At 39.4% G+C, this 115343-nt stretch carries 111 protein-coding genes, 2 tRNA genes, 3 rRNA genes and 1 pseudogene (1 of these 117 running past the window's edge); 57 read left to right on the top strand and 60 right to left on the bottom strand.

Translation table 11 applies throughout. The features are described 5' to 3' along the window. Positions 1-91 precede the first annotated feature (91 nt). A complete protein-coding gene (locus tag ACZ5QH_RS02795) occupies positions 92-703 on the bottom strand; it encodes a class I SAM-dependent methyltransferase (RefSeq protein ID WP_303576687.1) in 612 nt (203 codons plus the stop codon). Positions 704-968: 265 nt separating this feature from the next. On the opposite strand from ACZ5QH_RS02795, the gene ACZ5QH_RS02790 reads away from it, so the two are divergent. The 4 genes from ACZ5QH_RS02790 (at position 969) to ACZ5QH_RS02775 (ending at position 4261) form a co-directional block, all read left to right on the top strand. Next, on the top strand, positions 969-2495 hold the full coding sequence (locus ACZ5QH_RS02790) for a fumarate hydratase (protein WP_004726542.1): 1527 nt from the start codon (positions 969-971) through the stop codon (positions 2493-2495). 82 nt (positions 2496-2577) lie between these two features. Continuing rightward, positions 2578-3126: a hypothetical protein gene (locus tag ACZ5QH_RS02785; protein ID WP_034609739.1), complete on the top strand. Its 549-nt coding sequence runs from the start codon at positions 2578-2580 to the stop codon at positions 3124-3126. Positions 3127-3136: 10 nt separating this feature from the next. Next, on the top strand, positions 3137-3670 hold the full coding sequence (locus ACZ5QH_RS02780; RefSeq protein ID WP_004818906.1) for a DUF2059 domain-containing protein: 534 nt from the start codon (positions 3137-3139) through the stop codon (positions 3668-3670). Between the two features lie 57 nt (positions 3671-3727). Then, complete coding sequence (locus ACZ5QH_RS02775) at positions 3728-4261, top strand: DUF2059 domain-containing protein (protein ID WP_096732970.1); 534 nt, start codon at positions 3728-3730, stop codon at positions 4259-4261. 60 nt (positions 4262-4321) lie between these two features. Here the strand turns inward: ACZ5QH_RS02775 and ACZ5QH_RS02770 are convergent, their stop codons facing one another. The 4 genes from ACZ5QH_RS02770 to tig all read right to left on the bottom strand — a co-directional run bounded on the left by ACZ5QH_RS02770 (position 4322) and on the right by tig (position 8715). Continuing rightward, positions 4322-5071, bottom strand: a complete 750-nt coding sequence (locus ACZ5QH_RS02770) for a DUF2846 domain-containing protein (protein WP_303576686.1) — start codon at positions 5069-5071, stop codon at positions 4322-4324. A 164-nt stretch (positions 5072-5235) separates the two neighbouring features. Continuing rightward, entirely contained in the window at positions 5236-6546 is a 1311-nt protein-coding gene (gene clpX / locus ACZ5QH_RS02765; RefSeq protein ID WP_034609735.1) for an ATP-dependent Clp protease ATP-binding subunit ClpX, read from the bottom strand. A gap of 36 nt (positions 6547-6582) precedes the next feature. Next, entirely contained in the window at positions 6583-7194 is a 612-nt protein-coding gene (gene clpP / locus ACZ5QH_RS02760; protein ID WP_004726532.1) for an ATP-dependent Clp endopeptidase proteolytic subunit ClpP, read from the bottom strand. 189 nt (positions 7195-7383) lie between these two features. Next, positions 7384-8715, bottom strand: a complete 1332-nt coding sequence (gene tig / locus ACZ5QH_RS02755) for a trigger factor (RefSeq protein WP_303576685.1) — start codon at positions 8713-8715, stop codon at positions 7384-7386. 432 nt (positions 8716-9147) lie between these two features. Between tig and ACZ5QH_RS02750 the strand changes: the two genes are divergently transcribed. The 10 genes from ACZ5QH_RS02750 to rdgB all read left to right on the top strand — a co-directional run bounded on the left by ACZ5QH_RS02750 (position 9148) and on the right by rdgB (position 19877). Then, positions 9148-11439, top strand: a complete 2292-nt coding sequence (locus ACZ5QH_RS02750) for a TonB-dependent receptor (RefSeq protein WP_151800922.1) — start codon at positions 9148-9150, stop codon at positions 11437-11439. A 123-nt stretch (positions 11440-11562) separates the two neighbouring features. After that, positions 11563-12246 (top strand): Fe2+-dependent dioxygenase, encoded by a 684-nt coding sequence (locus ACZ5QH_RS02745; protein ID WP_303576684.1) that lies wholly within the window; start codon positions 11563-11565, stop codon positions 12244-12246. A gap of 44 nt (positions 12247-12290) precedes the next feature. Continuing rightward, positions 12291-13391 (top strand): alpha-hydroxy acid oxidase, encoded by a 1101-nt coding sequence (locus tag ACZ5QH_RS02740; protein WP_303576683.1) that lies wholly within the window; start codon positions 12291-12293, stop codon positions 13389-13391. 278 nt (positions 13392-13669) lie between these two features. Continuing rightward, positions 13670-15367, top strand: a complete 1698-nt coding sequence (gene leuA / locus ACZ5QH_RS02735) for a 2-isopropylmalate synthase (protein WP_004726520.1) — start codon at positions 13670-13672, stop codon at positions 15365-15367. A gap of 464 nt (positions 15368-15831) precedes the next feature. Next, positions 15832-16992 (top strand): homoserine O-succinyltransferase MetX, encoded by a 1161-nt coding sequence (gene metX / locus ACZ5QH_RS02730; protein ID WP_303576682.1) that lies wholly within the window; start codon positions 15832-15834, stop codon positions 16990-16992. Then, a complete protein-coding gene (gene metW, locus ACZ5QH_RS02725; protein WP_004726517.1) occupies positions 16992-17585 on the top strand; it encodes a methionine biosynthesis protein MetW in 594 nt (197 codons plus the stop codon). The genes metX and metW overlap by 1 nt, the downstream gene beginning before the upstream one ends. Further along, positions 17582-18178 carry a tetratricopeptide repeat protein gene (locus ACZ5QH_RS02720; RefSeq protein ID WP_004726515.1) on the top strand — a complete coding sequence of 199 codons (597 nt, stop codon included), beginning with the start codon at positions 17582-17584 and terminating at the stop codon, positions 18176-18178. Before metW ends, ACZ5QH_RS02720 begins: the two co-directional genes overlap by 4 nt. A gap of 88 nt (positions 18179-18266) precedes the next feature. Next, positions 18267-18644, top strand: a complete 378-nt coding sequence (locus ACZ5QH_RS02715; RefSeq protein ID WP_303576681.1) for a nuclear transport factor 2 family protein — start codon at positions 18267-18269, stop codon at positions 18642-18644. A gap of 27 nt (positions 18645-18671) precedes the next feature. Next, complete coding sequence (locus ACZ5QH_RS02710; RefSeq protein WP_244014921.1) at positions 18672-19169, top strand: hypothetical protein; 498 nt, start codon at positions 18672-18674, stop codon at positions 19167-19169. A gap of 84 nt (positions 19170-19253) precedes the next feature. Further along, on the top strand, positions 19254-19877 hold the full coding sequence (gene rdgB, locus ACZ5QH_RS02705) for an RdgB/HAM1 family non-canonical purine NTP pyrophosphatase (RefSeq protein WP_244014919.1): 624 nt from the start codon (positions 19254-19256) through the stop codon (positions 19875-19877). A gap of 134 nt (positions 19878-20011) precedes the next feature. Here rdgB and ACZ5QH_RS02700 read toward each other — a convergent pair whose 3' ends face one another. Next, positions 20012-20887, bottom strand: a complete 876-nt coding sequence (locus ACZ5QH_RS02700; protein WP_244014917.1) for an AEC family transporter — start codon at positions 20885-20887, stop codon at positions 20012-20014. A gap of 174 nt (positions 20888-21061) precedes the next feature. Here ACZ5QH_RS02700 and tatA point away from each other — a divergent pair, with 174 nt between their 5' ends. From tatA to ACZ5QH_RS02680, 4 genes are all read left to right on the top strand, one after another. Continuing rightward, the gene (tatA, locus tag ACZ5QH_RS02695) at positions 21062-21286 is read left to right on the top strand and encodes a Sec-independent protein translocase subunit TatA (RefSeq protein ID WP_004726505.1); all 225 of its coding nucleotides are present in this window, start codon (positions 21062-21064) and stop codon (positions 21284-21286) included. Between the two features lie 17 nt (positions 21287-21303). Further along, on the top strand, positions 21304-21759 hold the full coding sequence (gene tatB, locus ACZ5QH_RS02690) for a Sec-independent protein translocase protein TatB (protein WP_239046497.1): 456 nt from the start codon (positions 21304-21306) through the stop codon (positions 21757-21759). After that, positions 21756-22538 carry a twin-arginine translocase subunit TatC gene (tatC, locus tag ACZ5QH_RS02685; RefSeq protein ID WP_004818877.1) on the top strand — a complete coding sequence of 261 codons (783 nt, stop codon included), beginning with the start codon at positions 21756-21758 and terminating at the stop codon, positions 22536-22538. Before tatB ends, tatC begins: the two co-directional genes overlap by 4 nt. Before the next feature lie 584 nt (positions 22539-23122). Further along, positions 23123-25288 (top strand): PhoX family protein, encoded by a 2166-nt coding sequence (locus ACZ5QH_RS02680; RefSeq protein WP_303576680.1) that lies wholly within the window; start codon positions 23123-23125, stop codon positions 25286-25288. 50 nt (positions 25289-25338) lie between these two features. On the opposite strand, the gene ACZ5QH_RS02675 is transcribed toward ACZ5QH_RS02680, so the two are convergent. Beyond that, the gene (locus ACZ5QH_RS02675; RefSeq protein ID WP_303576679.1) at positions 25339-26121 is read right to left on the bottom strand and encodes an NRDE family protein; all 783 of its coding nucleotides are present in this window, start codon (positions 26119-26121) and stop codon (positions 25339-25341) included. Positions 26122-26215: 94 nt separating this feature from the next. Between ACZ5QH_RS02675 and lgt the strand changes: the two genes are divergently transcribed. From lgt to ACZ5QH_RS02660, 3 genes are all read left to right on the top strand, one after another. Beyond that, positions 26216-27034, top strand: a complete 819-nt coding sequence (gene lgt / locus ACZ5QH_RS02670; RefSeq protein ID WP_303576678.1) for a prolipoprotein diacylglyceryl transferase — start codon at positions 26216-26218, stop codon at positions 27032-27034. A gap of 86 nt (positions 27035-27120) precedes the next feature. Continuing rightward, positions 27121-27507, top strand: coding sequence for a hypothetical protein (locus ACZ5QH_RS02665; RefSeq protein ID WP_303576677.1), 387 nt, complete (start codon positions 27121-27123; stop codon positions 27505-27507). Then, positions 27507-27878, top strand: coding sequence for a hypothetical protein (locus tag ACZ5QH_RS02660; protein ID WP_303576676.1), 372 nt, complete (start codon positions 27507-27509; stop codon positions 27876-27878). Before ACZ5QH_RS02665 ends, ACZ5QH_RS02660 begins: the two co-directional genes overlap by 1 nt. A 108-nt stretch (positions 27879-27986) precedes the next feature. Here ACZ5QH_RS02660 and ACZ5QH_RS02655 read toward each other — a convergent pair whose 3' ends face one another. Together ACZ5QH_RS02655 and ACZ5QH_RS02650 are read right to left on the bottom strand one after the other, a co-directional pair. Then, entirely contained in the window at positions 27987-28514 is a 528-nt protein-coding gene (locus ACZ5QH_RS02655; RefSeq protein WP_303576675.1) for a CHAP domain-containing protein, read from the bottom strand. Positions 28515-28921: 407 nt separating this feature from the next. Continuing rightward, positions 28922-29719 (bottom strand): YwqG family protein, encoded by a 798-nt coding sequence (locus ACZ5QH_RS02650; RefSeq protein ID WP_303576674.1) that lies wholly within the window; start codon positions 29717-29719, stop codon positions 28922-28924. Positions 29720-29893: 174 nt separating this feature from the next. Here ACZ5QH_RS02650 and thyA point away from each other — a divergent pair, with 174 nt between their 5' ends. The 4 genes from thyA (at position 29894) to ACZ5QH_RS02630 (ending at position 32939) form a co-directional block, all read left to right on the top strand. Then, the gene (gene thyA / locus ACZ5QH_RS02645; RefSeq protein ID WP_096732948.1) at positions 29894-30736 is read left to right on the top strand and encodes a thymidylate synthase; all 843 of its coding nucleotides are present in this window, start codon (positions 29894-29896) and stop codon (positions 30734-30736) included. Positions 30737-30815: 79 nt separating this feature from the next. Then, entirely contained in the window at positions 30816-31328 is a 513-nt protein-coding gene (locus ACZ5QH_RS02640) for a dihydrofolate reductase (protein WP_105713385.1), read from the top strand. Between the two features lie 31 nt (positions 31329-31359). Next, positions 31360-32421: an Lnb N-terminal periplasmic domain-containing protein gene (locus tag ACZ5QH_RS02635; protein ID WP_303576673.1), complete on the top strand. Its 1062-nt coding sequence runs from the start codon at positions 31360-31362 to the stop codon at positions 32419-32421. Between the two features lie 77 nt (positions 32422-32498). Further along, a complete protein-coding gene (locus tag ACZ5QH_RS02630; RefSeq protein ID WP_270386413.1) occupies positions 32499-32939 on the top strand; it encodes an META domain-containing protein in 441 nt (146 codons plus the stop codon). Between the two features lie 343 nt (positions 32940-33282). Here the strand turns inward: ACZ5QH_RS02630 and ACZ5QH_RS02625 are convergent, their stop codons facing one another. Further along, positions 33283-37620: an Ig-like domain-containing protein gene (locus ACZ5QH_RS02625; RefSeq protein ID WP_303576672.1), complete on the bottom strand. Its 4338-nt coding sequence runs from the start codon at positions 37618-37620 to the stop codon at positions 33283-33285. A gap of 216 nt (positions 37621-37836) precedes the next feature. On the opposite strand from ACZ5QH_RS02625, the gene ACZ5QH_RS02620 reads away from it, so the two are divergent. Further along, positions 37837-39210, top strand: coding sequence for a dihydrolipoyl dehydrogenase (locus tag ACZ5QH_RS02620; RefSeq protein ID WP_303576671.1), 1374 nt, complete (start codon positions 37837-37839; stop codon positions 39208-39210). Positions 39211-39355: 145 nt separating this feature from the next. Here the strand turns inward: ACZ5QH_RS02620 and rrf are convergent. The 8 genes from rrf to ACZ5QH_RS02580 form a co-directional block, all read right to left on the bottom strand. Continuing rightward, positions 39356-39470 (bottom strand): 5S ribosomal RNA (rrf, locus tag ACZ5QH_RS02615). A 202-nt stretch (positions 39471-39672) separates the two neighbouring features. Then, positions 39673-42563 (bottom strand): 23S ribosomal RNA (locus ACZ5QH_RS02610). A gap of 337 nt (positions 42564-42900) precedes the next feature. Beyond that, positions 42901-42976: transfer RNA gene (locus ACZ5QH_RS02605), tRNA-Ala, on the bottom strand. 44 nt (positions 42977-43020) lie between these two features. Then, positions 43021-43097: transfer RNA gene (locus ACZ5QH_RS02600), tRNA-Ile, on the bottom strand. A gap of 59 nt (positions 43098-43156) precedes the next feature. Continuing rightward, positions 43157-44695, bottom strand: a 16S ribosomal RNA gene (locus ACZ5QH_RS02595). The 16S, 23S and 5S rRNA genes sit together here with 2 tRNA genes alongside, the layout of an rRNA operon. 471 nt (positions 44696-45166) lie before the next feature. Continuing rightward, entirely contained in the window at positions 45167-46252 is a 1086-nt protein-coding gene (locus ACZ5QH_RS02590) for a DUF6670 family protein (protein ID WP_244014905.1), read from the bottom strand. Between the two features lie 34 nt (positions 46253-46286). Further along, positions 46287-47114, bottom strand: coding sequence for a CDP-diacylglycerol--serine O-phosphatidyltransferase (gene pssA, locus ACZ5QH_RS02585; protein ID WP_004717950.1), 828 nt, complete (start codon positions 47112-47114; stop codon positions 46287-46289). Between the two features lie 164 nt (positions 47115-47278). Further along, positions 47279-48136, bottom strand: coding sequence for a 23S rRNA (adenine(2030)-N(6))-methyltransferase RlmJ (locus ACZ5QH_RS02580; protein ID WP_004717951.1), 858 nt, complete (start codon positions 48134-48136; stop codon positions 47279-47281). A 116-nt stretch (positions 48137-48252) separates the two neighbouring features. Here ACZ5QH_RS02580 and ACZ5QH_RS02575 point away from each other — a divergent pair, with 116 nt between their 5' ends. Both ACZ5QH_RS02575 and ACZ5QH_RS02570 read left to right on the top strand, forming a co-directional pair. Then, positions 48253-48855, top strand: coding sequence for a 2OG-Fe(II) oxygenase (locus ACZ5QH_RS02575; protein ID WP_004717953.1), 603 nt, complete (start codon positions 48253-48255; stop codon positions 48853-48855). A 104-nt stretch (positions 48856-48959) separates the two neighbouring features. Continuing rightward, positions 48960-49487 carry a hypothetical protein gene (locus ACZ5QH_RS02570; protein WP_244014903.1) on the top strand — a complete coding sequence of 176 codons (528 nt, stop codon included), beginning with the start codon at positions 48960-48962 and terminating at the stop codon, positions 49485-49487. Positions 49488-49616: 129 nt separating this feature from the next. On the opposite strand, the gene ACZ5QH_RS02565 is transcribed toward ACZ5QH_RS02570, so the two are convergent. From ACZ5QH_RS02565 to ACZ5QH_RS02550, 4 genes are all read right to left on the bottom strand, one after another. Then, positions 49617-49871, bottom strand: coding sequence for a DUF2789 family protein (locus ACZ5QH_RS02565; RefSeq protein WP_004818847.1), 255 nt, complete (start codon positions 49869-49871; stop codon positions 49617-49619). A 235-nt stretch (positions 49872-50106) separates the two neighbouring features. Next, positions 50107-51093, bottom strand: coding sequence for a malate dehydrogenase (locus ACZ5QH_RS02560; RefSeq protein ID WP_004717959.1), 987 nt, complete (start codon positions 51091-51093; stop codon positions 50107-50109). A 170-nt stretch (positions 51094-51263) separates the two neighbouring features. After that, positions 51264-51923, bottom strand: coding sequence for a ribonuclease T2 family protein (locus ACZ5QH_RS02555; RefSeq protein ID WP_004717962.1), 660 nt, complete (start codon positions 51921-51923; stop codon positions 51264-51266). A 38-nt stretch (positions 51924-51961) separates the two neighbouring features. Continuing rightward, positions 51962-53935: a lytic transglycosylase domain-containing protein gene (locus ACZ5QH_RS02550; protein WP_303577474.1), complete on the bottom strand. Its 1974-nt coding sequence runs from the start codon at positions 53933-53935 to the stop codon at positions 51962-51964. A gap of 289 nt (positions 53936-54224) precedes the next feature. Here ACZ5QH_RS02550 and miaB point away from each other — a divergent pair, with 289 nt between their 5' ends. The 3 genes from miaB to ybeY are packed head-to-tail and all read left to right on the top strand — an operon-like array spanning position 54225 to position 57322. Continuing rightward, positions 54225-55679 (top strand): tRNA (N6-isopentenyl adenosine(37)-C2)-methylthiotransferase MiaB, encoded by a 1455-nt coding sequence (gene miaB / locus ACZ5QH_RS02545; protein WP_004717965.1) that lies wholly within the window; start codon positions 54225-54227, stop codon positions 55677-55679. Between the two features lie 38 nt (positions 55680-55717). Beyond that, a complete protein-coding gene (locus tag ACZ5QH_RS02540) occupies positions 55718-56827 on the top strand; it encodes a PhoH family protein (RefSeq protein WP_004717967.1) in 1110 nt (369 codons plus the stop codon). A 9-nt stretch (positions 56828-56836) separates the two neighbouring features. Continuing rightward, positions 56837-57322, top strand: coding sequence for an rRNA maturation RNase YbeY (gene ybeY, locus ACZ5QH_RS02535; protein WP_004818840.1), 486 nt, complete (start codon positions 56837-56839; stop codon positions 57320-57322). 122 nt (positions 57323-57444) lie between these two features. Here the strand turns inward: ybeY and ACZ5QH_RS02530 are convergent, their stop codons facing one another. Further along, a complete protein-coding gene (locus ACZ5QH_RS02530; RefSeq protein ID WP_034611696.1) occupies positions 57445-58296 on the bottom strand; it encodes a PHP domain-containing protein in 852 nt (283 codons plus the stop codon). 44 nt (positions 58297-58340) lie between these two features. Here ACZ5QH_RS02530 and ACZ5QH_RS02525 point away from each other — a divergent pair, with 44 nt between their 5' ends. The 4 genes from ACZ5QH_RS02525 (at position 58341) to mnmC (ending at position 61837) form a co-directional block, all read left to right on the top strand. Continuing rightward, on the top strand, positions 58341-58955 hold the full coding sequence (locus tag ACZ5QH_RS02525) for an inner membrane-spanning protein YciB (RefSeq protein ID WP_004717972.1): 615 nt from the start codon (positions 58341-58343) through the stop codon (positions 58953-58955). A gap of 26 nt (positions 58956-58981) precedes the next feature. Further along, positions 58982-59284 carry a YciI family protein gene (locus tag ACZ5QH_RS02520; RefSeq protein WP_004717974.1) on the top strand — a complete coding sequence of 101 codons (303 nt, stop codon included), beginning with the start codon at positions 58982-58984 and terminating at the stop codon, positions 59282-59284. A gap of 4 nt (positions 59285-59288) precedes the next feature. Next, a complete protein-coding gene (locus ACZ5QH_RS02515) occupies positions 59289-59810 on the top strand; it encodes an SH3 domain-containing protein (protein WP_004717976.1) in 522 nt (173 codons plus the stop codon). Between the two features lie 98 nt (positions 59811-59908). Further along, complete coding sequence (gene mnmC, locus ACZ5QH_RS02510; protein ID WP_303577473.1) at positions 59909-61837, top strand: bifunctional tRNA (5-methylaminomethyl-2-thiouridine)(34)-methyltransferase MnmC2/FAD-dependent 5-carboxymethylaminomethyl-2-thiouridine(34) oxidoreductase MnmC1; 1929 nt, start codon at positions 59909-59911, stop codon at positions 61835-61837. Positions 61838-61885: 48 nt separating this feature from the next. Here mnmC and ACZ5QH_RS02505 read toward each other — a convergent pair whose 3' ends face one another. After that, the gene (locus tag ACZ5QH_RS02505; RefSeq protein ID WP_004717980.1) at positions 61886-62200 is read right to left on the bottom strand and encodes a rhodanese-like domain-containing protein; all 315 of its coding nucleotides are present in this window, start codon (positions 62198-62200) and stop codon (positions 61886-61888) included. 91 nt (positions 62201-62291) lie between these two features. Here ACZ5QH_RS02505 and ACZ5QH_RS02500 point away from each other — a divergent pair, with 91 nt between their 5' ends. From ACZ5QH_RS02500 to ACZ5QH_RS02490, 3 genes are all read left to right on the top strand, one after another. After that, positions 62292-62780, top strand: a complete 489-nt coding sequence (locus ACZ5QH_RS02500) for a YajQ family cyclic di-GMP-binding protein (RefSeq protein ID WP_004717983.1) — start codon at positions 62292-62294, stop codon at positions 62778-62780. Between the two features lie 28 nt (positions 62781-62808). Further along, entirely contained in the window at positions 62809-63312 is a 504-nt protein-coding gene (locus ACZ5QH_RS02495) for a DUF4442 domain-containing protein (RefSeq protein ID WP_004717985.1), read from the top strand. 171 nt (positions 63313-63483) lie between these two features. Then, positions 63484-64005 carry a nuclear transport factor 2 family protein gene (locus ACZ5QH_RS02490; protein ID WP_209828083.1) on the top strand — a complete coding sequence of 174 codons (522 nt, stop codon included), beginning with the start codon at positions 63484-63486 and terminating at the stop codon, positions 64003-64005. An 83-nt stretch (positions 64006-64088) separates the two neighbouring features. Here ACZ5QH_RS02490 and ACZ5QH_RS02485 read toward each other — a convergent pair whose 3' ends face one another. The 3 genes from ACZ5QH_RS02485 to ACZ5QH_RS02475 form a co-directional block, all read right to left on the bottom strand. Further along, positions 64089-64457, bottom strand: a complete 369-nt coding sequence (locus ACZ5QH_RS02485; protein ID WP_154130156.1) for an acyl-CoA thioesterase — start codon at positions 64455-64457, stop codon at positions 64089-64091. 74 nt (positions 64458-64531) lie between these two features. Beyond that, positions 64532-64963 carry a thioredoxin TrxC gene (gene trxC, locus ACZ5QH_RS02480; protein WP_303577472.1) on the bottom strand — a complete coding sequence of 144 codons (432 nt, stop codon included), beginning with the start codon at positions 64961-64963 and terminating at the stop codon, positions 64532-64534. Beyond that, positions 64964-65860 (bottom strand): alpha/beta hydrolase, encoded by an 897-nt coding sequence (locus ACZ5QH_RS02475; RefSeq protein ID WP_004818832.1) that lies wholly within the window; start codon positions 65858-65860, stop codon positions 64964-64966. Between the two features lie 126 nt (positions 65861-65986). On the opposite strand from ACZ5QH_RS02475, the gene ACZ5QH_RS02470 reads away from it, so the two are divergent. Together ACZ5QH_RS02470 and msrA are read left to right on the top strand one after the other, a co-directional pair. Then, positions 65987-66325 (top strand): protein tyrosine phosphatase family protein, encoded by a 339-nt coding sequence (locus ACZ5QH_RS02470; RefSeq protein ID WP_209828087.1) that lies wholly within the window; start codon positions 65987-65989, stop codon positions 66323-66325. A gap of 253 nt (positions 66326-66578) precedes the next feature. Beyond that, positions 66579-67100 (top strand): peptide-methionine (S)-S-oxide reductase MsrA, encoded by a 522-nt coding sequence (gene msrA, locus ACZ5QH_RS02465; RefSeq protein WP_303577471.1) that lies wholly within the window; start codon positions 66579-66581, stop codon positions 67098-67100. A gap of 115 nt (positions 67101-67215) precedes the next feature. On the opposite strand, the gene ACZ5QH_RS02460 is transcribed toward msrA, so the two are convergent. The 5 genes from ACZ5QH_RS02460 to ACZ5QH_RS02440 form a co-directional block, all read right to left on the bottom strand. Then, a complete protein-coding gene (locus tag ACZ5QH_RS02460) occupies positions 67216-67620 on the bottom strand; it encodes an ExbD/TolR family protein (RefSeq protein ID WP_004717995.1) in 405 nt (134 codons plus the stop codon). Continuing rightward, the gene (locus ACZ5QH_RS02455; protein ID WP_004818829.1) at positions 67620-68243 is read right to left on the bottom strand and encodes a MotA/TolQ/ExbB proton channel family protein; all 624 of its coding nucleotides are present in this window, start codon (positions 68241-68243) and stop codon (positions 67620-67622) included. The genes ACZ5QH_RS02460 and ACZ5QH_RS02455 overlap by 1 nt, the downstream gene beginning before the upstream one ends. A gap of 31 nt (positions 68244-68274) precedes the next feature. Continuing rightward, a complete protein-coding gene (locus ACZ5QH_RS02450; RefSeq protein ID WP_004818828.1) occupies positions 68275-69099 on the bottom strand; it encodes an energy transducer TonB family protein in 825 nt (274 codons plus the stop codon). A 221-nt stretch (positions 69100-69320) separates the two neighbouring features. Beyond that, the gene (gene purU, locus ACZ5QH_RS02445) at positions 69321-70187 is read right to left on the bottom strand and encodes a formyltetrahydrofolate deformylase (RefSeq protein ID WP_016539263.1); all 867 of its coding nucleotides are present in this window, start codon (positions 70185-70187) and stop codon (positions 69321-69323) included. An 85-nt stretch (positions 70188-70272) separates the two neighbouring features. Next, entirely contained in the window at positions 70273-70965 is a 693-nt protein-coding gene (locus tag ACZ5QH_RS02440; RefSeq protein ID WP_034611676.1) for a TetR/AcrR family transcriptional regulator, read from the bottom strand. A 111-nt stretch (positions 70966-71076) separates the two neighbouring features. Here ACZ5QH_RS02440 and ACZ5QH_RS02435 point away from each other — a divergent pair, with 111 nt between their 5' ends. The 4 genes from ACZ5QH_RS02435 to ACZ5QH_RS02420 all read left to right on the top strand — a co-directional run bounded on the left by ACZ5QH_RS02435 (position 71077) and on the right by ACZ5QH_RS02420 (position 74996). Continuing rightward, a complete protein-coding gene (locus tag ACZ5QH_RS02435) occupies positions 71077-72525 on the top strand; it encodes a coniferyl aldehyde dehydrogenase (protein ID WP_016539261.1) in 1449 nt (482 codons plus the stop codon). A 165-nt stretch (positions 72526-72690) separates the two neighbouring features. Further along, positions 72691-72927: a 50S ribosomal protein L28 gene (gene rpmB / locus ACZ5QH_RS02430; RefSeq protein ID WP_000048256.1), complete on the top strand. Its 237-nt coding sequence runs from the start codon at positions 72691-72693 to the stop codon at positions 72925-72927. Positions 72928-72939: 12 nt separating this feature from the next. Further along, entirely contained in the window at positions 72940-73095 is a 156-nt protein-coding gene (gene rpmG / locus ACZ5QH_RS02425; RefSeq protein WP_003654787.1) for a 50S ribosomal protein L33, read from the top strand. 182 nt (positions 73096-73277) lie between these two features. Beyond that, positions 73278-74996, top strand: a complete 1719-nt coding sequence (locus ACZ5QH_RS02420; RefSeq protein ID WP_004718008.1) for a cation:proton antiporter — start codon at positions 73278-73280, stop codon at positions 74994-74996. 263 nt (positions 74997-75259) lie between these two features. Here ACZ5QH_RS02420 and ACZ5QH_RS02415 read toward each other — a convergent pair whose 3' ends face one another. From ACZ5QH_RS02415 to ACZ5QH_RS02395, 5 genes are all read right to left on the bottom strand, one after another. Beyond that, the gene (locus ACZ5QH_RS02415; RefSeq protein WP_004718010.1) at positions 75260-75538 is read right to left on the bottom strand and encodes a hypothetical protein; all 279 of its coding nucleotides are present in this window, start codon (positions 75536-75538) and stop codon (positions 75260-75262) included. Positions 75539-75646: 108 nt separating this feature from the next. Then, on the bottom strand, positions 75647-76150 hold the full coding sequence (locus ACZ5QH_RS02410) for a DUF6586 family protein (RefSeq protein ID WP_004718012.1): 504 nt from the start codon (positions 76148-76150) through the stop codon (positions 75647-75649). A 221-nt stretch (positions 76151-76371) separates the two neighbouring features. After that, positions 76372-76623 (bottom strand): RNA recognition motif domain-containing protein, encoded by a 252-nt coding sequence (locus ACZ5QH_RS02405; protein ID WP_004718014.1) that lies wholly within the window; start codon positions 76621-76623, stop codon positions 76372-76374. A gap of 86 nt (positions 76624-76709) precedes the next feature. After that, entirely contained in the window at positions 76710-78701 is a 1992-nt protein-coding gene (locus tag ACZ5QH_RS02400; RefSeq protein ID WP_303577470.1) for an ATP-dependent helicase, read from the bottom strand. A 188-nt stretch (positions 78702-78889) separates the two neighbouring features. Then, a complete protein-coding gene (locus tag ACZ5QH_RS02395; protein WP_034611670.1) occupies positions 78890-80026 on the bottom strand; it encodes a glycerate kinase family protein in 1137 nt (378 codons plus the stop codon). Positions 80027-80125: 99 nt separating this feature from the next. Between ACZ5QH_RS02395 and ACZ5QH_RS02390 the strand changes: the two genes are divergently transcribed. Continuing rightward, complete coding sequence (locus ACZ5QH_RS02390; protein ID WP_034611667.1) at positions 80126-80575, top strand: carboxymuconolactone decarboxylase family protein; 450 nt, start codon at positions 80126-80128, stop codon at positions 80573-80575. 187 nt (positions 80576-80762) lie between these two features. Here the strand turns inward: ACZ5QH_RS02390 and ACZ5QH_RS02385 are convergent, their stop codons facing one another. The 5 genes from ACZ5QH_RS02385 to ACZ5QH_RS02365 all read right to left on the bottom strand — a co-directional run bounded on the left by ACZ5QH_RS02385 (position 80763) and on the right by ACZ5QH_RS02365 (position 85857). Then, complete coding sequence (locus ACZ5QH_RS02385; protein ID WP_004718021.1) at positions 80763-81326, bottom strand: HdeD family acid-resistance protein; 564 nt, start codon at positions 81324-81326, stop codon at positions 80763-80765. A gap of 137 nt (positions 81327-81463) precedes the next feature. Continuing rightward, on the bottom strand, positions 81464-82222 hold the full coding sequence (locus tag ACZ5QH_RS02380) for a hypothetical protein (RefSeq protein ID WP_034611666.1): 759 nt from the start codon (positions 82220-82222) through the stop codon (positions 81464-81466). Positions 82223-82293: 71 nt separating this feature from the next. Then, positions 82294-84936, bottom strand: a complete 2643-nt coding sequence (gene topA / locus ACZ5QH_RS02375) for a type I DNA topoisomerase (RefSeq protein ID WP_004818820.1) — start codon at positions 84934-84936, stop codon at positions 82294-82296. Positions 84937-84962: 26 nt separating this feature from the next. Next, the gene (locus ACZ5QH_RS02370) at positions 84963-85412 is read right to left on the bottom strand and encodes an ammonium transporter (protein ID WP_004718027.1); all 450 of its coding nucleotides are present in this window, start codon (positions 85410-85412) and stop codon (positions 84963-84965) included. 106 nt (positions 85413-85518) lie between these two features. After that, a complete protein-coding gene (locus ACZ5QH_RS02365) occupies positions 85519-85857 on the bottom strand; it encodes a winged helix-turn-helix transcriptional regulator (RefSeq protein WP_034611662.1) in 339 nt (112 codons plus the stop codon). A gap of 148 nt (positions 85858-86005) precedes the next feature. On the opposite strand from ACZ5QH_RS02365, the gene ACZ5QH_RS02360 reads away from it, so the two are divergent. Further along, positions 86006-86752 (top strand): SDR family oxidoreductase, encoded by a 747-nt coding sequence (locus ACZ5QH_RS02360; protein ID WP_239046516.1) that lies wholly within the window; start codon positions 86006-86008, stop codon positions 86750-86752. Between the two features lie 105 nt (positions 86753-86857). Here the strand turns inward: ACZ5QH_RS02360 and ACZ5QH_RS02355 are convergent, their stop codons facing one another. The 8 genes and pseudogenes from ACZ5QH_RS02355 to ACZ5QH_RS02320 form a co-directional block, all read right to left on the bottom strand. Beyond that, positions 86858-87895, bottom strand: a complete 1038-nt coding sequence (locus ACZ5QH_RS02355; RefSeq protein WP_034611709.1) for a coiled-coil domain-containing protein — start codon at positions 87893-87895, stop codon at positions 86858-86860. Positions 87896-88035: 140 nt separating this feature from the next. Next, positions 88036-89775: an acetyl/propionyl/methylcrotonyl-CoA carboxylase subunit alpha gene (locus ACZ5QH_RS02350; RefSeq protein ID WP_034611657.1), complete on the bottom strand. Its 1740-nt coding sequence runs from the start codon at positions 89773-89775 to the stop codon at positions 88036-88038. A gap of 1 nt (position 89776) precedes the next feature. After that, positions 89777-91357, bottom strand: coding sequence for a 5-oxoprolinase subunit B/C family protein (locus ACZ5QH_RS02345; RefSeq protein ID WP_303577469.1), 1581 nt, complete (start codon positions 91355-91357; stop codon positions 89777-89779). 19 nt (positions 91358-91376) lie between these two features. Continuing rightward, positions 91377-92183, bottom strand: a complete 807-nt coding sequence (locus ACZ5QH_RS02340; RefSeq protein WP_239046520.1) for a putative hydro-lyase — start codon at positions 92181-92183, stop codon at positions 91377-91379. Between the two features lie 19 nt (positions 92184-92202). Next, entirely contained in the window at positions 92203-92961 is a 759-nt protein-coding gene (locus ACZ5QH_RS02335; protein ID WP_151956798.1) for a LamB/YcsF family protein, read from the bottom strand. 35 nt (positions 92962-92996) lie between these two features. After that, positions 92997-94248 (bottom strand): annotated as a pseudogene (locus ACZ5QH_RS02330) (NRAMP family divalent metal transporter). 331 nt (positions 94249-94579) lie between these two features. After that, a complete protein-coding gene (mumR, locus tag ACZ5QH_RS02325) occupies positions 94580-95488 on the bottom strand; it encodes a LysR family transcriptional regulator MumR (protein WP_004818810.1) in 909 nt (302 codons plus the stop codon). Between the two features lie 123 nt (positions 95489-95611). Next, positions 95612-95857, bottom strand: coding sequence for a SlyX family protein (locus ACZ5QH_RS02320; RefSeq protein WP_004718047.1), 246 nt, complete (start codon positions 95855-95857; stop codon positions 95612-95614). Positions 95858-95892: 35 nt separating this feature from the next. Here ACZ5QH_RS02320 and ACZ5QH_RS02315 point away from each other — a divergent pair, with 35 nt between their 5' ends. After that, complete coding sequence (locus ACZ5QH_RS02315) at positions 95893-97803, top strand: ATP-binding cassette domain-containing protein (RefSeq protein ID WP_034611646.1); 1911 nt, start codon at positions 95893-95895, stop codon at positions 97801-97803. Positions 97804-97924: 121 nt separating this feature from the next. Here the strand turns inward: ACZ5QH_RS02315 and ACZ5QH_RS02310 are convergent, their stop codons facing one another. Continuing rightward, entirely contained in the window at positions 97925-98374 is a 450-nt protein-coding gene (locus ACZ5QH_RS02310; protein WP_034611644.1) for a GNAT family N-acetyltransferase, read from the bottom strand. Positions 98375-98739: 365 nt separating this feature from the next. Here ACZ5QH_RS02310 and ACZ5QH_RS02305 point away from each other — a divergent pair, with 365 nt between their 5' ends. Next, positions 98740-98955: a hypothetical protein gene (locus ACZ5QH_RS02305; RefSeq protein ID WP_224964682.1), complete on the top strand. Its 216-nt coding sequence runs from the start codon at positions 98740-98742 to the stop codon at positions 98953-98955. Between the two features lie 126 nt (positions 98956-99081). Here ACZ5QH_RS02305 and ACZ5QH_RS02300 read toward each other — a convergent pair whose 3' ends face one another. Next, positions 99082-100059 carry an acyltransferase family protein gene (locus tag ACZ5QH_RS02300; RefSeq protein WP_004818805.1) on the bottom strand — a complete coding sequence of 326 codons (978 nt, stop codon included), beginning with the start codon at positions 100057-100059 and terminating at the stop codon, positions 99082-99084. 37 nt (positions 100060-100096) lie between these two features. After that, on the bottom strand, positions 100097-100648 hold the full coding sequence (locus tag ACZ5QH_RS02295) for an O-acetyl-ADP-ribose deacetylase (RefSeq protein WP_004818803.1): 552 nt from the start codon (positions 100646-100648) through the stop codon (positions 100097-100099). 117 nt (positions 100649-100765) lie between these two features. Between ACZ5QH_RS02295 and ACZ5QH_RS02290 the strand changes: the two genes are divergently transcribed. Together ACZ5QH_RS02290 and ACZ5QH_RS02285 are read left to right on the top strand one after the other, a co-directional pair. Beyond that, on the top strand, positions 100766-101701 hold the full coding sequence (locus ACZ5QH_RS02290; protein ID WP_004818802.1) for an LpxL/LpxP family acyltransferase: 936 nt from the start codon (positions 100766-100768) through the stop codon (positions 101699-101701). A 184-nt stretch (positions 101702-101885) separates the two neighbouring features. After that, positions 101886-102449 carry a hypothetical protein gene (locus tag ACZ5QH_RS02285; protein WP_004818801.1) on the top strand — a complete coding sequence of 188 codons (564 nt, stop codon included), beginning with the start codon at positions 101886-101888 and terminating at the stop codon, positions 102447-102449. Positions 102450-102486: 37 nt separating this feature from the next. Here ACZ5QH_RS02285 and ACZ5QH_RS02280 read toward each other — a convergent pair whose 3' ends face one another. Further along, positions 102487-102804, bottom strand: a complete 318-nt coding sequence (locus ACZ5QH_RS02280) for a hypothetical protein (RefSeq protein WP_004718064.1) — start codon at positions 102802-102804, stop codon at positions 102487-102489. Positions 102805-103135: 331 nt separating this feature from the next. After that, complete coding sequence (locus tag ACZ5QH_RS02275) at positions 103136-104254, bottom strand: endonuclease/exonuclease/phosphatase family protein (RefSeq protein WP_303577468.1); 1119 nt, start codon at positions 104252-104254, stop codon at positions 103136-103138. Positions 104255-104439: 185 nt separating this feature from the next. Between ACZ5QH_RS02275 and asd the strand changes: the two genes are divergently transcribed. The 5 genes from asd to truA all read left to right on the top strand — a co-directional run bounded on the left by asd (position 104440) and on the right by truA (position 110400). Then, entirely contained in the window at positions 104440-105558 is a 1119-nt protein-coding gene (gene asd, locus ACZ5QH_RS02270; protein WP_004718072.1) for an aspartate-semialdehyde dehydrogenase, read from the top strand. A gap of 162 nt (positions 105559-105720) precedes the next feature. Then, positions 105721-107226: a FimV/HubP-related protein gene (locus tag ACZ5QH_RS02265; RefSeq protein WP_004718074.1), complete on the top strand. Its 1506-nt coding sequence runs from the start codon at positions 105721-105723 to the stop codon at positions 107224-107226. 46 nt (positions 107227-107272) lie between these two features. After that, complete coding sequence (locus ACZ5QH_RS02260) at positions 107273-108571, top strand: hypothetical protein (RefSeq protein ID WP_303577467.1); 1299 nt, start codon at positions 107273-107275, stop codon at positions 108569-108571. Between the two features lie 48 nt (positions 108572-108619). After that, a complete protein-coding gene (locus ACZ5QH_RS02255) occupies positions 108620-109594 on the top strand; it encodes an asparaginase domain-containing protein (RefSeq protein ID WP_303577466.1) in 975 nt (324 codons plus the stop codon). An 8-nt stretch (positions 109595-109602) separates the two neighbouring features. After that, positions 109603-110400: a tRNA pseudouridine(38-40) synthase TruA gene (gene truA / locus ACZ5QH_RS02250; protein ID WP_004718082.1), complete on the top strand. Its 798-nt coding sequence runs from the start codon at positions 109603-109605 to the stop codon at positions 110398-110400. An 88-nt stretch (positions 110401-110488) separates the two neighbouring features. On the opposite strand, the gene ACZ5QH_RS02245 is transcribed toward truA, so the two are convergent. Beyond that, positions 110489-111499: an AraC family transcriptional regulator gene (locus ACZ5QH_RS02245; RefSeq protein WP_004818793.1), complete on the bottom strand. Its 1011-nt coding sequence runs from the start codon at positions 111497-111499 to the stop codon at positions 110489-110491. 228 nt (positions 111500-111727) lie between these two features. Between ACZ5QH_RS02245 and infA the strand changes: the two genes are divergently transcribed. After that, positions 111728-111949: a translation initiation factor IF-1 gene (gene infA / locus ACZ5QH_RS02240; protein WP_004718087.1), complete on the top strand. Its 222-nt coding sequence runs from the start codon at positions 111728-111730 to the stop codon at positions 111947-111949. A 360-nt stretch (positions 111950-112309) separates the two neighbouring features. After that, on the top strand, positions 112310-112684 hold the full coding sequence (locus ACZ5QH_RS02235) for a hypothetical protein (RefSeq protein WP_004818791.1): 375 nt from the start codon (positions 112310-112312) through the stop codon (positions 112682-112684). A 145-nt stretch (positions 112685-112829) separates the two neighbouring features. Here the strand turns inward: ACZ5QH_RS02235 and leuB are convergent, their stop codons facing one another. The 4 genes from leuB to leuC all read right to left on the bottom strand — a co-directional run. After that, complete coding sequence (gene leuB, locus ACZ5QH_RS02230) at positions 112830-113909, bottom strand: 3-isopropylmalate dehydrogenase (protein ID WP_004718091.1); 1080 nt, start codon at positions 113907-113909, stop codon at positions 112830-112832. Between the two features lie 42 nt (positions 113910-113951). Then, positions 113952-114521 (bottom strand): hypothetical protein, encoded by a 570-nt coding sequence (locus ACZ5QH_RS02225; RefSeq protein ID WP_303577465.1) that lies wholly within the window; start codon positions 114519-114521, stop codon positions 113952-113954. A gap of 105 nt (positions 114522-114626) precedes the next feature. Next, positions 114627-115277, bottom strand: a complete 651-nt coding sequence (leuD, locus tag ACZ5QH_RS02220) for a 3-isopropylmalate dehydratase small subunit (protein WP_004718096.1) — start codon at positions 115275-115277, stop codon at positions 114627-114629. Between the two features lie 21 nt (positions 115278-115298). After that, on the bottom strand, positions 115299-115343 hold the end of the coding sequence (gene leuC / locus ACZ5QH_RS02215) for a 3-isopropylmalate dehydratase large subunit (RefSeq protein WP_004818782.1). The gene runs 1404 nt beyond the window's last position; only the last 45 of its 1449 coding nucleotides appear in the window; its start codon lies beyond the right edge, outside the window; the stop codon is at positions 115299-115301.

Here is a 115343-nt window from a genome sequence, read left to right as displayed (position 1 = left end):
TAATTAAAATATATGAATCTCTTAATTTGAGAATATTAAAATTTTTAGATATTTTTGTATTTATTGCTTAATTTATTTTCATCTAGGTATTTTATATTCGCTTGGCTAACCAAACAGTATGCCCAGTACAATCACGATCTTCAGCAATCATCTTTATCACTTCAAAATTATATTTTTTAAATAGTTCATGATACTCAGCGGATGATAAGCTGGCATGATACAGCGCATCACCAAACATCTCTCCAACCGCTTCACCCTGTGATGGTCCACTGGTAAACATTAAAGCAGCGCCAGCTTTTGTATATTGATCAAAAATTTCAAACATATCTCGCTGATCTTGTGGTGTAAGGTGAAAAAAGCTATCCCAAGCGAGTATTGCATCAAATTTGCGATCTAAATCTACTGTTCGCATATCAGCTAAAATCCAAGTGTGATCAGGAAAATTCTGTTTCGCCATTTCAATCATCACATCAGAACTATCAACACCTGTCACAGTATTCGCTTGCTCAATCAAATAAGCTGCAATTGGTTTTGCAGAGCCACAGCCCAAGTCAAGAATATGGGAATGAGCTGGAATTAAAGTTAAAAAGCGATCCAACCACGCTTTTTCATAAAGAAATTCCCCGCGTAATTCAGTCCATGCACGAGCATGCTTTGTATAAATTTCAATAATATTTTCCGCAAGATGCGTATAGTTTTCCATGTTGTTGTTATTTAGCCCAAGCTTTTGACTCAATAGAGTATAGAGCTTTTCTCACCCTGTAAAATCTGAAATTTATTTCAATACGGCTTTATCATCATTTATATAAAAAGTAGAAAAGTTGACTTGATCAATCAAAATATAAGCTGAGTTTCTCAAATAAAATCATAAAACTTTAGGCTGAAATTAGATCTAAGCCACCACAAAACAAGCAATATCACGTATAATTTAGCCCGCTAGCTAACAGCCCGCTCAAGAGATTTTTGATATGACAACTATTATCAAACAAGATGACTTGATCACATCGGTCAAGGACGCGCTTCAGTTCATTTCGTACTATCATCCACAAGACTTTATCCAAGCGATGAGCCGTGCTTATGATCGTGAAGAGAACCAAGCTGCAAAGGATGCAATTGCACAAATCTTAATTAATTCACGTATGTGTGCAGAAGGTCATCGTCCAATCTGTCAAGATACTGGTATTGTTAACGTATTTGTTGACGTGGGCTTAGATGTTAAATTTGATTTAACCATGAGCTTAGATGATGCGATCAATGAAGGTGTACGCCAAGGTTATTTAGAAAATAGTAACGTACTCCGCGCTTCAGTTTTAGCAGATCCTGCTTTTGGTCGTAAAAATACCAAAGACAATACACCTGCTGTAATTCACTACAAACTCGTTCCAGGCAATAAAGTCGATATTACTGTTGCAGCGAAAGGTGGTGGTTCAGAGAATAAATCTAAACTGGCAATGCTTAACCCTTCTGACTCGATCGTAGATTGGGTACTTAAAACTGTACCAACGATGGGTGCGGGTTGGTGTCCTCCAGGAATGCTCGGTATTGGTATTGGTGGTACTGCTGAAAAAGCCATGATGCTTGCAAAAGAATCGCTCATGGAAGAAATCAATATGGACGAGTTACTTCGCCGTGGTCCACAGAACCAAATTGAAGAACTGCGTATTGAAATCTTTGAAAAAGTAAATGCATTGGGTATCGGTGCGCAAGGTCTTGGTGGTCTAACCACAGTGCTTGATATCAAGATCAAAGACTACCCTTGCCATGCTGCTGGTAAACCAGTCGGTATGATTCCAAACTGTGCTGCAACTCGTCACGCTCATTTCCAGTTAGACGGTTCAGGTATTGCACATATTCAAGCGCCTTTACTTTCAGATTACCCTGAAGTGACTTGGGATACGTCAACATCTAAACGTGTTGACTTAGACAATATCACACAGGAAGAAATGAACTCATGGCAACCGGGCGATACATTATTATTGAACGGTACCATCTATACAGGTCGTGATGCTGCGCATAAACGCATGGTTGACATGTTGAATAAAGGCGAACAGTTACCTGTAGATCTCAAAGGTAAATTCATTTACTACGTGGGACCTGTAGATCCAGTCGGTGATGAAGTTGTAGGCCCTGCTGGTCCAACAACAGCAACACGTATGGATAAGTTCACACGTCAAGTCCTTGAAGCGACTGGCTTGTTTGGTATGATCGGTAAAGCGGATCGTGGCCCTGCTGCTGTTGAAGCGATCAAAGACAATAAAGCAACTTATTTGATGGCTGTTGGTGGTGCTGCTTATTTAGTATCTAAAGCCATTCGTGAAGCAGAAGTTGTTGCATTTGCTGACTTAGGGATGGAAGCTATTTATAAATTTAAAGTACAAGACATGCCTGTATCTGTTGCAGTTGATGTCAATGGTACTTCTATTCATGCGACTGCACCTAAAATCTGGCAAGCCAAAATTGGTAAAATCCCAGTGGTTGATGCTGTTGCACAATAATCTGATCTAAAGCTTAGATTAAGCTTGAGCATCACTTAAAAAGCACTCTATGATTAGAGTGCTTTTTATTTTGAGTCAGATCATGAACTTTATAAAATATATTATTTTTCCTGGATTATTTGTATGCTTGATCTCTATTCAAAGTTTTGCTTCAAACACTGATAGTGACGCTGTTGACCGACTAGCGCAAGGTATCATTACCAATCAAATATGGCGCCTACAATACAATGAAAGTGCAAAAAAGATTTATCAAAATCAAGCGGAAAATTTAATCAAAAACGGATCAAGTACAATAGAACTCACTGATAAAGAAAAACAAATCATCCCTCAAATTGTAGAGATTTATCAGGCAATACCAGAAAATATTCTCCGAGACCCACAATTTATCGCCCAAACCAAACAAATTCTTTTAGAATCGTTAAGTTCTCAAGAAATTGAAATGCTCTCACAGCATGACACAACGTCGAGCCAAGAGCTGTACACAAAACTTGCCAATATTGACACAGAAATATTCCTAGAAAGCAATGCAGCTATTCGTAAGGCAGTCAATGACCCTCAATTTATCCAACAATATCGCAATAAAATTGGAGAAATTATTCAGCAACTGCATCATTTAGATGAAAATAAATAATGGAAAACCGATGAAAATTAAGCAGTTCGTTTTAACTTTAAGTTTATGCTGTATCACAATGTCAAGTTTTGCATCTCCAGCAACAGATAAAAGTGTCGACAAATTGATGCAACTCTCCAATATCTCAGAGATTTTCAAACAAAGTACTCGTGATATGCAACCCTACTTTGACGATCAAGCAGAAGCACTTGTTCGCCAAGTGACGGGGGCTCAAACATTGAATATCGATCAGCAAAATGCAGCACTACAAATTAGTGCATTGTATAGTGATATTCAACAGCAGCTGGTGACTGACCCAGAATATCTCAACATGTTTAAATCATTATTTAAAAAGACCTTTACTGAAGAAGAAGTTCAAGCCAATATCGCTTTTTTAAGTACACCGATTGGACAATCCATCAATCAAAAGATGAACACGCTTATGACAGAAGTCATGCAAGAAACCGCAAAGTTTTCTCAAGAAAAAATGCTAAAAGTAGAAAATCAAAAAGCCCTGAAAGAAAAAATGGAAACGATTTTAAAGCCAATTCTTCAAGTTGAATAAGCTTTTACTCAACCATTTTATGATGTGAATTACAACCAGAACTTATATAGGTATTTTATGAAATTACTCCAACACTTACTACTTGCAAGCGCATGTATCAGCACAAATTTTGCTTTTGCAGCGCCCGCTTCAGACCAACAAGTTCAACAATTATTAAAAGTCATGAATATTGATGAACTGCTACAAGAAACCATACAACAAATTCGCCCTCAGTTGGATCAACAAGCTTACCAAATCATTCAAATGACGGTAAAAAAAGATCAGCTCAACCCACAAGAACAAATTGTCGCCAATGAGCTTGCTGACAAAATGTATGAGCAAAGTAAAAAAACCATTGCTTGGGATCAAATCAAACCTGTTTATCTTAAGATTTATAAAGACATATACAGTGCTGAAGAAGTTCAAGCTCAAATTGATTTTTATTCAAGTGCAATTGGACAGTCGATTCTGAAAAAAACACCTCAAGTTGCTCAAGAAACCATGAAAGTCATGAATAGCCAACTGATAAAAAGTGTACAAACTGCATCTGAAGACTTTAAAGAAGTGACTAAAAAATTAGATGCTTTAAAAAAGGCTGCAAATACTCAATAAAACAAATAAGAAAAGAGAGCCTCGCTCTCTTTTCTATATCAAACATCATCTAGCGATAGATTACCAAGTCATTGGGTTCCAAAGTTTAAACTGCTGCCCCAAATGCACATCATCACTCACTTTGTACGGTTCACCTTTGATTTTTTCTTTAGGTTTGATCACACGACCATCTGCAGTCACTTCAGCGACGAAATTAAGGCCTGGAGTCTTCAGTTGAGTCATTGCAATTTCTTTGAGTCCTTGTCGAGTAGGCATTTGCATTAAAGGCCCTACACGTAATAACCCTGCTTCACCATTGGGTCCACCGCGAAATTTTTCTTCTTCATATTTGACAAAATATTGCCCGCCAGCTTCCACTGAGAAGTAAGCAACTTTGGGTTTCTGGAAATGAAAAATCGTTAATGGGCGACTGAGACTTAATTTATAGTCACCTTCAGCCAGTTCAATCCAGTAATAATGATTACTGATCAAGCTTGGAATTTTCTTACCATTCAGAAAAAAATTGTTTGGAATAATTTCTTGTCTATTCCAACGACTGTCTGGTCGATAAAAATACACAATTGCAGCTTGAGGATTCTGTGGTTTAACCAGCTTAAAGTATTGCCCAGGTTTTTGATTGACCCAAGACCCGGTAGAGAATGATGCAACTTTATATTGTTCAAGCTTTTCATGAACCAACGAATCTTCTTTTTTGAAATCGATTGGATCTAAAGTTGAAACAACTTTTGCAGGTTGCTGTTCAACAGATTGATGACTTTGACAAGCTGCCAACCCACAACTGATCAAAACGACTAGACCGATGTAACGCATGATTTTCCCTCACCGCGTATTTTTTATTTTCGTTTTTAATAAACCCTATTGTCTACAGCCAGCTTAACATTTCAATGACCATTTAAAAATAAAAAACGTGCAAATAGTCAAGCTACTTGCACGTTTCAGATGAATTGCACTGAGGATGTATCAGAATCCAGCTTTTAAGCTGATTTTGTATCCAATACCTTCAAATCTACTTTTTCAACTTCAGTATTTTCATGCTTTGGTTGACGTTCAGATTTGAACTCTGGTGCAGCTTTATCGTTAATCACTGCTTCATTGATAATCACAGTACCAATGTCTGAACGACTTGGTAAGTCATACATGGTTTCAAGCAATACATTTTCTAAAATAGAACGCAGACCACGCGCACCTGTATTACGCTCTAACGCTTTTTTCGCGATCGCACGTAAAGCAGAGTCTTCAAAAAGAAGGTCTACATTTTCCATCTCAAAAAGATATTGATACTGACGCGTTAATGCATTTTTTGGTTCTGTTAAAATCTGCATCAAGGCTTCTTGATCAAGCTCTTCAAGTGTTGCGATCACAGGTAAACGACCAATGAACTCTGGAATTAAACCAAATTTCACCAAATCTGCTGCTTCAACTTGACGGAATAATTCAGATACTTTCTTACTATCGTCTTTATTCTTTACGTCTGCAGTGAAACCAATACCACCTTTTTCTTGACGTTGTTGCACAACTTTTTCAAGACCAGAGAATGCACCACCACAGATAAACAAGATATTTGCAGTATCGACTTGAATAAACTCTTGCTGTGGATGTTTACGTCCACCTTGAGGCGGAATTGACGCAACCGTACCTTCAATCATTTTCAACAATGCTTGTTGCACACCCTCACCAGACACATCACGTGTAATTGAAGGGTTTTCAGATTTACGGGTAATCTTGTCAATTTCATCAATGTAGATAATGCCCTTTTGTGCTTTTTCTACATCGTAATCCGCTTTTTGCAAAAGTTTCTGAATAATGTTTTCAACATCTTCACCAACATAACCAGCTTCAGTCAATGTTGTTGCGTCAGCCATTGCAAAAGGTACATCAAGCAAACGTGCAAGTGTTTGTGCCAGCAATGTTTTACCTGAACCTGTCGGTCCAATCAGCAAAATATTACTTTTAGCAATTTCAACAGCATCTTTAGGCTTATGCCCTGTTTGAGATACTTTTAAACGTTTGTAATGGTTATACACTGCAACTGAAAGTGTTTTCTTTGCTGTGTCTTGACCAATTACATACTGGTCCAAAGCCGCACGAATTTCATGTGGTTTTGGCAATGGACGTGTTGCCCAATCGCCTGTTTCCACCTGTTGACTCGTTTGCACTAAGTCTAAGCACACATCCACGCATTCATTACAAATATATGCGTCCTCGCCTGCAATCAGCTTACCGACTTCAGACTGCGTTTTACCGCAAAATGAACAATGCTTTTGTCCTTGAGGAAGATCGGACATTTTCACTCCAAATTCTTAAATCTTATCTATAAATGTTTAGTCTTGAGGTCGTTTACTTAATACCTGATCCACTAAACCATATTCTTTTGCTTGCTGTGCAGTCATAAAATTATCACGATCTGTATCTTTAGCGACAGTTTCGTAATCTTGACCACTATGTTCAGCCATTAAACGATTTAAACGTTCTTTGATGAATAAAATTTCACGTGCATGAATTTCAATATCCGATGCTTGACCACGGAAACCACCCAATGGTTGGTGAATCATCACACGCGCATTTTCCAAGCAATAACGCTTACCTTTTGCACCAGCATTTAATAAGAAAGCCCCCATAGATGCAGCTTGCCCCATACAATAGGTCACTACATCAGGCTTAATAAATTGCATCGTATCGTAAATTGCCATACCCGCAGTCACTGAACCACCAGGTGAATTGATATATAAATGGATATCTTTATCTGGATTTTCAGCTTCTAAAAACAACATTTGCGCGACAATAAGATTCGCCATGTTGTCTTCAACTTCACCAGTTAAAAAAATCACACGTTCACGTAAAAGACGTGAAAAAATATCGAAAGAACGCTCACCACGTGAAGATTGTTCTACGACTACTGGCACCAAAGCGCTTTCAATTGATGGAACGTACATACGTTATTTATTCCTGAATTCTTGTTACTTCACTCATGTTCACAATATGAGGGATAATTGCTGAAAATGCAAAATATTCCCAACTTAATATCAGATATTTTTTGCATAAGTATTGTGAATGGAATGATTAAATCCATGTTTAAGCTCATAAAAAAAGGCGCCAAAGCGCCTTTTTTTAGATCAAACAACTTAGCCTTGTTGGCGCGCTTGTTGCTCTTTTAACAAATCTTGATAGCTAACAACTTCATCAGTTACTTTAGCAGCAGCTAAGATATGATCAACAACTTGATCTTCTAACACTACGCCTTCGATTTGAGCACGTTGTTGCTTATCAGTTTTGAAATATTCGATCACTTCAGTCGGATCTTCATAAGAAGAAGCCATATCTTCGATATAAGCATCAACACGTGATTGGTCTACTTCAAGTTTAGCATCAGCCAATACTTTGCTTACCAATACACCAAGTTTAACTGCTTTTTCAGCTTGTTCTTTGAACAAGTCATCAGGAAGCATGCTGCTGTCAAATGCTTTAGCACCTTGAGCACCAAACTGTTGAGTAAATTGTTGAATCATTTGTTGACGTTGACGATCAATTTCTTGAGCCAACATAGATTCAGGAACTTCTACGTCATTTGCAGCAACAAGTGCATCAAAAGTTGCACCTTTCACTTGGTTACGTAGGCCATTTTTTACTTCACGTTCCATGTTTTTGCGAACGTCAGCTTTTAATTTCTCTACGCCTTCTTCTTCAGTTAAACCGAAGATTTTAAGGAATTCAGCATCAATTTCAGGAAGTTTTTGTTTTTCAACAAGTTTAACTGTGATTTTGAATTGAGCCGCTTTACCTGCTAAGTTTTCAGCTTGGTAGTCTTCAGGGAAAGTTACATCAATCACTTTCTCTTCGCCTTTCTTCATACCAACGATACCGTCTTCGAAGCCAGGGATCATACGACCAGAACCTAAAACAAGTTTAAAGTCTTCAGCAGCACCGCCTTCAAACTTCTCACCATCAACAGTACCTTCAAAATCGAAAGTTACTTGCATGTCTTTTTTAGCCATGCCTTTAGTTTCAGTCCATTCAGCGCGTTGCTTTTGAAGATTTTCAAGCATTGCATCAACGTCTTTATCTGTTACTTCAGATGATTTACGTGATACTTCAAGACCTTCAAATTTAGCTTCAACTTCAGGATAAACTTCAACTGTAGCTTGATAAACTAAAGCATCATCTTTGTTTTCAACTTTGTCGATGTTTGGCATACCAACAGCGTTGATTTTTTCTTGTTGAATTGCTTCAAATACTGTGTCACGAATGATGTCGTTTACAACTTCTTGGTAAATACCAGCGCCGTATTCACGACGTACAACGTTTACTGGCACTTTACCTTGACGGAAGCCGTTGATCTTCACAGTTTTGGCAGTGCGTTTCAAGCGAGCTTCAAACTGCTCGTTAATACGGCTCGTCGGTACAGATACATTTAAACGACGGGCAACGCCCGAAACCGCTTCAGAAGTTACTTGCATGGCTTCCTCGATAGAATTTAATAATTACAGTTTTTCAAAAAGTGCCACATTATATGACAACATTTGAATATATACAAAACACCTGTGTAAATCATTTTATTTCGATCACTGATTTTCTCATTGTGACGCTTTTTTTAATAAATTATCTTCGACTCGATGACAAAATAAAAATTTTGTATTTTTATATGAATTTACCAAATTCAAATACTTTAGTGACATTAGAATAAATTTATTTACATTTTGAAATATCTACAATTAAAATTAAATAAATAAAATTCAAAAAGTTAAGTGAAATTTCAATACATTTTTAATTCATTTTCTCATCATAAACATTTAAAACCATCGACAATTTCAATTTCAAACAGATGCAATAAACAATAAGAATCATTATTATTCGCATACAAATTTACACTACTCTTTGTGAGTTCACGTATGTCTTTTATCAAATCACGCAAAAAGATTGTTTCTACTGCAATCGCATCTTCACTTTCAGTTATTGCAACATCAGCCATCGCTCAAGACGAAATCGCAAAGCTTCCAACAATTAAAGCACAAGCGACTGTAGAACAAAGTTTAAAAGTAGATGAGTCTGCCAATAAAAAATTTGTTGCACCTTTATTAGATACACCTAAGTCTGTATCAGTTATTTCAAAACAATTGATTGAAGATACTAAAGTAACCACTTTGAGTGATGCCCTTCGTACAGTACCTGGCATTACCTTAGGCGCTGGTGAAGGTGGTAACCCAAATGGTGATCGCCCATTTATCCGTGGTTATAACTCTGAAGGCTCGATGTATGTTGATGGCGTACGCTCTACAACTTCACAAAATCGTGAGATGTTTGCTGTTGAGCAAGTAGAAGTAACCAAAGGGTCTTCTTCAATGCTTGGTGGTGGTGGTAATGCCAGCGGTAACATCAACTTAATCTCTAAAGTCGCTAAGAAAGGAGATTCTTTAGAAGGTTCTGTGCAAGCTGGTACTGATGATTATCAGCGTATTACTTTAGACGGTAATAAAGATTTTGGTAATGGTATTGCTGCTCGTGTTGCAGTGATGGGGCACCACAATAATAAGGCTGGTCAAGGTGATGATGGTTCAGAATATAAACGTGCTGGTATTGCGCCAAGTATTACTTTTGGTTTAGATACTGCGACACGTGCAACTTTAAGTTATTACTATTTAAAAACAGATGATACACCTGATGCAGGTGTTCCATACAACAATCCAAACAATTATGCTGCTGGCTCAGGTAAACCAATTGATGTTAAACAAGGCATCTATTATGGCTGGAAAGATCGTGACTTCCAGAGACAAGAAAACCAAATTGGTACATTTAAATTAGAGCATGATTTAGCAGATAACTTAACCTTAACGAATGTTGCGACTTACAGTAAATCAAAAAATGACTATGTCTGGACACAACCAGATGACAGTCAAGGTAACTTTATTAACTCAGCCACTGGACAATTAAAAGATAAAGGTATCTGGCGTCGTGCCAATACTCGAACAACCGATATTGATACATTTAGTGATCAACTTTTCTTAAATGGTAAATTCAATACGGGTTCATTAAAACATAGCTTTATTGCAGGTGCTGAATACTCAAAATTAGATGGAGATAAAGGTACATATGTCGTTACTGACCCAGCGACAGGTAACAGCACTGCAATTGGTGGTAGTATCACAGCTGGGGCATGCACCCTTGCTAATTCAAATGGCTGGTGTACTTCTACATTTAACCCGAACTCAAAGGATCCGTTCTTAGGTTCTGTACAAGCAAATAAACGAGTAACAAATACAACAACTGAAACCACAGCATTTTATCTCAGTGATCATATTGAGATTAACCCTCAATGGCTTGTTGATTTAGGTGCTCGTTGGGATAAATTTGAAACAGAATTAACCACATATAAAAATGGGACAACTGCACTTCCAACACCGACAAAAGTAAATAGTGATTCTGATTTTTGGAGTTGGAATGGTGGTGTAACATTCAAACCTACAGAGAATGGTAGTATCTATGCAAGCTATTCAACCTCTGCAACTCCTGTAGGTATTGATGCAAGTGAAAGTAGCGAAGCAGCTCCATCTGATGCAATTAAAAATTTAGACCCAGAGAAAGCACGCACTTATGAAATCGGTACTAAATGGGATCTATTAAATGATAAGTTAAATTTAACTGCTGCTATTTTCCGTACTGAAAAACAAAATACGCGTATTCAAATTGATCCAACTACATATACCAATGGTGGCGACAGCAAAGTCGATGGTATTGAACTTGGTTTAAACGGTAACATTACTGATAAATGGGCTGTTTCAGCGGGCTATACATATTTAGATAGCGAACAAACCAATCCAGGTCCATCATGTACTCGTGCTGGTGTTTGTACATATCCAAATGCGGCAAAAGGGAAACAACTACCAAACGTACCTAAAAACTCTGCGACACTATGGACGACTTATAAAGTATTACCTCAAGTTACACTTGGTGCTGGTGCAGTTGCAATGGATAAAGTCTATGGCAATGCTACAAATACAAAGTGGGTTCCAGGTTATGTCCGTTATGACGCAATGGCAAAATATGATGTCAATAAAAATGTTAACTTACAGTTAAATGTAAATAACCTTTCTGATGTCCGTTATTTCAGCAAAGCGTATGCATCTCACTATGCAACAGAAGCAGAAGGTCGTAGCGCAGTATTGTCGATCAACTTTAAATATTAATTGAAAGAACAAATCCATAATTATTTTATGGATTCGTTTTAAATGATATAAAATAGCCTCTGTACAGAGGCTATTTTTCTATAACCGATTACTCTGCAATCAATTTGATTAAAAGGTATTAAGATGATCCATCATATTCCTAATGTATTAAGCAAAGAACAAGTTCTATATTTTAGAAATACAATGCAAAGTACAGAATGGATTAGTGGTCAATATACAACAGGCTCACTTTCAGCCAATGTCAAAAAAAACCAACAACTGCCAGAAAATCATCCATTAACACAACAATTAGGCAATATCATCTTAGACGCTATAGGACAAAATGCTCAATTTTTATCAGCAGCATTGCCATTAGAAATTCTTCCGCCATATTTTAATCGTTACGAAAATAACCAATCTTTTGGATTTCATGTTGATAACTCCATCCGTAATATTCGCGGTACTCAGCAACGTATCCGTACTGATCTATCTTGTACTGTTTTTTTAAGTGAACCTGATGAATATCAAGGTGGTGAACTCGTTGTTGAGGACACTTATGGCTATCACGAAATCAAACTCCCTGCAGGAGATCTAATTCTGTACCCTTCCACAAGCCTTCATGAAGTAACAGCTGTGACTCAAGGTGCTCGCATCGCTTCTTTTTTTTGGCTTCAAAGTATGATTCGCGATGATGCTAATCGCCATATGTTATTCAATCTAGATCAAAGCATTCAAAATTTAAGAATTGAATTAGGTGATATGCACGCTGAAGTCGTTAAACTCACCAGTCTTTACCATAATTTAATTCGTAAGTGGGCTGAATTGTAATCCCCATCCCGTGAAATTGATTTTCTCAATCGGTAAGTTTTCTCATGAGTAAAAAAATCCAAGTACCACTCACTCAAATTCCAGCATATTTACAGACCATTGCGGATTACGAGAAACAAGCAGAACAGCATCTGCCTGAAAACACTTGGCACTATTTGCAAGGTGGGGCGATGGATGAGCAAAGTGTGCAAGAAAACTTACAACAATTTAAAAATATTCAACTGATTCCAAGACTGCTCAATGACTTAACTCAAGGCTCGACCGAATGTGAAATTTTAGGACAAAAATTTCCTCATCCAATTTTTCTTGCACCGATTGGACATCAACAATTGTTCCATCCTGACGGCGAAGCTGCGGCTGCACTGGCGGCCGAAGTTTTAGGAAGTAATATTGTACTGAGCACTTTCACCAATACTGATATGCGAAGTTTAAAACAAGAAAACCCTTTGAAATGGTTTCAATTGTATTGGCAAGGTGATCGTGAGAAATCATTGGCCTTAGTTCGACTCGCAGAACAACAAAATTTTAAAGCACTTGTGATTACAGTAGATTCACCGCATACAGGGATTCGTGATCGTGAACGTCGGGTGAATTTTCAATTGCCAGAAGGCATGCAACACCCCCATACACCCACCCACATTCCCCTACCCGAAATTTCTGAGCAGCAACATCCTGTATTCAACGGTTTAATGCAAATTGCACCCAAATGGGCAGATATCGAATTTATAATTGCCCATAGCCATTTGCCTGTAATTTTAAAGGGTGTGCTACATCCACTCGATGCAAAAAAAGCAGTCGAAATCGGAGTAAAAGGCTTAATCGTTTCCAATCACGGTGGACGAGTACTCAATAGCAGTATTTCCCCACTGATCGCCTTAGCAAAAATTAAGGCTGTTGTTCCGCATGATTTTCCTTTGCTTTTAGATGGTGGAATCCGTCGTGGTACCGATATATTTAAAGCATTGGCATTAGGCGCATCTGCGGTGCTGATTGGCCGTCCTGCGATCTACGGGCTCTCTGTTGCTGGTGCTTTAGGTGTGGCCCATGTGATTAAAATTTTAAAGGAAGAATTTGAAATTACCATGGCATTAATGGGAACAGCTACCGTAAAAGAAATCAATCAAGAATATATTTTTCAAGATTAAGTCATTCAAAGGAAATTTTTCTCTCAACTGATATTTTTTATGCAAATTAAGGAAATTATTTCCAAGATAATTGTTTTAGAATTAATCTCAAGTTAAACCATTTGTAAGTTATCAGTGTTTAGATTTATCTCGTGTTACCCACGTATAAGTTTATGAAAATTTACTGTGTTTTCATCTTAAAAACACTTGTAAATTGAACAGATAGACACAATCTATATTTGTAGTAAGTTGCCTTTACCCAAGAGACGAGCAACAACAACTACACAAGGAGTTCCCTCATGATGTTGGCTGATCCAAGTAAAAAATATCGTCGCATGTATCAACGTGTAGACTTGCCTGACCGTCAATGGCCAAATAACGAAATCAATAAAGCGCCAATTTGGATGAGTACCGACCTTCGTGATGGTAACCAAGCGATTTTCGAGCCAATGAACATTGAGCAAAAATTCAAAATGTTCGAAATGTTGGTCAAAATCGGCTTTAAACATATTGAAATTGGCTTTCCTTCAGCATCACAAGTTGATTTTGATTTCACCCGTAAGTTGATTGAAGAAGGTCATATTCCAGATGACGTTTATATCGAAGTCTTGGTGCAAGCGCGTGATCATTTAATTGCACGTACTTTTGAGGCTTTACAAGGTGCAAAACGTGCCATTGTGCATATCTATAACTCAAATTCACCCACTTTCCGTAAAAAAGTATTGAATGTTGATGCCAATGGTGCAAAACAATTGGCAATGAATGCGGCAAGCAAAGTAAAAGAATATGCAGCCAAACAGCCTGAAACTGAATTTATTTTTCAATACAGTCCAGAATGTTTTACAGCAACAGAATTAGAAGTTGCTAAAGATGTCTGTGATGCAGTGACTGAAATTTGGGAAGCATCACCTGACAATAAAGTCATTTTAAATTTACCTGCAACTGTTGAGGTTTCAGGTCCGCATGTCTATGCCGACCAAATCGAATGGATGCATCGTAATTTGCAACGTCGTGATGGTGTGATTATTTCAGTACATTGTCACAATGACCGTGGTTGTGGTATTGCAGCATCTGAGTTAGCGATCATGGCTGGTGCTGATCGTGTTGAAGGTTGTGTATTTGGGAATGGTGAACGTACTGGTAACGTTGACGTTGCTGCAATTGCATTAAACATGTACACACAAGGTGTAGCATGTGAGTTAGATTTCTCAAACATTAATGAAATTATTGCCACAATAGAAGAATGTACTGGTTTACCTGTACATCCACGTCACCCATATGCTGGTGATTTGGTCTTTACTGCTTTCTCTGGTTCTCACCAAGATGCAATTAAAAAAGGCTTTGAGTTCCAAAAAGACGAAGAAATTTGGGATATGCCTTATTTACCGATCGACCCTAAAGACTTAGGTCGTGATTATGATGCAGTGATCCGTGTCAACTCACAGTCGGGCAAAGGCGGTATTGCTTACTTATTAGAGTCTAACTATAACGTAGTTTTACCTCGTCGCTTACAAATTGAATTCTCACAAATTGTTCAACAAGTTGCAGATGAAGAAGGCGTTGAAGTTTCAGCTCAACAAATTTGGACCTTGTTTAAAGACACCTATGTTGCTGCAAAAGATGCACATTATTCAGCGAAAAATTATAGATTGTCAGATGAAAATGGTAGCCAAGTGATTGAGCTTGATGTGGTCATCAATGGTGAAACTCAGCGCTTACGTGGTGAAGGGAATGGTCCAATTTCTGCGATTTTAAATGCACTTCAATTACCAATTGATGTCTTAAACTACGAAGAACGTAGTATCAGTTCAGGCGCACATGCAAAAGCGTTGGCATTGATCGAACTTCAAGTCCAAGGCACAGGTAAATCTGCATTCGGTGCTGGTGTACATGACAATATCGTCACCTCTTCAATTGAAGCAATTATAGCGGCAACCAATCGTTTAATTGACCAAGGTGTTTTAAGTACTGAACAAGTGATCGCTGCTGCTGTATAAGCGATATCAATTAAAAGACTTTAGAAAGGATGCCCCCTAGTGGTATCCTTTCTTTTATTTATTGATGTTATCAAGCAATCACTTCAAACAGCTTTATATCTTTTAAAGATAATGTATAGATAAAAGATACGTGAAAATTTTATCCATGATTGTTTGAGGTCAGACTGGTGTTGGCGAGTAGTGAACACGTTTGGCGATGAGAAGCAAAGTTTGACAAGATCGCTCTCTTATAAAGCTTAAGCTTTTTATTTTTTTCGAAAGAAGAATACGTTGAGCTTCAGCAAAGTCAAAACACTCATTGTGACTCTACTCGACATTATCACTCATCCTGAAGTGAACTTTAATGATAAAAGCTATTGTGAAAACCATGGAATATCATTAATTTATTAGCCATACAGATGACTTAGATATCTCTAATATCCGTAATTTATCGACCTTCTAAAATTTTAAGGTGAACATTTCCAGTGTCTTTTCCAGCTGATTCAGTGGGGCTCGTTACTCCACAAAAGTTTGAATTTGAAGAACCGTTAGAGCTTGAGTGTGGTCGAGTATTGCCACGCTATGAAATCATGGTGGAAACCTATGGTGAGCTCAATGCAGATAAATCAAATGGAATTTTGATTTGCCATGCACTTTCAGGGCATCATCATGCGGCTGGCTATCACCATGAAGACGATAAAAAAACCGGCTGGTGGGATGCATGTATTGGGCCTGGTAAAGCCATTGATACCTCGAAGTTTTTCGTGGTCGCACTCAACAATATTGGAGGTTGTAGTGGCTCAACGGGACCCACTTCACCTAACCCTGAAAATGAAAATCGCCCATACGGTCCCGACTTTCCATTAGTGACTGTACGTGATTGGGTTAAAACTCAAGCCCTCCTCTCTGACCGCTTAGAGATAGATGTTTGGTATTCAATCATTGGTGGTTCTTTAGGTGGCATGCAGGCTTTACAATGGTCTGTGGACTATCCTGACCGTTTACAAAAATGTGTCATCATTGCCAGCGCACCAAAGCTTTCCGCACAAAATATTGCATTTAACGAAGTGGCACGTCAGTCCATTTTGTCTGATCCAGATTTTCACAATGGCCGCTATTTAGAACTCGATAGTTATCCAAAACGTGGCTTAATTTTGGCACGTATGGTGGGTCATATTACCTACCTTTCTGAAGAAGCCATGAAACAAAAATTTGGCCGTGATTTAAAATCAGGCAAGTTTATGTATGGTTTCGATGTTGAGTTCCAAGTTGAAAGCTATCTGCGTTATCAAGGCGAACAATTCAGTCGTAACTTTGATGCCAATACTTATCTGATCATGACCAAAGCCTTGGATTATTTCGATCCATCACGTGAATATGAACAGTCACTGACGAAAGCCCTATCTAATACCAAATGCCGCTTTTTAGTGGTGTCATTTACAACAGACTGGCGTTTTAGCCCAGAACGTTCGCAAGAGATTGTCAACGCCTTGATTACCAATCAAAAGCCTGTGAGTTATTTGGATATTGATGCTGAGCAGGGTCATGACTCATTCCTATTCCCTATCCCCTTGTACGTCAAATCCTTACGTGCATTTTTAGGTGGTATTGAACACCTTCATTCAACACCTAAGGAGGCTTTGTAATGCGTATTGACCAACAGCTTGCAGAAAAATGGATCAATGCTGGTGCGAGTGTGCTCGATTTAGGTTGTGGTGATGGCGAATTATTGTCACAAATGAGCAAAAAACAGCAAATTCATGCTTACGGACTAGAAATCGATCAAGAAAAGATTGCAATTGCCGTCAGCAAAGGGTTAAATATTATACAACAAGACTTAAACCTCGGTTTGGGACGCTTTGCCGACCAGTCTTTTGACTATGTGGTTATGGCACAAGCCTTGCAAGCTGTAGATGCACCTGATGTGCTTCTGCGCGATATGGTGCGTGTGGGGAAACAAGCAATTATTACGTTTCCTAACTTTGCGTATTGGAAAACACGGTCTTTCCTTGCACTGAAAGGTAAGATGCCTGTTTCTGATGCCTTACCGTATATGTGGTACAATACACCTAATATCCACTTATGCACCTTTCGTGATTTTGAAGCATTATGTGCTGAAAATCAGATTCAAATTATTGATCGACTCGCTGTAAATGGGAACCAACAAGGTAGCTTTTTAAGTAAAGCCATACCGAATTTGTTCGGCGAAGTCGCTATTTATCGAGTGAGCGCTCTATGAAGAAATTATTATTAGGCAGTACGTTATTTTTTGGGCTAGTGAGTATTCAAGCCCATGCGGACTATGTACCGCAGCAACAACAATCTGTATCAGCAATGGCAGCGCAATATGCACATATGAATGTGACAGATTTGCAAAAAGCAGCCAAAGCTGGTCAACCTGCTGCACAATTTTATTTAGCAACACATTTCCAGGCTGGTACTGGCGGTGTATCTAAAGACCTTAAACAAGCATTTACATGGTTTAAAGCTGCGGCTGACCAAGGTATTTCTGCGGCTCAGTTAAATGTTGGTCGTATGTATGCTGATGGTTTAGGCGTTTCTAAAAGCGAAACATCTGCACGTCAATACTTTGAAAAAGCAGCAAGCCACGGCGATAACCGTGCAAGCTTTAATCTTGCGGTGATGGAAGAGCAAAAGAAAAACTACATGGGCGCTTATCAGTGGTATGAGCTTTCTACACGTGATGGTATGTTAGACAATAAAGTGATTAACATGTCGCAAACCAAGAAAACTGCTTTGGCTGCTAACTTAACTCAAGACCAAATTCGTACTGCAACACAACGTGCAGATCAATGGATTCAAGCTCAATAATTTGATTCTCATCGATCATAAAAGCACCTTCGGGTGCTTTTTTTTACTGCTATCCATTTAATAAGTATTTCAGCTGAGATTGTTGACAATGCAAGACCTATTCAAACAATTAATTCAATATGAATGCGGGTTGCATCATCGTGATCGTCAAAACTTTCAAATACTTGATCAACGGTTACATCCAGATTTTAAAGAAATTACCAAATCAGGGTGGGTTGTGCATAAAGCCCAAATGATTGAAGCACTTTTAAATGATACAGATAGCGACATCTTTCAAGCACAGGATTTTCAAGTTCAGTCATTATCTGATCATAGCGTTTTACTGACCTATCAAAGCCATCAAATCAATGTGGCAACTCAAGCTCAATACAATGTGGCTTTACGCAGTTCAATTTGGGTTATGAATGATCACGGTATATGGCAAATGATTTTCCATCAAGGCACCACTTGTGCTTTTGAGAAGTAAATCGAATTCTTCTATGTATGGAAAGATATGCAAAAGAAAAAATATTATGCTTCACGCAAACAAATGATTCCTTTGGCGATTTTTGCTGGAATTTTGGCCTGCCCCTTTTGGGCTGCGACCGTGCTTTTGATCTTGGAAATGTTTGAATGGAAGAATGGCTTAAAAAGTCTCTTTTCGCTATTTCTTGTTACGCCATTGGGTTTCATTGCTTATTTTTTCAGTAATAAAGCTATTCAGATGTTTAGCAATCAACGCCCTATTTTAACCCTCTCCCAAGACATGATTAGAAGCATTGATTTTAAAGGTCGAGTGATAATTAAAAAACACATTAAAATACCAGAGATCTATGAAGTTGAGCTCAAAAAAACCTTACTTGATCGACAATACTATTTACTTTTTATCATGAAAGATAACAGCAAACAGAAACTCAATGTTGGACTAGGTTTTATGAAAAATGAGGATGTTCTCGATTTAAAACAACAGTTAGACAAACGCATTAGCGCAAAAGCAAAACATATCCAGTAAAGCGTAAAGGACGAGAGAATTTAGCCGCATTTTATGACACAGATTAAGTTAAAATAACTCAATTTTAAATTTTGAGTCTGCATCATGTCATCAAAAGATTGGTTATCACAAGGAACACTGGTACTCGCAAGCAATAACAAAGGCAAAATTGCTGAATTTGAAAAATTGTTTGCTGAATTGGCTTTACCCGTTGAAGTGATTCCTCAAGGTCAACTGAATATCGAAGACGCGATTGAAGATGGCTTAAGCTTTATTGAAAATGCAATTATCAAAGCACGTCATGCAAGCCGTATTTCAGGTAAACCTGCGATTGCAGATGATTCTGGGATTTGCGTTCCCGTATTAGGTGGAGCACCTGGAATTTACTCTGCACGTTATGCAGGTGAACATGGCGATGATGCAGCCAATAATACAAAATTGCTGGAAAACCTTAAGCCTTTACGCCAAGACGATCAAGCGATTGAAGCAATGTTCGTATGTGTATTAGCATTGGTTGAACATGCAGATGACCCTTTACCACAAATCTACCAAGGGATCTGGCAAGGTGAAGTACTAGAGCAAGCTCGTGGTGAAAATGGTTTCGGTTATGACCCACTGTTCTGGTTACCCGGGCTAAATATTTCAAGCGCAGAAATGAGTAAAGCAGAAAAGAACAAAATTAGCCATCGTGGTCAAGCGATGCAATTGTTTAAAGCAAGCTTGAAATAAGCAGTTAAAACCAGCCGTTTAAGATCATACGATTTTGTTAGATTCCTCCTCGCCTTTGTGGAAAGGAGGAATACGATGAATATCGCTAAAACTTATCTAAGACGAAGCAAGATAAACTAATCAACCGACAAAAACTATAAAAAATGAATCAACACACCATATAGGACGCATACCACACAACTGACTATCGTTCCCGAAGCAATATATTTTGCTGAAACTCCAGTACCTTGATAGTGGGTTTCCAATGCGACAATATTGGCGGCTGGGGGTAAACAAAACAGTAAAAACATCACCCCAATATATTGATGGATCTGTGGAACCGGTAAAAAGAAATAAGCCAGACTACACAATACAACACCACAAACTAACTTTAATATTGCAAGCTTAGTACTGGACAGTAAATCCTCGATATGGACTTTGGTTTTTCTTAACCACATCCCCAATACACACATACCGGTAAAACTCATACTCCATTTAGCCAGAGTATAAATCCAATTAATCCAATCATTTGCCTGAAACTGTTGCACATCAAAGCAACGTAAAAGCCCGGCAATGATCAAGGCAATCACAGGTGGCGATTGCAATACTTTTTTGATAAGCAATCGTTTGGATTGTGGAGCTGAGCTCACCGAAGTCACAGCCCAAGAGTTTCCAAAAATTGAAACCCCGATATAAAGCGGTATCATCAACATACTATTGTCTGGGCCAAATATAGCCAAGGCAATCGGAAAGCCGAGCCATGCCATATTGGTATAGCTAAAACACAATGAAGCTAAACGATCTTTAGACAGCGTGAGATAAATAAAGAAAAGCGTAAAGCATGAGAAAAAAGCAAATAAGATTAAAGCAATACTGCCCGATTTATAAAATACCATATTGTAAATAATCACAATCGGGATAAATAAGCGAGCCAGCAGCAAAGACATGAATGATTTTAAGTTTACTGAAAATTTGCTATTCGCCAGTATCAGCCCACAGATAAATGATAAAACTGGAAATAACAAAGCCACAATACAACACCTTATTCTCAAATCATGAACATACTAGCATTTTCCAAATATAGATGACGTTGAACATATCAAAATAATTTATAAATATTGTCTGTCTTTAAATTGAAATATTAGTGTCACTTTTTTGTCATGGATAACTGTTGTTATAGCTGTTATTAAATAGGAGTTAAAACTATGGCTGGATTATCGATTTGGCATGTACTTATTTTTGCAATTGTTGTGATTCTACTATTTGGTACATCAAAGCTGAAAAACTTAGGTAAAGATGTTGGTGGTGCCGTCAAAGATTTTAAGAAATCAATTAAAGAAGAAGAGGCAACAACTGCTTCACTGACTGAAACGCGTACACTAGAACATCAAACTAGCAATACTGATGTGAACTCTACAGTAAAACACTAATCGGTGAGGCGTAGATCATGTTAGATGTTGGATTTTCAGAACTGTTAGTGTTTGGGATCATTGCTCTTTTAGTATTGGGACCAGATAAACTTCCTGAAGCTGCGCGTTTTGCTGCCAAATGGTATAGCAAATTTAAACGTGCAATTAGTAGTGTCCAAAATGACATCGACCGTGAATTACGTCTTTCTGAATTTAGAGAACAAATGCAACAAGAGATGCAAAAAATTCAAGAACTTGAACAAAAAATGCAGGCTCAGATGCAGGAGTTACAGCAACAAAAAATTGCTGTAGAACAAGAAAGTCATCTCGCAATAACAGACAATAAAAAAATTCACACGACTTATCATAAACTTGATATTACGGTTCCCACTATTTATATGTCAAAGACTTGGTTAGATAAACAAAACTGTACTGTAACTCGACCACAAATTGTTCTTGTTAAAGAAGTACCGCAATTGAAGGTGGCTGTATGAGCGACTCATTAGCACCACAAGTACATGATGCCTCGTCTACCGAGACGCCGCCTTTAGATGCGATGCCGATTACTCAACACCTGATGGTGTTACGTAAGCATTTATTTAAAATTGTTGGCGCACTCATCGCTATATTTTTTTGTTTATTGCCATTTGCCAATAAGACCTATATTGCATTATCAGAACCACTCAGAAAACAATTACCTGCAACTTCAACCATGATTGCAACTGATGTTACAGCAACCTTCATGGCGCCGTTTAAGTTAAACTTCTTTATTGCGCTGATGTTGGCGATGCCCTTTATCATCTATCAACTTTGGGCTTTTATTAAACCTGCATTATACGAAAAAGAAAAAAATCTAGCATTTCCATTGTTGTTTGGCAGTATTGTGCTGTTTTATTCAGGGATTGCTTTTGCTTATTTTATTGCATTGCCATCTATCCTGCATTTCTTTATCAGTGTTTCACCAGAAACCGTCGCGCCAATGACCGATATCAATAGTTATTTAAGCTTCTGTCTAAAATTATTTTTGGTCTTTGGTGTGACCTTTGAAATCCCAATTATTACTTTAGTGTTAATTTTAGTTGGCTTGGTCACCACTAAAACATTGGCTGAAAAGCGCCGCTTTATCGTGGTGGGATGTTTCTTCGTATCTATGTTTATTACCCCTCCTGATGCAATTTCAATGATCATGCTCGCAATTCCAATGTGGATGCTATTTGAGCTGGGTTTATTGCTGGGTAAAGTAATTGAAAAACGTAAAACTGTAGATGCTTAAGGATCAAAATAAAAAGCTTTTTAATATTTAAATGACTTCTTTTGAGGTCATTTTTTATTTTAAGAATGTTAAATTCTTTTTTTAGTAACAATTATAAAAATAAATCTATGGCTTAATCTTCTGCACTTTTATTCAAATACATTAGATCTATTGCACAAGTCGAAAAATGATCATGTTGAGTGAATTATATTTCGATTGGAAGTTCCTTCTCCCCCTCGGGAGAAGGTTAGGATGAGGGGAATTTTATGTTGATCTATGCTTTAAATAAGCGTTTATAAAAGAAGTCTATTCTTAAAATCTCTTTATGAAACATCCCTATTTTAAAAACAACTAAAAGTTAATCCTGTTTATTCAATTCACCAAATACATATCAGGCTTAATCAGTCACAACCTATTTTTTATAGAAAGTGAACAGCACAGTAATTGTCTAAATACAAATATGACAATCCTATTACTTTCTTAAAATAAGATTAAATTTAACCAATATTAAATATAAGAGTAAGAGATCTTACACATTTGTTCTGTATGTTTTTAAGCTGAATCAAAATCACATTTAATCAAGACTTAAAGCCAAAGGGAATCGTATGACAGACCTCACGCCATATCATGAAAATCAAGAGTTAGATAACAATACTTCGAATAACACGCATTTCCGTGACATTTTAGAACAACGGATTTCTCGTCGTAGTTTAATTACAAAAACAGCAAGTGGTGCAGCTGCTCTCGCTTTAGCATCGAGCCTAGTCGGCTGTAATGACGACGATGACAATAACTCAACCCCAACAACGACTGTTAAAAAACCTGAAAAATTCACCTTTAACCCTGTTGCAAAAAACCTTAATGACATCGTCACTGTTCCTGCTGGTTATGAAGCAAATGTGCTTTATGCTTTAGGTGATCCATTAATGCAAACGATCCCTGACTGGGATGATAACAATGTTCCTTCGGGGGTCAGCTTTACAGCGCGTTCAGGCGATTGTCATGATGGTATGAGCTATTTTGGCTTAAATTCCAATAGCTCTAAATATGATGCGAAAGCCTCAAACCGTGGCTTACTGGTCATGAATCATGAATACATTAATCAAACCTTCTTACACCCTAAAGGTGCAACAAAAGTAAATGGTCGTCGCCCAGAAGATGAAGTGATTCGTGAAGTTAATGCACACGGTGTTTCCGTCATTGAGTTAAAAAAAGATGCAACCACACAAAAAGTAGAGATTGTTAAAAGCTCTCCATTTAATCGCCGTATTACAGCGTCAACGGTCATGGACTTTGCAGGCACAGTTGCGGGTTCAGACTTGGTGAAAACCAAATACTCAAGCTCAGCAAAGCAAACACGTGGCACACATAATAACTGTGGTAATGGTTACACACCTTGGGGGACTTACCTCACTACAGAAGAAAACTTTATTGGATACTTTGTGCGCAATAAAGGTGATGATGCAAAACGTAGTGCGGCTGAAATCATCGCACTGAATCGCTATGGTTTAAAAGATGGTGCCAGCTCACGTTATGGCTGGGAAACTGCGATTGGGGCAATCGAAAGCCAAGATTTATATGACCGTTGGAACGCTTCAATTACCGCTGACTCAGCAGACAAAGATTATCGCAACGGCGCAAATACCTTTGGTTGGATTGTTGAAATCGATCCATTCGATAGTCGTTCAAACCCAGTTAAACGAACATCTTTAGGTCGCTTTGCACATGAAGACTGTCGCTCAAGCCGTTTAATCGAAGGGGAAAATCTGGCCTTCTATATGGGCGATGACTCACGTGGCGAATATATCTACAAATTTGTATCTGATGCGAAGTGGGATGCAAAAGATGTCAATGGTGGCTATCGCGCAGGCGATAAATATATGAACAGTGGCAAGCTATATGTTGCGCAATTCAATAATGATGGTACAGGTAAATGGATTGAATTGGCATACGGTAAAAACGGTTTAAATGATAGCAATACCGTCTATCCTTTTAAATCTCAAGCCGATGTCACTACTTTTGCACGTTTAGCCGGTGATTCGGTCAAAGCCACCAAAATGGATCGTCCAGAATGGGTTGCGGTGAACCCTGAGAATGGTGAAGTCTATGTCACCCTAACCAATAACTCGAACCGTGGTACAGCACATGCATTAGATGCCGCAAATCCACGAAACTATAGCGACCCTGAAGGCGGTAAAGGTAATGTAAATGGTCACATTATCCGCTTCCATGAAAAAGATAATAAAACCACAGCTGAAAGCTTTACTTGGGATATCTACCTCTTTGGTGCCGAAGCAAAAATGGCCAGTAACATCAACTTATCTGGGTTAAATGATAACAATGATTTATCTTCACCAGATGGTATGTGGTTCGACCCACGTGGTGTCCTTTGGATTCAAACCGATGATGGTGCTTATACAGATACCACCAACTGTATGATGCTTGCTGCACTGCCTGGTAAAGTCGGTGATGGTGCAAAAGCAATAACATCTGCTGGGCAAGAAACGATCGTGGGTAAACAAGTCACTGATGAAAACCTGCGTCGCTTCCTAACAGGTCCAAAACAATGTGAAATCACAGGTGTCACCATGACACCCGACTACAAAGCCATTTTTATCAATGTTCAGCATCCAGGTGAAGACTCACCTAGCTTTGATAAGCCATCAAGTAACTGGCCTGCCTCACAAAAAGATCCAAGCAATAAGACCGCTCGCCCACGCTCTGCAACGGTCGTCATTACTCGTAAAGATGGCGGTGTAATTGCTGGCTAATCAACTAAATTTTTTTTTAAAGCCATAGTGACGAAAGTTGCTATGGCTTTTTATTTTTCAATAACGCGCTTAATCTCGACTAACTCGCCCATATGTTCACCTTGTTGTGTTTTTTCGATCCAATCAATCTGCGTACTGCTTATTCTTAAAAAGTTGGAACAGCGTGTCCCATAAATTGGACTTTGAATAAATGTTGAAGACAACAACGCTTCCATCTCAGGATTAATTCCAGTATTGGGCAGTAAATCAGGAATAATTTTTCGTTCATCTTCTAAAATATCCCAAACAGCGAATTGTAGATCTTGTTCAGGGATAGCAGGAACTTGCAGCATGGGTAAAAATTCTTGGGTAAAGCGTTTACGTAAATGCTTAGTTTTTTCCCAATCGTCTGACATCAAGCCGTTTGAAACGACAAATACACCTTGGGATAATACTTGTGGGGCTTCACCACGATTACTCATATAAACAGCTTGCTGTCGATCACCCACAAATAAGTTAAAACCCGCATAATCTCTTTGCTGCTTTTCCAATGCTTGTGCAAAACGAATTGGTGTTTGATCTGACGCTAAAAAGGCTTGAATCAAATAGCCACGCGAAGTGGGATAAGTTTGTTTATCAGCACCATCACGATAATTGGTAATCACTGCCCAACGTCCCTGTGGTGTAACCCCCATCCATGTTCCGCCTGATTGCAAATCTTGCCCTGCAATAATCGGACTGTTCGCCCATGACTGTAATTGAGTGCTTGGACGATGGTAGAATTCGTCACGATTTGAAATTAAACAAACAGGTAAATCATCCAAAACTTGCCAAGCCAATGCCACAATACACATAAAATACATTCCATGAAGTTTACACATTGAATGTACAACATTTTTAATATGTTTCAGCTAAAATCTGTGCAAAATAGAAAATCAAGGATTGGGAATGCTTACCTACCCGAATATTGACCCAATTGCGATATCACTGGGTCCACTCAACGTCCATTGGTATGGACTGATGTATCTCTTGGCATTTTTATGTGCTTGGGGACTTGCTACTTATCGCGCTAAACAACGTGCTGACTGGAACTCTGAAATGGTTTCAGATCTGGTGTTCTTTGGCGCACTGGGGGTTGTGCTCGGTGGTCGTGTAGGCTATGTTTTATTTTACGAGTTTGGCAAATTTTTAGCAGATCCTATCTGGCTATTTAAAGTCTGGACTGGCGGTATGAGTTTCCACGGGGGCTTCCTTGGTGTAATGATCGCCATGCTTTTGTGGTGCCATAAATACAAGAAAACTTGGTTTGAAACACTAGATTTCATTGCACCCTGTGTACCGACGGGCTTGATGTTTGGTCGAATTGGTAACTTCATAGGTGGTGAATTATATGGTCGCCAAGTTTCTGACCCTAACTTTGCGCTAGGTATGATCTTCCCGACTGATCCACTACATTTGGTTCGTCATCCATCTCAGCTCTATCAAGCGCTGTGTGAAGGGTTGCTGCTGTTCCTTATTCTATGGTTCTATAGTGCTAAACCACGCCCACGTTATGCCATATCTGCGATCTTTCTAATGGGTTATGGCTGCGCTCGATTCTTTATGGAGTTCTTCCGTGAACCTGATGCAGATCAAGGTTATATCCTGTTTGGCTGGATGACCAAAGGTCAAATCCTCTCATTCCCAATGATTCTGATTGGGTTATGGTTGATTTGGTATGCCTACCAAAAGAAAATTTTTGACTGGGGTCCACAAAAAAATACTTAAGCCTTATGGGCTAAGTTTAAAAAGGTGAAGCTAAGCTTCACCTTTTTTATGCTAAATTATCATTATTCAATTTAAACGAAATCACTATGCTTGAATTTTGGTTTGATCCTAAAGTCTCGGTTGCAAAGAAGCTCATTTTCCTTATTTTATTGGCACTGGTCACTATTGGACTATATTGGTACCAGCCTCTAACCCCTGATAATATTTTACTTTTTGCAGGTACAGGTATTATTTTTCTGATTTGTCGTTACTGTAAGGTTCATTTTGCAGCCCAACACCCAACAGGATTTCTTTATCGTTTATTGACCTGGATTCCACTGGCTTTAGTTTTGGCATTGGTTTTTAAAAACATGAACAATGGTGAAATTTTAATCCCAGGCGCTCAAGGTATTGGTTTTATGGCCCTAGCGGTTTGTATTTTTTCACCACTCTCCCTACTCAATAAAAACTCATCTGAACAAGCGTCTAAATAATGTTAGATTTTTGGTATTCAGTGCGCTGTAGCCGTGAAATGAAAGTGATCATCTCAATCTTAACCTGTGTGATAATTTATTATTGCGCCACGATTGAGAAGTTAAGTCCAACGTTTACCGTGATATGTTTAGCAATTGGAATCTCTACGCATTTATTAAGAATGCTGGGGCTAAAAATTGCTCAACATAATATCTATGCTCAAGGTTTTAAAATTTTATTTTCAATCTACCCATTGCTTGCACTTATGCTTTTAATGGCTTTTTTACCCGCACAACATAAAATATTGACCTCGATTCAAGCGGTTGGCTTTGCTGCATTGGGTCTATTTATCATGTCAATTTATCAAAATCGCGCAAAACGTTTTGACTAAAGGTGTTGTAGTAAAAAAGCATAGTAATAAAAAAGGAAGCCTTTCATTCCAAAAGCTTCCTTTTTTATCTTTTAATCCGTAATGGATTAAATGCTTTTGACTGTGTAACTAAGCAGCTAGACGATAATATTCATAGGTTACATTTGGGTCTTTATACACATCGTAACTACGTTGTCTAAAATCAGAAATCCATTGAGAGCCTGTAAATCCAGCAATATGACCATAACGATGGCGACTAGTACTGTTGATGATATAAATATCACCTTCTTGAGGATTATCGAAGTCAGGACGGATTTGCTTATAACCAATCTCAGTTAAAGTCGAACCCCAATCTGAAGCGGCAACAGGATGATCAGAAAAACGCGCACCGGCTGATTCAAGCGCTATACGCACATATCTTGCACAACGATGTGCAGTAGTACTACGTGACATACTGACAAGTTTTTCAGTAAATTTGCTAATATCGATTAAGCTTTCTTTCTTAAATGCTTCAGTTTGATTTTTAAAAGTTTCAAATGCTTTATTTTTTAAGTATTCATCTGGTCGAAAATTATTATTTTGATTTTCCGATCGAATCTGAATATGAACCGTGGGATTCACGTATTCATTCATATTAACATTGTGGTCGTAAATCATGCATTGTCCTCAAACTGCCCTTTTGAATTGATTCAAACCACCTTGTTTAAACCAATAACAACTTTTCACAAGCCATGAATAGTAATCAGCAATTCTTAAAATGTAGACTTAAAACATGTAAAAAAATATGTAAGTGTTAATAAATCTCATTTGTAACGCCTCAAGCTACTGAAACTGCTGACATTACACAATTCATCATCTGGGTTTGTTTGTTTAAAAATTAATCAATAAAAGTTTGCTCGGCCGTATCATTAAAATATTTTCTTAATCTAATCAACACATTAAACTGTCAATTGAGTCACACTTTTGTTTTATGAATTCAGCAAAATCGTATACCAACGAAAGATTTTTTCAATAAAAAGCTGACGTTATCAACATCAGCTTTTTAGAGATTATGCCGTCGGTGCTTAATAACAATCCCAGTTATACACCACTTTAGAGAAATCTCTTTTTTCAAGATCATCAGGATGAATAAAGAAGTTCCCTACACCTGAGTCGCCCCACATGATCTCAATACCTTCAGCTTCACCTGTATCAATCTGCAACAGCAAAATATAATCTTGAATAGATTCATTGTATTCACGCGGATCAGATTGAGTAAAAAATGGATATCCCCCTAAACGATGACCGCTTGCAGAAAAAACTTCACTGTACTCATCACAAAACTCTTCCTCATCTTCTCTTTCATAAGGGTCTGTGACTTTTTGAGCAAAATCAAAATTATTCATATCAATATAGCTTTCTGCCTTCTCAAACTGAATCGCAGACTGTCCTGCAATAGGACTATAAATATCGTCCTCAGCAAAACTTGGAAAATCGCTTTGTAAAAGTGCAAGATCTTGCTCAATCTTGTCATAAAAAACCACGCGAAAGCCATCTTGCTTTTTTTGATCATCAAAATTGAGACCATATAAATCATCATGCGGATTGATAAAAAACTGTAAAATTCCAGACTTTGGATAATGTTGATTTTCTGGCACTTCTGCAAAATTGATCTGCGCCAATAATTGTAGGTCATCCCCCTCCGCACTCTGCGGATATTGCTTTCCTACAGGTAAATAAGGATTTCCACCCACTTTGCTTTGCCAAATCTGTAAATTTTCAGTCGGCACTAATGATATTTCTATACTGTCTTTTTTTGTCGCAATAATTTGCGTTTTATATGGCTGTAAACATGCTGGGAGCTCATTCAAATTTATACTCATTTTCAAATACTCTTAGTTTTAGCTGTTAGATGGATGCAAAACAGAAAATAATCTAGCTTAAAAAGAAACTCAGATTAGTATAAACTCTGAAGCTATTCAGAAACATTACGAATGGGTAATCATGCGACATAATCTGTCATTTATGTCGTATAGACGCCCCAAATTGGACACTATATGAAAGCGTATTTAGACCTTCTACAACATATCCTAGACGATGGCGGTGACAAAGGTGATCGTACTGGTACAGGTACTCGTTCTGTATTTGGTCATCAAATGCGTTTTGACTTGTCAAAAGGGTTTCCGCTACTAACCACTAAAAAAGTTCATTTCCGTTCAATTGTGATTGAACTGCTGTGGTTCCTAAAAGGCGACACCAACGTTCAATATCTTAAAGACAATAAAGTTTCGATTTGGGATGAATGGTCTACCGCTGAGCAGACTGCCCGTTTTGGACGCCCTGAAGGGGAATTGGGCCCAGTCTATGGTCATCAATGGCGTAACTTTGGCGCAACGCAAAAAGACAATGGTTTGTTTGAAAATGATGGTTTTGACCAAATCAGTTGGTTGGTCAATGAAATCAAGACCAATCCAAACTCACGTCGTTTGATTGTGTCTGGCTGGAACCCAAATGAAGCAGGTAAAGTTGCCTTACCGCCATGCCACACTTTATTCCAATTTTTTGTTCAGGATGGAAAGTTGTCTTGCCAACTTTATCAACGTAGTGCAGATGTTTTCTTAGGGGTGCCATTTAATATTGCCAGCTATGCTCTACTGACTCATATGGTTGCTCAAGTTTGTGGTTTAGGCGTAGGTGATTTTGTCTGGACTGGCGGTGATACACATTTATATGTTAACCATTTTGAACAAGCAAAACTTCAGTTAACACGTGCCCCCTTACCATTGTGTCAACTCAAGTTAAATCCTGAAATTAAGGATATTTTTGACTTTAAATTTGAAGATATTGAAATTACAGGTTATGAGTCACATCCTGCAATTAAAGCACCTGTAGCTGTTTAAATATTTTAATTCAGTCTTTCCTTATTCCCTCCTTGCAATAGGAGGGAAAATTTTCCAATGGATAATAAGCGAATTCATTATGACATTTAAAAACTTTGAAATTGTGCATGTCGTTGCAATGGATCAACAACGCTGCATTGGTAAAGCGAACGATCTTCCATGGCATATTTCAGCAGACCTTAAGCACTTCAAAGAAATCACCCAAGGTGGTGTTGTGGTGATGGGACGTAAAACGCTTGAATCGATGGGACGTGCATTACCTAAACGTGTCAATTGGGTAATTACCCGTGATCAGGATTGGAGTTTTGCTGGGGTTAAAACGGCCCATAGTATAGATGCTGCTTTGGAACAAGCGATTCCTGATGTATTGGCATCAGAAAAACCTGCCAGTATCTTTATCATTGGTGGTGGTGAAATTTTTAAACAAACCATGCACATTGCCGATCGTTTAGAGCTCACCCACATTGAGCTCGATGTACAAGGTGATGCGTATTATCCTGAAATTCCAACGGAATTTAAAAAAGTTGCGAGCGAGTCACATGTTGATGACAAAACAGCTATTGCTTTTGAGTTTGCAACATACCGAAAATAGCACTGAACTTTATGAATAAAAATAGTGGCTTATGGATAGCTTAAAAGCAAGATCAATACTGCATACACTTGGAATGGGGATAATCCATTCCTTGTTTAGCTTATTTGTGGTATTGAGCAGCCTGTGGTTTTGTTTCGCGATTTGGATTCAACACCCCTTAGGAAAGATTTTCAGTTATATCATCATCCCTATTTGGATTATTTTTGCACTGAGTATTCTTGGGATCTATTTTACTAAAAATATATTTAGCCGAAAAACGGACAGTCTGATCTATATCATCGCCTTTATTATCAGCTTAGTCTGGTACTTTAATATTCCTGCACAGCAAGATCGTCAATGGAGTCCAGAAGTTTCCAGAATTTTTACTTACGAGCAGCAAGGTAATCTTGTCACGATTCATAATGTCCGCAACTTTAATTGGCACTCCCCTGATCAATATGACGAACGCTGGGAAACCAGAAGCTACAACTTAGATGAGATTACAGGCGTCAATATCATCACTTCTTATTGGATGGGGCCACAGATTGCCCATACCTTGGTTAGCTTTGATTTTTTAAATCAGCGCCCACTCGTTTTTTCTATTGAAATTCGGAAAGAAAAAAATGAAAACTTTTCTGCAATTGGTGGGTTTTTTAGACAGTTTGAGCTAAGTCTAATCGCTGCAGATGAAAAAGATATTGTTTATACACGGAGTAATATTCGAGGTGAGCAGGTTTATTTTTTCCCGATTCAACTACCAAAAGCAGAAACCAAAGCATTATTTGAAGAGTATCTTTTGAAATCTTCCGCTTTGGCAGAACATCCAAAGTGGTACAACACCCTAACCAGTAACTGTACAACTTTGGTTTTTGATATGGTTCAGGCGATTTCCCCTGAAAAATTACCAACAGATTATCGCTTGTTGGCTTCAGGTTATTTACCCAATTATCTTTATGATTTGGGTGCATTAAATCATCAATGGTCAATCAAAGAATGGTATAAAAAAGCACATATCAATCCAAGAACAGCTGAATATGCTCAGTTTAAATATCAAAATAGCGATAACTTTTCTAAAGTGATTCGTTTTGGTTTACCTGATGAACATGCTCAATAATGTATAGCTTTAGTCAGCTCGTCTTTATGGTTTAACTCAATTTTGTTTATATAATCATTAAAATTAGGAGAATACGCATGTTTAAATCCATACTCGCAACCACATTCATCACAGCAACGCTCTTGTTTTCTGGATGTGCATCTACACCAAGCGCCGATCAACAAAGCCAAAATTTAAGTTTGTTGCAAAACAAAAATTGGACACTTACGCATATTGGTGCAACAGAATATAAAGCAACGTCAAATGCTCACAACGTACCAAGTATTCAATTTGGTTCAGATTTACGGGTAAGTGGTGCAGATGGCTGTAATCGTATTATGGGTGCCTATGCGATCAAAGGACAACACTTAACCTTAGGGCAACTCGGCTCTACTCGCATGTATTGTCAAGATACTATGAAACTCGCGGCTGACTATACTGAAGCACTCAATAAGGTGAAAGGTTATCAAGTCTATGACAAAACGTTAAAGTTAGTTGATCAATATGGTAATCGTGTTTTGCAATTTACAACGCCATAACATCACCGAATCAGTTATTTATATACACAGTTTAAAAGCTTAAAACGTTAGGCTTTTAAACACCTCCAATTATAAAATCCAATACCAACAATTAAATTGAATAAAAATTTTAACTCTATCAATGAAAGACAATAATTTTACTACACACGCTGTCTTATCAATGGGATTAGAATAACAACAACTTAAAATTTGGATATTTCTATGAAAGTTATTGGCCTTATCTTGATCTCTTGTCTACTTCTATCTGCATGTAGTTCAATGAATGTAAGACCTACGGTTGGGGTAAGTATGGGAACATCTGTTAAATAAAAAAACAGCGCCGAAGCGCTGTTTTTTGATTCAATTATTTACAATAATCAATAATTCCATAAGGGCTTTTATTATTGATCGATGGTGTGTATGACCAATCAACCTTATCAAAATCATTTGTTACAGTAGGTAACATCACTGTGCGATAACCATGTACAGGATAATTTGACAATGATGTTTTAGCACCCACTTGGACTTTTAACCAACTTGCATATGCTTTTGGATAACGTAATTCAAAATCAAATTTACCTTCTTTGTCTGTCGTATAGGTTGCTGTATATGGATTAGATTCGCTAGCACCTATGAAACGGACAGCATTTAAAGTTTCCAATACAGCAAGCCCATCTCTATCTTTTTCGCCCGTAATCGTTACATTACGATCATCATACGGTGTAGACGGATCATCGTTATCAGGGACTGCACAAGACAAAGGCAAAGATGCTGGTGGTAAATATTGAGCCCATGATTTTTCTTTAGTTACCGGATTTTCAACTACAGTCCATGCACCTCGCGTAAATTCAACTGCTCGAATATCCATAGTAACATTTTGATTTGCCACAGGACGACCATCTAAATCTACAAGCTGAACAGAAGCACTCCAGTTATAGTAAGTGCCTGTTTGATCATCAACACCAACATGATTTGGATTCATAACAACCGTAATTGACCCTTGAGTCACAGGTATTTCAGCATTAATCACATCAACTAAATAGCTTTGTCGACGTTCAGTTGCATTTGAATCTTTTACCAATGCTTCAACAATTAAATCATCACTAACAAATTGTGCTGCATCATAACCATTCGTACGAAGGCTCTCATCAACAACGACTGTAAATTTAACCCATCCATTTTCATCACTGGTAAGTGTAGATGCTCCACGAATATACGCACCATTCTTTTGATAATTTGGAATAGTTAACGTTACAGCTTTACCTGGCTGACTAGATCCATTGATATCCGTAACTAATACAGATACATCCACAGCATCACCTCTAACATGCAATTTGTCTTTAGAAGCTTTTAATTTTAAATCTAGCTGAGGAATTAATGCAGTTGGCGTATGCACTCCAATCTGAGAAATTTGCTGTGCTTTTGCACCTTGTGTATTTGTATGCGTCGCAATTAATTGTATTGAACTTAAATCTAAAGAATTAGAGGCTTTCATATCAATTGAAAAAACAGCTTCCCCATATTGATTTGTGACGATTTGTGACGCACCTTTAATCGTTGTACTATTCCTTGAATCAACAATTGCTAAGTTTACAGGTTGATTTTGAATACCACCTTGATTTGCATCTAATAATTTCACTGTTACTAAAGCAGTATCACCAGCTAAGCTCAGCGAAGCTCTATTACTATCTATCGAGAGGTGATAATCATTTACGACATCTTGAACTTCCAACTCTAAGGTCGTTTTTATCTCTGCACCATTCGGATTATTAATCGAACCAATAACTGAAATTTTACTTAACTGCGCTGTTGTTAAACCATTAGGGATATTGAGTTCAACCGTTACGTTCCCAGTAGAAGAAACCAATATGCTGTCTGCATTTAATGTAACACCTGCTGCAACTGCCTCAGGGTTTAAGCTAAGCCTCATCGGCGTACCCGTAGTATAAGCTCCTGCTTCATCTTTTACTGAAGCATAAATCTTGATTTTATCATTCGCTTTAGCGTATTTAGTATCTGTAGTTAGACGAGGATTCAAAGCATTGGCTGGAACAGCAACCTGAATCGAACCCGTCTGCTGAATACGATCACCATTATTACGATTTGTACCCACAACAGCAAACGTGATGCCATTCTTGATTAAGCTCGCATCATAAGCACCTTCAGCAACTCTAATGGTAAATTCAGCTTCACCCTTACTATTTGTTGTTAAATTGGAGTCTGACAATGAAACTCGAGAACCCGCTAAACTTGATAATGCAATCGCGACAGATGTATTTGGAATAATTGTTCCATTCTCATCTTTAGCAATTACTTTAACACGGACTTCTCCACCCAATACAGAAACGGTTTGAACATCATAGCTCAGACTTAACGCAGCCAAATCTGGAATGATAACCACAGGTTGAGAGATCTCAACTTTACGTGTAACGCTATAAGCAGAGCCATCGGTACGTACTCCTTTTACAGCCACGGTAAGGCCATTTGCAACCAAGTTTGCCAACTCACTTGTGTTATTGGCTTTCACCTTAATCTTAAACGTTGCTTGACCTTGGGCATTCGTTGTAAGTGTTGCCGCCGTAGCGAGGCTCGCTCCATTACTTGTCGCTGCATCATTTAGCCCGATAGACACTTTTTGATTCGCCAGCGCCTTACCATCTGTACCCAACGCATTAACGGTTACATCGAAGGTTTGTTCGTTATTTGCGGTTAAAATGAGGCTACCCAACATATCAATATTCAAGTGATCTAAATCAATTTCACCTTGAGCTGTTGGTGCTTTGAAATTGAGATTGACTGTACTTGCCGCGCCAACTCCATTGGTTGGTTTAGCAATGAGTCCTAAACCATTCTCAACTAATGCTTTTTGGGTTGGACTTCCGCTTGCTTTATACTGATAGGTAAATGTTGCATAACCTGTCGCATCCGTAAGTGCATCCGCAGAACTGGATAGACTTAATCCTAGGCTTTGCAACTCTGAAACTGAATATGCTTTTGAAAATCCTAAATTAACAGTCTCTCCTTTTAATGCACTACCTTTTACACCTGTAGCTTTCACTTTGACTACAATGGTTTGATCCTTAGTGTAGTCATATGCCACATTAATCGGGTCTATTGCAAGATAACTTAATGCTTCCTCTGACTTCGCTTCATCTTCTACTGTAATCTTAATGCTGTTTGTTACATTATTATCGGTGGTAAATGTTGCAGTAATACCTGCCGCAACTAAAGCTTCAACAGCTGCCGGCGTTTTAGCATTGGTTTTTAAGGTGTAAGTGACATAACCTGTTTTAAATTCCTGTTCTGCACTTCCATCAAAAGTAACACCATTAGAATTCGCTTCAGCATTTAGGCTCAGTTTAACCTTACCTTGAGTCGCGGCTTCACCTTTATTATTAATTCCTTTGACTGTAATGGTAATCGAATCATTTTTTGCATTAATCTGATACGAAGATGCAATTTCAAGACGTTGAAGTGCCTGCTGGTTTGATGCTCCAGTATCAGCGGTTGTCACTTTAACTGTTGCTGTTGCAAAAATATCTGCGGAATCACTATAGGTCGCTTTTAAGTTAATTCCTTGTTGAGATAAGGCAATCGGATACGATGATGCAGATTTAAGGGTAAATACTGCATAGCCTTTCGCATCAGTTGTCACTTCTGCCTGATCAATCGTGACACCATATACAGCACTACTATCTGTAAAAGATAATTTTACTTTTTTATTGGTTAAAAGATTACCATCACTATTTTTTGCAACAACAGTAACTTGCGTCGTTCCACCTTGTGCAACGATAGGGCTATCTTGAGTAACAATTTCTAATTTTTGAACAATTTGAGAAACATCTTTAAAAGTAATTGATGCTTTTGCTTGGCTCTCAGCTTTAAACTCATCTACTAATTTAAAATCTAAACTTGACGAGGTTAATACAAGTTGAGCAATGTCAGCTGCCGTTAAATCACTATTCGCAGTAATATTAAAAGTTGCTTTGCCTAGCTCATCTGTTTTTAAGGTAGAACCATTTGTAATCGAAAATTTACCTTGCATTTCAGCAGGTAAAGCTAAAGATACAGATTGATTCGCTTTTACACCACCATTTTTATCTGTGACTTGGGCAGTAATAGAAGCTGAACCTTTTGGTAAATTAAGCACAACTCCCTGTTGGATTTTAAGATTATATTCACTTTGAATCGTGCTTGTTTTTTTAATATTAAGGGTATAAACCTGTTTAATTGTTGTTCCAAATACAGTTGCAGTCAGCTGTACTTTTCCAGAATTTGCATTCAGTGTAGGAATATTTAATTCAAATACCGCAACACCATCATCACCAGTCGTTACCTGAGAACTCTTACTTGTTACACCTAATTTTTCACTATCTGCAATCGATAAATTTACCAGTTTAGCAGCAACACCACCTTTATCACTGTTCAAGGCTTGAACTGAAATTAAGACTTTAGAATTGTCATAAGCAACATCAATTGGTTTAGCTTCAGCATCTTGTAGCGAAAGCCCCAAACTTTCTACAACTTTTTTAGTATCCGTGGTTGAACCATTACCACCATTTCCTGTACCTGTTCCACCATTATTCTTATCATCCCCATAATATCCACCACCTCCACCGCCGCCACACGCCACTAAAGCTAATGAGGACGCCAGAACTGTTGCTTTAACCCCTAATTCTTTAAATTTTGTTAAGTAAATCATAATTTCATCCATTGTATTTAGTATAAGTTTTGCCCTAAAAATACTTTTATGGCTTTTACACGAAATGTACTCAAATCTACAAAACTTTTCAATCTAATACTTGTGATATATTGAAAAAATATAATTTGACGACACTCTTTATATGAATATTTTTTATAAATTGCTATTAAATCTTTAATTGATATTTCTTGCAATATAATTAAATGAGGAGAAGATATGTACGACATCATCATCATTGGCGCAGGAACAGCGGGTATTAGTGCATATAAAGAAGCAATCAAATATACATCTAACATACTGATTATCAACAAAGGTCCATGGGATACAACCTGTGTCCGTGTTGGCTGTATGCCAAGTAAAGTTCTCATTTCAACTGCAAATCGGATGTATGACATTCAAAATTCCAAAGAAGTCGCTTTAGAAGTAAAAGCAGAGATCGATACACGTCAAGTTATGCAACATGTCAGAAATTTACGTGACCGCTTTGCTCGTGCGACGCTAAAAGATGTAGAAAGTTGGGAAACTGCACATAAAATTGATGGCGAAGCTAAATTTGTAAATGCAAATACGGTTGAGGTCGATGGAAAACATTATCAATCTAAATCATTTATTCTTGCTGTAGGTTCAACACCGACCTATAACCAAGATTGGAAAAATAAAATAGGCAATAAACTGATTACTTCAGATGAAGTATTTGAGCTTGAGACATTGCCTAAGTCTATTGCCGTGATCGGGAGTGGTGTGATTGCAATCGAATTAGCTCAAGCGATGCACCGCTTAGGCGTAAATACGACTGTTTTTGCAAGAAGCAAAAAAGTGGGGGTACTTAGTAGCCCTAATTTACAAGAAATCGCACAAGCAGAGTTATCCAAAGAACTTAATATTAAATTTGAAGTTTTACCTGATTCAATCCAAGATATTAAAAATGGTGTTGAAATATCATTTATCGAAAATAATGAATCTAAAGCCATACAGGTTGACTATATTTTAAATGCGACTGGTCGTGTTACACACTTATTAACCTTGTCCCTCGAAAACATTGATCAGTCATTCTCAGATTTAAAACAATTACCAGTTCATCCCACCACTAAACAACTGGCTGATTTTCCAATATTTATTATTGGCGATGCTTTTACCCAAACGCCTTTACAACATGAGGCTGCAAATGAAGGAAGAAATGTCGTTTCAAGTTGTTTAAATTTTCCCAATATACACAACTTAAATAACCTATCCCCTTTAGGTATCGTGTTCTGTAGTCCAGAAATGGGGATTGCTGGGCAAAACTTTGCCACGTTGTCAAAATCAGACACAACATTTGTTACAGGTTTTGCTTCTTATGAAAAGCAAGGTCGTGCATTGGTTTTAGGTAAAAATAGAGGTGCTATTGAAGTTTATGTAGATCAGCAAAGTAGAAAACTCTTAGGGGCTGAACTTTTTGTTGAGTCTGCTGAACATATGACCCACCTACTCTCTTGGATCATTGCAGAACAACTGACAATTGATGAGATATTAGCAAAACCTTTTTATCATCCAACCTTGGAAGAAGGCTTAAGAACTGCATTAAAACATGCCCGAAGACAGCTTAAATAACGTTTTTACCTATCAAATTAAGCTCTATTTTAAAGAATAGAGCTTTTATATTTCCTTTCGCAGATTTCTTTTCATTTCGATAATCAACATCACGCATAAAAAAACACCCCGCTCTCGCTAGAGATCGGGGTGCTTTAGATTTAAAAGCTGGCGATGACTTACTCTCACATGGGTAACCCCACACTACCATCAGCGCTAAGAGGTTTCACTTCTGAGTTCGGGAAGGGATCAGGTGGTTCACTCTTGCTATTGTCGCCAGCAAACTGTTATGGACTTGTTCGGGTCTTATTTAAATGCCTTACTTCGTACCAAATCTTGCGCTCGGGCAAAGCGTTGCTTTGCTTACCCTCGCTCAAACAGAACATTTGAGTTGAATAGTTTAACTAGCTTTACAACTAAATCAAGTATGTTTGATCTTTTATGAATCAAATGATGCTTCATATACAACTGCTTGGGTGTTGTATAGTCAAGCCTCACGAGCAATTAGTATTGGTCAGCTTCATGCGTCACCGCACTTCCACATCCAACCTATCAACGTCGTAGTCTTCAACGGCTCTTTAGAGGACATAAAGTCCTAGGGAAATCTTATCTTGAGGTAGGCTTCCCGCTTAGATGCTTTCAGCGGTTATCCCTTCCGAACATAGCTACCCGGCGATGCGACTGGCGTCACAACCGGTACACCAGAGGTTCGTCCACTCTGGTCCTCTCGTACTAGGAGCAGATCCTCTCAAATTTCCAACGCCCACGGTAGATAGGGACCGAACTGTCTCACGACGTTCTAAACCCAGCTCGCGTACCTCTTTAAATGGCGAACAGCCATACCCTTGGGACCTGCTTCAGCCCCAGGATGAGATGAGCCGACATCGAGGTGCCAAACACCGCCGTCGATATGAACTCTTGGGCGGTATCAGCCTGTTATCCCCAGAGTACCTTTTATCCGTTGAGCGATGGCCCTTCCATACAGAACCACCGGATCACTAAGACCTACTTTCGTACCTGCTCGACTTGTGGGTCTCGCAGTTAAGCGCGCTTTTGCCTTTATACTCTACGCGTGATTTCCGACCACGCTGAGCGCACCTTCGTACTCCTCCGTTACTCTTTAGGAGGAGACCGCCCCAGTCAAACTACCCACCAGACATGGTCCTCGTCCCGGATAACGGGACAGAGTTAGAACCTCAATATTACCAGGGTGGTATTTCAAGGATGGCTCCATAGCAACTGGCGTCACTACTTCAAAGCCTCCCACCTATCCTACACAAGTAAGATCAAAGTTCAATGTCAAGCTGCAGTAAAGGTTCACGGGGTCTTTCCGTCTAGCCGCGGGTACACCGCATCTTCACGGCGATTTCGATTTCACTGAGCCTCTGCTGGAGACAGCGCCCCCATCATTATGCCATTCGTGCAGGTCGGAACTTACCCGACAAGGAATTTCGCTACCTTAGGACCGTTATAGTTACGGCCGCCGTTTACTGGGGCTTCGATCAAGAGCTTCGCTTACGCTAACCCCATCAATTAACCTTCCAGCACCGGGCAGGCATCACACCCTATACGTCCACTTTCGTGTTTGCAGAGTGCTATGTTTTTAATAAACAGTTGCAGGGGCCTGGTTTCTGTGGCTGCCAATAGCTCAAGGAGCAAGTCCTATCACCGTCAGCAGCGTACCTTCTCCCGAAGTTACGGTACCATTTTGCCTAGTTCCTTCAGCAGAGTTCTCTCAAGCGCTTTGGTCTACTCGACCTGACCACCTGTGTCGGTTTAGGGTACGATTCCTGTGTAACTGAAGCTTAGAGACTTTTCCTGGAAGCATAGTATCAGCCACTTCGCTAGTAAACTAGCTTGCTATCAGCTCTCAGCATAGAGCACCCCGGATTTGCCTAAGATGCATGCCTACTGCCTTTCACCTGGACAACCAACGCCAGGCTGACTTAACTTTCTCCGTCCTCTCATCGCATTACACAGAAGTATTGGAATATTAACCAATTTCCCATCGACTACGCCTCTCGGCCTCGCCTTAGGGGTCGACTCACCCAGCCCCGATTAACGTTGGACTGGAACCCTTGGTCTTTCAGCGAACGGGTTTTTCACCCGTTTTGTCGTTACTCACGTCAGCATTCGCACTTCTGATACCTCCAGCATACTTCTCAATACACCTTCATCGGCTTACAGAACGCTCCCCTACCACGTATACATAGTATACATCCGCAGCTTCGGCATATAGTTTTAGCCCCGTTACATCTTCCGCGCAGGCCGACTCGACTAGTGAGCTATTACGCTTTCTTTAAAGGGTGGCTGCTTCTAAGCCAACCTCCTAGCTGTCTATGCCTTCCCACATCGTTTCCCACTTAACTATAATTTGGGGGCCTTAGCTGGCGGTCTGGATTGTTTTCCTCTTGACTACGGACGTTAGCACCCGCAGTCTGTCTCCCGGATAGTACTCATAGGTATTCGGAGTTTGCATCGGTTTGGTAAGTCGGGATGACCCCCTAGCCGAAACAGTGCTCTACCCCCTATGGTATTCGTCCGAGGCGCTACCTAAATAGCTTTCGGGGAGAACCAGCTATCACCGAGTTTGATTAGCCTTTCACCCCTATCCACAAGTCATCCCCTGGCTTTTCAACGACAGTGGGTTCGGTCCTCCAGTTAGTGTTACCCAACCTTCAACCTGCTCATGGATAGATCACCCGGTTTCGGGTCTATACCCAGCAACTAAACGCCCTATTAAGACTCGATTTCTCTACGGCTCCCCTATACGGTTAACCTTGCTACTGAATATAAGTCGCTGACCCATTATACAAAAGGTACGCAGTCACCAAACAAGTTGGCTCCCACTGCTTGTATGCATGCGGTTTCAGGATCTATTTCACTCCCCTCACAGGGGTTCTTTTCGCCTTTCCCTCACGGTACTGGTTCACTATCGGTCAGTCAGGAGTATTTAGCCTTGGAGGATGGTCCCCCCATATTCAGACAAGGTTTCACGTGCCTCGCCCTACTCGTCATCATTATATGTGCCCTTTCGTGTACGGGACTATCACCCTCTACGGTAGCACTTCCCAGAGCTTTCCGCTAAAACACATATAACTTAATGGGCTGATCCCCGTTCGCTCGCCGCTACTGAGGGAATCTCAATTGATTTCTTTTCCTAAGGGTACTGAGATGTTTCACTTCCCCTCGTTCGCCTCGCATGACTATGTATTCATCATGCGATACCTACCTTATGGTAAGTGGGTTTCCCCATTCAGAAATCTCCGGATCACAGGATATTTGCCGCCTCCCCGAAGCTTATCGCAGGCTATTACGTCTTTCATCGCCTCTGACTGCCAAGGCATCCACCACATGCACTTAATTACTTGACTATACAACCCCAAACAGTCGTTAATCCCTACAAGGAGGATCAACAATGTGAACTTAATCACTTCTATTTGTTGCCTGTGAACTTAATCACCATACAGCTTCAATTTAATTCATATACCAAAACGCTTGATTCAGTTTTATCGCTAGTGCTCATTTCACTCAACATTAACAATTACTTGCTAACATCAACTAAAACGAGTTTAAACAATTATTTCAACTCAAATATATTCTGTTAATGATTCACTACCGCCTCGTCAGCGAGTAGTTAACTGTGATAAATCACAGAACTTAATAAGCTATCGGCTTACTAAGTTCTGTAATCACTTAGTCTTTAATTAGTGGTGGAGACTAACGGAGTCGAACCGTTGACCTCCTGCGTGCAAAGCAGGCGCTCTACCAACTAAGCTAAGTCCCCAGCTTAAGATCTTAATATATCTGCTCTTCTGTGTTCAGTAGACTTGGTGGGTCTGACAAGACTTGAACTTGTGACCCCACGCTTATCAAGCGTGTGCTCTAACCAACTGAGCTACAGACCCTCAGATACATCAATGAAGAACAACTTGTTGTGGATTCTTACCAATCGTCAATCTTTCGTTAAGGAGGTGATCCAGCCGCAGGTTCCCCTACGGCTACCTTGTTACGACTTCACCCCAGTCATCGGCCACACCGTGGTAAGCGTCCTCCTTACGGTTAGACTACCTACTTCTGGTGCAACAAACTCCCATGGTGTGACGGGCGGTGTGTACAAGGCCCGGGAACGTATTCACCGCGGCATTCTGATCCGCGATTACTAGCGATTCCGACTTCATGGAGTCGAGTTGCAGACTCCAATCCGGACTACGATCGGCTTTTTGAGATTAGCATCCTATCGCTAGGTAGCAACCCTTTGTACCGACCATTGTAGCACGTGTGTAGCCCTGGTCGTAAGGGCCATGATGACTTGACGTCGTCCCCGCCTTCCTCCAGTTTGTCACTGGCAGTATCCTTAAAGTTCCCACCCGAAGTGCTGGCAAATAAGGAAAAGGGTTGCGCTCGTTGCGGGACTTAACCCAACATCTCACGACACGAGCTGACGACAGCCATGCAGCACCTGTATGTAAGTTCCCGAAGGCACCAATCCATCTCTGGAAAGTTCTTACTATGTCAAGACCAGGTAAGGTTCTTCGCGTTGCATCGAATTAAACCACATGCTCCACCGCTTGTGCGGGCCCCCGTCAATTCATTTGAGTTTTAGTCTTGCGACCGTACTCCCCAGGCGGTCTACTTATCGCGTTAGCTGCGCCACTAAAGCCTCAAAGGCCCCAACGGCTAGTAGACATCGTTTACGGCATGGACTACCAGGGTATCTAATCCTGTTTGCTCCCCATGCTTTCGTACCTCAGCGTCAGTATTAGGCCAGATGGCTGCCTTCGCCATCGGTATTCCTCCAGATCTCTACGCATTTCACCGCTACACCTGGAATTCTACCATCCTCTCCCATACTCTAGCTTCCCAGTATCGAATGCAATTCCCAAGTTAAGCTCGGGGATTTCACATCCGACTTAAAAAGCCGCCTACGCACGCTTTACGCCCAGTAAATCCGATTAACGCTCGCACCCTCTGTATTACCGCGGCTGCTGGCACAGAGTTAGCCGGTGCTTATTCTGCGAGTAACGTCCACTCATCCTAGGTATTAACTAGAAGAGCCTCCTCCTCGCTTAAAGTGCTTTACAACCATAAGGCCTTCTTCACACACGCGGCATGGCTGGATCAGGGTTCCCCCCATTGTCCAATATTCCCCACTGCTGCCTCCCGTAGGAGTCTGGGCCGTGTCTCAGTCCCAGTGTGGCGGATCATCCTCTCAGACCCGCTACAGATCGTCGCCTTGGTAGGCCTTTACCCCACCAACTAGCTAATCCGACTTAGGCTCATCTATTAACGCAAGGTCACAAGTGATCCCCTGCTTTCCCCCGTAGGGCGTATGCGGTATTAGCATCCCTTTCGAGATGTTGTCCCCCATTAATAGGCAGATTCCTAAGTATTACTCACCCGTCCGCCGCTAGGTCAATTACCGAAGCAATCTCCCCCGCTCGACTTGCATGTGTTAAGCCTGCCGCCAGCGTTCAATCTGAGCCATGATCAAACTCTTCAGTTAAAAATCATTAGTGACTTAAGGTCACAATTCTGGCTCATCAATGTACTGACAAATTCTCTCAAATAAACTTCGAGTAATTTAAACCAATCAATCAATGATAATATTTCGATCAATCAATCAGTAAAAATCCACACAAGTTGTTCTTCATATTCTCTTAATGATCTTCTCAATGCTTCGTCAGCATCAAGCTAGGTCGGCTATACTACTCTCTATCTCTAAAAAGTCAATCAATAATGTTAATTATTTTTTCTAACAAACCCAACTCTAATCTCATCTTAAAATCTCAATTCGAAATCTTAACAAATTAATCAAGTGCCTGATTTATCAGAAGTTTTATTTAACATCACCGCCGATGGATGTGCATTCTACAGCATTCCCTAACCAACACAACCCCTTTTTTTAATTATTTTTCATTTTATCTATCACTTGCTTATTTATTCTTCTAAATTGACCTTATTTCTGTTTTTTGGTCTATTTTTTAAGCATGATCAGCACAGGACTGCTCGATTTATTTGATAATTTATTGTCTTTATCTATTTCCTGCCATTTTAAAGGGCGACAATCTATATATTCACAGTAACCACCCTCACCTTGATAATATTCATCATTGAGATGTAGTTGATAAACAAAACTTCCAACATAACCTGCTGCTAAACCAAATTTATAATCACCACGGCTTTGTGCTTGAATATCAATTTTGGTATTTTCATCTTGATATTGCCATTCAAACTCGCGTGGTAAATACATCTCCTGATGATTTACTGTTGTGACTTTAGGGAACACCCGATGAATATTGAAACAGACCTGTCGATCAAGCATTTTTGTTTCATTGTTTTGAATATCTCGAATATAGATACGTGAATGTAAAATATTATTCATCTGATCACGACTATGCATAAAAATAATCTGTAGATCATCATTCACTTGAATCAATTGATATGTATACAGCGCATAAGGCAGATAAGGAAAATTCACTGTTTTCATATATTCAAAAACAGCATTTTGTTCAATTTCGTAATTTTGATCTTTGTATTGAATTATCCCTTTACAATGCGCAACCAAAGACCAGTGCTGTGCAAATCCAAATTTCAAATGAATAAAATGAGAAATTAAAGGCATTGTTGTAATGCTTAAATTCATACTTAATTCGTCATCTTGTCTTTGAATAGTAAAATCAGGAATTTTTCCAAACACTTTTTCTTTTTGACCAAACGTATAGGTCACATTGCTATTTTCATCAAGGTGAAATTGGCATTCATGCTGAATTGAGTATGAGTTTAATTGTCCCACCATATGGGGGCTGGAGCTAACCAGTAAGGTTGCTGTATCTAAAGCAGTTGTTGAGATTTCATTGTTATTGCAAAAAACAGGACTATTGGGCTGTCCAATCAAACTAAAAAAATTGAGGTAATGCAACGGTGCAGGTAAATTGGCAAGCACTAATTTTTGATGAATAATTTTATATCTGTCTTGTGGGGGATGACAGCAAAGTTCTATAGGCTTTTGAGCTTGATTCAGCTGTTTAGACTGATCTAAGAAATCTTGAAACAACCGCATATCAAGCCCCCTTACCTTTTTATCTTTTTACATTTTATTCAACAGTATTCTTTCTCGCTAAGAATGTTGTCACAAAACCAGAAATCGCATAGATAATCGAAATGACTAAAATCCCTACAGGAATATTATAAGTGATTGCTGCAAGGATAAAAACTGCTATAGGCAACACAAAGAATGGAACACGTTTACGGTCTACTGTTTTAAAAGAATAATATTTGATATTTGAAATCATCAACAAACCTACTGCAATGATAACAAATGCATTGGTCGCTTGAATCGCAACATCTTTTAAATCAAAAATATAGGTAAAATCTTGTCCAACCCATACCCATGCAATAATAATAATTGCTGCTAATGGGCTTGCCACACCGATGAAATAACGCTTATCGACCACACCAATTTGTACATTAAAGCGGGCTAAACGAAATGCAGCACATGCGGTATAAACAAAACAAGCAGCCAAGCCAATCCGCCCTAGATCATGCAAACTCCAGCTATACATCAAAATTGCTGGGGCAACACCAAATGCCAAGAGATCTGAAAGAGAATCGAATTGTTCACCAAAAGCACTTTGTGCACCAATTGCACGAGCAACACGACCATCTAAACCATCAAATAATGCTGCAAGGAATATCGCATAAACGGCTTGAGTGAAGTCACCATTCATACTGGCAATGATCGAGTAAAAGCCAGATAACAACGCAGATGTTGTAATCAGGTTAGGCCACAAATAGATTCCGCGACGTTTGACCTTCTGCCCTTCATGGGTATGCTCTTCTTCTTCCACTTCAAAAGTAATGCCATCAAATCCATGGTCTTGATTAGAAGAGTTTGGGCTTTCTGGTTTATTTATATTTGTCATTTTTTGAATCCTATCTATGGCTCTTATAGAGCTGTTGATATCTCACTTAAATATTTTATCACATTCATTTTTAAGTGAAATTGATGTGAATTACTCAATGTATTTCGTCTTAATTTGTAATTCACACCATCGTTCATGTTTCTGTTGATATCCAATCGAATGGATTATTCACCCACTAACCAGCGAACAGCAGCATGTCCACCATTTTCACTCATACGTAAATGTGGGAACAACCATTGCAATGCCTCATCAGCATCGTTAGAGAATTTCCAAGGTGGGTTAATCACCAACAAACCACAACCATTCAACCCGACTGGTGTGTCATCTGGCCAAACACAAACTTCACAGACCAACTGACGGCGAATCCCTGTTTTCATCATTTTCTTTTCAAAACGATCAATCATGGCACGGTCTTTAATTGGATACCAAATGGCAAATACGCCTGTTGGCCATTTTTTATGTGCAGTGGCAATCAACTCGACCAATTGCGGGAAGTCTTTACGTTCTAATTCATAAGGTGGGTCGATCATCACCAAACCACGTTTTTCTTTTGGAGGAATAACCCCCAAAAGACCTTCATAAGCATCACGCTCATGTAAACCCGCACGTTTATCGCGAATATTAAAATACAATTGTTGAAACACATCACGCTGCATTTCAAAAATAGTCGCTTTATCAATATCACGCATGCCTTCAAGTGCAAACCACGGTGAACCTGGATAAGCGCCTTTACCTGAACCTGCACGCATATCTTCAACAATTTTAAGATATTGTTTTACACCTTCAGGCGCATTACGTTTAATCGACTCATCCAGCTTAACCAGACGATGAATACCGGTTAAGAATTCACCTGATTTTTGTGCTTCAGAAGTAGATAAATCGTATTTACCTGCACCACCATGTGTATCTATATAGCGATATGGTTTGTCTTTAGTATTTAGACGTGTCAAAAGTTGCAGCAATAACACATGTTTCATGACATCGGCAAAGTTGCCTGCATGGAAATGGTGACGGTAATTCATGTTTCGATTAATTCCTGAGTTCAATAATCATTTTAACACGAAAAAATATTTCTTCACTGTCCATCGTTTGTTCTAATATAACAACATATCTTTATTGCACTATTTTTTGGTAATTTATGGAAGCGCTGCTACTCCCAAAGTCATGGAATGTTGATCAAATTCTTGATGATTTAGATCAACATGGATTTACCATTATTGATCATGCTTACTCCGCTGAATACGGACTCCAATTGGTTGCAGAATGTACTTCAAATTTAAATCGCTTTCGTGAAGCAGCAATTCAAAATGGTGTGATCAGCAATATTCGCAGCGACCATATCTTGTGGATCAATGAAGAGCTTACGATCGCACAACAACATATTGATGCACTCAAACAGCTCTCGCAAATTTTAAACTACTCATTTTATTTAGGCATTCAGGATGTAGAAGCACATTTTGCCTGCTATAACGCAGGTGAATTCTATGCACTTCATCGCGATAATCCACAAGGTAAAAATGGCCGTATGATTTCTACGGTGTATTATCTACACCAAGAATGGCAGGATGACTGGGGTGGAAAGTTACACTTACAGGATAAAAATAATGTTTGGCATACAATAGATCCCCAGCCTAATCGTATTGCCATGTTCCAAAGTGATTTATTACATGAAGTGCTAGAAGCCAAACATCAGCGATTATCAATTACCGCATGGCTAAGAAGCGACAATACTGTGTTGTAATATACTCAGTTTTCAAATTTGCAACGCTGTATCTCTATAGGCCAAGCTTTAAATTATTGAAATAGACCTCATAATACTCTTCATAAATTCAGAGGATTCAGCACATGTTTGATAATACAAAACAAATCATCTCGCGTATTGGGGAAACAGATCAATTGTATTTGTCAGGCAATACACCTGAACTTGCACTTGAACGTGGGGACTTACGCTTACAACTGGTCACTCAAAGTCATTCAAAGCAGGAACAAATCCATTTCTTGCAAGAAGCCATTGTTTTACTTGAAACTGCACGATTTGAATATGAAGAAATGCCAATGTCAGTCTACATTCAGCTTTCTTTGCATTTGGCCAAAGCCTATATGATTTACTTTGAATTAACCAAAGAATCACGTTATGCCTTGATTACGCAACAGATTTTAAAACCTTTGGCACAACATCATCATGCTGATATTTACTTTATGTTGGCTTATGCCTCAGTCAGTAAAAATGAATTTGCATTGACTCGTCACTGGCTAAGTAAATATATCAAGACAACAGATTTTGATTTAGCCTTACTGCAACAACATACTGCCTTTAGACCTGTTCGCAATGAAGCTTGGTTTAGTCAAATGATTCAGTCTAAATTACATTGATCAACGCTATGCACATTCAAAATGACTCAATTTGTTATTCGTTTTGATCAATACTAATTTGATCGATACAAAATAGAAAAGATGGCCATAACGGCCATCTTTTTTGTTGCTCTGGGGGAAACTAAATCATTAGGCTGTTAGCTTATACGCATCTAGATGTAATTGTTGGTTTAACTCGTCAATCCAAATTGCCCAATCATCATCTTGTATCAAGTGACTAATTAATAAGTCACGTTGAGATTTATTCCAAAACGGCGCTTCATGTAATGAAAGATTTGCTGGCAATTGATGAGTGCGTACATATAGCTCAATTGCTGCGGGACTATTTGCCAAACCAAGTTGAGAAAATAGTAATTCTAAGGATGGTGTGTTCGTCCTGAGCATATTGCCTCCTTATATAAATTTATTTGTCATCTTTTATTCAATTAACTTATAAGAAAATAATTTTAAAAGATAGTCTAGATTTTAATTTTCTTGTTTCAATTTGTGATTAAAAAACAAACAAATGTTGGCTTAACATCAATTATCTTTTCCTTGGTGTTTGATTTGAACCATAAAAAAAAAGCACTCTAAATAGAGTGCTTTTTTCAAAATTAATCTTTAACAGATTAAATTTTAATTATTTAAGCATATCAGCAATAGCTGCGCGCTCTTCTTCAAGTTCTTGAAGGGTTTTGTCCATACGTTCACGGCTGAATGCATCAATTTCTAAGCCTTCAACACGAGTGTATTCGCCATTTTCACAAATTACAGGAACACCGTACATCACACCTTCAGGAATTCCATAAGAACCGTCAGAAGGAATACCCATTGTTACCCATTCGCCATTGGTGCCAAGTGCCCAATCACGCATATGATCGATCGCAGCATTTGCAGCAGAAGCAGCAGAAGAAAGACCACGCGCTTCAATGATTGCAGCACCACGTTTACCAACAGTTGGAAGGAATACGTTTGCGTTCCAATCAGCATCGTTGATTTTGTCTTTTAAGCTTACGCCATTTGCAGTTGCAAAACGGTAGTCCGCATACATTGTTGGAGAGTGGTTACCCCAAACTGTAAGGTTTTTGATATCCGCTACAGCAACACCCGCTTTTTGAGCAATTTGAGTCAACGCACGGTTGTGGTCAAGACGTAACATTGCTGTAAAGTTCTTCGCTGGAAGATCTGGAGCAGATTTCATTGCGATATAAGCATTTGTATTTGCAGGGTTACCTACAACAAGTACTTTAACGTCACGGCTCGCAACTTCGTTAAGTGCTTGGCCTTGACCAATGAAGATTTCACCGTTCACTTTCAACAAGTCAGCACGTTCCATACCAGGACCGCGTGGACGTGAACCAACCAATAACGCGTAGTCAGCATCTTTAAATGCAACTTTTGGATCATCAGTACCGATCATGCCAGCCAATAATGGGAAAGCACAGTCATCTAATTCCATCATTACGCCTTTAAGCGCAGCTTGAGCTTTCTCAAATGGAACTTCTAACAATTGCAAAATAACGGGTTGGTCTTTACCAAGCATTTCACCGCTAGCAATACGGAATAATAAGCTGTAACCGATTTGACCAGCTGCGCCAGTAACGGCAACGCGAACAGGTTGCTTCATGTAATTATCTCCAATGAGGATCGTTAATGTGATTAAACGGTTAAATCCGTATTAATCGAATTATCATAAACGGCAAAGATTGTACTCCAATCCTTTAACAGTTGCATGTAAAAGAGAATGCTTTTCAACAAAAGTATGATAGGAAATATAAATAAAATTCCTCAGAAGAACTAATAAGTCCCTTTGATCGAGAATGTATTTGGGCAGTTTGAAACAATGTGATTTGAACATTGTTTATACTGACCATTGACTCGATAACACACTTGAACCTCGGTTAACACTGGGTTTGATGATGAACTTTGACAAGTAAAACGGATACTGTCGTTATTCATTCCCGGGTTTAATCTAACAAATTGAGTTTTTAACGCATTATGTTGCACATTCTTGTTTTCAGAGCTGGTTAAATCTGCAGGAATTTTCAAACGATCTGCCAAATTAATCACAGTTCTAAAATATTGACTCGCATTCATTGGAACACAGCCACCCACACTACGCCACAATTGAATACGTGCATTTTCCTCAGGCATTACTCGCGCAACCACCTTAGCTTGTAAAGGGGTTAAACTTGCAGATGTATTGGTGGTACAATTCCGCTCTGTCGTTTCAGGCAACAGACCTGTGATGGTCAATGAATAACCTTCGAGACATTTGCGTTGCTTTTGTTTTGAAGAATCAAGTGCACAGACAGCAGGTGTCAACTGGACTTGCATGACATAGCCTTGTAATTGCGGTGCAGCATGTAACTGCACATTGAGCCCAAACAATCCCGCAAAGCATAAGCTCCATGCTAAGCAAGATTGTTTCAATTTACGCAAAATTTTGAAAATCATTGATTTACCAACAAAGTTTCATCCAAGTCCAAATAGTTTTATTGTGAAATACGGGTTGGAATAACAGGCATACGACTTTCAATCGCTTGAGGCCCTTGTCCCAACAAGATTCCATAATGTGCTGCATTGGTCATCACATTTTTTACATAGTCACGTGTTTCATTCAGAGGAATAGATTCTGTATATTGATCTGCTGAAAGATTTTGATAATCTGGCTGCCAACGTTTCGCGCGATTTGGCCCAGCATTATACCCTGCGGTTGCCAAGACAGGATTACTGCTTAATTGACCATGAATCATCGACAGATAGAAAGTACCATAGCGAATATTGGTATTGGCATCACTGAGTGCAGCAGGATTATAAGTTTCACCCATTTGTTTTGCCACCAACTTTGCAGTGCCTGGCATGATTTGCATCAAACCACCTGCACCAACATGTGAGCGAGCAGCAGTCACAAAACGACTTTCTTGGCGCATTAAACCATAGGCCCAAGCTGGATCAATACCCGCATTACGGCTATGACTCACCACCAACGACTGATGAGGTGTGGCATAACGATAAACATAGTTATGTTTTTTCTCAGTACGTTCTGCTGCGTAAATTGCACGATCATACCAGCCCATATCAGTTGCACGTTTTGCCGCAGCAAGCAGCAACCCATCATCATGTTTTAAGTATGCCTGACGTACCGCCCAGTTCCATTCCCTATTGGTATAAGTTGCAGGCGCATTAATATTTCGTAAAGTAAATGCACGACGGAAATGAATATCGCTATTTAAGCGTTGCTGATCATCAGTTGAAGGCTGTTCTCTGGCAGGGCTATCATTATATTTTTGCCCCAAATGATCTTTGGCAAGCAAATTATGATAATCATCACCCGACATTGCCAATCGTTGATAGATATCTTTGGCGGTTCTTTTAGATTGTGCATCATTGCGTTGTTCTGAAGCACGTGCCAACCAATATTGCCAACGGTCTTCTTGCTTTTGTGTCACGCTCATACTGTCTATTGCACGAATCACACTTTCCCAAGCCCCAAATCGAATGGCTTGTCGTGCATAAACTTCTGCTTCTTCTGCACTAAATGGCGCACCATAGCTTGCATCAAAATTTTGCAGTACTTCACGATTAAAATTATTTTTCATAACGGTCGTTCCGCCGATATAACCGACAGTACGATAAATATATTTTTGCACATCCGCTGGTACACCCTGAACCAACTTAGGTACCGACTGTAAAGCGCTGGTTAAATCCGTATCTGCTGCACGACCCAGTGCATAAACCAAATAAGCATAATCTTCTACATTGTTTTTGGGTGCAGACCATAAATAATTTAATGGATTGGCTTGGATTTGGTTCAATTGGGTTAACGATAAATTAACGCCAATCGTTTGTGCGGTAGCGATGGCTAGACCAGACTGCCCTGCTCTCAGTTGTGCATATAATCGTTGTTGGCGATCTTGTGCGGTCATGAGTGGGCTGCTAAGCATCATGCGACCTAAACCATTGCATGATTCAGGTTGAGAGTTGGTTGCCAACCAAACATCTTTAAATTCAGCATAGACCAAAACGTCACCAGTTTTCGCACGAACTTGAGCAACGGCACAACGTTCTGCTTGATCTGGATTAGAGACATATTGCAATACAGGTTGCGCGCTGGCGTAATCTGCTTGTTTAACCTTCTCTTCGACATAATCCGCAGCCAACTTTTCCGCCATCGCCGATTGAGGATAACGTTGCGCAAAGCTAATAATATTTGCAGAAGGTTGAAAAGCGAGATTTGAATTCAGTGACCAATACTCAGGATAATAGCCCAAAGCATCATTTTGCATTGAAGAACGATATTGTTCTAAAGCACTTGGATTATTTGCATTACGTAAAGCATCATTAAACTGCTCTTCAGCAGCATGGGCCACTTGCAGGCTTGTACATGCAACTGTTCCTAAAAGGTAAAGTTTTAATTTATTTTGCTTAAGTTGCTGCTTTAACACCGTTTTTCTCTCAACCTGCATGATGTGCCTTTAACATACTGATGCACTTATTTGTGCCTAGTTTAATTATTCTAATCCATTTCTACTGTTGTGTTATGTAACCTTATGATTCATCATTAATATTGTTCTCTATTTTTTCTTCATAATTTTCATTTTCAATGCCCTACAATCCAATAAATGGCAATAGCCGCTAAATATTTTCCTGAGTTCACTCTAAATGCTATAAAATGGCGCGCCTTTTATGAGTCTGTTAAAATAGCAGGCTTAGTACACATTCAAAATTCCCTTTATTCATAGGAAAGACGCCTCCATGACGGTTCAAACCTTCATTCCCAATGGTGCCAAAGCTGCCTCAGAAAACACTGTAACCCAGCCACAGCACACCCCAGCCGACGGTGCAGTAAAAAAACTGTATATCGAAACGCAAGGGTGTCAGATGAATGAGTATGACAGTCATCGTATGGCAGATCTTTTAGGTGACTCACACGGTTATATTTTAACCAAAGATCCAAGTGACGCAGATATCCTGTTAATGAATACCTGCTCAATTCGAGAAAAAGCCCAAGAAAAAGTATTTTCTGAGTTGGGTCGCTGGCGCAAATTAAAAGAAAAAAATCCTGATCTCGTCATCGGTGTTGGTGGATGTGTTGCTTCTCAAGAAGGCGACAATATTCAAAAACGTGCACCGTATGTCGATATGGTTTTTGGCCCTCAAACCTTGCACCGTTTACCGCAAATGCTAGATCAGCATGTTGAGCAAATTGAAAAGCCGAAGAAAGACAAAATTAAACTCGTAGATATTTCATTCCCTGATATTGAAAAATTCGACTTTTTACCTGAACCGCGTGTTGAAGGTTACAAAGCATTTGTTTCAATCATGGAAGGTTGCTCGAAATACTGTTCTTTCTGTGTGGTTCCCTATACTCGCGGTGAAGAAGTTTCTCGTCCTTTGGATGATGTCTTGGCAGAAATCGCTGGTTTGGCTGAAAAAGGCGTTCGCGAAATCAGCCTTTTAGGACAAAATGTAAACGGCTATCGTGGTGAAACTTTTGAAGGTGAAATTTGTACCTTTGCAGATTTATTGCGTTTGGTTGCAGAAATTCCAGGAATCGGTCGTTTACGTTATACAACATCCCATCCGCTCGAATTTAATGAAGATTTGATTCAATGCTACCGTGACCTGCCACAAATGGTTTCACATCTGCATTTACCAGTACAAAGTGGCTCAAATGATGTGTTACAAGCGATGAAGCGTAACCACACCATTGATGTCTATATCGAAAAAATTGCCAAACTGCGTAAAGCTCGTCCAGATATGCATTTATCTTCAGATTTTATCATCGGCTTCCCTGGTGAAACTGATGCACATTTTGAAGAAACCTATCAGTTTATCCAAGATTTAGACTTTGATCATTCTTATAGTTTTGTTTATTCAAAACGTCCTGGCACACCAGCGTCTGAATTACCTGATGACACCTCTGATGCAGTCAAGAAAGAACGTTTAGCTAAAGTTCAACACTGGATTAAGCAATCAAGTATTCGTAAAACCGATGCGATGTTAGGTACCATTCAACGTGTACTGGTTGAAAATGTTTCTAATAAAGATCCAAATTTATTGGTCGGTACAGCTGACAATACACGTTTAGTAACATTTGTAGGTGACGCCTCTTGGGTCGGACGCTTTGCAGAGATTGAGGTTACAGAGATTAAGACCCTAAATTTAGTTTATGGAGAACTCTTGAATCTTGAGCCTGACGTGGCGTAATGTAAGGGTATAGACTTTACTTTAAAAAAGGATATCTCTTGACTGCAGCGATTCGACGTACAGTAGCTTTTCCAGGTATTTCAGTTGAACGTTTAAAAAGCATGTTAGGTGCTTATAACGGTCATCTGAAACAAATCGAACAACGTTTAAATGTCAACATTTCTCATCGCAACGATAACTTCTATATCGATGGTGATTTAGAAGCCGTTGAGAGAGCTGAAGGTTTATTGCAGCGTTTGCATGCAGAAGCTGAACTCTCTCAGCAAATCAGTGCTGATACGATTCATTTGATGATTCAAGGCAGCCAAACTGACCGTGAGTTACAAGACGACCTTTCAGACAATGAGCATACCGGTTTAGATGATGTCTGGTTGCAAACGCGTAAAGGTCGAATCAACCCTCGTGGTGCCAATCAAAAACGTTATGTACAACGTATTCTACAAAGCGATATTTCTTTCGGAATCGGCCCTGCAGGTACAGGTAAAACCTATCTTGCAGTCGCTGCTGCGGTAGATATGCTAGAACGTAATGAAATTCAACGTATCCTTTTGGTTCGCCCTGCTGTTGAAGCTGGGGAAAAACTCGGTTTCTTGCCGGGCGATTTAAGCCAAAAGATCGACCCATATCTACGCCCGCTTTATGATGCATTGTATGAAATGCTTGGCTTTGAAAAAGTTGCAAAACTGATTGAGCGCCAAGTGATTGAAGTTGCACCGCTTGCTTATATGCGTGGTCGTACATTAAATCATTCCTTTGTAATTCTCGATGAAGCACAAAACACCACCCCTGAACAGATGAAGATGTTTTTGACCCGTTTAGGTTTTGGTTCTCGTGCAGTGATCACTGGGGATATTACACAGGTCGATTTACCACGCGGGCAACAGTCTGGTCTTGCTCACGCATTGCGTATCATCGAAAAGATCAAAGAAATTCACATCACTCGCTTCCATTCCCGTGATGTCGTTCGTCACCAGCTGGTACAAAAAATTGTAGAGGCTTATGAAGGATGGGACAGTGAACAATACCGTTTAAGTGCTGAAGCACGTGCAGAACGTAAAGCACGTCAAGAAGCCTTAATTTCTGAAAATGATTCTGCCGCAGATGCTCAACATGAGGAACATACTGCTGCAAATCAGGAAAATGTTTAAGGACTGTTTTTGAAACTTAGCTTATCGTTACAACAAGCGTTTGAAGCACCAGAATTGGTGCTCAAACGTGTCTATGTAAAAAAAGTCATTGAAACAACACTACGTCATATTGATGTAGACCAAGATTGTGAAATCGGAATTGCGTGTGTTGATGAAGATGAAAGTCACAAATTAAATTTTGAATATCGTGAAAAAGACAAACCCACCAATGTATTGTCTTTTCCAAGTGAAATTCCTGAAGAAGTTTTACCCATGCTCGATGCATTACCCATCGGTGATTTAGTCATTTGCATTCCCGTGGTTTTACAAGAGTCGATTGAACAACAAAAGACACCGATTGAGCATTTCACTCATATGCTGGTTCATGGCACCTTACATTTAATGGGGTATGACCATGAAACTTCTGATGATGATGCTGAAGAAATGGAAGCACTCGAAATTGAAATCTTGAAAAAACTAGGCTTTGAAAATCCTTATACTGTTAAAGAAAGTTGATTTTATAATCAACTCCAAATCCCTCTGCTCTAGAGGGATTTTTTGTTTCATTCAAATGAGATGACTTTCAAAAAACTGATCTCATTCAAAATCTAAGTATTTGAATACATCATCATGGTGTATTATCGGAAACTCTCCCAAATCCCAACTTGCCCTTCTTTGACACGTGGAATATTGCCTAATTTAATCCAAGGCATATTGTCACCATGGAAATCACTCCCCACAGAGACTTTTAAACCGTGTTCAGCAATCATTCGATCGACCATTTGTCGTGTTGAAGCGGGTTCCATTGCGGGTGGAAGCTCAACAGCATCACCACCATATTGTGCAAATATTTCAATTAAATAACGGGTATTTGTTGCTGATAGATCATAACGTGTTGGATGTGCCAATACTGCAAAACCTTGACTCTCATGAATCACCTGAATGGTTTCTGCTAAACCTAAACCATCAAATTTCACATAGGCTTTTTTACCTTCCTTAATGTATTTATCAAACGCCTGCTGTGCGCGCTGAACAAAACCCTTTTCTACAAGGGTCTTGGCAATATGCGTCCGAGTAATCCGATCAGGTTCACCATCTACCTTTGCCACAACTTCTGCATAAATATCCTGATGAATCAAAGGAATTAGCAGATCACAGATTTGCTTGGCTCGCTCAGCACGAATTTTCTTCTGTTGCGTTAAAAGCTGTTGTAATGGTTCAGGATTTTGCATATTGAGCGCAACAATATGCACACCATAACTTTTTTTAGTCTCTGGTCTGGACCATTGACTAGAGATTTCTACACCTGAAATGATTTGAATTGGTTGATTTTTTGCAAATTGTTCAGCTTGTATTAAGCCATCCATGCTATCGTGGTCCGTCAATGCAAGTGTATGTATGCTTTTCTCGATGGCAGCTTGAACCAATAACTCTGGCGTCAGAGTCCCATCAGAAATATTACTGTGAGTATGTAAATCTATGCCTTGCATCTTTTATACTATCCCATCAACCTGAACAGACTAGATACTTTAACATGAAAGCACTTTTAGACTTTGTGCCCCTCATAATTTTCTTTTATTTATACAAAACGGTTGATCCTAAAAACACCGATCATCCATTATTACAATTGATCGGCTCAGCAGGTGGTGTAAATAACAACAACATTCTTGTTGCAACTACAGGTCTGATTATTTCAATGCTTGTGGTCTATGGTGCGTTATTCATTTTCCAAAAATTCCGTCTGGATAAACAACAATGGTTTGTTTTGTTCATGACCGTCATTTTTGGTGGAATCACCTTAATGTTGAGTGATGACTTCTATATTCGCCTGAAAGCTGCAATTTTGAATTTAGCCTTTGCTGGCGCGTTCTTACTCTCTCCCTATTTTGGTAAAGAAAAGAAGCCACTCATTCAAAGATTATTTGGTCCTGTTTTAAACCTGACTGAAAAAGGCTGGAAAAATCTAAACTTTGCATGGGCTGCAATGTTCATTGTCATGTCTTGTTTACATATTTTCTTCGCATTTTTATTTGCAGGTGGAAAATATTGGGGTGAATTTACAGCATTTGGTGACATGATCGTCATGTTTTCCTTTATTATTATCCAGTTTGTTATATTACGAAAACACTTTAAATCTACCGATGAATAAAGTGTTTTAGAAAATCGAGAAATATCATGCCATTATTTGTAATTACGTGTACAGATCAAGCAGGTACAGTAGAAAAACGTCTTGCTGTACGCCCACAACATTTAGCTCGACTAGAGAAGTTAGATGCTGAAGGCCGTGTCATCGTGGCTGGGGCGATGCCGATTGATCGTGAAAATCCACAAGCAGGTTTTTATGGCAGTACTTTAATTCTCGATTTTGACAGCCGTGAAGCTTTGGATGAATGGTTAAAAGACGAACCTTTCTTAAAAGAAGGGATTTATAGTCATATTGATGTTAAACCATTCAATAAAGCATTGCCTAAGGGATAACATAATGCGCGTTGTCGTCCAAAGCTTACTTAGCCTGACTTTAAGTTCTTTTGTACTTTTATCACCTGTTGTATCGGCTGAGCCTACTCAATCTTCAGCGACTCAAGCAACGACGGCAGCGCCTACTCAGGCGGCCCAACCTGTTGCACCGCCAAAACCGAGTATTATTCCTGCTGTAGCAGGCGCAAATTCCAGTACCCAAACACAGGCGCAAGCACAAGAAAATAAACCGTTAACAGCTGAACAAATTAGCAAAGAAAAAGCATCTCAAGATGCCAAAGCTAAAGCTTTGGTTAAAGACCAAGCAACACGTTTACAGCAACTTGAAAAGGCCAATTTAGAAGCCCTTTCACAGAACCAAGAATTACAACTCAAAAATGACAATCTGGGTGTACAAGTTCAAGTTCTACAAAGTGAACAAAGTGCGCAAATGTTCTTATATGGTGCTGCGACCATTGCTGTTGGTGTTTTACTTGGCTTTTTAATCGCAAGCTATATCTATACCAAACGTCGTCGCCAGTGGTAAGCCACTGCTTCGACATTACGCTTAAAAAGTTTCATGCTATAACCTGATACTGCGAAATGTCAGGTTTTTTCATTTTAATTATCAAAAGGTAATCTGCTTTGTCAAATGCCATTCAAACTGCCGATTTAGACTGGCAATGTATTGATGGAATTGAAGTTCCAATTTCCAAACAATTTGGTGATGTCTATTTTTCTAAAGACAACGGGTTACTTGAAACCCGACACGTATTTTTGAATGGTAATGATCTTTCAACACGACTTGCAGATTTAGATGATTTTGAATACTTCTGTGTTGGTGAAACTGGTTTTGGTACAGGATTAAATATTTTGGCATTGTGGCAACTTTGGCACAATGTTCGTCCAGATAATCACAGCCACTTACATGTGATCAGTGTAGAAAAGTTCCCCTTGTCTAAACAGGATTTAACCCGTGCGTTAAAGGTCTGGACTGAACTTCAACAATTTTCTGATCAGTTGATTCAACACTATCCATTGCCCATCGCTGGTTGTCACCGTTTAAGCTTTCCAGAAGCACGTTTTTCAATTGATCTTTGGTTAGGTGATGCACATGATGTATTTCCAGCAATGGTTAAAACCCAACAAGTTAACGCATGGTTTTTAGATGGATTTGCCCCCTCTTGTAATCCAGACATGTGGGAAGACAAAGTTTTAAACAATATTGTCAGACTGTCAGATTTTGGAACAACTTTTGCCTCATTCAGCGTGGCAGGTGTGCTTAAACGGGGTCTAAAACAGCATGGAATCACTATTTCACGTCCGCGTGGTTTTGGTCATAAACGTGAAATGCTAAAAGCCATTTGGAATCCATCTGAGCAAGCAGTCGAAGAAAATCAATCACAGTCAATGGACCTTGCAGCGCAAAATATTCAAAAAAAAACACGGAAAAATCAAAATAATTTCAATCAACGCCAAATCGCCATCATTGGTGCTGGAATTGCAGGTTTAAGCTGCGCATGGGGATTTACCCAAAGAGGACATCAAGTTACGATTTACGACCAATCAGCGCCTTTAGCAGGTGCTTCTGGTAATCCTCTGGCCTTATTAAATCCGAAACTATGCCCTATCGAGCAAACTTCGGAACATTTAATGACCTTGGCTTGGCAACATGCCCTACAGCACTATCCAAAATTTCAGGCTTTTCGTCCTATTGCCGTTCAACAATTAGCACAAAAAAATGCTGAACATTTATTGGATTTAGCAGCACAATATCCTCAAGGTTTACTCAAAGCTCAAACAGCAGATGCTTTAGAGCCACAAACTACACTTGAGAGTTTACAGCTCACTCAAGCGGGTTCAATTTATCCCCAGCAACTCAAAGACCAAATCCTTGAACATCCACTGATTCAATTTAAACATGCTCACATTCATAGTATTGTTCAATCGAATCATCATCAATTAACACTACAAAATAGCCAGCACGCAGATCTTGGTGATTTTGATCATGTGATTGTCTGTTGTGCCAAGGAAAGCCATGCTTTTTTTGAGCAGTTCCCGATACTCAAACCGATCCGTGGACAAGTCAGTTGGCTCAACAATGTTAAACACCGATTAGATCCGCAATATGCCTACAGTTATGGTGGCTACTGCATGCAGCTTGATGAGCAGCATTTGATTTTAGGTGCTTCTTTTTATCCCAATCGTGATGACACTGAAGTTTTGCTTGAAGACCATGTGCATAACTATGAACTTATCCACAGTGTGTTTCCACAATACGCAGAATCACTCTGCAAAGTGGATGAATGGCACGGACGTGCTTCAGTACGAGCCCAAAGTCTGGACTATTTTCCATTACTGGGAAAAGTTGAAGCTGAGAAAGAGGTTTATACATTTTCTGGGCTGGGCTCTAAAGGTTTTTTATTTGCGCCCTTGTGTAGTGAAATATTGGTGGCTTTGGTCCTAAATCAAGCTTGCCCGATTCCCCAAAATTTATTGCAAAAATTAAATCCAAACCGCTTTCAAAAGAAAGTAAAAGCCAAAAAACCTTATTTTAAACCGATTCAATCATGATTCTTTTTTATTGATTATCGTAATAAAAAAGCGCCTTTCGGCGCTTTTTTATGAACCCTGTTCTAATGGGAGACCTGCATCACGTGCTGCACGTGTTCCCCCCATAAGTACAACGTAATCACGAGAATCATCTAAACTCTCTAATTTTTCAGCAGCTCGAGGCGCTTTACTTCCACCACCACATAAAATGTAAATGGACTGATCCGAATTCACTTGAGTCAAGCTCTCAGCACTTAAACCATCTATAGGCTGATTTACAGCCCCTTTTACATGGCCTTCGGCAAAGGCTTTTGCATCACGAACATCCCAGATAACTGCATTTTCTGGGAACTCAAATGTTGTAATTTCTAATTTACGGATCATTGTGCACTCCTTTGATGTAAACAACACTTGGCAAATGAAGAAAACATCCCTAGCATCTCAGATATTCTTTCCATTTGTAAAGGTCTAAACTATGCCATCTTTCGATATTGTTTCAGAATTAGAGATTTTTGAAGTAAATCATGCTGTTCAAAACACACAAAAAGAAATTGCGACACGCTTTGACTTCCGTGGTCAGGACGTTTCAATCGAAATTAATGAAAAAGCCAAAGAAATTAAAATTTCAACTGAAAGTGATTTCCAGTGTGAACAAGTCTATAGCATGCTTGAAAATCATTTCTTTAAACGTAAAATCGATATTCAAGCCCTTGATCCACAAAAAATGACGGCTTCAGGTAAAAATATTGTGCAAGTGATCAAGCTTAAAGATGGACTTGACTCAGATACCGCAAAAAAAATTAATAAAGCCATTAAAGAAAGTGGTGTCAAAGTGCAATCTTCTATCCAAGGTGACAAGATACGTGTAACTGATAAAAAGCGCGATACATTACAGCAAGTTATGGCATTTTTAAAAGAACAACAATTCGGTGTACCTTTACAATTTAATAACTTCAAAGACTAAGGTCTTTAGCAACACTATAGGTTAAGACATGACTCAGACCAACCGTTTATCTAAACTTGTGAAAGCGACTTCTAAATTCCCTAAAGGCATTCGTAGTACGCTCTGGAGTAAGGCGTTTGGTCGAGTTGTGCCTATGGTGGGCACAGCCAATATTAAGTACCTAGAAGTCAGTCATTCAAAAGTTGTGGTGGAAATTAAAAACCACCGTGCTATGCAAAACCATATTGGGCAATTACACGCTGTTGCAATGGCGCTGATTGCTGAAACAGCAACAGGCTTTGTCACAGGTATGAATGTTCCAGATAGTTCAATTGTCTTGATCAAAAGCATGCATATTGAATATAAACGACCATCTAAAGGTGATATGACAGCAACAGCGACATTGAGCAAAGAACAAATTTTAGAAATGCAAAGCTCTGAAAAAGGTGAAACGCTGGTTCCAGTCACCATTATGGATGAATCTGGAAAAGAGCCTGTAGAATGCCAAATGGTGTGGGCTTGGGTGTCAAAAGAACGCCTAAAAAAGAAATAAATACAAATCTGCAAATGTAAATAAAACTTACTGTTTAGTTAGTATAAAATTTACCAAAGTACAAATAATGAGTGACGATTATTCACTATATTCATGCTTATTTACTCATCAAGATGGTGTTATTTCCACCACCATCTTGAACTATTGAGATTTGAACTATAGAGAATAACCATGAGATCAGCTACGCCAAGAAAAATTATTACACTCAGCCTCATTCTAAGCCCTATTTTGTTTCTCACTGCATGTGCCCAAACTCCAAGTCACGTTGCTACTGCTGCAACGGGCAACACATTAGCAGCGAATTCAACCACCCAACAAGCGCAACAAAATAAAACCATTGTGACTGATTTTTATGAAGGTGTATTTCAAAAGCATCAAGTTAAAGCATATGCAGATCGTTATATTGGTGACCAATATATTCAACACAATCCGCGTGTTCCAGATGGTAAAGCGCCCTTTGTAAATCACTTTACCCAGTATTTCCAAAAAAATCCTGAAGCAAAAAGTGTAATCAAACGTGCTGCCGCAGAAGGAAATTTAGTGTTTTTACACGTTCATTCAGCTCAAAATCCACAAGATCGCGGTGTTGCAATTGTCGATATCTTTAGAGTCGAAAATGGAAAAATTGTTGAACACTGGGATGTACAACAAGCTGTTCCAGAATCAAGCGCCAACAGCAATACCATGTTTTAACACAATATTTAAATCAAACGATCTAAGCGCCTATTCCATAAAAAAAATCCCAAACAATGTTGGGATTTTTTGATCTTGAGCATTTAAGCACTTTGCGAAGCTAAATACTTCTGCTTTACATCTTCAGGAATTTGGCGTTTATTTCCCGCAACATCTACAGCAACAAAAGTAAATACACCTGCAGTCACACGTTTGGCAGCACGAGAACTGTCATGACTATCCCAAACTTCAATCTGCATTTGGATCGATGTATTACCGACCTTTAAAAGCTTGGTATAACAACTGATCACATCCCCCACTTTTACGGGAACAAGAAAAGTCATCTGATTAATCGAAATCGTTGCACAACGCCCTTTACTAAAGCGTTCTGCATGAATTGCACCAGCCAAATCCATTTGTGAAACAATCCAACCACCAAAAACATCACCACTCCAGTTTGTATCTGCTGGCATTGCGATGGTTTGTAAAGACAGTGTACCTTCAGGTTTTACATGAGAATCTGACACAATAACTCCGAGCCCGTGAATTACTTATGGGCATTCAATTGTTGATCTAACCATTCTTGTAATTGGTTAGCACGTAACGCACCACTTATTCTAGCAACTTCCGTGGTTTTATTCATTAAAACCAAGGTTGGAATGCTGCGAATATTAAATGCACTACTTAACCGTGGATTCGCTTCAGTATCAATTTTAGCAAAAACCACATGGGGGTTATTTTTTGCAACTTCAGCAAAATGCGGTGCCATCATTTTACAAGGACCACACCACTCTGCCCATAAATCAATCATAATTGGCAAATCACTATGGCTGACATAGTTACTGAAATTTTGTTCATTTAACTCAATAGGAGCAAGTGTAATCAAATTTTGATGACATTGACCACAAGTGGGTTGAGCATTTAGTTTATCTTCGGGAACTCGGTTTTTTGCGCCACATGATGGACATACAATAATCATCTAGCTCACTCCAATATGTTGATGTAAAAACTCTAATTGGGTCAAAATTGATTTTTCCAACCATTTCCCATGATAAATATCAAAATGCGCCATATCCCATTCATGATATTGCACAAAAGGTGCAATATTTGTCGCCGTTTCTCGGCTAGATTCAATCGGGATAAAACTGTCTTTCTTAGCTGCAATAAATAGCACAGGAATATTAATACTTCTGACGGTCTGAATTGGTCTAAAACGAATTAAATTAAAAAATACCCGTGCTGGAACTTCCCCACTCCAAAAGTAGTCTGGATTTACAATCGACATATAGCCGTTATAACTATCTTTGGTCGGAATAAAGCATAAATCAAAGGGATGTACTACAGGTAAGGTTCGTGGAAGCATACCTACTTTTGCCCCCATATAATCTTGACTGGATATTTTTAATGCCTTGGGTAACTGTTGAATTGGAAACAATTTTGCCGTTTCTGCTCCATCCACATAAGGCACTTGCACCATAATGGCTTGGACACTTTTTAGCTCACTTGCAAGGTTTAGTACATAGCCGCCACTCAAAGAGGTCCCCCAAAGCACTATTTTTTTTGGATTAATTTTCTTTTGTGTTGCAACATAACTGACCACAGTTTTCCAATCATCCAACTGATTTTGCAATGAAATCAGTTCACGAGGAAAGCCTGTACTTCCTCCCCAAAAACGATAATCAAACAGTACAACCGCATAGCCTGCCTGTGCAATTTTTTGCGCATAGCTCACCAACTTAAATTGTCTTAAACATGCAAATCCATGAGCCATAATAATAACAGCAGGTTTTTTTAGATTTTTAGGTCGATAAAAATCCGCCGCTATGACTTCTTGTCCAATGGGAATATATAGTGGTTCAACTGTATATGCGTACATACACACTCCATTGCGTTATCTTTTATAGATATTTCTTTTATAAATCTTTTATCGTTCAAACTCAGTTCTGAGCTTAATGCTATTATATATAGCATATTGGATTTTAAATCATATAGGAGTGACGAAATGAGTGAAAATGTTGGTTTTGCTGGTCAAATTGGTCCAGAACATATTGCTCAAGTGGCAGAAAAAGGCTTTAAGTCTGTAATCAATAATCGTCCAGATTTGGAAGGCGGAACGGAACAGCCTACAAGTGCTCAAATTGAAGAAGCTGCACGTGCTGCAGGTTTGGACTATGTATTTCTACCTGTCGTTGCTGGTCAAATCACAGAAGTTGATGTCAGAACCTTTGCCAACCGCTTTAACGAGCTTCCAAAACCAGTACTTATGTTTTGTCGTACAGGCAATCGTTCAAATAACCTCTATCAAATTGCAAAACAAATGGATTTATTAGACGACGAATAAATTCTCATGAATATAGAAGGCATTCCGTTGAATGTCTTTTGGTTCACCTTAAATAGAAAAGCTTAAGTTTTTACAGCAATTCGAATAGATTACGCTTTTAAAATTTTGCAACAATTTAAACAGATCTGTTTAGTGAATCAAACAGCTATTGTACCTATGCTTAAATGGTTATATGGCAAACTAAGCAAGTTCACGATATGATCTTTGGCATCGTTTCGTCTTTTCTATAATTTAAAAATAAAGGGATCTTCACATGCAACAGGCTCTATTTGGTGGTGGCTGCTTTTGGTGTACCGAAGCCGTATTTTTACAACTCAAAGGTGTCAATCACGTTGTCAGTGGTTATGCTGGCGGGCATACTCCCAATCCAACTTATGAAGCAATTTGTAATGGGGATACCAATCATGCTGAAGTGATTTTGATTGAATTTGATGAACAGCAAATCAATTATCAACAATTACTCACGGTTTTTTTTGCAATTCATGATCCAACCACATTAAACCGCCAAGGTAATGATATTGGAACACAATATCGTTCGGTGATTTATTACTTCAATAAACAGCAAAAACTTGAATCTGAACAATTTATTGAGCAGCTCAAAGCAGATGGCTTAAATATTGTGACTGAACTCAGTCCAGCACCCACCTTCCATCCTGCCGAAGAATATCATCAGAACTTCTTTGCCCGTAATCCTGCACAAGGTTATTGTAATTTTGCCATTCCACCAAAATTGCTCAAACTCCATAGCCAATTTCAAGATCTTTTAAAAGACTAAGATCATTGAAAATACTTCGCTTTATGCAATAACACTGAACTAACCCAATAGCCAAAATATCAACATAAAAAAACCTCCTTAAAAGGAGGTTTTAAAATATTTGTAATTATTTAAATTAATTATCACTCATAAAGGCAAGATCATTTAATCCTGCTTCACTTGCACGAGACATCACTTGTGCAACGGTATCATAGCGAGATTCTTTATCCGCTCTTAACTGTACAGCTGGTTTTACTGGCTTTTGACCTTCTTCATCAAATCGTTTAGCCAATTCATCTAAAGTGATGACTTTATCATTCCAAGCCACATCGCCATTCTGATTGATACTGATGGTAATTGCTTCAGGTGGAGGCGCGATTACTTCAGCAGTGGTCTTTGGTAAAGTTAATGGTATCGATGGGTTAGCAACGGTTGCTGTCACCAAGAAGATGATCATCAATACCAACATAATATCGATCAGCGGAATGAGGTTCATCTCATTCATGCCAGAATCGTTGTCTTCTCCCAATTGAAAAGCCATTAAGCTTGACCTCCAACTAAACCTTTATTGGTAGATTCAGATTCAACTTTTTGCGTTGAAGAATCTTGTTGTAACATCGTATCAATTAACAAACCATGTGCTTGATCTTGCAACTCATTTGACAATGTACGGTTAAAACGTACGCAAATGTTATATGCCAATACCGCTGGAATCGCAACAGCAAGACCTAGACCGGTCATGATCAATGCCTCACCAACTGGCGTTGCAACTTGAGCTAAACCTGCTTGACCACTTTTACCTACAGCAACAAGTGCATGGAAGATTCCCCATACTGTACCAAATAAACCAACAAATGGTGCAAGTGAAGCTATCGTTCCTAAAACTGAAACACCTTTTTCAGCATTGGCCTTTTCTGCTGAGATTTGACGTAGTAACGCTTGTTCTGCAACCGCTTTACGTTGATCAAAGCTTAATGGCGCAAGCTTGGCTTTTAATGCTTTTAAAGCCTGAGCAAGGTGATCCTGAGCAACCTGCTTGAGTTGACGCGTGCCTAGAATACGCAAAATGAACACAGTCCACGTTGCAATAGACATTGCCAATAACACGAAATACAGTGTCTTACTGACCGCATCAGCATGTTGCCAATAAACTGAAAAGTTCATATGCACATTTCCTAATTCTTAAAAAAATTATTTACTTTTTAGAGACCGACAATGCAAAATCTTGCCTAATTTTAAATGGTACACCCGCACCATTTTCTCTATAAGCTTTAAATTTTGCAGATTGAGTCTGCTTAACAACATAACTATCTAAACTTGAATTACCGCTAGATTGAAGAATACGGACATTGGTAATATTTCCGCCCGCATCCGCAGTAATTTCTAGATTCACAACTTTTGTTCCATCTTCTGGAGACATCAGTTTAAGTAATTGCTCTTTTGCGATACGTGGACTACGACTCCAAGACACCTGACCTTCGTTTACATTACGCGGTGTGTTTCTTTGCTCTTGATCACGACGTTGACGATCGCGCTCATCTTGCTCACGTTTTTGACGATCACGTTCATCTTGTTCACGTTTCTGCTGTTCCGCACGCTTCTGATCATCTTGACGTTTTTGCTCATCTTGACGTGCCTTATCCTGCTTCTGTTGCTCTTCTAAACGCTTTTGTTCTTCAAGTTTTCTTGCCCGATCATCATTTTCTACAGGTTTTTTCTGCTCAATGATTTTTGGCTTAACCACAGGTTTAGGCTCAACTTTCTTCTCTATAGGTTTCGGTTGAACTTTAGGTTTGATGGGTTCAGATGGAGGAGGTGGCGGCGGTGGAACATCTTCTTTTAACTTTAAAAATTTGATTTTTAAAGGTTCTTTCTTTATTTGAGGCAGTTCAAATGGTTTCATATGACTTACCCCCCACAACACACCTACGTGCCCGACAACAACTGCTAACACTGCAGCAAGGACTTTTTTCTTCATCGGTGGTGGCGTTTGAAGTGGTGCAATGGAAGACTGACTCATAAGAATCTAAATACCTAAAATTGAGCAAACTACAAAAAATTATTCAGTTTGTAGATTAAGCTCATCGGATAGAACAATTAAAGTGCAACAATGATAAATGAGAAGTGTTTTCATTTGCAACTGGTTTTTCAATGTTTTTAATCGATTTTACAAATTAAAAATAAAAAAAGGATGCATAAAGCATCCTTTTTTACGACTCATATTAAATGAATATTCACATGTTATTGAAAAACAACAGTCTTATTGCCATCGACAATAATACGGTCTTCTAGATGCCATTTTACCGCTCTAGCAAGTACGTTACGTTCAACGTCTTGGCCTAATTCACGCAGTTGATCCACAGTAAAATCGTGATTTACTCGTTCTACATCTTGCTCAATGATTGGGCCTTGATCCAGATCAGCCGTCACATAATGCGCTGTTGCACCAATCAATTTAACGCCTTTTTCATAAGCCTGTTTATATGGATTTGCCCCCACAAAAGCAGGTAAAAATGAGTGATGAATATTGATCACTTTCATTTCCCACTTTTGTACAAACTCTTCATCGAGAATTTGCATATAACGCGCGAGAACCAGTAAATCATTCCCTTGCATTAACTCATCGATCTTTGTATAGGCTTCACGTTTATTTTCTTTGTTGACTGGAACCACATAGAAAGGGATACCAAAGTTTTCTACTGATTCGCGTAAGTCTTCATGGTTTGAAACCACTTGAGTAATTTCACAAGGTAAGCCACCACGTGAATGGCGCCACAACAACTCAAGCAAAGCATGGTCAACTTTAGACACCAAGATACCGACTTTTTTAATGTCGCTCACCAAAGCTAAACGCCAATGCATACTATAACGTTCAGCCACATTGGTTGCGAAAGTTTGAATGAGACTCTCACGACGGGATTGCAAATGATCAAGTTCAAACTCAACACGCATAAAATAACGCCCGCCCTGAGCTTCAGTTGCGTATTGATCAAGCGCAGTAATGTTCGCGCCCTGATGATACAAAAAGCTCGATACAGCTTGCACGATTCCTGGCTTGTCTTCACAAGTAATCAGTAGACGTGCTGTGTTGGCAGTAGTCATGTTCATGTTGATGGATATCACTTATAAGTTAATTTAAAAAACAGCCGAATATTTTAACGCTTTTTCATCAGCTTTCAATCTTGATTCAGCATCAATCGCGTTTTACCGCAGATAAACTGGCAAATAATTCCGAAGAACCGAAGCTTTCTAGCAAACGTTCATAGGTTTCACGACTTTCACCACGTAAATAAGGACCTTCTAAAAACACCATCTGGCGCAATGCTTGCCAAATCCATTTTTCATCTAAATGGTTGGAGTCACTTAAATGCCCAGACATATATAGGAAGTTGGTCCAGTTGGTCAGGACAATCCAAATATTGATGATAAGTGCTTCAATTTCAGAAGGTGTCATCTGCATCAGTCCCGCTTCAACAAAGGCATGATAAATTTTTTGCCCTTGTTGCATGACCTTGCCAGCAAAGCGAGGATAAATTTTTCTAAAGTCGTCGTTATTTTCAATTAAATGATAAACATCACGATGTAGAAAGCGATATTCCCATAGCTGACTGCTTAAAACTTGGAAATAACGGATTTTGTCATTCGCATTGACTCCACGGTCATCGGGTAATGACAGCATATCTAAAGTTTCTTTTTGGTATTGTTCCATCAATTCTTTGATGATTTCTTGTTTGTTTCGAAAATGATAATACAAATTTCCAGGACTGATTCCAAGCTCTGCTGCAATATGATTCGTTGTAACTGCACGTTCGCCGCGCTCATTAAAAAGTTGCAGACTAATCTGCAAAATTCGGTCTTTCGTTTTCAAAGTTTTGGAGCTCGACATCCTATTACCATTTTTAACCGTTAGCACAAGCTAACATAAAGTGACTTGACTATTTAGAGTATTTACTCTAAAAATTATATTATATTAACCTATTCGTAAATGGTGTTTGTCATGAACAGTCATACAAAAACAAATTCAATGACTTCTTACTCACCTGAAGTTCAACGTATGCATGACATTCTTGAACAACAGAAAGTCGCTTATCAACGCTACCCTGTTCCTACAGCAAAGGAACGTATTGAACGTTTAGCTCGCTTAAAGAAAGTTCTGGTAAAATACCAAGATCAATTTGCAGAAGCAATCAATCAAGACTACGGCAATCGTTCAATCAGCGAAACTAAAATTGGTGAACTACTCACATGTTTAGAACAAATTAAATATTATAGCAAGCATTTAACAGCATGGATGAAACCATCTAAGCGCCATGTGTCTATCTTACACCAACCAGCCAAAGCTTGGGTGCAATATCAGCCTTTAGGTGTGATTGGAATTATTGCACCATGGAACTATCCTCTGTTGCTTTCTGTTGGTCCACTGATTTGTGCACTGGCTGCCGGAAATCACGCAATACTCAAAATTTCAAGTTCATCTTCTAATTTTGGCTTCGTACTTGAAAATGCACTCTCAGAAGCATTTCCACAAGAATTGGTTGCTGTGGTGAATGGCGGTGGTCAAATTTCGGATGCATTTTCACATTTAGCATTCGATAAAATCATTTTCACTGGCTCTACCAATGTCGGTAAAACGGTGATGTCTGCTGCTGCCGAAAATCTAGTGCCTGTTATTCTTGAGCTTGGTGGTAAATCACCTGTAATCGTACACCCTTCAAGTGATCTCAATTTGGTCGCTGAACGTATTGCTTTTGGTAAATTATGGAACTCTGGTCAAACCTGTGTAGCACCAGACTATATGTTCCTACCTAGAGGAAAAACTGCCGAGTTTATTGAAAGCTTTAAACAAGCTGCAACAACAATGTACCCGACGATTCGTGATAATCAAGATTACACCAGCATCATCAACGATAAGCAGTACAACCGTGTTCAAGGTTATTTAGAGGATGCACGTCAACAAGGCGCTGAGTTGATTGAAATCAATCCTCAAAATGAAGAATTAGCGAGTGTACGTAAAATTGCCCCAACATTCTTAACAGGTGTTCTACCGACAATGGACATTATGAAGAATGAAATCTTTGGTCCAGTGCTTCCGATTATGGAATATGATCAAATTGACGATGTAATTGACTTTATTAATGGCAGACCGCGTCCACTTGCTTTATACTATTTCGACTTTGACAATGCCCGCGCAGAATACGTTTCTCAACGTACCCATTCTGGGCATTTCGGTCAAAATGCCGTAGTTACCCATGTCGCACAAGACGATTTACCATTTGGTGGCGTTGGTGCATCTGGCATGGGCAAATATCATGGCCCAGAAGGTTTCTTTGGTTTATCACATGAGCGTTCAGTAATGTCTATTCCTAAGCTATTTAGCTTAAAATTCATATTAGCGCCTTATGACAAAGCCCTAAATAAGATTTTAGAGAAAACTTTCTTACGCTAACTGATCAAGGCATGATCTATCAAATTAGATCATGTTGCGTTTTGACGAATTCCGCTTGTCTTTTAAGCGGAATTTTGGTATAAAACGCCCCTTGAATGAATTCAATCCGTTTTATTTTGACTGGCCATACAGATTTGCTGTTGGCTAAATCAATGGAGTTACACCATGTCTAAGGTTTGCCAAGTTACCGGCAAGCGTCCAGTCGTTGGTAACAACGTCTCACACGCCAACAACAAAACTAAACGCCGGTTCGAGCCGAACCTGCATCACCACCGTTTCTGGTTAGAAAGCGAAAAACGTTTTGTACGTCTTCGTCTAACCACTAAAGGTATGCGTATTATCGACAAATTGGGCATTGAAAAGGTTGTTGCTGACCTTCGTGCTCAAGGTCAAAAGATCTAAGGAGTCTGAACCATGCGTGATAAAATTCGCTTAGTTTCTACTGCTGGTACAGGTTATTTCTATACCACTACTAAGAACAAACGTACTATGCCGGAAAAAATGGAAATCAAAAAATTTGATCCAAAAATCCGTCAACACGTAATCTTCAAAGAAGCTAAAATTAAATAATTTTAGTTTTCTTAAAAAATACGATCCATTTGGGTCGTTTTTTTTGCCTTTTTTTTCTTCGACTTGTTAAACTCTTTAGCGAATTTGGCACTGATTGTGCATTTTATATGGCTTTATACAAAGTCATTACCTTAAGAAATGATTTTTTGAATGATTTCTCCTGAAGATTTAAGGAGTATTTAGTGCCTCATGATGTAGATCTGATTATTTTACTTGCAGTTGGTTTTGGTATAGCCCTGATCTTTGGCTATATCGCTGCACGATTACGCCTGCCACCTTTGATTGGTTATTTAATTGCGGGAATTATCATCAGTCCCAATACCCCAGGTGTTGTTGCAGACATCGCGCTGGCCAATCAGCTTGCTGAATTAGGCGTCATGTTCTTGATGTTCGGTGTCGGGATGCATTTTTCCCTCAACGATTTAATGCAAGTCCGAAAAATTGCCCTTCCTGGTGCAATTTTACAAATCGCAGTTGCGACATTACTGGGTATGGCAGTTTCCATCTTTTGGGGCTGGAGCTTTGGCTCTGCACTGGTCTTTGGCTTAAGTTTATCCTGTGCAAGTACGGTGGTTTTACTCAAAGCATTAGGTGACAAGGGACTGCTTAACTCTGTGAATGGTAAGATTGCCGTTGGCTGGTTGCTGGTCGAAGATCTGGTCATGGTTTTAGTCTTGGTTCTACTGCCTGCAACAGCCGTACTTTTAGGCGGACATCCTATTGCAGGACATGAATCTGATCAAAACATCTGGTTAACACTCGGCATTACCCTGTTAAAAGTAACTGGTTTTATCGCCTTTATGCTCATCATTGGGAAACGTCTTGTGCCAATGATTATGCAATATGTGGCACGTTTAGGTTCTAGAGAGCTTTTTACTTTAACCGTGGTCGCAGCAGCAGTTTCAATTGCTTATGGCTCATACGCAATCTTCGGTGTTTCTATGGCACTTGGAGCGTTCTTTGCCGGAATGGTGGTTAAAGAGTCAGATTTTAGTCATCGTGCAGAAGAAGAAACCTTACCTTTACGCGAAATTTTTTCGATTTTGTTCTTCGTTTCTGTCGGAATGTTATTTGATCCACGTATTATTGTGGAACAGCCTCTGCATATTTTAGCAGTCATTGCCATTATTATGATTGGTAAGACGCTGGCTGCCATGGCATTGGTGTTATTTTTCCGTTATCCCATCAATACAGCATTAACAGTCGGCGCCAGTTTGGCACAAATTGGAGAGTTCTCCTTTATTCTGGCAACCTTAGGCTTGTCACTAGGATTACTTAGCCCTGAAGCGCAAAACTTAATCTTAGCGGGTGCTTTATTTTCTATCACCCTCAATTCATTTCTATTTTCTGCGATCGAACCTGTACAAAACTGGATCCGTGAACGTTCGCATTTGGCGCGCTTACTTGAGCGTAGCGGTGATCCATTGGCAATGCTTCCAGATGAAGTTGATCAAGCCTATTTACGTGATCAAGTGGTGATCGTTGGTCATGGTGAAGTCGGACGTCGTATTACCAAAACATTGATGGATGATGGCATCAAAGTGGTCATCGCTGAAGAAAACCGTGAAATTGTAGAAAATTTGCGTGAAAAAGGCATCGCTGCAGTTTCTGGCCGAGCAACTGAACCCAGTGTATTGATTCAAGCCCATATCCAACATGCACGACTATTGGTGATTTCACCGATGGATATTGTAGATATTCATAAAATTGTCGATACAGCCAAGCTGCTTAATCCAGAAATTCAAGTGTTAGTCTGTGCTGAAAATAAAGAAGAAGCTGAAGTGATCCGTAAAGACAATGTCGGTGAAGTCTATTATGCAAAAGAGGAAATGGCGAAAAACATGAGTAATCATATTTTAAACCAGATCCAAATTGCTCATCATCATGAACCAACACATTGAATTCGGCTCATTTTTAAAACGTAGATCTTTTAAAAGGCAGCTAAAACCACACGACTGTTCTTTGTAGACCTTGGAAAGTCGTGATGCTTCCATTATGTAATGGTATCGATAACCATGTTGGATGGGGGATCATCACCCCATCTAACAAAAGATTTAAAACTTCTAGAATTTGACGCCATTTGCGTATGTCAGGTTATTTGCCTACAAAGAAAAACGCACTCGAAAGTGCGTTTATTGTATTTATTCTAGAATAAATGAAATCACTAGCTCATAAATTTTGGTTGTTCATCAACAACTTCAGCATGCCATTCATCTGCCTGTTTTTCAAGTAACGCAAATAATGCAGCCTGAATCATCTGTTGTGCAATCGCTGGTGTTTGATCACCCAGTAGTGCTTTCACTTCTTCATTAAATTGAATAGTGACCAATGGCTCTTTTTCAGAACCTGCATTACGCAGTGCCAGCTCCCCACTTTCGAGCTGTACCAACTCCAAAATAGCTTCCTGATTTCCAAATAACTCTTTTAACTGTTCGATAGACATAAATCCTCCATGCTCAACATGGGGCAAGGTGCTGAATGCACTTTGCATCTTGTAGATATTTTATATAGTCATTTAAAACAAAATTTCAAGTATATCTGATCAAAAAGATCAGAATTCAACCATTTCATTACGAAAACCATCAATAAGTTGCGATAAATCTCGGTGCCACTCTCTTAAAATCTTTGTATCAGGCAACCAAGCTTGTGGTGTTTGCGTCACTTTAATAATTAAGTTTGATGATGTTTCATCCTCTGGTTCTGGCGCACTTGGTTCAGGTGCATATTGACAAAGTCGATATGCTCTTTTGAGTTCAGCAATAAATCCTTCTTTGGCTAATTTTTGCATCACTAAAACTTCTGGTGAGACCTGTCCTTTAGCCGCCATATTTTCTTCGATTGACTTTAAGGTTGGGGAAAAATCATTTAAACGGTAATAACGTACCAACTCTTGCAGAAATGCTAAAACCGCGCCATGTAAATGAAATACTGCTGCTTCACGATGTGCTTGAGCTTGTTGAACATTTTCAGTTTGTTCTCCCTGCATACATGCAAGACGAGCAAAATAAAGTTTTTGATTGGTACGGTCTGCATGAAAGCGAGCTACACGTGACATGGAAGTTCCCTAAGATTTTGGCATTCTTTACAGTCTTAGCTTAATCTTTATTGAACAAAAATCACAATGAATTTTATCCATGTTGTATGTCAATAAAATAGATAGCGCTCTTTTTTGCAAAAATATCAATTTAAGTTTTTATTTTTATCATGGTTTGACGAGATCATTTAAATACTAAAATAAAAAAAGGAGCAATAAATGCTCCTTAGAATATCTGCCAATTATGCTTCTGGCTTATCTTCCGCTGCTTTTACACGAATTCCATGACCATGTAAGCGCAAGGTATTTAAACCTTTAATCGCTTTAACTGCTTCTCTACCATGTGGCATTTCAACAAAAGCAAAACCTTTCGATTTACCTGTTGCCGCATCAAGTACTAAAGTACAAGTATCTACTGTACCGTATTGCTTAAATAACTCTAACAATTCAGCTTCAGTTACAGTACGTTCTAAATTACGAACTAAAATTTTCATCTCACAACCTTAAAATATAAACGAGGCAAAAAACATCAAAAAGCACTCGCCTACCTACTTTTTGAATGAAAAACGATTGCTATAGTTTAATCTAGATCTATACCAAAATCTAAATTAATCGCCCGACGCTCGATTAAGGCACTTTTTACAGTTTGCTCTCGCTGTCTATAGTGGGTTTCTGTGCTACATAAATTTCGAGTTAAATCATTGAGAAAATAACTTTCAACCTTACGACCTTGTTCATCTGTTTGCGTATGTGCCCAAAAACTTAAATTTTGTTTGGTTAGAATAAGTTCATTTTGGGCGCGTGTTAAAGCCACATAAAGTACACGGCGCTCTTCTTCAACTTCATCGAAATTGCCTTGTGCGCGTGCATTTGGGTATTGCCCTGCGGATACATTTGCCACATAGCAAACCTTTTGTTCTGTCCCTTTAGCAGAATGGATGGTAATTAAAGTCACCACATCATCTTGTGACTGACGCTCAATTTCACTGATTGAAACAGGGTCAAGTACATATTCTTCTAAGAACTCGCTCAGTTGAGTATGTTTAGACGCCAATTGCTTGACCAGATCAAAATCCCCCACACGTTTATGCCAATCTTTTTTGGCATAATTTTCTTCAAGTTGGTTGAGAATAGCCTCTACACCGAGTTTTACACAGGCTTCAACTTCCGTTTTTAGCACACTCATTTGCTTCATAATCAGCAATGTATTGTCAGGAATGCGCCCAAACTTTTCTAATTTTTCTGTAATTTTTTCAATATCTGCATCAAGTAAGAGTTGTTGCGCCAGCTTACTCGCACCAACATCACCCACGCCATTCCATAAGGTTAAAAACCGCATCCACGCAATATCATCCAATGGATTGGCAATAACACGCAATAAGCTCAGTAAGTCTTTAACATGTGCTGTTTCAAGTAACTTCATCCCTCCAATAAATCGGTAGGGAACATTGGCTTGGATAAAAGCAGCCTCGATATGCCGTGCAGCAAAGGCTGAACGCACCAACACCATGTGGTCATTCCAAGCTGAACCTTCCAATAAATGCCGTTCTTTGATGTCGATCGCGATCCATTTTGCTTCATCAAACTCATTTGGAAAAACATGCATTCGCGGTTTAATCCCATCACCACGATAAGCTTCAAGTTTTTTATCGTAATGAATCGAACTTTGATCGAGTAACCAGTTTGAAAAATCTAAAATTTCTTGAGTAGAGCGATAATTTTTTTCTAATTTGAAAATCTCTGCATCTGGCACACGCTCTTTAAAATGGTGGATATTTTCAAAATCCGCACCACGAAAACCATAAATCGACTGTGCATCGTCTCCCACGCAAAACAGTGATGTTTTATCTTTTAATGGTTCAAGAATTGCCCACTGCAAAGGATTGGTATCTTGCATTTCATCAACCAGCATGTACTGACATAAGCCCGCAACATAATCCGCTAAACCATCGGACTGTGCCAAAGCAGACGCAACCACGGCGAGAATATCATCGTAATCTAGAAAACTACGTGCCCGCTTACGGATTTCGTACTCTTTCATGATTTCTGCGATTTGATCTTTATCGTCTAAAAACTCAGGCAGTTGCTTTTCTAAAGCCAAACTTAGTTTTTGCCGAGTATTACGTGCAAAGGAATATAAATCACAAAGCTGTTGTGGTTTGGGTAAGGCGTTGGGATTCTTTTTATCATCCTTTCCACGAATCAAACGGAACAACATCAATTGATCATCACGATCTATAATCGAAAATTGATCCAATCCAAAAGCTTTTGGCACACGTCTAAGTAAATACATGCAAAAGGTATGAAATGTAGATGCACGTAACCCTTTGGCCTGATCACCTAAAGCAAGCTCTACCCGCGCTACAATCTCACTGGCAGAACGGCGGGTAAATGTCAAAATTTGGATTTGATTGGCAGGAATGCCTTGATCAATGAGATATGCAGCTCGTGCCACAATGGTTTTGGTTTTGCCACAACCTGCCCCAGCAAGAACTAGACTATGTTTTGTTTCAGTCGTAGCAGCTTGTTTTTGTTGAGGGTTTAATTCATCAATCAGGTTGGCTAAACTCATTTTCACTCATCATTTTATGGATGGCTGCTAGTTTAGCAGAGCTATAGTGAAATTATGCATTTTAACCCAAGAATCAAGTCGTGAATTGACGCTTAAATCAGGAAATACCAATGAAGAAAAATTCAAGACAATAAAATTTATCGTCCCAAGCAGAGATTAAAGGGGGAGCTTCGACAATAAAAACCGCCTTATAGTCTTAACAACCGTGCCACACTCTCACAACAGCGTTCTAAATTTTGCTCACCATGCTTTAATGCTGTTGCTAAATCACATGCACCATCAACAATACCAAAAATTGCACTAAAGCCTTCGGCATAAAGCTCCTCGACGCCTTCACCGATATGCCCTGCAAAAGCAATCACAGGTTTATTCAACTGCTTGGCAACTTGCGCTACCCCAAAAGGTGTTTTGCCAAACTTGGTTTGAAAATCAATACCACCCTCGCCAGTAAACACATAATCTGCTTGGGCAATTTTTTCCTCAAGTCGGGTTTCTTTAATCACGATTTCCACACCAGAGCGTATTTTTGCTCCTGTAAAAGCCATAAGTCCAAAGCCCAAACCGCCTGCAGCACCAGCACCCTGTAGATTTGCAACATCAACATTCAACTGTTGTTTCACCAACGCAGCAAAATGATCAAGGTTTTGATCTAAGATCCTAACCATCTCAGCGGTTGCTCCTTTCTGTGGTGCAAAAATAAAAGAAGCTCCATTTGGACCGCATAATGGATTGTTTACATCACTGGCAATAATAATCTCAGTCGCTTTTAAACGCGCATCGAGTTGTGAAATATCAATGCTTTTGATCTGCTGAAGCTGCCCACCACCCACGTCTACAGGATGGTTGTTTTCATCTAAAAATTTTGCCCCTAAAGCCTGTGCCATCCCGGCACCAGCATCATTGGTAACACTACCACCCAGACCAATAATGATTTTACCAACACCCAAATCCAAAGCGGCTTTGATCATTTCCCCTGTACCCAGAGTTGACGTCACTAAAGGATTACGTTGAGACTTCTCGATCAGATGAATACCGTTTGCCAGCGCCATTTCTATAACAGCTGTTTGACCGTCATCAATTAATCCCCAATAGGTCGATATTCGTTGCTGAGCCAATGGACCAGCGACCTCAACATATACTTTACGACCACTTCGTGCAGCGACCAAAGCATCGACTGTTCCCTCGCCACCATCTGCCATAGGTACATGAATAAACTGTGCATCAGCAATGACTTTTTCAATGCCTCGTTGCATTGCAAAACAGGCTTGTTCGGCTGTCATACTTTCTTTAAATGAGTCAGGCGCAAGAACAAAAACTTTAGACATGAGCAAATGTATTTTGGTGAGATTCAAAAATTAACATAACGATTTTTCGAGTATAGATAAACTAATAAATTCATAATTAAGACTAAAGAAATGACAACTATGCAACGTGTAAACCTTGGTAAGACTGCCCCAGAACTATATAAAACGGTCATCGAGCTTGAAAATTTATCTATGCAAAAAGTTCAGCAAGCTGGGCTTGATGTTGGATTCTCTCATTTGCTCAAATTAAGAGCCTCGCAAATTAACCAATGTGCTTTCTGTGTTCGTATGCATACCCAAGATGCAATTAAAGCGGGCGAGTCAACGGATCGTATTGCGTTGATTAGTGCTTGGCGTGAAAGTGAATACTTTACTGAAAAAGAACGAGCGGCTTTAATTTTAATTGAAGAGATCACTTTAATTGCCAATCAACATTTTCCAGATAGCGCTTATGAACAAGCTGCACAGCATTTATCCAGTGATGAAATCACGGCGATTGAATGGGTTGCGATTGTAATCAACACATGGAACCGTATCGCCATTTCCAGCCAGTATAAAGTCGCGAAATAAGCTGAGTTTCTACGCTTAAATCATTTATCTAGGCAACACCTCGCTTTTTAGGAGTGTTAATTGAGATAAGATTTAACTGAATACTGTTCTAGTTGCATAAAAATTTACACCAAAATACAAAACGCCTGATCTCATTGATCAGGCGTTTTGTTAAAAGCACATATGATTTAAAACATTAAATGAAACCTTAATGACTCGCAGGTGGGATTTGTTTAATTGCCGCAGCAAAGGTGAGATAGTTGACTCCTTGGAATAAAATATCCACACCTAAAAATAATCCGAGTACCCAAAAAGGAGAATCTGGTGATGCCAGAATAATTGCACCTGTTGCCAAGGTTAAAAGCCCTGAAAATAATGTCCAGCCCCATCCAGACATTGGTTTCAACATAAACGCATTAAAAATACGAATAAAACCGCCAATCAATAAAGCAATTGCCAGTAAATTGGTTAATACCACTGCAGTGGTAATCGGAGATTTAAACGCATAATAACCCGCTGCGATATACAACACACCAAACAACGCCCAAAGCCAGCGGAAGCCACCATCAAAAATTTTAAATGCTGCAATCAGGTGTAAAACCCCACCGATCATCATTAAAGCACCAAACAATGCAACAACCGTCAATGTTGCCATACCCAGTGAAGCCAATAGCACTAATCCAAAGATCACCAATAAAGCTCCAAGCAGAAGATACCATTTACGGTTTTCATGGAGTTGATGACGAACTAAATCATTTCCTACAGTACGCATAATTCTTCTCTTGGTTGTTATTCATTCATTTTATTGTTGATCTAATTCAGGTGTTTGTCTGTATAAAATCTGCATCTATACCAGAATAAAGCTTTGTTTGAGCAGAATCTAAGCAATAAACAGCACAGCTCTATACGCTACTTCACCCAACCCATTTCTTGTGCAGTGAGTCGACTGATCATGGTATCTTCTAGATCTTCAGGTGTTTTGCTTTTACTTTCTGAAAGCGCAATATAGCCGCCCATAATTTCTGCACGTTGTTGTGGATAACGTGGTTGTTGTTCAGGATTGGCATAGCCCGTCGGATAGAGTGGCTGCCCCGTTGTAAAATCATATTTGTCTTTTGCACCAAAGGTATGCAATAACTCATGTACAAGAACGACTTTATTGCTCGAACTTTGCTTTCGTGATGCAAATAGATTCACAGAGCCAATACGCCCACGCTCCAATGCAGTAGAGTGTTTCAATACTTTCTGCAACTTGGGATCATAATAATTTAAATACAGGGTCACCGATGGTGAGCCATCTTCGCCTTGATGCTGTTTCCATGCATAAAATCTAAATTTTAAACTCCACAAAACTGTATCCAAGATACGGCCTGATTCTGGAAACTTAGGTGGTAAGGTATTTAACTCACGTCCAAGCTGAAAATGAAACGAAATCGGCTGCCCCCGGAATGCTTGAGACTGCAAACCTAAATAATGTTCAATTTCCTCAAGATCATCTGTTGAAATTTGCTGAATATAGGCTGATGTGGAGCGTTGACCATCTGCATTGATCGGATGTAATAAAACAACGATTGGCTTGCTCCAATCTTGGTTCATATCGCGCCATGCGTTCACTGCAACAATCAGCAGAATGACCAGTAAAATACCAACTCGAATCTTTTTCCACATTGAATATATTCTCAATTTTTTAATCGCAATAAAAATGCTGACCTAGGCCAGCATTTTTAAATATTTATGGATTAAGCTTCTACCCATTTCCCATCTTGGTAGACCAAAGACCATTTGGTTTGTTTACCTTCTGGGGTTTCTGAACCAATATATTGCGCTTGGTTTTTACGGCTAAACTTAACCAATGTTGGATTACCATCTGGATCTTGATCAGGTGCTTGCAAGATAAACTGATACTTAGGATCAAGTTGATCTGCAACTGAACGTAACTCCGCAACCTTCGGTGCACGTGTTTCGCGTACTTTAGGGAATTTGCTTGCCGCCAAGAATAAACCCGCTGCTCCATCACGTAGAACAAAGTAATCATCATGTTTGACTGAACGTAAATGTTCCATTTTGATTGGGTCGACACGAGGTGGTGCTGGCTGACCATTTTTCAAAACTTTACGGGTATTGTCACAACTCATACAAGCGAAATATGGACCAAAACGACCCGTTTTCAACTGCATCTCACCATCACATTTATCACATGGAATGGTTGGACCATCATAACCCTTGATTTTGAACTCGCCTTCTTCTAGCTCATAACCATCACAATCTGGGTTATTACCACAAATATGTAACTTGCGACCACCATCAATCACATAGCTGTCCATTGCAGTACCACAGACTGGACAACGTTTTTTCGACATCAAATCAGCAGTTTCAGCACTGTCATCATCAGAAAGTATAGCCAATGACTCAACTGGTGTTAGATTCAACGTCCCTTTACAGCGTTCTTTTGGTGGTAAGTTATAACCAGAACAGCCAAGGAAGACACCCGTCGTCCCTGTACGAATCTGCATCGGGCGTTCACATTCTTTACAGTGAACAGCTTCAACTTCTACAGGTTGATTACGGCGCATGCCGTTTTCGCCCTGTGCTGTGGTTAAACGCTTTTTAAAATCACCATAGAAACTATCTAACAGTTCTTTCCAATTACGTTCACCATCTGCAACTTTATCCAATTGACCTTCCAAATCTGCAGTAAATGCATAATTCATCAGGTTATTGAAGTTCTCGTCTAGACGATCGGTAACAATTTCGCCCATCTTCTCTGCAAAAAGACGGCGATTGTCGAGTTTGACATAACCACGATCTTGAATCGTCGAAATAATCGCAGCATAAGTCGATGGACGACCGATTCCACGTTTTTCCAACTCTTTTACTAAAGATGCTTCAGTAAAACGTGCAGGTGGTTTAGTAAAGTGTTGAGAAGGATCAAGTTTCTCAAGTTTGAGAATTTCACCCACTTTGACTGCTGGTAATAAAACATCATCATCCGACTTGTTCTGACCACGCACTTTGGTAAAACCATCAAAAACTAAAGTACGACCTTTGGCTTTGAGTTCTACACCATTCGCATCAACCAAAATCGTTGAGGATAAATACTCTGCTGGGGTCATTTGACATGCAACAAATTGACGCCAGATCAAATCATATAAACGTTGTGCATCACGCTCAACACCCGCCAAACTATCGCCTTTTAAAGCAACATTGGAAGGACGAATCGCTTCATGGGCTTCTTGCGCATTGGCTTTATTCCCATAACGATTTGCTTTAGCAGGTAAGTACTTCGCACCAAATTCAGTTTCAATATGATTACGCACCATACTGACAGCATCATCACTCAAGAATGTTGAGTCAGTACGCATATAAGTAATAAAACCAGCTTCATATAAACGCTGTGCAAGCATCATGGTTTTCTTTACAGAGAAACCTAAACGAGTACTTGCAGCTTGTTGCAAGGTTGAAGTGATATAAGGCGCACTTGGATTGACCTTCGTTGGCTTATCTTCACGTGTTGCAACTTTATATTCAGCATCTTTTAAAATTTTCAATAAAGCATCTGTTTGCGCTTTATTTTGTAATTTTAATGTTTTGCCGCCTTGTTTGACTGCTTCTAAACGAATTTCATCTTTTGCAGAATGAGTGTCTGCAAAAACTTGCCAGTATTCTTCAGGAATAAAGGCACGAATCTCACGCTCACGCTCGACCACCAATTTTACTGCAACTGACTGTACACGCCCTGCAGAGAGACCACGCGCAATCTTTTCCCACAGTAGTGGTGAAACCATAAAGCCCACCACGCGGTCGAGAAAACGACGTGCCTGTTGCGCATTCACACGGTTTAAATCTAGACGTGTAGGTTGTTTAAATGCTTCTTGAATGGCATTTTTAGTAATCTCGTTAAAGACCACACGATGGTAACGGCTATCATCACCACCAATCACTTCTCTTAAATGCCACGCAATCGCTTCTCCTTCTCTATCCAAATCCGTTGCGAGATAGATTTCATCTGCATCTTTGGCTAGTTTTTTGAGTTCAGCGACCACATGTTCTTTGCCGGGAAGCACTTCATATTTAGCTTTCCAACCATGCTCAGGATCGACACCCATACGATTGACTAAAGCGGATTGTGCTTTTTCAGCCTTCTGTTCATCCGTCAATTTGGTACGCGTTGCAGGCTTTTTTTCTGTCGATTTACTTGAACCACCTGTAGGTAAATCACGAACATGACCTACCGAAGACTTCACAATGTAATTTGAGCCTAAATATTTATTAATCGTTTTCGCTTTTGCAGGCGACTCCACAATCACTAATGCACGTTTTTTCCCAGCATCAGGAGAATTTGCTGTTGTGCTTTTGGATGTGGACCGAGGAGCGTTCGCCATAATAAACCACTGTTCCTATTATTAAGTTAAATTTCAGCCAATTTAAGTAAATATGCCTTCATATCATCAAGCTGTGTTGCTCTGAGGTCAGATTCTTCATCCCAATAAAGCCCTACACAGTTGGCCTGCATATCAATAGCATAAATCCCTTTTAATGCAATGGGAAAATCTTTAAATTTCTCATCACCGAGGACCACTTGAAGCTTTTGCTCTTCTACACGGGCGCGCATCAAAGCTAAGCGTGCATCTGGAATCAGTACACTATAATAAGCCACCATACTCGCACGAGACTCTGTTGCCATCGGGATTTTCGTCCACTCTGGTGCAGCCACTAAACGTGGGTGTAAGCCCATCTTGCGTGCTTTCTCTCGCATTAAACCTAATGCTTTTTCTCTAGGGCTTACGCGTAAGCCAAAAATTGAGCCCAATACAAAAACAATAATAACGAGCGCAACCCAAAGACCAGTGTGTTCCATAGTTCACCTTTTAATTCCTATATTAGAGTTGCATAAGCTGAATATAAAACGCAAGTTTAAAATTAAAATTACCGCCAATTACTGATTTTGAGGTCAGTTTAATTTCTTATTTTTCATTCATATTTTTTTCATAAAGCTCCATCCAGCTTCCCAATGACTGAATAGCACTTTGCAGCGTTTGTCCTAATTCGGTAATTTGATATTCCACTCTAGGCGGTACTTCTGGGTAAATCTGCTTGGTTATAAGTTGGTGTTGCTCCAGCAGTTTTAAATGTTTCGACAACTCTTTTTGTGGAATTGGCGCTAAAGCCTTCTGTAATTGGCTAAATCGAACAGGATGCTGTGCTTCAATAAGATGATAGACAATTGGCAATACCCATTTTCCCGAAAATAATCCAACAAATCGCATAATCGAACAATTTTGCTCATATTGCAGTGTTGTCATTTTTCCACCTTACATAAAGCTACATTTTATAGCCTTTGAGTTTAGTCTATTTCAAACCAAACAACGACTAAGTCACCAATTGGTAAGTACTTACTTTGGCAAATAAATTTTCACAATATAAGAGTTTGTAGACATTTTAGTGAAAAATATGCGATTAAAGGATAAAACGGTTTTAATTACTGGCGCAACCAGTGGAATCGGTTTTGCAGCAGCACAACGTGCAATAGAAGAAGGAGCTTTTGTTGTGTTTACTGGCCGAAATCCAGATCAAATTGTACAAACACAAGAACAATTCGGCAGCCAAAGTTTGGGCATCCAATGTGATCACTCAAGCTTAATATCACAAGATCATTTCATTGAAAAAATGCAACAATTATCCATTAAATTCGATGTGATTTATATCAATGCAGGCAATGTTAGCCATGAAGCATTTGGACAATGGACCGTTGAACAATTCGATGCGATTTTCGATACCAATGTAAAAGGTCCATTTTTCCTGATACAACGCTTACTTCCAATGATCAAGCCCCATGCTTCAGTGATTTTATGTGGTTCGACCAGTATTCATATCGCCTTAGAGAAAAGTAGCGTTTATGCCGCTTCAAAAATCGCCTTACGCTCTTTGGTCAAAACCTTATCTAGAGAGCTTTTAGCTCAGCAAATACGATTTAACTTACTTTCACCAGGGCCAACCTTAACCCCTGCCCTCAACAAAGTTGCGAGCACACCCGCTGAAGTTGAACAGCTCAAAGCCAGTATTGAAAATCTTGTGCCAATTCAAAGGTTGGCGGATCCAGTCGAAATTGCCAATGCCTTTATTTATCTTGCTTCTGATGAAGCTAGATTTATTGTCGGTAGCGAACTTTTAGTCGATGGTGGCGTAGCAAATTTATAAGCATAAGCAAAGTTATAAAACTATAGTGTATGGCTTAATAAAAAAGCGCTAAATATTCAAATCTAAGCGCTTTTTTATGTTGCTCTGGGCAGCTTAAAAATCGCCCTAATTTAAATACATTTCATGACTATAAACAACTTCATGACCATTCCAATAAATATAGCCTTTTTCAATCAACTCTTTAAGCAATAAACGGATATCTGATTTTGGAAACATTTGCTCCAATAAATCACGCAACTCATAAATATCTTTAGGTTTATCGGTTTTTAAATTATTCAATTTATGAATAACTTCAATTTGCACTGGATCTATTTTGGCAAAGTTTTTAAACAAAACCTGGTGTACTGCACCCACTGAGTCTTGCTGATCCATTTCCTGTAACACCTGATCTGAATCAACACGTAATTTTTCTAAAATTTGATCAATTTTTTCAAGTTTGATATTGGGTTGTGCTGCGGATTCAGTCTCAACTGGGTGTGCTAAAACAGGCTTGCCGATGTCAAGACTTGTCCATTGTTTCAAGACTTTTTTACGATAAGCCACCTGATCATCAAAGCGTTTGACAATTTTTAAATTGATTAACATGCCGACCAGATGCTGAGCTTTTTCTGGCACAACTTGTAAAATATTCACAATAGAATTCTTTAATTTTTCAATGGTATTCGGTTTGCCTGTCATCTCTCCCAAGGCATCGCAATACTTTTTAACCATTTGCAAATACGGCTTATTTTGAATGGTTTGTAGACTAGGTATCGAGTACTTGTTGCGTTGACGTTCCAACGTTGATTCGACTTGAATAAAACTACACGCTAGATCAGCACTACGCATCAGATCCAACAATAAGGAACAACTTGGCATCGCAGAAATGACCTCAATCTGCATCTCTGGCTCTAATAATGCCAATAATTGCCCCACCACAACTGCATATTCATATTCTTTTTCAGATGCATTCGGTACTTCTAAAATCACCACCTGACCACTGCTCACCCAGCCTGAAAATTCAGTTAAATCTTCCAGTGAGTACTGGAATTGTCCCGTACAATTGAAAAGATAGAGTGTTGGGTAATGTTCAATAATCTCCCGCAGCATTTTGGCTGTAGGTATATTATTTTCAAGATCGAGAAGAACAGCTTTATTCGGCATGGTCAAAAAGTTTGCAACTGAACAGTGGCAAGCATTACAACCAGCTTTCAACAAAAGGTCAAATAAAATTGGAAATTTAATCCTAAATTCCCAATTCCATCTGACTTAAATGTATAAGTTTTAGATTTTAAAGATAAATATTACTGGATGGTTGCAATCACTTGATCAGCCTGACACGTGCTCCCGACTTCTTTCAGCAATTCAATTTGACCACTTTGATGTGCCAAAACTTGAACTTCCATTTTCATAGCTTCCATAATTGCCACAACTTGCCCTGCACTCACTTGCTCTCCGGTTTGGACTTTCCAAGCAATGATGGCCCCATTAATAGGCGCTTGTAAGTGCTCAGGTTGAAGTGCTAACTCTGTGCTTTGCGCTGGTTGTTGCTCCACCTGAACTGCGCCTTGAGCAAACATTCCTGCAGGTAGGCCTAGACGGTGTAATTTCCCATCAATTTCGATATAGCTTAAAACCATCGCTTGTTGATGCTGAGGAATCGCACGTCGAGTTGATTTTAAGTCTTGTTTAAAGTCATTTTCAATCCAACGCGTATGGACTTTAAATTCGTCGGTAAAATCAGGCTCATTCAGCACGGCACGATGAAAATCTAAAACTGAAGCCACCCCCTCAATTTTAAACTGCTTTAAAGCACGTTTTGCGCGGCGTATTGCGATTTCACGCGTTTCCCCCGTCACAATCAGCTTTGCCATTAAAGAATCGAAATGGCTGGAAACCAGAGAGCCTGTGCGCACGCCAGTATCGACACGCACACCATGACCAAAAGGTGCTTCAAATAAACTTAGTGTACCAAATGCTGGAATAAAACCACGGCTAGGGTCTTCTGCATTGATACGAAACTCAATGGCATGACCTTGTGCTTTAGGGGTTTCTTTGATCGATAACTCTTCGCCCAAAGCCACCTGAATTTGCTCAACCACCAAATCAACGCGCGCTGTTTCTTCGGTCACAGGATGTTCAACTTGCAACCGCGTATTGACTTCTAAAAATGATAAAGTCCCATTTTGGCTCAATAAATACTCGACTGTCCCTGCTCCAACATACTGAGCAGCCTGACAAATATTTTTTGCTGAAGTTAAAATCTCTTGATAAATCTCATCACTGATAAATGGTGCAGGAGATTCCTCAACTAATTTTTGATTACGACGCTGTAAAGAACAATCACGCGTACCTAAGACCACCACATTCCCATGCAGGTCGGCAATCACTTGCGCTTCCACATGACGAGGATTGTCTAAGTACTGCTCAACAAAGCATTCGCCACGACCAAAGGCCGCTTTTGCTTCACGGACAGCAGAGTCATAGAGTTCTTTCACTTCTTCAAGCTTCCAAACCACTTTTAAACCACGACCACCACCACCAAATGCCGCTTTAATTGCAATAGGTAAGCCATATTGTTTTGCAAAGGCTAAAGCCTCATCTGCATTATTCAATGGGTCTTGTGTGCCTTGTACCAAAGGAGCACCCACTGAAGCAGCGATTTTACGTGCTTCAATTTTATCACCCAACTTGGTAATTGCTTCAGGAGATGGGCCGACCCACTTCAAGCCTGCATCAATCACAGCTTGTGCAAATTCAGCCCGTTCCGATAAAAAACCATAACCAGGATGCACCATGGTGGCTTTTGATTTTTTAGCAATATCAATAATGGCATCAATATTTAAATAGGTTTCTTTTGCGGTTGCACCAACCAAACCCCATGCTTCATCTGCAAGTTCGACATGTAAACTGCCGATATCGTCATCTGCATACATTGCCACAGAAGCAATGCCCATATCACGACAAGCATGGATAATACGCACAGCAATTTCACCACGATTGGCAATCAATAATTTTTCATTTACATATTTTTGCTGGTTCATCTTAGTTCTCGATATCTACAAATTCGGCGATTTTTCTAAATTTGATATGGCAATCCGCAGGTATTTGTGCCACCAAATCCCAATGATGCTTGGCAACCGAAGCAATCACAGGATAACCACCAGTTAATGGGTGATCATTCATAAACAATACAGGTTGACCATTGGGTGGAATCTGCAAAGCACCAATACATGTGCCTTCGCTTTCCAATTCATGGCAAATCTTACGTGTTAAGGGCGCTTTCCCAGATAAACGTAACCCCACTCGATTACTTTCATTGGTGACTAACCATGCTTGATTGCACAGTTTTTCAATACTGCTTTGCTCAAACCAATCCGTTCGAGGTCCCATCACAATATCAAGTTCAATCGTATCGCCAAGGCACGGGAGATTGGATTTTGGCACTTCGTTGATGCTGATATTGGATGGGACGAATTGACCTTGGTAAATGACATCACCCGTTTTTAAAGGGGCTGGACCAAGAATGGCTAAACTGTCAAAAGAACAGCTATTTAAAACCGGTTGAATATCCAAACCACCACGAACCGCAAGGTAATTGCGTAAGCCTGCACTCGGTGTTTGAATTTGAAATTCATCTCCCTCATCCAGTGCAATCGCCTGATAGCTGTCAAAATCTGCTTTTTGACCATCTGCAAATTTCACATGGATATTGGAAATTGCACCTGCCACGCTAATGACAGCTGAATTTTGCATGACTGCTTTTAAACCACCATTTAGCACCTCAATCACAGGCGTATCCATTGGATTCCCCACGATTCGATTGGCACAATGCATCGAAGCGACATCCATCGCCCCTGCTGTACCCACACCGATATTGCTGTGCTGAAAACGACCTTCATCTTGAATCGAAACTTGCAAGCCAGATGCCGTGATTTTGAATAGGGGCTGTTTTAAAGTTAAATCTTGCCGTGGTGTGATTTGCTTGGGCACATCCACAGATACAGGATGATGGGTTATATCCTCAAAATGCACCCGCATTCCTGGTCGTAAAAGCGCAGGATTTTGACGCTCCAAATCCCACATTTTTTCTGACGTTGTTCCAATCAATTGCCAGCCACCCGGACTATCTTTTGGGTAGATACCCGAGTATTGTCCAGCAAGTCCAAGTGAACCTGATGGAATTTTTTTACGCGGTGTTTTTAGACGAGGAACGTCTGTAAAGGGTAGATCAAGGCTACTCATATAAGCAAAACCTGGAGCGAACCCAATAAAGGCAACGTCCCAAGTGCTTTGATGATGTTTTAAAATCAGATCGGCTATAGAGAGGCCTTGCAGTTCCGCCACTTGTGCTAAATCTTCACCATCGTAACGAATCGGAATAATCACTTCCTGCGTATTGCGATCAAAGCCTGAATCAAGGTTTAAAGTACCAATCAAAACACTCAAGGTTTTAAAGTCAGTCTTGATTTCGTTAAAACAAATTAAAATTGTTTTTGCAGCAGGAATTAAATCTTTGATTCCATTCAAGTGTAAATTTTGCAATTTACTGTATAACGCCAAAGTTTCTTCTAAACTAGAAAGTTCAATCAAGAAACTGTCGGAATTTACCGATAAAAATCGCATTTACTGATCCTTTCTTGTCTTAACGCAGCCACGCACGATCAGGTATGTCTGTAATCAACATATGTCCTGGTGCATGGCTAATGGCAAATGGGATTTTCGAGTTCATAATTGCAGCTTGAGGCGTTACACCACATGCCCAAAATACTGGAATTTCACCCTGTTCAATACGTGAGGCATCACCAAAATCTGGCTGATTGATGTCGCGTATGCCCAAACTTTCAGGATGACCAATATGTACGGGAGCGCCATGAACACTCGGCATACGCGCCGTAATTTTCACAGCCTCAGCTATTTGATGGGCAGGAATGGGGCGCATAGAAACCACCATATTTCCTGAAATACGTCCAGCAGAAAGGCATTCGATATTACTCAAATACATCGGTACATTGGTCTTGTCATGGATATGACGTACTTCAATCCCCGCTTCTTGCAAAGCTGTTTCAAAGGAGAAACTACAGCCAATTAAAAAAGTCACTAAATCAGGATGCGTGTTATAAAGCTCACTCGCATCAGTGAGCTCATCAACCATTTCACCGTCTTTCCAGACACGATATCGTGGAAAGTCAGTGCGAATATCTGAGTCAGTAGCCAATCGAGAGTGGTATACGCCTTCTTCCAAAACATCTAATACAGGGCAGCTTTGCGGATTACGCTGTGCGTACAACAAGAAATCATATGCCCAGTCTTTGGGTACAGAAATCATATTCACTTGGGTCATCCCAGCAGCCATTCCTGCTGTAGGTTGGTCAAAACCTGCACGAATTTGTTGTCGCGCATCCAATGCAGCTTTGAGTTGAACTGGATCGACTTTAATCTCTTTAAACATGTGTCTTGTCCTTATTGTTTTATGCACAAAATGAACGAACTTGAATGTCGTTTGTTAACAGCTCAGCTTTAATCGCTGCGGACATTTCTAATGCACCTGCGGTATCACCATGCAAACAAATCGTATCGGCTTGAATCGGGGTAAATACGCCATCAATTGACTCAACCCCGCCATTTTTTAACATCGCAACCACACGTTTTGCCACAAACTCTGCATCATGCAAAACAGCACCCTCTAAACGACGTGAAACCAGTGAGCCATCACGGTTATAAGCACGATCAGCAAAGGCTTCTGAAACCACTTTTAAGCCTGCCTGACGTGCTTGTGCAACCAAATTTGACCCAGCCAAAGCAACCAGTACCAATGCTGGGTTATACATTTTAATGGCTTCAATCACGGCTTCGGCTTGTACGGGATCTTTGGCTATGGTGTTATACAACGCCCCATGCGGCTTGACATATTGCACTTTGGAGCCAGCAACTTTTGCCAAACCATCAAGCGCCGAAATTTGATAGAGCACATCCGCGATCAGCTCGTCTTGAGACAGATCCATATTACGGCGACCAAAACCAACCAAATCTGGGTAGGAAACATGCGCACCAATCGTGACATCTAATTTCACTGCTTGCTGAAGCGTCTTCAATATTCCCAACGGGTCACCTGCATGAAAGCCACAGGCAATATTGGCGCTACTGACAACAGGTAAAATTTGCTCATCATTGCCCATTTTCCACGAGCCAAAACTTTCACCCAAGTCACTATTTAAATCGACATACATTGTGATTATTCCTTTTCAATTGAGTGTGAAGTTGATTAGAGCTTGGTGAGGTAATTAAATACCGTCGTGAATGACATATAACCCATCCACCATGTGAGTAAGCAGGTTAATACACCCAAAACCAGCAACCATTTTGGATAATTATAATTACCCATCATGTCTTTACGACATGCCGCAACATAGACAAAAATCGTTAAACCAATTGGTAATACCAAACCATTAAAACCACCCACAAAGATCAGTAAGCCCGCAGGTGTTGCACCTAGAATCACGTAAAGCAACAAGGCTAAAGAAATAAAGCTAATGGTGAGGTAGTTGGTATGTTTAGTGGTTAAGTTCTTTTTAAATGCGGACATAAATGAAACAGAGGTATAGGCTGCACCAATTGTGCTACTGATTCCCGCTGCCCAAAAAATCAAGCCAAACAGTTTAAAACCAAATGTACCCGCAGCATATTGGAATGCTTGCGCAGCTGGGTTGGCATCGTGACTTGCTAAATCGATATTTGCGCCGCTGACCACAACCCCTAAGAATGCCAAGAACAATACATAACGCATGATCCCGACTACAACAATACCTTTGGTTGCGGCTCTGGCCACTTCATCAATATTTTCTGGTCCAACCGCACCTTTGTCCAATAAGCGATGCGCACCTGCGTAGCAGATATAACCGCCCACTGTACCGCCAACAATAGTTGTAATGATGGCGAAATCAATTTGATCAGGTGCAAAAGTTTGTTGAACGGCTTGCCCCACTGGTGGCATGACAATGAATGCAACGATCACGATCAAAACGATTTTGAGCAACCCCAAAATAATCATGCTCTTGTCCATCGCCAGTGTGGCTTTTCTGGAAGCAAAAATCAGAATTGCCAAAGCACCACTCAGCACGCCACCGACCTTGGTATCCAACCCAAAGAGTGCATTTAAGCCCAGTGCAGCACCTGCAATGTTACCGATACTAAAGAAAAAACCACCTAAAATAACCAGAAATGCGAGTAAGTAACCGCTCCCCGGTAAGGCTTTATTGGCAATATCTGAAGCACGCATTTGCGTTAAGGTGACCACACGCCAAATGTTTTGCTGCACAACATAATCAATAATGATTGAAACTAGGATTGCAAAACCAAATGCAGCACCTAATTTCACTGTAAATACAGCGGTTTGGGTTAGAAAGCCTGGCCCCATCGCAGACGTTGCCATCATAAAGATAGATGCAACAATTGCCCATTGACGGTCAGACAAAAAAGAAGATTTCAATAAAGACATGTAGGCGTTCCTCATCCATTTGAGCTTAATCAACGCTATTTCAAGTGAAACAAAGAACATCTATTTTTCTAAAATACGAAATTCTTTAATCCTTTAAACTTTTAAGATTTTCTGGTTATGCTGAACCAAATCTGTATTTCAAATAAAAGCATAGGCGAAGGTCAGCCACAATAAGACTTTATCCAAAATTCATTAAACATAAGGTATTGAATTTATATGTTTTTATTATTTTTAAATTCATTTAATAATGAATGTTTATCAGTTTCTATAAGTTCTCATTATCAATATTTCATATTTTTGCAATTTTTAAATCAAAACCAAAGCTGCATAAAATGCCGTTTTATTGTTCATTATCTAATTTTATTATTCAGCTTTTTCATGGCATTTTCCGAAGTTAAAACCGCTAAATCCGTCAACTTTTCTTTTAATGCGGTGTTATTGCCTTGTGTATAGATTGCGGTAAAGTGGAATGTCTTTAATTGGATTGGCGTATCCAAAATTTCCAATCGCCCATCTAAAATTTCTTTGATTGCCGTTAGTTTAGGTACCACTGCAATCCCTAAGCCTTGTTCAGCTAAACGTAATAATGTGACCAATGAATAACTTGTGATGGATAGTGGTTCATCGATCTTCTGTTCTTTCATTTTGGCTTTGAGCTCTTTATAAGGATAGGTAATTCTTGGATAGGTTAAAATGGTATGCGACATCAATGTCCGCAATGACATCTGCCCGATTCCACCTTTAAATGAAGGTGATGCTAGAAAGCTTAATTCAAAATCACACAATGAACGTTCTATACATTCAAAAGGCAAAGTTGGCCCCAGTAAAAACGCCATATCCAAATCACCGATGCGTACACCTTCTTGTAAATCTGGAGTTAAATTCACCACGATTTCGATGGAAACTTTGGGAAACTCTTGCTGGACTTGCTCCATATACTCCACTAGCCAAGTATGGACAATCGTTTCGGAAACCCCTAAACGAATCGTTCCTGTTAAATACTGACTTTCTGTGAGTTCAGCCACCAAGTCTGTTTCCAGTCGCATAAACTTTTCAGCATATTTAAATAAGGTCATGCCCTTATGCGTGGCTTTGATTTGACGAGAACTGCGATCAAGCACTTTAAAACCGAGATCATTTTCAATCGCAGTAATTTTTTGAGAAATTGCAGGCTGTGTCGTTTGAAGCTTTGTTGCGGCTTTATTAAAACTGTTTAAGGTCACCACCCAATAAAATGCTTCGAGGTTTTTTAAGTTCATAATCCATCTTAACCCACAAATTTAGCGCTTGCGTTATGCAAATCCTTTGCCAATATCACTGCTATGTGTGAATTTACACCTGATTCAGCACACCTCAGCCACTCATATTTCACATCCGTTGCATCAATAATGCGGAGGACGATTGGTCATTGGGTCAAATGCTGCAATACCTTCTGACAAATCAGCAGATTCTATACGTTGGTAAATTAACTGCATTTGTTTTTTTAAATCAGCGATTTCCAAGCTTTGTTGTGCCACTTGATCATTTAATTGTTCGACTAAATCATCTAAAAATGCAATTCGGACTTGCAAATCTTCTATGGGTGCGGAAAATGACGCCTGATCATCAATATTTTTATGTTTAGTCATTTTTAGTCCTCAGTGTGGGATGTTTAGGAAACCGTATGGCCTATATTACTATAAGGGATGTCCAACTTGCGTTTGGTGGACCTGCCCTGCTCGATGGCGCAAACTTCAATTTAGAACGAGGCGAACGAGTCTGTCTGATTGGTCGTAACGGTGAAGGTAAGTCTACTTTACTCAAACTGATTGAGGGAAGTTTATTGCCTGATCAAGGTGAAATTGCATTACAAAATGGTATTACGATTTCTATGCTTGCTCAGGATGTACCGATGGATTCGGGCAAAGTTGCAGATATTGTTGCCGAAGGTGCAGGAGAAGCCGCGCTCGTCCTAAAAGAATACCACGAAGCCAGCGATGCTTGTGTATTAGGTGATATGGAAGCTTGTGATCGTATGGGCAACCTACAACATAAGCTGGATTTGCTCGATGGTTGGGCCTTAGAAACCAAAGTAAATTCTATCTTGAGCAAAATGGGCTTAGATCCTGAAGCAGATTTAGCTGATTTATCAGGCGGGCGTAAACGCCGTGTACTTTTAGCACGTGCATTGTTGACGCAACCTGACGTTTTATTACTTGACGAACCAACCAACCATTTGGACGTAGAAAGTATTGAATGGTTAGAGAAGTTCTTACTCGATCAAAACAATCTCACCCTATTATTTATTTCCCATGACCGTGCTTTTGTTGACAGTATTGCGACACGTATTGTGGAGTTGGATCGTGGTGTTTTACGTAGTTATGAAGGTAACTACTCACGCTACCTCGACTTAAAAGCACAGCAAATGGAAGCTGAAGAAAAGCAGAATGCACTGTTTGATAAACGCTTGGCTGAAGAGGAAACTTGGATTCGTCAAGGGATCAAAGCACGTCGTACCCGTAACGAAGGTCGTGTACGTGCATTAAAAGATTTACGTGAACAATCTAAAGCACGTCGCTCACAACAAGGTAAAGTGAGCATGGCGACTCAAGAGGCAAATCGTTCAGGTAAATTGGTCTTTGATATTGAACACTTAAGTGTGGCTTTTGGTGATAATGCACCAATTATTAAAGATTTCTCTGCGTTAGTACTGCGTGGCGACCGTATTGGTTTAGTCGGTGATAATGGTGTAGGTAAAACCACCTTGATTAAAGCCATTTTAGGTGAACTTGAACATGGCGGTTCGGTAAAAACAGGTACACAGCTTGAAGTGGCTTATTTTGACCAATTACGTAATGCGCTAGATCTTGAAAAATCAGTAATGGCCAATGTGTCTGAAGGCTCAGACTTTGTCGATGTTAATGGTGGTCGCCGTCATATCTACAGCTATTTACAAGACTTTTTATTCTCGCCTGAACGCGCGCGTACTCCAGTAAAAGCACTTTCAGGTGGTGAGCGTAACCGTATCCTTTTGGCGAAGTTATTGCTTAAACCGTCTAACCTTATTGTGATGGATGAGCCAACCAATGACTTAGACATGGTGACTTTAGAATTACTCGAAGAAATGTTGAGTGATTATAAAGGGACTTTGTTATTGATCTCCCATGACCGTGCATTTATGGACAATGTTGTGACATCAACTTGGGTATTTGATGGTAAAGGCAATATCGATGAGTACATTGGTGGCTATCAAGACTATTTAGAACAACGTCCAGATCAACGTGTTGTCGATCAGAAAAGTGATGTAAAAAAAGCCATTGCGAAAGCGGAAGCTGCTGCGGCGCCTGCTGAACCAGCCGTTAAAAAAGTGAAGTTGAGTTATAAAGATCAACGCGCTTTAGAACAGTTACCTGCAGAAATTGAAGCTTTGGAAAAAGAACAAGCTGAACTGACTGCAAAACTTGCAGATGGTTCTTGGTTTGTGACTGATGCAGATGCAGCCACCAAAGCGTCGCAACGACTTGGTGAGATTGATGAACTGATGCTTGAAAAAATGGAGCGTTGGGATGCATTAGAAGAAATGACCAAAGGTTAATTCTTCTAAAATCTTTAAATAAAAACTCCGCAAATATGCGGAGTTTTTATTGAGCCTGCCGACATTGAAACCAACAACATTGATCAATTATCTTATAGATATACAACACATATTTTCAGCTTTATGTATTAACCAGATTTAAAGACATTGGAACATAACGTAACCCATGATTTTCAATGGTTTCATCTTTCACCACAAAGCCAAATCGTTCATAAACAGCTTGTGCATTACAGCTTGAATTTACCGTAAATACTGAAACACCAGACTTTTGCACCTCCTGCAAGATAAAATTCCACATTGTTCGGCCAATTCCCTGAGCTTGCTTCTCTTTCGATATAAAGAAATGAACCAAATGGGCAGGATTCTTATACGCAATAACACCGATCATCTGCTGATGATCGCTATAAACAAAATAGTGAATTTCAGGATTCTCAAGCATTTTTTCAATCATACTTACGCAAAACAGTTGTCGCCCACTGTCATTAATTGCAAATTCATCAATAAAAGGCGCAATCAATTGGGTAATTGCAATTAAGTCCTTTGTGGTTGCTCTTCTGATTGTTTTATTCATGTGAGGGACATTTCAATAGTGGAGTAGCAGTAAAAGATCAAAATGCTAAACTTAAGTCTGTAATCAGCATTTCGTTATCTAGCTAATACTTGAAATGATATATAACAGATTCTTTCATTTTCAAAAATAAACGCACTTATTTAAATGGCTTAGTTCAAGTTAAAATGACGGCAATACTTTACTGATTAAAATTAAATAAAACTTAAAAAATCAAAGCACTTACCATTCCCCACTCATCTTACCAATGATCATTTCATTTATACTGAATTTCGCTACAAGCACTTCATGATGTTTCCATACAAATCCACCAAGATATGATTATCGAATCTAGTTCAGATCTCGAATTATTTAGTGAGAATATGATCATGAAAAAAGTTACATCATTACTTGTTGCAGCATTCACCACAGCAATTTTCGCAGGTTCGGCAATGGCAGCAACTCCAGCACAGCATTCGACTCAAGCGGTTAAAACCCATCAAATGCAAAAACAACATAAAGCTGGTCATAGCCAAAAACACCATGCCGCTGCACAAAAATCAGCAACAGCAAAAAAAGTAGAGGGTAAAGCAGCAACCAAATAATCCACTTTAAAACGTTGTTTTAAAACTGTCGCTTTATAAAATTATGATCCTCATGCTTAAAAGCTACACCAACAGTGTAGCTTTTAAATTTTCAGCGAATGCTCTGGATCGCTTCAAATCCATTCGCTACTTTAAACCGAATTTTTCAACAGGTTTGATTAACCATAAAGATAATTTTCTTAATAAAATATCAAAAAATTGCTGTTGTAACATCCAGCAAGTCAATACAGATAAACCAATACAAATCCCAATTTCCACAAAAATATTAAAATCCAGTTGCCAATAACGTGCAATTAACATCACCACAAAACCATGTAGCAAATACACCGCCAAGGTGTTTTTTCCAAGTTGCACACAGCCAATATTCAATAATTTTGTCCACGCAAACATCGCGAAAATACCCAAACTCGACATCAAAAGACAGCCTATTCTGATCCAAGTACCATCCCACATACTTACCTTAAGTTGCTGATAACTTAAACTGCCATATAACCAAAATGGGTTGATTTGGGTGAAATACACCAAGCTTGCAATACCCATCACGATGAATCCAGCTAAAATTTGAGTGACTTTAAATTGCTGAATTTTCTCGACAATGGTTTTGCCATAAAGTGCACCCACAATAAAAAATGGAAAGAAGCTAAAAATTCTGCCGATTGAGTATTGGTAATTGTTCCATGGGCTTAAGCCGACACATAAAGCAAGAATCAGTGCAATCAGCAGTGCAAATTTTGTTTTTATCAAAAAATGGCTAAGCGTTGTCCATACCATCATGCCCAACAGATACCATAAGATCCAATAAGGTCGTTCAAACACATTCCAATTGAGCTGAAATTTACCTGACCAGATGGCATCAAATGCAGGAAATAGAATTTGAAAGGGTAAATAGAGCGCAACAAAAAATAGAATATTCTTAAACCATTTACTGTCTTTAAACAACATGCCCGAAATAAAGATAAAAGCAGGCATATGTACAAAATAAATCGTACCTAATAAGACATGATCAATCGGATCTTTCCAACCGATCATGCGTTCTAGAAAATGCCCGAGCACCACAAGAAATATCAGCGTTGCCTTACAACTGTCTAAGTAGGTATCTCTCATCGTAAGGTTGTCTAAAATAGTCAGTGAATAACTGCGATTATATACCTAAAACATGCACTTGCTTTTGATCAATCTCAGCAAGATGCTGGCGATAGATTTTAAAATTTTCCAAATCAAAACACACGAAACTGACTTCCTCTAAGTTGTTCGTCTGGGTTAAAAACTTAGTCACGCTGTTTATGGCGATAAATGCTGCCTCTGATTTGGGAAAACGATAAATCCCTGTTGAAATATTCGGAAATGCCAGTGTTTTTAGCTGATGTTGCTCAGCGAGTCTTAAGCTATTGAGATAGGCTTTCTCAAGCAGTTCATTTTCAGCATGCTGTCCATCTTGCCAAGTGGGGCCCACGGTATGAATCACATAATTACAGGGCAACAACCCCGCTGTGGTAATCACTGCTTCACCAATTGGACAACCACCCTGTCTGGCTCGGATCTTTTGACAATCCTCCAAAATAGCAGAACCACCTTTTCGATGAATTGCACCATCCACACCACCACCGCCAAGTAACGAGGTATTGGCAGCATTTACAATTGCATCCACCTTTTGAATTGTAATATCACCTTGAATTAACCGAATTATTTTCACGTCATGCTTCCTTGCGTATCCTCAATGAGAGTGAATGACATCTTGAATTTTCTTCTTTAAACCGCTTCATGCTACACTCCTTTCAGTTTTAACTTCCCCAAAATTTACAAAACTGCTATGAGTAAAAAGCATCAATACGAGCCTGGAAAATTTTATTGGGCATTTTTACATCCGAAATATTGGGGAATCTGGATTGCGATTGTATTTTTGATGATGCTCGCTATCTTGCCTTGGGCAATTCAGTATCGCTTAGCGACATTGTTGGGCAATATTGCCTTTGATCGACTAAAATCACGTCGTGAAACAACAACACGTAATTTAGAAGTCTGCTTTCCAGAATGGTCACCTGAGCAAGTCATCGACAACTCAAGACAAGTCTTTGTTGATCAAATGATTGGGGTCTTTGAAACTTTAAATGCATGGTACTCACCACAATGGTTTAAAAACCGTGTCAGTATTCAAGGGCTAGAGCATATCCAACAGGCCAAACAAAATGGTCAAGGCATATTGCTACTCGGCACCCATAGCACCATGCTTGATGCTGGTGGTTATTTATGTGCACAATTTTTTGAACCCGATGTCGTGTATCGCCCACAGAATAATCCTTTACTCGATATGTTGATTTATCGTTGTCGTGCAACGATTTATAAAGCGCAGATTGATCATGATGATATGCGTGGATTGATTCGCCATCTGAAAGAAGGTGATGCGATTTGGTATAGTCCAGATCAGGATTTTGGATTAAAACAAGGGGTAATGGCTCCCTTTTTTGGTACGCCCGCTGCAACGGTAACGGCGCATCGACGTTTATTGAAAATATCAAAAGCTGTCGCAATCCCACTGTATTTTTATCGTGATGGTGATATCAAAGATCCAAAATATCATGTGCTTATTGAACCTGCTGTTGATCCATTACCCAGTGAAGATGAAATGGATGATGCGATTCGTGTCAATAAAATCATTGAAAATCAACTGCGGATCGCACCGACACAATATATGTGGTTTCATCGTCGCTTTAAAACACGTCCAAAAGGCTACCAGAAAATCTATTAAGTTTAAGTGTTTTGTTTTAACAATCAGGAGATATAAAATATCTCCTTTTTTATTTTGGTCATCTCGCGTCTAAATAGCATCGTTCATGGCGAACTGTGTCTAGTTACACATGCCCACTTTCTTGATTAAACAAAGCGAATTAAGATTTATCAATAATAAATTCAAATTTAAGGAAAATAAAACAATGAATATCACCAATAAAGTTCTTTTTTCATGTTTGATCAGTTTCAGTTTGATGTTTACCGCATGTTCAGAGCAAAAAGCAGATATCGCCCAAAACAAAACCTCAGAAACTACGTCTAGTGCAACAACTCAAGGCAATTGGAAAAGCAAAGCGACTGAACTGAGTACAGCCAACGCAACAGAGATTACAAACGACTTGGCTCAACTTAATCAGATCGTCAATCACGCAAATACTCAAGCACTTCAATTAAGAGCGGAGCTTCAATCAGCCACTCGCCAACCTGAAAAGCGCCAGCAGATTTTACTCAAAGCCAATGATATACAAGCGGCAACTCAACAACAAATCATGGCATTAAATTTAAAAAGTAGTGAAGTACACAGTCTACGCACACAAATGATTGATAATTTAATCACCAGTCAGAAAATGTATACGCTTTCAACAGCCCCAGATTTTAATGCAAATGCACCCAGTGATGAATTTAAGCAACTTGGTAAACGTTCAATGGCGCTTCAACAAAAAATTTCTGCTGAAATGGACGCCTTAAATCAACATTATGGAAAATAAAAACAATCTGAATCATAAGCGGGTTAAGTAGAAAGACCTAACCTTTCCATACCCGAAAACGTGCCATCGCCCAAATCACATAAGGCCAAAAAATCATATTGACTATGCTATGGATACTTTCCCAAATACGCCAATAGCCTCTACCAAAAATATCTGCGCGTGCATTAAAGATTTCTATTACAAAGGCAAACACCACTGTGGCGATAATCGCAAGATTTGATTTAAGTTGTCTTTTATGAATTGCAGCAACTATAAAATAGATGATTAAACCTGCATAGATAAATAAAGCATCACTACTTAAACCAGTAAAATGTTTAAGACTTGAAGCGAATTCTTGAACTTTTGCGAGAAACATAGCCACTCTTTTTTATTTTCAATTTTGTCTATTCTAAATTATATACCATAAATAAAGCATAACCCGAGTTCTGCATCCTGCAAAACTCGGGTTCATGAGGTTGTGCTTTCACATCTTATTCTTATTTTCTTGGTTATCCATTCCAACATCAAATCCTTGATGATTGCTCCATCGACTTCGTCTTCCTTAGTGAGATTTTCCGTTCTCATTCCCTGTGTCGATAAGTAAAGATTAAAACGAATATGCTTTGCATGCTATCCGCTTAGGGCCTAAATCCATGTAAGTAATTGCTTACAAAAATCAGCCATTTTTTAATTTTATTGTCAGACAATCAGGTTCCAGCTTTATAACTTTGTGCAATTTCATCAGTGACCAACTTCTCCTCTTTCTCTGCTTTTTCAATCCCTTCCTGAATTGCCTCTTGCGCTTCCCTTTCATCTGCATCGGTTTGCTCTAACTCTTCTTGAGTTTGCTCAAAAATACGCCCTGTTTGTAATACCACATAAATCGGAAAATGATCTGAACCCACATGAGGCAGCCGCTGCATATGTACTAAAGCAAAATCGGTACTGTGAAATAAATGATCCAAAGACCATCTTAAAAATTTATAGTCAGCATGGAAGGTGTTGATATATCTGCGCCCCACACGTGGATCAAGCAAACCACTGATACGTTGAAATAAACGTGTTGTGCGTGACCAAGCAACATCGTTTAAATCACCCATAACAATACAGCTCTCATCCAAGTCTTTGATCTGATCCCCCACAATAAGCAATTCAGCATCACGTAAAGTCGAGTCTTTGGCTTCTGTTGGGCTTGGTGGTTTGGGATGTAAACAATACAGTTGCACCGCTTGCCCAGATGGTAAAATCACCGTGGTATGAATAGACGGAATTTCATCACTGAGAATAAATTTAACCTCTGTATCGACCAACTTGAGTTTGCTATACAAATGCATCCCATAGAGATTGTCTAAAGGTATAGCCACACGATAAGGATAATCTTTTTCAATTTGAGCCAATTCATTTTGCCAAGTTTGATCAGTTTCAAGTGTCAAAACAATATCTGGCTGGTGCTGTTCAATTTGTTCAAGCAATAAGTGATATTGATCATTCGGTGTCAGCACATTCGACACAATCACTGAAATTTGCTGATCAGGCTTAAGCTGATCTTTGCTCACCTGTTTGACTTGTTTCTTCCAAATGAAGGTATAAGGCAAAACCATCTTTAATTGAAAAGCTAAGGCAGCTATCAATAAAAATAAAATCACTTCACGAGCCAAGTCCCACGGCGCTGTCCAAAACAACATTAAGACCAAGGCAATCAAACCAACAAATAATATCTGTAAGCGTGGAAAATCAGCACCTCTAAACCACCATTCATCACGGGGAATCAGTGACCAGAAACTTAGCCAAATCACGATCAACGCAAGTACTTCTATCCAGATCATATTTTGTCACTCTTATATTCTTAATTTTTGAATGATTCATAAATTAATATCAATTTTGCATGTATCATAAACAAGATATATTGCACAATATAGTTGTGTTTTCATTGTGTATGCTATTGCAGTTACACACTCTTTTGATACACTCAAACCCCCTTTTATTTTTTAACGCACCGAGGCAAAGTGACATGAAAGTAGGTCTGGTCGGTTGGCGCGGGATGGTTGGTTCTGTCCTTATGCAACGTATGGTTGAAGAGAATGATTTTGCTCATTTTGAGCCATTCTATTTCTCTACCAGTAACGCAGGTGGTGAATCGCCTGCTTTTGGTGGTAAAACTGCTCCAGCACTTATGGAAGCGACGGACATTACCAGTCTGAAGCAAATGGATGTCATTATTACCTGTCAAGGTGGCGACTATACATCAGAAGTCTTTCCTCAACTAAAAGCTGAAGGTTGGAAAGGCTATTGGATCGATGCAGCTTCTACATTACGTATGGATGATGAAGCAATCATCGTACTCGACCCAGTCAACTTAAATGTTATCAAAGACGGTTTGGTCAATGGTATTAAAACATTTGTTGGCGGTAACTGTACGGTTTCTTTGATGTTGATGGGCATGGGTTCACTATTCCAACACAATTTGGTGGAATGGATGACGGCAATGACGTATCAAGCCGCTTCAGGTGCTGGCGCGCAAAACATGCGTGAGCTGATCACGGGTATGGGCTATTTATATAACAATACTCAAGACTTGTTAGATGATCCACGTTCTGCGATTTTAGACATCGACAGCCGAATTGCCGAATTACAACGTGGCGAAGGTTTTCCGAAAGCAAACTTCGGTGTGCCTTTAGCGGGTTCGTTGATCCCTTATATTGATAAGCAACTTGAAAGCGGTCAATCTAAAGAAGAGTGGAAAGGTCAAGTTGAAACCAACAAGATCTTAGGTAATGCTCAGATTGTTCCAATTGATGGTCACTGTGTACGTATTGGTGCAATGCGTTGTCACTCTCAAGCCTTAACATTGAAATTGAAAAAAGATGTTCCGCTTGATGAGATTGAAGACATGATTCGTCAGTCTAACCAATGGGCAAAAGTGGTTCCAAATACACGTGATGCATCAATGACGGATCTTACTCCAGTCGCTGTAACAGGAACTCTATCTGTGCCAGTAGGTCGTTTACGTAAATTAAATATGGGTAAAGAGTATTTAGGCGCATTCACTGTAGGTGACCAATTACTTTGGGGTGCTGCTGAGCCTTTACGTCGTATGTTACGTATCTTAATCGACTATAAAAATGCTTAAAGTCACAAAAAACTCATAAACAATGAAAAAGCCGATCTATCTTGATCGGCTTTTTTATGTAACTATATTTATGTAACTCTAATGTTAATATTTTACATATAGACTACAGCTAAATATTGTATTATGGGGATGCCTTGAACTTTGTCAGAGCAATGGATAGAGATGACTGTATATAACAAATTAAAAATTGCCATTTTAGCCATCATGACGTCGCAAGCGGTGAGTGCGATTACAATAGACCCGATTCAAGTTCAATCAGGGTCTGGTGATCTGCTTTATGCTGAAATGAAGTTTAGTAATGCAAATCCAAATGAAAAAATAGAAGTCGGATTAGCCGATGCAGATGATATTCAAAATATTGGTATTTCCACGCAAGCACCTGGACATTTAAATTTTTATACTCGTCGTTCCGGAGATGGCACTGGGGTGATTGTGATTACCTCTTCTCGTCCGATTGTTGAATCTGAATTAAATATATTATTAAAAGTCAAAGAAGGCAGTGCGACCCATATTCAACAAGTCAAAGCCCCATTGACCCGTGGGCGTAGCAACGTCCCTGCTCCAATGAGCAATGCTTTAGTCAAAGAAAAGCCTCTGACACCTCAAATCATCGTCAGCGAAAAAGATATTGCATTAAATTTACCAACCAGCACGCAATACCACGTGACAACGCCAGAAGTCGTAACTCCACCAGCTATGGCAACCAAAGCAACGACGACAACGGATTCAGCTGGTACTTTAGCGATTAATGTAATTGCACCACCAGCACTCAAAACAGAACAAAAACCAACCACAGTTGCGACAAACACACCGCCTGCGGCTACAACCAATACTCCGAACCCTCTTCAAAGCAATCATCAAAGCAGTGCTCAGAATACGCCACAAACACCGACGGTAACTGTACAACAAGTGCCTCAGCCACCAGCCGAAAAAGCACCAGTGCAATCTGCAAAAGCTCAGACCCCACCCGCTAAATTAGACGAGCAAAAAGCAGAATCACAAAAGCCAAAAGATTCCAAAGCTGAGACCAAGCAAGCAAAATCGAATGAGCCTCGCGTAGCGAAATCGAAAGCGGAGTCACAAAAAGCGCTTAAACAAGAAAAAGCCCATAAAGCATTAGATAAACAACCTAAGCATATTGTTCAGGCCAATGAGTCACTGTGGAAAATTGCTTCTCGGATTGCAGCAGAAACTAATCAAAGCGTTCCAGAAGTGATGCGACAAATTAAAGCAAATAATGCCAATGCGTTTATTCAAGGTGATGTAAACCGTATTCGTCGTGGTGCTGCACTCAATCTTGCAGCCAGCTATCGTCAAATACCACAAAGCAAAAATAAAGTTGCAACGGCTGCACCTGAAATTGCCAAAAAGCAATCGGGTTCTGCCAAATATCGTTTAGACCAAGCAGAAATGAGTTTAGTCGCAGACAATGAACAACCCGCTGCTCAGAGTCAAGGAAAGCAAAATACACAGTTGAATCAGACCACTACTGAATTATCTACAAAAGTTATGACTTCTCGTGAAAAAACGGTTAAATTACAGAAGAATGTGAACCAACTTGCAGCAGGTTTACAACAAAAGAATCAGCGAATTCAATTATTAAATGCTCAGCTCGCTCAATTGCAACAGCAATTACAACAGCAGAATGCAAAAAAACCAAATAGTTAGGATATTCAAAATATTGATTCATTGTGCTCAATGAAGGGGAAATAAAATGTTGTTGTATGTGATTCCATTTGTTCTACTCTTGGTCGTGGCGATCGTGCTCAAAAAACGAGAGGATGCCAATAAAGAGAGCGCCAGTACCAATAACAAAAAAAGTAACAATAAAAAGACTTCAAAGAAAAATGTTGCACGCACTGCGCGTACCTCAAAAAAACAACAGACCACTGTTGTTGAAGATGAAGTTATTGTTAAACAAGCAACAAAACCATTAAGCCCTGAATTAAAAACTAATATTGAAAAGCTGATTGCTGAGAAAAACTATTTCTCTGCTGAAGCAAAAATCAATCAAGTTTTAAACCAAGACAATGCTCAACATGAACTTTATCTTTATCTTTTAGACGTGCATCTGGCACAAAAAGATGAATTTGCAGTGAATCAGTTGATTAATCATATTCGTTCATTGGGCTTAGACGAAATCGTCATTCAAGCCGAAGAACGACGAAAAGCCAATCAAGCTGATCACCCAGTTGAATCGATTGCTTTTGAACCCTCAAGCCCTGTCGTGCCAGAAAGCAAAAATACAGCTGCCTTTGATGCCTTGATTGGAAATACAGAAACAATTTCACAACCCGCTGTATCTAAAACCGAAACGCAAAATCTGGCACAAGTCGATGCGCTAGAATTCGATCATTCAACGCTTGTTGAGCAGAAAGTTGAGACACCGCAACAACCTGTTCAGCCTTTAGAATTTAATTTAGATCCTGCACCTGAAAAAGCGCCAACAACAACACCTGAGCTTTCTTTTGAAGTAGTTCCTCCTGCCCCAGAAATTAAAACTGAAACTGTTAAGCCGTTAGAGTTCACGTTTACAGCAAATGAACCTACAGCAATTCCAGTTGAAAAAGCAGCAGAAGTTGAAGTCGCACCAGAATTCAAACTTGATTTTGCTGAACCGATTACCCCTGTAGCTACTGAAGAAAGCACACCAGTACGTGAGTTTGAATTTAAACTCACGCCTACTGAACCAGAGACACAGCCTACTTTTAGTTTTGATTTAGATCCAAAACCTGAAACAGTTGAGCAAGTGTATAGTACAGCAACACTTAGCCTTGAAACGCCTAGTGAAGCTGCAACCAGTCTGGCCATAGATGCAAACGACCCATTACTCCATTCATTCCCTGAGCTGGCTCAAGTGAATGAAGTTCAATTAAATTTAGACCTTGCTCAACAATATCTAAATTTGGGTGCATATGCTTCCGTTCGTGAGCTACTCTCACAAAATGAAGCAGCGTATACCGCTGAACAACGCCAACAATCACAAAATTTACTCAATCAAATAGCTTCTTAAATCTATTCGTCTTAAGATAAAGCAGTCATGAATGGCTGCTTTTTTATTATGAACAAAAAAATTGCTTTAATTTACATGGGTGGAACTTTTGGCTGTATTGGCGAGCCTTTAGCGCCGATGCCTGATGCTGAGTTTATTCCACAACTCAAAAAGGTCTTAACACCTCAGTTTAAAATTGAGTGTTTTAAGGCGCCCAGTATCAAAGACAGTAGTGCATGTACAGCCATTGACTGGCTTATGCTGATTCAACAAATACAAAGCCTACAACTCCAAAATTTCCAACACTTTGTCATTATTCATGGTACAGATACACTCAGTTATGCTGCAGCGACCTTATCTCGCTTTTTAGCTGAGTCCTGTCATGTCGTCCTTACTGGAAGCCAATACCCACTGCTCAATATTCAAGGGGACAATACTCGAGAATTCACCGATGCGCTGGATAATTTAAATACCGCACTGGATGCCGTCACTCGACTTCCTGTGGGCGTGTATTTGGCTTTCTACCATCAAGTGATTCATGCCAGAACCACATTAAAAGCCCATAGCACTGCTTTAGATGCGTTTAAAGGACTCAAAGCCGAACAACAAATAGCGGTAGATCATTCCGTCATTCAGGTACAACTTCCACATATCGAAAAAGCCAAATCGCTCAATATCGTCAATTGGATGATGGTGCCGACTGAAATATTACAGTTTGAACATAATCTGGAAATTTTCTCCAAACATGCTCCGCATTTCTTGATCATTCAAGCTTATGGGGTAGGTAATTTAGCCGTAAATGCGGGCATTATCCTAAAAATTAAAAGCTTGCAGGAAAATGGCTGCCAAATCATTTTATCGACTCAAGTGCCTCTAGGCGGCATGGATCAACGCTATGCGATTAGCCAATGGATCAAAGATTCAAAAATTTTAGTCAGTGATGCACTGAGCCAAGCAGATCTTTATGCCAAAATTGTTAAAATTTATTTACAATACCCCTCTTCGGAACAATGGCATGACCATTGGTATGATCATCCTGAATAGAGGTATTTATGCAACGTTTTGCAATTGGTATTGAGTTTTGTGGCATGCGATATAAAGGTTGGCAAACTCAACAGCCTGGCGTACGTAGTATTCAGGAAACCATGGAAAAGGTGCTCAGTAAAATTGCCGACGAGCCTATTATTTTACATGGTGCGGGTCGTACTGACGCGGGTGTCCATGCGACCAATATGGTCGCCCACTTCGACACCAATGCGATTCGCCCTATACGTGGCTGGTTAATGGGTTCAAATAGTCAATTGCCCAAAGACATTTCAATCCAATGGATTAAAGAAATGGATAACGATTTCCATGCACGCTTCAAGGCAAAGGCACGTCGTTATCGTTATGTGGTCTATCAATCGGCAAATCGCCCAGCCCTGTTACATAAACAAGTGACTCATGCCTATTATCCACTCGATGTGGACAAGATGATTGAAGCTGCGCAAAAATTTCAAGGTACGCATAATTTTGAAAGCTTTCGTGCTGCGGCATGTCAGTCCAATCAACCTGTACGTCATGTCAAACATTGTCGCTTAATTCGTCATGGCAACTATCTAGTTCTTGATATCCAAGCAGATGGCTTCTTACACCACATGGTACGTAACATCATGGGTTGCTTACTTGAGATTGGTCAAGGTCTATATGAAGTGGATCATATTGATGAAATTTTTGCGGCACAAGATCGCAAAGCGGCAGGAATCACTGCACCACCAGATGGGCTTTATTTTATTCATGCAGATTACCCAGAACAATTTGAATTGCCTCAACCACCGTTAGGGCCACATTGGTTAAATATGCCTGAATAATTTTTGCGGCTACATATAAAAAATCCTTCTCAATTGAAGGATTTTTTTATATTAAAACTGTTCAGTTCATTTCCCGCAAACATACGACTTAACGCTGTTTACGCTTTCTATATTCCACAGGCGTTTCATTGGTCCAACGTTTAAATGCGCGGTAAAAAGTACTTGGCTCAGAGAATCCAGTCAAATAAACAATACGCTCAACACTTTCGGTGGTATTGGCCAATAATTTCTTGGCTAAGCGACAACGATAATCTGAAAGAATTTGCTGAAAGCTGGTGTTGGCTTCCGAAAGCTGTGTACGTAAACGACGTGGGGTAATGCTGAGTTGTGCAGCAACAGTTTCAAGGGTTGTTTCACCACTTTCCAAGGTTGAACCTATCGCACGGCGTACTTCACCCACCAAATCATAACGTGCAAGCTCTTGTAGTTTTTCAATTGCAAGTTGTTCATGCAATTGCAATAACTCAGGCTCCGCTTGCCACAATGGATATTCTAAAATTGAAGGATCAAAATAAAGACGTGTCTCCTTTTGCCCTAAACTGACAGGACAACCATAAACACGATAATACTCACCATCAGAAGCACCATTGGTAAAATTAAAATCGATGTAAATCGGTTCAAAACGTCCTTCAGTGATAAATTTAAAGAAGCGTAAAATCCCTGAAATAGCACATTCTGAAAAATGACGATTGACGATGTTCTCACCCCAAGGCTGCTCACCATTGGTTAAATAACAACGTCCATCGTCATCAATGATCAATTTGGCATGAAATGCATCACTAATTAAACGTTGATAAGCCAAAGCACGCTTTAAGCCTTCGCCAAAGTTTTCACTTGAAATAAACAGGTGTTCGATTACTTGCCCACGATACAGGGGCAAGTGCTCTCCGAGGTGTAAACCAATATCTGGATCATTACTGACTTCCTCCGCAGCGACCCAAAATGCAAATTGTGCATTCAACGGTGTTCGAGCATTTTGGTCAACCTGACCCAATGCTACCCCAGCCTTTGATAATATTTCTTCTGTCGGCAATCCTGCACGACGGATCGCTTGATAGCCTAATCGTAAAACAACCGAAGCATCAGTTAGCTGACTCACGCAGTGCCCTTCCTTGTATGTTATTCATTTATACTTAAAACATTTAATTTAGATTACAGTCGATTGACCAAACTGACAATATTTATCCGCTTTTTTTTGTAGAAATTGTTTAACAATATGTTCGCTTATTTTCAAGTCATCTACCGCCTTGTAATGCCGAATATTCTTGTCTTTCTGCAAAAAATTGCCTATAATTTGCGCCTTTCCAATTTGATCATCAGGTAGGCTATGGCCAATAAAGAGGAACTTATCGAGTTCGAAGGCGTTGTCACCGAAACGCTTCCTAATACTATGTTCCGTGTGCGTTTAGAAAACGGTCACGAAGTGATTGCTCACATTTCTGGTAAAATGCGTAAACACTATATTCGTATTTTAACAGGCGATAATGTAAAAGTTGAAATGACTCCATATGACTTAACAAAAGGTCGTATTACATATCGTGCACGCTAAGTTTTAGTGTAAGCAAAAGCCACTTTTAGGTGGCTTTTTCATTATCCACAAGATTTACCCTCCTGCTTACGATCTTTTATCGTCTGGCAACTATACATCTGACACATTAAAATCTGTTTCCTATACCTATTTATCACTTGTAATCCATTTACTTCAAAGTTGATAGCACTAATTTGTTCTAAATTTTAATACAACTGATCTTTTCACAGCTTAACCAGTTCTGTCTATTTGACGCTTATTTAGTAAAATCTATACCACTTGGTTTGCTCTGCAACCAAGCTACATACATATGGCTGTATATTTATTATACTGAATAGAAATCATTTCTAAATTAAGTTAACTATGGATTAGGTGAAACTTATGAAAATACATGTATGTATGTTTTTATTGGCATCTGTTGCACTTGTTGGATGTAAAAGCTTAAACACCCGACCTGCAAATTTAGATCAATATTTACAGCAATTTATTGGTAAAACCAGTGCTGAAATTCAAAGTACCCTAAATTTTCGGGCTTTGGGATATAAGGTGAGTGATAAAATTCAAACCACCAGTAACACCTTAAGCTATACCATTCTTAGACAAATCAATATCCCTATGGCAGGAAGCAATGCGATTGTAGGCTCTACGATTGCCATTGCCACACCAAGCTATAACATTAATTTTAATTGTAAAGTCATTTTTCTATTAAAAAATGGTGTTGCTGAATCTGTTGAGTATTTAGGTCGAGCCTGTTAGCTGTTTTAAAGTGAATCTAATACCCATCGCTATAATGACGAGAATATGGATAGACTTTTATCAAAACTTATTAAAAGCTAAAATTTAACAATAAAAAACACAGCTTAAGCTGTGTTTTTTATTACCAAGCGTTTAAAACAGGTATTTAAGCAATCGCTGCAACGACAGCCTCACCCATTTCAGCCGTACCAACTTTACGCATGCCATCAGACATAATATCGCCAGTACGCAAACCTTGGTCTAAAACTTGCCCTACTGCATCCTCAATGGCTTTTGCAGCCACTTCTTCACGGAAGGTGTAGCGTAGCATCATTGCCACAGAAAGAATGGTTGCAAGTGGATTGGCAACGTTTTGGCCAGCAATGTCAGGAGCAGAACCATGACAAGGTTCATACATACCTTTGCCATTCTCATCTAAAGAGGCAGATGGAAGCATACCAATAGAGCCGGTTAGCATTGCTGCTTCATCGGAAAGAATGTCACCAAACAAGTTCCCTGTCACAATCACATCAAACTGTTTTGGCGCACGAACCAATTGCATTGCTGCATTATCGACGTACATATGTGAAAGTTGAATATTTGGGTATTGTTGTTCTTTAAGTGCAGTCACTGTCTGCTTCCAAAGCTCAGTCACTTCAAGCACGTTGGCTTTATCCACTGAACAAACTTTACCACCGCGTAAGTTTGCCATTTCAAAAGCAACTTTTGCGATGCGTTTAATTTCAGACTCTGAATAAACATCGGTGTTATAACCTTGCTTCTCACCATTTTCGAGTTCACGAATACCACGTGGTTGACCAAAGTAGATGCCACCCGTCAGTTCACGAACAATAAGGATATCTAATCCAGAAACAATCTCTGGTTTAAGACTAGACGCATCCGCCAATTGCGGATAAAGGATTGCAGGGCGTAAGTTAGCAAATAGATTTAATTCACTACGAATTTTCAATAAGCCACGTTCTGGACGAATTGAACGTTCAATATTATCCCATTTTGGACCGCCTACAGCACCCAATAAGATTGCATCTGCTTTTTTCGCTTGTTCCGCTGTTACAGCTGGGTAAGGTTCGCCATGTGCATCAATTGCTGCCCCCCCTAACAAACCTTGTTCCCATGTTAAACCTAAATTAAATTTATCATTGACACGTGTCAGTACTTTTTCAGCAGCAGCAACGATCTCAGGACCGATACCATCACCTGCCAAAATCAAAATTTGTTTAGACATTTGTAGTTCCATTTATTTTTCAGTATCTATACTGATGTGAGATTAAATCTTCTGTTCAACAAATTCACTCACGCCCGTCACCGCATTATGCGGGCGACAAAAACGGCGAATTGTCCGTTTTTCTTGAATCATATCGACACATAGCGGTGTCGGTGAAGAAACATTCAGTAAACTTCCTGAACCCTGTGACCTTAAGCGATACATCTTAAATGTGTATTTTTGATTTGCTCTAAAATCATGAATAACATGGAAAACTTCAGCATGCTGTTTAGTGATTGGATAGAATCGAATCACCATCTCATATTGCTGAGGTGGAATCGTTAAATAAACACCATTTTGATCTAAAGGCTCACCCGTTAATTTGAGATAACCCTTTTGAATGGCGCTACGATTGGCACGTTGTGCACGTTCATCCATGATAATCACATCATTTAAGCGCGCAAATTCACAATGCTCTGCACCTGAACAATAGACAGAAACCGAATTTTGGCTGACATGTTTATTTTCAGCTTGCTTGATACGCATTAAATCAACCATTTGAGTGGATTGACATGCACTAAGCATAAAGCTTGTTAAACCGATTAAAACACTGCAACTCAAAAACTTAGTCATTGCTCAACCCCAACCCTCACTTCACTGAGTCAACATTCATTTTGTTATACTCGCATGTTAGCAAGAGTTAGGCATTCACGCTATGTGTAAAATGTTCGCTGAAAATTAACCTTGAATTTCAGCAAATACCCAAGGGCGTGATTGTTTGGTTTTTTCTTCATAAGCACGAATTTCATCCGCAGCCTGTAAAGTCAAACCAATATCATCCAAGCCATTCAATAAACAGTGTTTACGAAATGGATCGACTTCAAATTTAAAAGCTTCACCACTTGGTGTACGGACTTCTTGAGCTTCTAAATCAATGGTTAATTGATAGCCTTCCTGAGCAGCACATTCTTTAAACAGTTGATCCACAACAGATTCAGGCAAAATCACTGGCAACATGCCATTTTTAAAACTGTTATTGAAAAAGATATCTGCGTAGCTTGGTGCAATCACAGTACGAAAACCATACTCTTCCAATGCCCAAGGCGCATGTTCACGACTCGAACCACAACCAAAATTGGCACGAGAAATAAGCACAGATGCCGCTTGGTAACGTGGCTGATTCAAAATAAAATCAGGATTCTTCGGACGTTTAGAATTGTCCTGCCCCGGATAACCTTCATCTAAATAACGTAATTCATCAAATAAGTTATCACCAAAACCGGTGCGTTTAATTGATTTTAAAAACTGTTTTGGAATGATTAAGTCGGTATCTACATTGGCACGGTCTAAGGGTGCAACAATACCCTGTTCAACGGTATAAGCTTTCATCTCTTTGCTCCTTAAGCCTGATTAGAATGAACGTACATCAACAAAGTGACCTGCAATTGCTGCCGC

It is taken from the genome of Acinetobacter sp. Ac8 (genome assembly GCF_055392545.1).
Note: the sequence above shows the minus strand (reverse complement) of the source record. Positions and strands in the feature narration are given on the sequence as shown.

Coding starts and splice junctions, on each gene's coding strand:
- ACZ5QH_RS02795 (WP_303576687.1), bottom strand. CDS start 703: ATGGAAAACTATACGCATCTTGCGGAAAATATTATTGAAATTTATACA.
- ACZ5QH_RS02790 (WP_004726542.1), top strand. CDS start 969: ATGACAACTATTATCAAACAAGATGACTTGATCACATCGGTCAAGGAC.
- ACZ5QH_RS02785 (WP_034609739.1), top strand. CDS start 2,578: ATGAACTTTATAAAATATATTATTTTTCCTGGATTATTTGTATGCTTG.
- ACZ5QH_RS02780 (WP_004818906.1), top strand. CDS start 3,137: ATGAAAATTAAGCAGTTCGTTTTAACTTTAAGTTTATGCTGTATCACA.
- ACZ5QH_RS02775 (WP_096732970.1), top strand. CDS start 3,728: ATGAAATTACTCCAACACTTACTACTTGCAAGCGCATGTATCAGCACA.
- ACZ5QH_RS02770 (WP_303576686.1), bottom strand. CDS start 5,071: ATGCGTTACATCGGTCTAGTCGTTTTGATCAGTTGTGGGTTGGCAGCT.
- clpX (WP_034609735.1), bottom strand. CDS start 6,546: ATGTCCGATCTTCCTCAAGGACAAAAGCATTGTTCATTTTGCGGTAAA.
- clpP (WP_004726532.1), bottom strand. CDS start 7,194: ATGTACGTTCCATCAATTGAAAGCGCTTTGGTGCCAGTAGTCGTAGAA.
- tig (WP_303576685.1), bottom strand. CDS start 8,715: ATGCAAGTAACTTCTGAAGCGGTTTCGGGCGTTGCCCGTCGTTTAAAT.
- ACZ5QH_RS02750 (WP_151800922.1), top strand. CDS start 9,148: ATGTCTTTTATCAAATCACGCAAAAAGATTGTTTCTACTGCAATCGCA.
- ACZ5QH_RS02745 (WP_303576684.1), top strand. CDS start 11,563: ATGATCCATCATATTCCTAATGTATTAAGCAAAGAACAAGTTCTATAT.
- ACZ5QH_RS02740 (WP_303576683.1), top strand. CDS start 12,291: ATGAGTAAAAAAATCCAAGTACCACTCACTCAAATTCCAGCATATTTA.
- leuA (WP_004726520.1), top strand. CDS start 13,670: ATGATGTTGGCTGATCCAAGTAAAAAATATCGTCGCATGTATCAACGT.
- metW (WP_004726517.1), top strand. CDS start 16,992: ATGCGTATTGACCAACAGCTTGCAGAAAAATGGATCAATGCTGGTGCG.
- ACZ5QH_RS02720 (WP_004726515.1), top strand. CDS start 17,582: ATGAAGAAATTATTATTAGGCAGTACGTTATTTTTTGGGCTAGTGAGT.
- ACZ5QH_RS02715 (WP_303576681.1), top strand. CDS start 18,267: ATGCAAGACCTATTCAAACAATTAATTCAATATGAATGCGGGTTGCAT.
- ACZ5QH_RS02710 (WP_244014921.1), top strand. CDS start 18,672: ATGCAAAAGAAAAAATATTATGCTTCACGCAAACAAATGATTCCTTTG.
- rdgB (WP_244014919.1), top strand. CDS start 19,254: ATGTCATCAAAAGATTGGTTATCACAAGGAACACTGGTACTCGCAAGC.
- tatA (WP_004726505.1), top strand. CDS start 21,062: ATGGCTGGATTATCGATTTGGCATGTACTTATTTTTGCAATTGTTGTG.
- tatB (WP_239046497.1), top strand. CDS start 21,304: ATGTTAGATGTTGGATTTTCAGAACTGTTAGTGTTTGGGATCATTGCT.
- tatC (WP_004818877.1), top strand. CDS start 21,756: ATGAGCGACTCATTAGCACCACAAGTACATGATGCCTCGTCTACCGAG.
- ACZ5QH_RS02680 (WP_303576680.1), top strand. CDS start 23,123: ATGACAGACCTCACGCCATATCATGAAAATCAAGAGTTAGATAACAAT.
- ACZ5QH_RS02675 (WP_303576679.1), bottom strand. CDS start 26,121: ATGTGTATTGTGGCATTGGCTTGGCAAGTTTTGGATGATTTACCTGTT.
- lgt (WP_303576678.1), top strand. CDS start 26,216: ATGCTTACCTACCCGAATATTGACCCAATTGCGATATCACTGGGTCCA.
- ACZ5QH_RS02665 (WP_303576677.1), top strand. CDS start 27,121: ATGCTTGAATTTTGGTTTGATCCTAAAGTCTCGGTTGCAAAGAAGCTC.
- ACZ5QH_RS02660 (WP_303576676.1), top strand. CDS start 27,507: ATGTTAGATTTTTGGTATTCAGTGCGCTGTAGCCGTGAAATGAAAGTG.
- ACZ5QH_RS02655 (WP_303576675.1), bottom strand. CDS start 28,514: ATGATTTACGACCACAATGTTAATATGAATGAATACGTGAATCCCACG.
- ACZ5QH_RS02650 (WP_303576674.1), bottom strand. CDS start 29,719: ATGAGTATAAATTTGAATGAGCTCCCAGCATGTTTACAGCCATATAAA.
- thyA (WP_096732948.1), top strand. CDS start 29,894: ATGAAAGCGTATTTAGACCTTCTACAACATATCCTAGACGATGGCGGT.
- ACZ5QH_RS02640 (WP_105713385.1), top strand. CDS start 30,816: ATGACATTTAAAAACTTTGAAATTGTGCATGTCGTTGCAATGGATCAA.
- ACZ5QH_RS02635 (WP_303576673.1), top strand. CDS start 31,360: ATGGATAGCTTAAAAGCAAGATCAATACTGCATACACTTGGAATGGGG.
- ACZ5QH_RS02630 (WP_270386413.1), top strand. CDS start 32,499: ATGTTTAAATCCATACTCGCAACCACATTCATCACAGCAACGCTCTTG.
- ACZ5QH_RS02625 (WP_303576672.1), bottom strand. CDS start 37,620: ATGATTTACTTAACAAAATTTAAAGAATTAGGGGTTAAAGCAACAGTT.
- ACZ5QH_RS02620 (WP_303576671.1), top strand. CDS start 37,837: ATGTACGACATCATCATCATTGGCGCAGGAACAGCGGGTATTAGTGCA.
- ACZ5QH_RS02590 (WP_244014905.1), bottom strand. CDS start 46,252: ATGCGGTTGTTTCAAGATTTCTTAGATCAGTCTAAACAGCTGAATCAA.
- pssA (WP_004717950.1), bottom strand. CDS start 47,114: ATGACAAATATAAATAAACCAGAAAGCCCAAACTCTTCTAATCAAGAC.
- ACZ5QH_RS02580 (WP_004717951.1), bottom strand. CDS start 48,136: ATGAATTACCGTCACCATTTCCATGCAGGCAACTTTGCCGATGTCATG.
- ACZ5QH_RS02575 (WP_004717953.1), top strand. CDS start 48,253: ATGGAAGCGCTGCTACTCCCAAAGTCATGGAATGTTGATCAAATTCTT.
- ACZ5QH_RS02570 (WP_244014903.1), top strand. CDS start 48,960: ATGTTTGATAATACAAAACAAATCATCTCGCGTATTGGGGAAACAGAT.
- ACZ5QH_RS02565 (WP_004818847.1), bottom strand. CDS start 49,871: ATGCTCAGGACGAACACACCATCCTTAGAATTACTATTTTCTCAACTT.
- ACZ5QH_RS02560 (WP_004717959.1), bottom strand. CDS start 51,093: ATGAAGCAACCTGTTCGCGTTGCCGTTACTGGCGCAGCTGGTCAAATC.
- ACZ5QH_RS02555 (WP_004717962.1), bottom strand. CDS start 51,923: ATGATTTTCAAAATTTTGCGTAAATTGAAACAATCTTGCTTAGCATGG.
- ACZ5QH_RS02550 (WP_303577474.1), bottom strand. CDS start 53,935: ATGCAGGTTGAGAGAAAAACGGTGTTAAAGCAGCAACTTAAGCAAAAT.
- miaB (WP_004717965.1), top strand. CDS start 54,225: ATGACGGTTCAAACCTTCATTCCCAATGGTGCCAAAGCTGCCTCAGAA.
- ACZ5QH_RS02530 (WP_034611696.1), bottom strand. CDS start 58,296: ATGCAAGGCATAGATTTACATACTCACAGTAATATTTCTGATGGGACT.
- ACZ5QH_RS02525 (WP_004717972.1), top strand. CDS start 58,341: ATGAAAGCACTTTTAGACTTTGTGCCCCTCATAATTTTCTTTTATTTA.
- ACZ5QH_RS02520 (WP_004717974.1), top strand. CDS start 58,982: ATGCCATTATTTGTAATTACGTGTACAGATCAAGCAGGTACAGTAGAA.
- ACZ5QH_RS02515 (WP_004717976.1), top strand. CDS start 59,289: ATGCGCGTTGTCGTCCAAAGCTTACTTAGCCTGACTTTAAGTTCTTTT.
- ACZ5QH_RS02505 (WP_004717980.1), bottom strand. CDS start 62,200: ATGATCCGTAAATTAGAAATTACAACATTTGAGTTCCCAGAAAATGCA.
- ACZ5QH_RS02500 (WP_004717983.1), top strand. CDS start 62,292: ATGCCATCTTTCGATATTGTTTCAGAATTAGAGATTTTTGAAGTAAAT.
- ACZ5QH_RS02495 (WP_004717985.1), top strand. CDS start 62,809: ATGACTCAGACCAACCGTTTATCTAAACTTGTGAAAGCGACTTCTAAA.
- ACZ5QH_RS02490 (WP_209828083.1), top strand. CDS start 63,484: ATGAGATCAGCTACGCCAAGAAAAATTATTACACTCAGCCTCATTCTA.
- ACZ5QH_RS02485 (WP_154130156.1), bottom strand. CDS start 64,457: ATGCCAGCAGATACAAACTGGAGTGGTGATGTTTTTGGTGGTTGGATT.
- trxC (WP_303577472.1), bottom strand. CDS start 64,963: ATGATTATTGTATGTCCATCATGTGGCGCAAAAAACCGAGTTCCCGAA.
- ACZ5QH_RS02475 (WP_004818832.1), bottom strand. CDS start 65,860: ATGTACGCATATACAGTTGAACCACTATATATTCCCATTGGACAAGAA.
- ACZ5QH_RS02470 (WP_209828087.1), top strand. CDS start 65,987: ATGAGTGAAAATGTTGGTTTTGCTGGTCAAATTGGTCCAGAACATATT.
- msrA (WP_303577471.1), top strand. CDS start 66,579: ATGCAACAGGCTCTATTTGGTGGTGGCTGCTTTTGGTGTACCGAAGCC.
- ACZ5QH_RS02460 (WP_004717995.1), bottom strand. CDS start 67,620: ATGGCTTTTCAATTGGGAGAAGACAACGATTCTGGCATGAATGAGATG.
- ACZ5QH_RS02455 (WP_004818829.1), bottom strand. CDS start 68,243: ATGAACTTTTCAGTTTATTGGCAACATGCTGATGCGGTCAGTAAGACA.
- ACZ5QH_RS02450 (WP_004818828.1), bottom strand. CDS start 69,099: ATGAGTCAGTCTTCCATTGCACCACTTCAAACGCCACCACCGATGAAG.
- purU (WP_016539263.1), bottom strand. CDS start 70,187: ATGAACATGACTACTGCCAACACAGCACGTCTACTGATTACTTGTGAA.
- ACZ5QH_RS02440 (WP_034611676.1), bottom strand. CDS start 70,965: ATGTCGAGCTCCAAAACTTTGAAAACGAAAGACCGAATTTTGCAGATT.
- ACZ5QH_RS02435 (WP_016539261.1), top strand. CDS start 71,077: ATGAACAGTCATACAAAAACAAATTCAATGACTTCTTACTCACCTGAA.
- rpmB (WP_000048256.1), top strand. CDS start 72,691: ATGTCTAAGGTTTGCCAAGTTACCGGCAAGCGTCCAGTCGTTGGTAAC.
- rpmG (WP_003654787.1), top strand. CDS start 72,940: ATGCGTGATAAAATTCGCTTAGTTTCTACTGCTGGTACAGGTTATTTC.
- ACZ5QH_RS02415 (WP_004718010.1), bottom strand. CDS start 75,538: ATGTCTATCGAACAGTTAAAAGAGTTATTTGGAAATCAGGAAGCTATT.
- ACZ5QH_RS02410 (WP_004718012.1), bottom strand. CDS start 76,150: ATGTCACGTGTAGCTCGCTTTCATGCAGACCGTACCAATCAAAAACTT.
- ACZ5QH_RS02405 (WP_004718014.1), bottom strand. CDS start 76,623: ATGAAAATTTTAGTTCGTAATTTAGAACGTACTGTAACTGAAGCTGAA.
- ACZ5QH_RS02400 (WP_303577470.1), bottom strand. CDS start 78,701: ATGAGTTTAGCCAACCTGATTGATGAATTAAACCCTCAACAAAAACAA.
- ACZ5QH_RS02395 (WP_034611670.1), bottom strand. CDS start 80,026: ATGTCTAAAGTTTTTGTTCTTGCGCCTGACTCATTTAAAGAAAGTATG.
- ACZ5QH_RS02390 (WP_034611667.1), top strand. CDS start 80,126: ATGCAACGTGTAAACCTTGGTAAGACTGCCCCAGAACTATATAAAACG.
- ACZ5QH_RS02385 (WP_004718021.1), bottom strand. CDS start 81,326: ATGCGTACTGTAGGAAATGATTTAGTTCGTCATCAACTCCATGAAAAC.
- ACZ5QH_RS02380 (WP_034611666.1), bottom strand. CDS start 82,222: ATGTGGAAAAAGATTCGAGTTGGTATTTTACTGGTCATTCTGCTGATT.
- topA (WP_004818820.1), bottom strand. CDS start 84,936: ATGGCGAACGCTCCTCGGTCCACATCCAAAAGCACAACAGCAAATTCT.
- ACZ5QH_RS02370 (WP_004718027.1), bottom strand. CDS start 85,412: ATGGAACACACTGGTCTTTGGGTTGCGCTCGTTATTATTGTTTTTGTA.
- ACZ5QH_RS02365 (WP_034611662.1), bottom strand. CDS start 85,857: ATGACAACACTGCAATATGAGCAAAATTGTTCGATTATGCGATTTGTT.
- ACZ5QH_RS02360 (WP_239046516.1), top strand. CDS start 86,006: ATGCGATTAAAGGATAAAACGGTTTTAATTACTGGCGCAACCAGTGGA.
- ACZ5QH_RS02355 (WP_034611709.1), bottom strand. CDS start 87,895: ATGCCGAATAAAGCTGTTCTTCTCGATCTTGAAAATAATATACCTACA.
- ACZ5QH_RS02350 (WP_034611657.1), bottom strand. CDS start 89,775: ATGAACCAGCAAAAATATGTAAATGAAAAATTATTGATTGCCAATCGT.
- ACZ5QH_RS02345 (WP_303577469.1), bottom strand. CDS start 91,357: ATGCGATTTTTATCGGTAAATTCCGACAGTTTCTTGATTGAACTTTCT.
- ACZ5QH_RS02340 (WP_239046520.1), bottom strand. CDS start 92,183: ATGTTTAAAGAGATTAAAGTCGATCCAGTTCAACTCAAAGCTGCATTG.
- ACZ5QH_RS02335 (WP_151956798.1), bottom strand. CDS start 92,961: ATGTATGTCGATTTAAATAGTGACTTGGGTGAAAGTTTTGGCTCGTGG.
- mumR (WP_004818810.1), bottom strand. CDS start 95,488: ATGAACTTAAAAAACCTCGAAGCATTTTATTGGGTGGTGACCTTAAAC.
- ACZ5QH_RS02320 (WP_004718047.1), bottom strand. CDS start 95,857: ATGACTAAACATAAAAATATTGATGATCAGGCGTCATTTTCCGCACCC.
- ACZ5QH_RS02315 (WP_034611646.1), top strand. CDS start 95,893: ATGGCCTATATTACTATAAGGGATGTCCAACTTGCGTTTGGTGGACCT.
- ACZ5QH_RS02310 (WP_034611644.1), bottom strand. CDS start 98,374: ATGAATAAAACAATCAGAAGAGCAACCACAAAGGACTTAATTGCAATT.
- ACZ5QH_RS02305 (WP_224964682.1), top strand. CDS start 98,740: ATGAAAAAAGTTACATCATTACTTGTTGCAGCATTCACCACAGCAATT.
- ACZ5QH_RS02300 (WP_004818805.1), bottom strand. CDS start 100,059: ATGAGAGATACCTACTTAGACAGTTGTAAGGCAACGCTGATATTTCTT.
- ACZ5QH_RS02290 (WP_004818802.1), top strand. CDS start 100,766: ATGAGTAAAAAGCATCAATACGAGCCTGGAAAATTTTATTGGGCATTT.
- ACZ5QH_RS02285 (WP_004818801.1), top strand. CDS start 101,886: ATGAATATCACCAATAAAGTTCTTTTTTCATGTTTGATCAGTTTCAGT.
- ACZ5QH_RS02280 (WP_004718064.1), bottom strand. CDS start 102,804: ATGTTTCTCGCAAAAGTTCAAGAATTCGCTTCAAGTCTTAAACATTTT.
- ACZ5QH_RS02275 (WP_303577468.1), bottom strand. CDS start 104,254: ATGATCTGGATAGAAGTACTTGCGTTGATCGTGATTTGGCTAAGTTTC.
- asd (WP_004718072.1), top strand. CDS start 104,440: ATGAAAGTAGGTCTGGTCGGTTGGCGCGGGATGGTTGGTTCTGTCCTT.
- ACZ5QH_RS02265 (WP_004718074.1), top strand. CDS start 105,721: ATGACTGTATATAACAAATTAAAAATTGCCATTTTAGCCATCATGACG.
- ACZ5QH_RS02260 (WP_303577467.1), top strand. CDS start 107,273: ATGTTGTTGTATGTGATTCCATTTGTTCTACTCTTGGTCGTGGCGATC.
- ACZ5QH_RS02255 (WP_303577466.1), top strand. CDS start 108,620: ATGAACAAAAAAATTGCTTTAATTTACATGGGTGGAACTTTTGGCTGT.
- truA (WP_004718082.1), top strand. CDS start 109,603: ATGCAACGTTTTGCAATTGGTATTGAGTTTTGTGGCATGCGATATAAA.
- infA (WP_004718087.1), top strand. CDS start 111,728: ATGGCCAATAAAGAGGAACTTATCGAGTTCGAAGGCGTTGTCACCGAA.
- ACZ5QH_RS02235 (WP_004818791.1), top strand. CDS start 112,310: ATGAAAATACATGTATGTATGTTTTTATTGGCATCTGTTGCACTTGTT.
- leuB (WP_004718091.1), bottom strand. CDS start 113,909: ATGTCTAAACAAATTTTGATTTTGGCAGGTGATGGTATCGGTCCTGAG.
- ACZ5QH_RS02225 (WP_303577465.1), bottom strand. CDS start 114,521: ATGACTAAGTTTTTGAGTTGCAGTGTTTTAATCGGTTTAACAAGCTTT.
- leuD (WP_004718096.1), bottom strand. CDS start 115,277: ATGAAAGCTTATACCGTTGAACAGGGTATTGTTGCACCCTTAGACCGT.